Source organism: Sphingomonas sp. KRR8, from assembly GCF_023559245.1.
Taxonomy (GTDB): domain Bacteria; phylum Pseudomonadota; class Alphaproteobacteria; order Sphingomonadales; family Sphingomonadaceae; genus Sphingomicrobium.
Genome location: NZ_CP097462.1, coordinates 784,817 through 898,903, shown reverse-complemented (window position 1 = coordinate 898,903; position 114,087 = coordinate 784,817). Strand labels below are relative to the sequence as shown.

104 protein-coding genes and 2 tRNA genes (2 of these 106 only partly in view) are annotated in these 114,087 nt (G+C 66.0%); 62 read left to right on the top strand and 44 right to left on the bottom strand.

Going from position 1 to position 114,087, the window contains the following annotated elements; genetic code table 11:
* Positions 1 to 73, top strand: the 3' end of a protein-coding gene (locus M8312_RS04520; RefSeq protein ID WP_250119193.1) for a class I SAM-dependent methyltransferase. The gene continues 656 nt to the left of window position 1, outside the view; only the last 73 of its 729 coding nucleotides appear in the window; its start codon lies off the left edge, out of view; it ends in the stop codon at positions 71 to 73.
* Here the strand turns inward: M8312_RS04520 and mfd are convergent.
* Entirely contained in the window at positions 70 to 3,573 is a 3,504-nt protein-coding gene (gene mfd, locus M8312_RS04515) for a transcription-repair coupling factor (protein ID WP_250119192.1), read from the bottom strand. The genes M8312_RS04520 and mfd overlap by 4 nt on opposite strands.
* Positions 3,574 to 3,579: 6 nt before the next feature.
* Positions 3,580 to 3,858 (bottom strand): FAD assembly factor SdhE, encoded by a 279-nt coding sequence (locus tag M8312_RS04510; RefSeq protein WP_250119191.1) that lies wholly within the window; start codon positions 3,856 to 3,858, stop codon positions 3,580 to 3,582.
* Between the two features lie 40 nt (positions 3,859 to 3,898).
* On the opposite strand from M8312_RS04510, the gene recG reads away from it, so the two are divergent.
* Positions 3,899 to 5,950, top strand: a complete 2,052-nt coding sequence (gene recG / locus M8312_RS04505) for an ATP-dependent DNA helicase RecG (RefSeq protein WP_250119190.1) — start codon at positions 3,899 to 3,901, stop codon at positions 5,948 to 5,950.
* Here the strand turns inward: recG and tyrS are convergent.
* Positions 5,947 to 7,188, bottom strand: a complete 1,242-nt coding sequence (tyrS, locus tag M8312_RS04500; protein WP_250119189.1) for a tyrosine--tRNA ligase — start codon at positions 7,186 to 7,188, stop codon at positions 5,947 to 5,949. The genes recG and tyrS overlap by 4 nt on opposite strands.
* 65 nt (positions 7,189 to 7,253) lie before the next feature.
* Here tyrS and M8312_RS04495 point away from each other — a divergent pair, with 65 nt between their 5' ends.
* The 4 genes from M8312_RS04495 to M8312_RS04480 all read left to right on the top strand — a co-directional run bounded on the left by M8312_RS04495 (position 7,254) and on the right by M8312_RS04480 (position 10,903).
* The gene (locus M8312_RS04495; protein ID WP_250119188.1) at positions 7,254 to 7,781 is read left to right on the top strand and encodes a DOMON-like domain-containing protein; all 528 of its coding nucleotides are present in this window, start codon (positions 7,254 to 7,256) and stop codon (positions 7,779 to 7,781) included.
* The gene (locus M8312_RS04490) at positions 7,778 to 8,977 is read left to right on the top strand and encodes an exo-beta-N-acetylmuramidase NamZ family protein (RefSeq protein ID WP_250119187.1); all 1,200 of its coding nucleotides are present in this window, start codon (positions 7,778 to 7,780) and stop codon (positions 8,975 to 8,977) included. Before M8312_RS04495 ends, M8312_RS04490 begins: the two co-directional genes overlap by 4 nt.
* 89 nt (positions 8,978 to 9,066) lie before the next feature.
* Complete coding sequence (locus M8312_RS04485; protein WP_349773298.1) at positions 9,067 to 10,479, top strand: winged helix-turn-helix domain-containing protein; 1,413 nt, start codon at positions 9,067 to 9,069, stop codon at positions 10,477 to 10,479.
* Between the two features lie 115 nt (positions 10,480 to 10,594).
* The gene (locus M8312_RS04480; RefSeq protein ID WP_250119185.1) at positions 10,595 to 10,903 is read left to right on the top strand and encodes a hypothetical protein; all 309 of its coding nucleotides are present in this window, start codon (positions 10,595 to 10,597) and stop codon (positions 10,901 to 10,903) included.
* 260 nt (positions 10,904 to 11,163) lie between these two features.
* Here M8312_RS04480 and M8312_RS04475 read toward each other — a convergent pair whose 3' ends face one another.
* From M8312_RS04475 to M8312_RS04465, 3 genes are all read right to left on the bottom strand, one after another.
* Complete coding sequence (locus M8312_RS04475) at positions 11,164 to 11,940, bottom strand: HAD-IIA family hydrolase (protein WP_250119184.1); 777 nt, start codon at positions 11,938 to 11,940, stop codon at positions 11,164 to 11,166.
* Positions 11,937 to 13,244: a dicarboxylate/amino acid:cation symporter gene (locus M8312_RS04470; protein ID WP_250119183.1), complete on the bottom strand. Its 1,308-nt coding sequence runs from the start codon at positions 13,242 to 13,244 to the stop codon at positions 11,937 to 11,939. Before M8312_RS04470 ends, M8312_RS04475 begins: the two co-directional genes overlap by 4 nt.
* A 102-nt stretch (positions 13,245 to 13,346) precedes the next feature.
* Positions 13,347 to 15,374, bottom strand: a complete 2,028-nt coding sequence (locus tag M8312_RS04465) for an elongation factor G (protein WP_250119182.1) — start codon at positions 15,372 to 15,374, stop codon at positions 13,347 to 13,349.
* A 186-nt stretch (positions 15,375 to 15,560) separates the two neighbouring features.
* On the opposite strand from M8312_RS04465, the gene M8312_RS04460 reads away from it, so the two are divergent.
* Entirely contained in the window at positions 15,561 to 16,814 is a 1,254-nt protein-coding gene (locus tag M8312_RS04460) for a YihY/virulence factor BrkB family protein (protein WP_250119181.1), read from the top strand.
* Between the two features lie 37 nt (positions 16,815 to 16,851).
* Here M8312_RS04460 and rpoH read toward each other — a convergent pair whose 3' ends face one another.
* Entirely contained in the window at positions 16,852 to 17,757 is a 906-nt protein-coding gene (rpoH, locus tag M8312_RS04455; protein WP_250119180.1) for an RNA polymerase sigma factor RpoH, read from the bottom strand.
* 65 nt (positions 17,758 to 17,822) lie between these two features.
* The gene (locus M8312_RS04450; protein ID WP_250119179.1) at positions 17,823 to 18,776 is read right to left on the bottom strand and encodes an RluA family pseudouridine synthase; all 954 of its coding nucleotides are present in this window, start codon (positions 18,774 to 18,776) and stop codon (positions 17,823 to 17,825) included.
* A 78-nt stretch (positions 18,777 to 18,854) separates the two neighbouring features.
* Here M8312_RS04450 and M8312_RS04445 point away from each other — a divergent pair, with 78 nt between their 5' ends.
* The 6 genes from M8312_RS04445 to M8312_RS04420 all read left to right on the top strand — a co-directional run bounded on the left by M8312_RS04445 (position 18,855) and on the right by M8312_RS04420 (position 24,712).
* Positions 18,855 to 19,502 carry a histidine phosphotransferase family protein gene (locus M8312_RS04445; RefSeq protein WP_250119178.1) on the top strand — a complete coding sequence of 216 codons (648 nt, stop codon included), beginning with the start codon at positions 18,855 to 18,857 and terminating at the stop codon, positions 19,500 to 19,502.
* 76 nt (positions 19,503 to 19,578) lie between these two features.
* Positions 19,579 to 21,927: a chemotaxis protein CheA gene (locus M8312_RS04440; protein WP_250119177.1), complete on the top strand. Its 2,349-nt coding sequence runs from the start codon at positions 19,579 to 19,581 to the stop codon at positions 21,925 to 21,927.
* Positions 21,924 to 22,361, top strand: a complete 438-nt coding sequence (locus tag M8312_RS04435) for a chemotaxis protein CheW (RefSeq protein ID WP_250119176.1) — start codon at positions 21,924 to 21,926, stop codon at positions 22,359 to 22,361. The genes M8312_RS04440 and M8312_RS04435 overlap by 4 nt, the downstream gene beginning before the upstream one ends.
* A 59-nt stretch (positions 22,362 to 22,420) precedes the next feature.
* Entirely contained in the window at positions 22,421 to 22,786 is a 366-nt protein-coding gene (locus M8312_RS04430) for a response regulator (protein WP_250119175.1), read from the top strand.
* A gap of 10 nt (positions 22,787 to 22,796) precedes the next feature.
* The gene (gene cheB, locus M8312_RS04425) at positions 22,797 to 23,873 is read left to right on the top strand and encodes a chemotaxis-specific protein-glutamate methyltransferase CheB (RefSeq protein WP_250119174.1); all 1,077 of its coding nucleotides are present in this window, start codon (positions 22,797 to 22,799) and stop codon (positions 23,871 to 23,873) included.
* Positions 23,864 to 24,712 carry a CheR family methyltransferase gene (locus tag M8312_RS04420; protein WP_250119173.1) on the top strand — a complete coding sequence of 283 codons (849 nt, stop codon included), beginning with the start codon at positions 23,864 to 23,866 and terminating at the stop codon, positions 24,710 to 24,712. Before cheB ends, M8312_RS04420 begins: the two co-directional genes overlap by 10 nt.
* A gap of 2 nt (positions 24,713 to 24,714) precedes the next feature.
* On the opposite strand, the gene M8312_RS04415 is transcribed toward M8312_RS04420, so the two are convergent.
* The 5 genes from M8312_RS04415 to M8312_RS04395 form a co-directional block, all read right to left on the bottom strand.
* A complete protein-coding gene (locus M8312_RS04415) occupies positions 24,715 to 25,488 on the bottom strand; it encodes a dimethylarginine dimethylaminohydrolase family protein (RefSeq protein ID WP_250119172.1) in 774 nt (257 codons plus the stop codon).
* 136 nt (positions 25,489 to 25,624) lie between these two features.
* Positions 25,625 to 26,200 carry a 30S ribosomal protein S9 gene (gene rpsI, locus M8312_RS04410; protein ID WP_250119171.1) on the bottom strand — a complete coding sequence of 192 codons (576 nt, stop codon included), beginning with the start codon at positions 26,198 to 26,200 and terminating at the stop codon, positions 25,625 to 25,627.
* Between the two features lies 1 nt (position 26,201).
* Entirely contained in the window at positions 26,202 to 26,681 is a 480-nt protein-coding gene (gene rplM, locus M8312_RS04405) for a 50S ribosomal protein L13 (RefSeq protein WP_250119170.1), read from the bottom strand.
* Between the two features lie 122 nt (positions 26,682 to 26,803).
* Positions 26,804 to 27,130 carry a divalent-cation tolerance protein CutA gene (gene cutA, locus M8312_RS04400; protein WP_250119169.1) on the bottom strand — a complete coding sequence of 109 codons (327 nt, stop codon included), beginning with the start codon at positions 27,128 to 27,130 and terminating at the stop codon, positions 26,804 to 26,806.
* Complete coding sequence (locus tag M8312_RS04395) at positions 27,123 to 28,184, bottom strand: COX15/CtaA family protein (RefSeq protein ID WP_250119168.1); 1,062 nt, start codon at positions 28,182 to 28,184, stop codon at positions 27,123 to 27,125. The genes cutA and M8312_RS04395 overlap by 8 nt, the downstream gene beginning before the upstream one ends.
* 145 nt (positions 28,185 to 28,329) lie before the next feature.
* Between M8312_RS04395 and M8312_RS04390 the strand changes: the two genes are divergently transcribed.
* A complete protein-coding gene (locus M8312_RS04390; RefSeq protein WP_250119167.1) occupies positions 28,330 to 28,725 on the top strand; it encodes a MerC domain-containing protein in 396 nt (131 codons plus the stop codon).
* Here M8312_RS04390 and M8312_RS04385 read toward each other — a convergent pair.
* Positions 28,722 to 29,339: a TMEM175 family protein gene (locus M8312_RS04385; RefSeq protein WP_250119166.1), complete on the bottom strand. Its 618-nt coding sequence runs from the start codon at positions 29,337 to 29,339 to the stop codon at positions 28,722 to 28,724. The two genes, M8312_RS04390 and M8312_RS04385, sit on opposite strands and share 4 nt — an antisense overlap.
* Positions 29,340 to 29,501: 162 nt before the next feature.
* Here M8312_RS04385 and M8312_RS04380 point away from each other — a divergent pair, with 162 nt between their 5' ends.
* The 14 genes from M8312_RS04380 (at position 29,502) to M8312_RS04315 (ending at position 42,798) form a co-directional block, all read left to right on the top strand.
* Positions 29,502 to 29,960: a Fur family transcriptional regulator gene (locus tag M8312_RS04380; protein WP_250119165.1), complete on the top strand. Its 459-nt coding sequence runs from the start codon at positions 29,502 to 29,504 to the stop codon at positions 29,958 to 29,960.
* A gap of 24 nt (positions 29,961 to 29,984) precedes the next feature.
* Entirely contained in the window at positions 29,985 to 30,542 is a 558-nt protein-coding gene (pnuC, locus tag M8312_RS04375) for a nicotinamide riboside transporter PnuC (RefSeq protein WP_250119164.1), read from the top strand.
* A complete protein-coding gene (locus M8312_RS04370) occupies positions 30,539 to 31,543 on the top strand; it encodes an AAA family ATPase (protein WP_250119163.1) in 1,005 nt (334 codons plus the stop codon). Before pnuC ends, M8312_RS04370 begins: the two co-directional genes overlap by 4 nt.
* Positions 31,544 to 31,592: 49 nt before the next feature.
* A complete protein-coding gene (gene dxs / locus M8312_RS04365; protein ID WP_250119162.1) occupies positions 31,593 to 33,518 on the top strand; it encodes a 1-deoxy-D-xylulose-5-phosphate synthase in 1,926 nt (641 codons plus the stop codon).
* A 6-nt stretch (positions 33,519 to 33,524) separates the two neighbouring features.
* Positions 33,525 to 34,277 carry a TlyA family RNA methyltransferase gene (locus tag M8312_RS04360; RefSeq protein WP_250119161.1) on the top strand — a complete coding sequence of 251 codons (753 nt, stop codon included), beginning with the start codon at positions 33,525 to 33,527 and terminating at the stop codon, positions 34,275 to 34,277.
* Positions 34,261 to 34,818 carry a TspO/MBR family protein gene (locus tag M8312_RS04355; protein ID WP_250119160.1) on the top strand — a complete coding sequence of 186 codons (558 nt, stop codon included), beginning with the start codon at positions 34,261 to 34,263 and terminating at the stop codon, positions 34,816 to 34,818. The genes M8312_RS04360 and M8312_RS04355 overlap by 17 nt, the downstream gene beginning before the upstream one ends.
* Positions 34,819 to 34,821: 3 nt before the next feature.
* Positions 34,822 to 35,160, top strand: coding sequence for an accessory factor UbiK family protein (locus tag M8312_RS04350; protein WP_250119159.1), 339 nt, complete (start codon positions 34,822 to 34,824; stop codon positions 35,158 to 35,160).
* Between the two features lie 8 nt (positions 35,161 to 35,168).
* Complete coding sequence (locus tag M8312_RS04345; protein ID WP_502957448.1) at positions 35,169 to 35,678, top strand: type III secretion system chaperone family protein; 510 nt, start codon at positions 35,169 to 35,171, stop codon at positions 35,676 to 35,678.
* A 21-nt stretch (positions 35,679 to 35,699) separates the two neighbouring features.
* Positions 35,700 to 36,563 carry a pyrroline-5-carboxylate reductase family protein gene (locus tag M8312_RS04340; RefSeq protein WP_250119157.1) on the top strand — a complete coding sequence of 288 codons (864 nt, stop codon included), beginning with the start codon at positions 35,700 to 35,702 and terminating at the stop codon, positions 36,561 to 36,563.
* Between the two features lie 27 nt (positions 36,564 to 36,590).
* Complete coding sequence (locus M8312_RS04335) at positions 36,591 to 37,466, top strand: branched-chain amino acid aminotransferase (RefSeq protein ID WP_250119156.1); 876 nt, start codon at positions 36,591 to 36,593, stop codon at positions 37,464 to 37,466.
* A gap of 55 nt (positions 37,467 to 37,521) precedes the next feature.
* Positions 37,522 to 39,117: an MFS transporter gene (locus M8312_RS04330; RefSeq protein ID WP_250119155.1), complete on the top strand. Its 1,596-nt coding sequence runs from the start codon at positions 37,522 to 37,524 to the stop codon at positions 39,115 to 39,117.
* A gap of 63 nt (positions 39,118 to 39,180) precedes the next feature.
* Entirely contained in the window at positions 39,181 to 41,568 is a 2,388-nt protein-coding gene (locus M8312_RS04325; protein WP_250119154.1) for a putative bifunctional diguanylate cyclase/phosphodiesterase, read from the top strand.
* A 43-nt stretch (positions 41,569 to 41,611) separates the two neighbouring features.
* A tRNA-Gln gene (locus tag M8312_RS04320) sits at positions 41,612 to 41,686 on the top strand.
* A 188-nt stretch (positions 41,687 to 41,874) separates the two neighbouring features.
* Positions 41,875 to 42,798: an MBL fold metallo-hydrolase gene (locus tag M8312_RS04315; RefSeq protein ID WP_250119153.1), complete on the top strand. Its 924-nt coding sequence runs from the start codon at positions 41,875 to 41,877 to the stop codon at positions 42,796 to 42,798.
* A 27-nt stretch (positions 42,799 to 42,825) separates the two neighbouring features.
* On the opposite strand, the gene M8312_RS04310 is transcribed toward M8312_RS04315, so the two are convergent.
* From M8312_RS04310 to M8312_RS04290, 5 genes are all read right to left on the bottom strand, one after another.
* Positions 42,826 to 44,244 (bottom strand): ATP-binding protein, encoded by a 1,419-nt coding sequence (locus tag M8312_RS04310; RefSeq protein ID WP_250119152.1) that lies wholly within the window; start codon positions 44,242 to 44,244, stop codon positions 42,826 to 42,828.
* Positions 44,172 to 44,780, bottom strand: coding sequence for a PAS domain S-box protein (locus tag M8312_RS04305; RefSeq protein WP_250119151.1), 609 nt, complete (start codon positions 44,778 to 44,780; stop codon positions 44,172 to 44,174). Before M8312_RS04305 ends, M8312_RS04310 begins: the two co-directional genes overlap by 73 nt.
* A 123-nt stretch (positions 44,781 to 44,903) precedes the next feature.
* Positions 44,904 to 46,451 (bottom strand): DHA2 family efflux MFS transporter permease subunit, encoded by a 1,548-nt coding sequence (locus M8312_RS04300; RefSeq protein WP_250119150.1) that lies wholly within the window; start codon positions 46,449 to 46,451, stop codon positions 44,904 to 44,906.
* The gene (locus M8312_RS04295; protein WP_250119149.1) at positions 46,451 to 47,635 is read right to left on the bottom strand and encodes an HlyD family secretion protein; all 1,185 of its coding nucleotides are present in this window, start codon (positions 47,633 to 47,635) and stop codon (positions 46,451 to 46,453) included. The genes M8312_RS04300 and M8312_RS04295 overlap by 1 nt, the downstream gene beginning before the upstream one ends.
* On the bottom strand, positions 47,635 to 49,068 hold the full coding sequence (locus M8312_RS04290) for an efflux transporter outer membrane subunit (protein ID WP_250119148.1): 1,434 nt from the start codon (positions 49,066 to 49,068) through the stop codon (positions 47,635 to 47,637). Before M8312_RS04290 ends, M8312_RS04295 begins: the two co-directional genes overlap by 1 nt.
* Before the next feature lie 88 nt (positions 49,069 to 49,156).
* Between M8312_RS04290 and M8312_RS04285 the strand changes: the two genes are divergently transcribed.
* Positions 49,157 to 49,774, top strand: coding sequence for a TetR/AcrR family transcriptional regulator (locus M8312_RS04285; protein WP_250119147.1), 618 nt, complete (start codon positions 49,157 to 49,159; stop codon positions 49,772 to 49,774).
* A 3-nt stretch (positions 49,775 to 49,777) separates the two neighbouring features.
* Here the strand turns inward: M8312_RS04285 and M8312_RS04280 are convergent, their stop codons facing one another.
* Genes M8312_RS04280 through M8312_RS04270 form a run of 3 tightly spaced genes read right to left on the bottom strand, consistent with a single transcriptional unit; the run spans position 49,778 to position 53,661 of the window.
* Entirely contained in the window at positions 49,778 to 52,186 is a 2,409-nt protein-coding gene (locus M8312_RS04280) for a TonB-dependent receptor (RefSeq protein ID WP_250119146.1), read from the bottom strand.
* Complete coding sequence (locus M8312_RS04275; protein WP_250119145.1) at positions 52,137 to 53,105, bottom strand: FecR family protein; 969 nt, start codon at positions 53,103 to 53,105, stop codon at positions 52,137 to 52,139. The genes M8312_RS04280 and M8312_RS04275 overlap by 50 nt, the downstream gene beginning before the upstream one ends.
* Complete coding sequence (locus M8312_RS04270) at positions 53,095 to 53,661, bottom strand: RNA polymerase sigma factor (RefSeq protein ID WP_250119144.1); 567 nt, start codon at positions 53,659 to 53,661, stop codon at positions 53,095 to 53,097. The genes M8312_RS04275 and M8312_RS04270 overlap by 11 nt, the downstream gene beginning before the upstream one ends.
* Positions 53,662 to 53,769: 108 nt before the next feature.
* On the opposite strand from M8312_RS04270, the gene M8312_RS04265 reads away from it, so the two are divergent.
* Positions 53,770 to 55,032, top strand: coding sequence for a glycosyltransferase (locus M8312_RS04265; protein ID WP_250119143.1), 1,263 nt, complete (start codon positions 53,770 to 53,772; stop codon positions 55,030 to 55,032).
* Positions 55,033 to 55,056: 24 nt separating this feature from the next.
* Positions 55,057 to 55,974, top strand: a complete 918-nt coding sequence (locus tag M8312_RS04260; RefSeq protein WP_250119142.1) for a glucosamine inositolphosphorylceramide transferase family protein — start codon at positions 55,057 to 55,059, stop codon at positions 55,972 to 55,974.
* Here M8312_RS04260 and M8312_RS04255 read toward each other — a convergent pair.
* Complete coding sequence (locus M8312_RS04255) at positions 55,971 to 56,315, bottom strand: PilZ domain-containing protein (protein WP_250119141.1); 345 nt, start codon at positions 56,313 to 56,315, stop codon at positions 55,971 to 55,973. The two genes, M8312_RS04260 and M8312_RS04255, sit on opposite strands and share 4 nt — an antisense overlap.
* Positions 56,316 to 56,502: 187 nt before the next feature.
* Here M8312_RS04255 and M8312_RS04250 point away from each other — a divergent pair, with 187 nt between their 5' ends.
* Both M8312_RS04250 and M8312_RS04245 read left to right on the top strand, forming a co-directional pair.
* Positions 56,503 to 58,962 (top strand): TonB-dependent receptor, encoded by a 2,460-nt coding sequence (locus tag M8312_RS04250; RefSeq protein ID WP_250119140.1) that lies wholly within the window; start codon positions 56,503 to 56,505, stop codon positions 58,960 to 58,962.
* Positions 58,959 to 60,224, top strand: coding sequence for an FAD-dependent oxidoreductase (locus M8312_RS04245; RefSeq protein WP_250119139.1), 1,266 nt, complete (start codon positions 58,959 to 58,961; stop codon positions 60,222 to 60,224). The genes M8312_RS04250 and M8312_RS04245 overlap by 4 nt, the downstream gene beginning before the upstream one ends.
* A gap of 44 nt (positions 60,225 to 60,268) precedes the next feature.
* On the opposite strand, the gene M8312_RS04240 is transcribed toward M8312_RS04245, so the two are convergent.
* Together M8312_RS04240 and M8312_RS04235 are read right to left on the bottom strand one after the other, a co-directional pair.
* Positions 60,269 to 62,839 (bottom strand): TonB-dependent receptor, encoded by a 2,571-nt coding sequence (locus tag M8312_RS04240; RefSeq protein ID WP_250119138.1) that lies wholly within the window; start codon positions 62,837 to 62,839, stop codon positions 60,269 to 60,271.
* Positions 62,840 to 62,930: 91 nt separating this feature from the next.
* On the bottom strand, positions 62,931 to 64,532 hold the full coding sequence (locus M8312_RS04235) for a tetratricopeptide repeat-containing sulfotransferase family protein (protein WP_250119137.1): 1,602 nt from the start codon (positions 64,530 to 64,532) through the stop codon (positions 62,931 to 62,933).
* Positions 64,533 to 64,595: 63 nt separating this feature from the next.
* Between M8312_RS04235 and M8312_RS04230 the strand changes: the two genes are divergently transcribed.
* Positions 64,596 to 66,320 carry an AMP-binding protein gene (locus tag M8312_RS04230; RefSeq protein ID WP_250119136.1) on the top strand — a complete coding sequence of 575 codons (1,725 nt, stop codon included), beginning with the start codon at positions 64,596 to 64,598 and terminating at the stop codon, positions 66,318 to 66,320.
* Here the strand turns inward: M8312_RS04230 and M8312_RS04225 are convergent, their stop codons facing one another.
* Entirely contained in the window at positions 66,321 to 67,181 is an 861-nt protein-coding gene (locus M8312_RS04225) for a DUF6544 family protein (RefSeq protein ID WP_250119135.1), read from the bottom strand.
* Positions 67,182 to 67,225: 44 nt separating this feature from the next.
* Positions 67,226 to 68,359: an acyl-CoA dehydrogenase family protein gene (locus M8312_RS04220; RefSeq protein ID WP_250119134.1), complete on the bottom strand. Its 1,134-nt coding sequence runs from the start codon at positions 68,357 to 68,359 to the stop codon at positions 67,226 to 67,228.
* 60 nt (positions 68,360 to 68,419) lie between these two features.
* Here M8312_RS04220 and M8312_RS04215 point away from each other — a divergent pair, with 60 nt between their 5' ends.
* The gene (locus tag M8312_RS04215; RefSeq protein WP_250119133.1) at positions 68,420 to 69,511 is read left to right on the top strand and encodes a CaiB/BaiF CoA transferase family protein; all 1,092 of its coding nucleotides are present in this window, start codon (positions 68,420 to 68,422) and stop codon (positions 69,509 to 69,511) included.
* Complete coding sequence (locus tag M8312_RS04210; RefSeq protein ID WP_250119132.1) at positions 69,508 to 70,662, top strand: aminotransferase; 1,155 nt, start codon at positions 69,508 to 69,510, stop codon at positions 70,660 to 70,662. Before M8312_RS04215 ends, M8312_RS04210 begins: the two co-directional genes overlap by 4 nt.
* On the opposite strand, the gene M8312_RS04205 is transcribed toward M8312_RS04210, so the two are convergent.
* Together M8312_RS04205 and M8312_RS04200 are read right to left on the bottom strand one after the other, a co-directional pair.
* A complete protein-coding gene (locus tag M8312_RS04205) occupies positions 70,659 to 71,510 on the bottom strand; it encodes an EAL domain-containing protein (protein ID WP_250119131.1) in 852 nt (283 codons plus the stop codon). The two genes, M8312_RS04210 and M8312_RS04205, sit on opposite strands and share 4 nt — an antisense overlap.
* Entirely contained in the window at positions 71,507 to 71,896 is a 390-nt protein-coding gene (locus M8312_RS04200) for a response regulator (RefSeq protein WP_250119130.1), read from the bottom strand. Before M8312_RS04200 ends, M8312_RS04205 begins: the two co-directional genes overlap by 4 nt.
* Before the next feature lie 147 nt (positions 71,897 to 72,043).
* Between M8312_RS04200 and M8312_RS04195 the strand changes: the two genes are divergently transcribed.
* The gene (locus M8312_RS04195; protein ID WP_250119129.1) at positions 72,044 to 72,742 is read left to right on the top strand and encodes a PilZ domain-containing protein; all 699 of its coding nucleotides are present in this window, start codon (positions 72,044 to 72,046) and stop codon (positions 72,740 to 72,742) included.
* Between the two features lie 55 nt (positions 72,743 to 72,797).
* Complete coding sequence (gene msrA, locus M8312_RS04190) at positions 72,798 to 73,349, top strand: peptide-methionine (S)-S-oxide reductase MsrA (RefSeq protein WP_250119128.1); 552 nt, start codon at positions 72,798 to 72,800, stop codon at positions 73,347 to 73,349.
* Here the strand turns inward: msrA and M8312_RS04185 are convergent.
* Both M8312_RS04185 and M8312_RS04180 read right to left on the bottom strand, forming a co-directional pair.
* A complete protein-coding gene (locus tag M8312_RS04185) occupies positions 73,346 to 74,107 on the bottom strand; it encodes a ZIP family metal transporter (RefSeq protein WP_250119127.1) in 762 nt (253 codons plus the stop codon). The two genes, msrA and M8312_RS04185, sit on opposite strands and share 4 nt — an antisense overlap.
* Positions 74,108 to 74,118: 11 nt before the next feature.
* Complete coding sequence (locus M8312_RS04180; protein ID WP_250119126.1) at positions 74,119 to 75,036, bottom strand: L-threonylcarbamoyladenylate synthase; 918 nt, start codon at positions 75,034 to 75,036, stop codon at positions 74,119 to 74,121.
* A 46-nt stretch (positions 75,037 to 75,082) separates the two neighbouring features.
* On the opposite strand from M8312_RS04180, the gene M8312_RS04175 reads away from it, so the two are divergent.
* Positions 75,083 to 76,759 carry an acyl-CoA dehydrogenase family protein gene (locus tag M8312_RS04175; protein ID WP_250119125.1) on the top strand — a complete coding sequence of 559 codons (1,677 nt, stop codon included), beginning with the start codon at positions 75,083 to 75,085 and terminating at the stop codon, positions 76,757 to 76,759.
* A 4-nt stretch (positions 76,760 to 76,763) separates the two neighbouring features.
* Here M8312_RS04175 and M8312_RS04170 read toward each other — a convergent pair whose 3' ends face one another.
* Positions 76,764 to 77,114, bottom strand: coding sequence for a GntR family transcriptional regulator (locus M8312_RS04170; protein ID WP_250119124.1), 351 nt, complete (start codon positions 77,112 to 77,114; stop codon positions 76,764 to 76,766).
* Between the two features lie 48 nt (positions 77,115 to 77,162).
* Entirely contained in the window at positions 77,163 to 77,750 is a 588-nt protein-coding gene (locus M8312_RS04165) for a nitroreductase family protein (protein ID WP_250119123.1), read from the bottom strand.
* A 152-nt stretch (positions 77,751 to 77,902) separates the two neighbouring features.
* On the opposite strand from M8312_RS04165, the gene M8312_RS04160 reads away from it, so the two are divergent.
* From M8312_RS04160 to asnB, 15 genes are all read left to right on the top strand, one after another.
* Positions 77,903 to 79,672: a peptide MFS transporter gene (locus M8312_RS04160; protein ID WP_250119699.1), complete on the top strand. Its 1,770-nt coding sequence runs from the start codon at positions 77,903 to 77,905 to the stop codon at positions 79,670 to 79,672.
* A 32-nt stretch (positions 79,673 to 79,704) separates the two neighbouring features.
* Positions 79,705 to 81,099, top strand: a complete 1,395-nt coding sequence (locus M8312_RS04155) for an amidohydrolase (RefSeq protein ID WP_250119122.1) — start codon at positions 79,705 to 79,707, stop codon at positions 81,097 to 81,099.
* Positions 81,096 to 82,505, top strand: coding sequence for an amidohydrolase family protein (locus tag M8312_RS04150; protein WP_250119121.1), 1,410 nt, complete (start codon positions 81,096 to 81,098; stop codon positions 82,503 to 82,505). Before M8312_RS04155 ends, M8312_RS04150 begins: the two co-directional genes overlap by 4 nt.
* A 5-nt stretch (positions 82,506 to 82,510) precedes the next feature.
* The gene (locus M8312_RS04145; RefSeq protein WP_250119120.1) at positions 82,511 to 83,167 is read left to right on the top strand and encodes an NnrU family protein; all 657 of its coding nucleotides are present in this window, start codon (positions 82,511 to 82,513) and stop codon (positions 83,165 to 83,167) included.
* A gap of 23 nt (positions 83,168 to 83,190) precedes the next feature.
* A complete protein-coding gene (glmM, locus tag M8312_RS04140; RefSeq protein WP_250119119.1) occupies positions 83,191 to 84,531 on the top strand; it encodes a phosphoglucosamine mutase in 1,341 nt (446 codons plus the stop codon).
* A gap of 36 nt (positions 84,532 to 84,567) precedes the next feature.
* Complete coding sequence (gene thiD, locus M8312_RS04135) at positions 84,568 to 85,824, top strand: bifunctional hydroxymethylpyrimidine kinase/phosphomethylpyrimidine kinase (protein ID WP_250119118.1); 1,257 nt, start codon at positions 84,568 to 84,570, stop codon at positions 85,822 to 85,824.
* A gap of 44 nt (positions 85,825 to 85,868) precedes the next feature.
* Positions 85,869 to 86,459 (top strand): ribonuclease HII, encoded by a 591-nt coding sequence (gene rnhB / locus M8312_RS04130; RefSeq protein ID WP_250119117.1) that lies wholly within the window; start codon positions 85,869 to 85,871, stop codon positions 86,457 to 86,459.
* A 192-nt stretch (positions 86,460 to 86,651) separates the two neighbouring features.
* A complete protein-coding gene (locus M8312_RS04125) occupies positions 86,652 to 87,776 on the top strand; it encodes a site-specific DNA-methyltransferase (RefSeq protein WP_250119116.1) in 1,125 nt (374 codons plus the stop codon).
* Between the two features lie 10 nt (positions 87,777 to 87,786).
* Complete coding sequence (gene folP, locus M8312_RS04120) at positions 87,787 to 88,854, top strand: dihydropteroate synthase (RefSeq protein ID WP_250119115.1); 1,068 nt, start codon at positions 87,787 to 87,789, stop codon at positions 88,852 to 88,854.
* A gap of 298 nt (positions 88,855 to 89,152) precedes the next feature.
* Entirely contained in the window at positions 89,153 to 90,475 is a 1,323-nt protein-coding gene (gene proS / locus M8312_RS04115; protein ID WP_250119114.1) for a proline--tRNA ligase, read from the top strand.
* Entirely contained in the window at positions 90,472 to 91,722 is a 1,251-nt protein-coding gene (locus tag M8312_RS04110) for a lipoprotein-releasing ABC transporter permease subunit (protein ID WP_250119113.1), read from the top strand. Before proS ends, M8312_RS04110 begins: the two co-directional genes overlap by 4 nt.
* Positions 91,715 to 92,389 (top strand): ABC transporter ATP-binding protein, encoded by a 675-nt coding sequence (locus M8312_RS04105; protein ID WP_250119112.1) that lies wholly within the window; start codon positions 91,715 to 91,717, stop codon positions 92,387 to 92,389. The genes M8312_RS04110 and M8312_RS04105 overlap by 8 nt, the downstream gene beginning before the upstream one ends.
* A complete protein-coding gene (locus M8312_RS04100; protein ID WP_250119111.1) occupies positions 92,386 to 92,865 on the top strand; it encodes a glutathione peroxidase in 480 nt (159 codons plus the stop codon). Before M8312_RS04105 ends, M8312_RS04100 begins: the two co-directional genes overlap by 4 nt.
* Positions 92,866 to 92,905: 40 nt before the next feature.
* Positions 92,906 to 94,036 carry a lysozyme inhibitor LprI family protein gene (locus M8312_RS04095; protein ID WP_250119110.1) on the top strand — a complete coding sequence of 377 codons (1,131 nt, stop codon included), beginning with the start codon at positions 92,906 to 92,908 and terminating at the stop codon, positions 94,034 to 94,036.
* Between the two features lie 63 nt (positions 94,037 to 94,099).
* The gene (gene asnB / locus M8312_RS04090) at positions 94,100 to 96,058 is read left to right on the top strand and encodes an asparagine synthase (glutamine-hydrolyzing) (RefSeq protein WP_250119109.1); all 1,959 of its coding nucleotides are present in this window, start codon (positions 94,100 to 94,102) and stop codon (positions 96,056 to 96,058) included.
* Here the strand turns inward: asnB and M8312_RS04085 are convergent.
* The 3 genes from M8312_RS04085 to M8312_RS04075 form a co-directional block, all read right to left on the bottom strand.
* Positions 96,055 to 97,773 carry an ABC transporter ATP-binding protein gene (locus M8312_RS04085; RefSeq protein ID WP_250119108.1) on the bottom strand — a complete coding sequence of 573 codons (1,719 nt, stop codon included), beginning with the start codon at positions 97,771 to 97,773 and terminating at the stop codon, positions 96,055 to 96,057. The two genes, asnB and M8312_RS04085, sit on opposite strands and share 4 nt — an antisense overlap.
* Positions 97,774 to 97,807: 34 nt before the next feature.
* Positions 97,808 to 98,080 carry a hypothetical protein gene (locus M8312_RS04080; RefSeq protein ID WP_250119107.1) on the bottom strand — a complete coding sequence of 91 codons (273 nt, stop codon included), beginning with the start codon at positions 98,078 to 98,080 and terminating at the stop codon, positions 97,808 to 97,810.
* A gap of 88 nt (positions 98,081 to 98,168) precedes the next feature.
* Positions 98,169 to 98,597, bottom strand: a complete 429-nt coding sequence (locus tag M8312_RS04075; protein WP_250119106.1) for a hypothetical protein — start codon at positions 98,595 to 98,597, stop codon at positions 98,169 to 98,171.
* A 191-nt stretch (positions 98,598 to 98,788) separates the two neighbouring features.
* Here M8312_RS04075 and M8312_RS04070 point away from each other — a divergent pair, with 191 nt between their 5' ends.
* The 7 genes from M8312_RS04070 to M8312_RS04040 all read left to right on the top strand — a co-directional run bounded on the left by M8312_RS04070 (position 98,789) and on the right by M8312_RS04040 (position 107,298).
* A complete protein-coding gene (locus M8312_RS04070) occupies positions 98,789 to 99,931 on the top strand; it encodes a glycosyltransferase family 4 protein (RefSeq protein WP_250119105.1) in 1,143 nt (380 codons plus the stop codon).
* Positions 99,932 to 99,936: 5 nt separating this feature from the next.
* Positions 99,937 to 100,701 (top strand): metallophosphoesterase, encoded by a 765-nt coding sequence (locus tag M8312_RS04065; protein WP_250119104.1) that lies wholly within the window; start codon positions 99,937 to 99,939, stop codon positions 100,699 to 100,701.
* Positions 100,698 to 101,726, top strand: coding sequence for an SDR family oxidoreductase (locus M8312_RS04060; RefSeq protein ID WP_250119103.1), 1,029 nt, complete (start codon positions 100,698 to 100,700; stop codon positions 101,724 to 101,726). The genes M8312_RS04065 and M8312_RS04060 overlap by 4 nt, the downstream gene beginning before the upstream one ends.
* Before the next feature lie 125 nt (positions 101,727 to 101,851).
* Complete coding sequence (locus M8312_RS04055; RefSeq protein WP_250119102.1) at positions 101,852 to 102,529, top strand: polysaccharide biosynthesis/export family protein; 678 nt, start codon at positions 101,852 to 101,854, stop codon at positions 102,527 to 102,529.
* Between the two features lie 37 nt (positions 102,530 to 102,566).
* The gene (locus M8312_RS04050; protein WP_250119101.1) at positions 102,567 to 104,792 is read left to right on the top strand and encodes a GumC family protein; all 2,226 of its coding nucleotides are present in this window, start codon (positions 102,567 to 102,569) and stop codon (positions 104,790 to 104,792) included.
* Complete coding sequence (locus M8312_RS04045; protein WP_250119100.1) at positions 104,789 to 105,949, top strand: tetratricopeptide repeat protein; 1,161 nt, start codon at positions 104,789 to 104,791, stop codon at positions 105,947 to 105,949. The genes M8312_RS04050 and M8312_RS04045 overlap by 4 nt, the downstream gene beginning before the upstream one ends.
* A complete protein-coding gene (locus tag M8312_RS04040; protein WP_250119099.1) occupies positions 105,946 to 107,298 on the top strand; it encodes an O-antigen ligase family protein in 1,353 nt (450 codons plus the stop codon). The genes M8312_RS04045 and M8312_RS04040 overlap by 4 nt, the downstream gene beginning before the upstream one ends.
* Here the strand turns inward: M8312_RS04040 and M8312_RS04035 are convergent.
* A complete protein-coding gene (locus M8312_RS04035) occupies positions 107,285 to 108,346 on the bottom strand; it encodes a nucleotidyltransferase domain-containing protein (protein ID WP_250119098.1) in 1,062 nt (353 codons plus the stop codon). The genes M8312_RS04040 and M8312_RS04035 overlap by 14 nt on opposite strands.
* A 68-nt stretch (positions 108,347 to 108,414) precedes the next feature.
* On the opposite strand from M8312_RS04035, the gene M8312_RS04030 reads away from it, so the two are divergent.
* Positions 108,415 to 109,335: a hypothetical protein gene (locus tag M8312_RS04030; protein ID WP_250119097.1), complete on the top strand. Its 921-nt coding sequence runs from the start codon at positions 108,415 to 108,417 to the stop codon at positions 109,333 to 109,335.
* Here M8312_RS04030 and M8312_RS04025 read toward each other — a convergent pair.
* The 7 genes from M8312_RS04025 to M8312_RS03995 form a co-directional block, all read right to left on the bottom strand.
* Positions 109,313 to 110,908 (bottom strand): asparagine synthase-related protein, encoded by a 1,596-nt coding sequence (locus M8312_RS04025; protein ID WP_502957447.1) that lies wholly within the window; start codon positions 110,906 to 110,908, stop codon positions 109,313 to 109,315. The two genes, M8312_RS04030 and M8312_RS04025, sit on opposite strands and share 23 nt — an antisense overlap.
* A gap of 302 nt (positions 110,909 to 111,210) precedes the next feature.
* Positions 111,211 to 111,486: a PqqD family protein gene (locus M8312_RS04020; RefSeq protein WP_250119095.1), complete on the bottom strand. Its 276-nt coding sequence runs from the start codon at positions 111,484 to 111,486 to the stop codon at positions 111,211 to 111,213.
* 24 nt (positions 111,487 to 111,510) lie between these two features.
* Positions 111,511 to 111,587: transfer RNA gene (locus tag M8312_RS04015), tRNA-Pro, on the bottom strand.
* A 40-nt stretch (positions 111,588 to 111,627) separates the two neighbouring features.
* Complete coding sequence (locus M8312_RS04010) at positions 111,628 to 112,008, bottom strand: hypothetical protein (protein ID WP_250119094.1); 381 nt, start codon at positions 112,006 to 112,008, stop codon at positions 111,628 to 111,630.
* Positions 112,005 to 112,217: a hypothetical protein gene (locus M8312_RS04005; RefSeq protein ID WP_250119093.1), complete on the bottom strand. Its 213-nt coding sequence runs from the start codon at positions 112,215 to 112,217 to the stop codon at positions 112,005 to 112,007. The genes M8312_RS04010 and M8312_RS04005 overlap by 4 nt, the downstream gene beginning before the upstream one ends.
* A complete protein-coding gene (locus M8312_RS04000; RefSeq protein WP_250119092.1) occupies positions 112,214 to 113,620 on the bottom strand; it encodes a M28 family peptidase in 1,407 nt (468 codons plus the stop codon). The genes M8312_RS04005 and M8312_RS04000 overlap by 4 nt, the downstream gene beginning before the upstream one ends.
* A gap of 27 nt (positions 113,621 to 113,647) precedes the next feature.
* On the bottom strand, positions 113,648 to 114,087 hold the 3' end of the coding sequence (locus M8312_RS03995; RefSeq protein ID WP_250119091.1) for a PA0069 family radical SAM protein. 631 nt of this gene lie beyond the right edge of the window; 440 of the gene's 1,071 nt are visible here — the last part of the coding sequence; the start codon falls outside the window, past its right edge; it ends in the stop codon at positions 113,648 to 113,650.

The following is a 114,087-nucleotide window of genomic DNA, read 5'->3' as shown; positions in this document are numbered from 1 at the left end:
CGAAAGGCTTTGGCCGGTCGACCAGCAACGGCACGTCGTCATGCCCATCGTCAGCCGCGTCGCGCGGCTTTAAGCCGGGACTTTCTCCCGAACCGAGGTCTTTTCACCCGCCGCCGCGACCCGAGCCAGTCCGCGGCTGATCTGCAGCGCGCCGTTCAGCCGCGCCGACGCGCTGGGCCAATCGCGGCTGACCAGCAGCTTGCTGTCGGGCCTGAGTTTCGCCTGGCCCTTCAGCCGTTCCACATAGCCCAACAGGCCGGGCAGATCGGGGAAGCCGCTCGGCGCGAAGGTCACCACCGCCCCGCGCTGGCCGACGTCCAGCTTGGCGATGCACGCCTTGCGGCAGTTGATCTTGGTCTCGACCACCTGGAGCAGGTTGCCCGTCTCCTCCGGCAATGGCCCGAAGCGGTCGATCATCTCCGCCGCGAACTCCTCGACCTCGCGGCTGTCCTCCAGCTCGCCCAAGCGGCGGTACAGCCCCATGCGCAGGTCGAGGTCGGGGACATAGACCTCCGGGATCATGATCGCCGCGCCTTCGACGTTGATCTGCGGCGAGAAGTCCTCGCGCCGTTCGGTGGCGCCGCTCTTCACCTCCAGGATCGCCTCCTCCAGCATCGACTGGTAGAGTTCGAACCCGACTTCCTTGATGTGCCCCGATTGCTCGTCGCCAAGCAGGTTGCCCGCCCCGCGAATGTCGAGGTCGTGGCTGGCCAGCTGGAAGCCCGCGCCGAGGCTGTCGAGATTGGCCAGCACCTGCAGCCTTTTCTCGGCCGTCTCGGTGATCTGCCGGTCGGGCGGGGTGGTGAAATAGGCATAGGCGCGGATCTTCGACCGCCCGACGCGTCCGCGCAGCTGGTACAATTGCGCCAGCCCGAACCGGTCCGCCCGATGGATGATCAGCGTATTTGCACTCGGAATATCCAGACCGCTTTCCACGATCGTGGTCGACAGCAGCACGTCGTACTTGCGGTCGTAAAAGGCGCTCATCTTCTCTTCGACCTCGGTCGGGCTCATCTGCCCGTGCGCGGTCACCGCCTTTACTTCAGGCACTTCCTCGCGCAGCCAATCCTCGATGTCGGGCAGGTCCGCCACACGCGGCACCACGAAATAGGTCTGCCCGCCACGGTAGTGTTCACGAAGCAGCGCCTCGCGCACGACCACCGGGTCCCACGGCGTGACATAGGTCCGCACCGCCAGCCGGTCGACCGGCGGCGTCTGAATCACCGACAGCTCGCGCAGCCCGCTCATCGCCATCTGCAGCGTGCGCGGGATCGGTGTCGCGGTCAGCGTCAGCACATGCACGTCGGCCCGCAGCTCCTTCAGCCGCTCCTTGTGGGTCACCCCGAAACGCTGTTCCTCGTCGACGATGACCAGACCCAGCTTCTTGAACTTGATGCCCTTGGCCAGGATGGCGTGCGTGCCGATCACGATGTCGACCTGGCCGGTCTCCAGCCCTTCCTTGGTCTTCTTGGCTTCCGCCGCCGGAACCAGCCGGCTCAGCCGCCCCACCTCGATCGGGAAGCCTTTGAAGCGCTCGACGAAGTTGGTGTAATGCTGGCGCGCAAGCAGCGTCGTCGGGCAGACCAGCGCCACCTGCTGCCCAGCCATGGCGGCCACGAACGCGGCCCGCAGCGCCACTTCCGTCTTGCCGAAGCCGACGTCGCCGCAGACCAGCCGGTCCATCGGCTTGCCAGCGCCAAGATCGTCGATCACGTCGCCGATTGCGCGCTCCTGATCCTCGGTTTCCTCATAGGGGAAGCGGTCGACAAAGGCGGGGTAGGCGCTGTCCGGCTCGGCCACCACTCCCTGCCGCGTTGCCCTAAGCGCTGCCACCTTGATGAGGTCGCCCGCGATCTCGCGGATGCGCTCCTTCATCCGCGCCTTGCGCCGCTGCCACGCCTCACCGCCCAGCCGGTCGAGCGTCACGCCCTCGCTTTCCGAGCCATAGCGGGACAGCACGTCGATATTCTCGACCGGCACGTACAGCTTGTTGCCGCCGGCATATTCCAGCGCCACGCAATCGTGCGGGGAGGTGCCGACCGGAATGCGCGTCAGCCCTTCGTAGCGGCCGATGCCATGCTCCATGTGCACGACCAGGTCGCCAGGCGTGAGCGTCGCCAGCTCGGACAGGAACGCATCGGCGCTCTTCTTGCGCTTGCGCCGCCGGACCAGCCGGTCGCCCAGCATGTCCTGCTCGGTCAGCACCGCCACGTCCGGTGTGGTGAAGCCGTGGTCCAGCGGCAGGACGATCAGCGTCGCGTCGCGGCTTCCGCCCAGCGCCTCCTGCCAGCCCGCCGCGCCCTTCAGCCCGGTCAGCCCATGGTCCTTGAGCAGCCCGGCCAGCCGCTCGCGCGCACCGCCCGTGTAGCTGGCCATCACCACCTTGTGGCCGCTCCGTCGCAGCGCCTTGGCGTGGGCGACCACCGCCTCGTAGATATTCTCGTTCTGCGCCCGCTCCGGCGCGAAATCGCGTGCGGGGGTCACCCCGAAGTCGAGGATCGACTTGGACTCGGGCTCGGGGAAGGGCGAGGTGCGGTGCACCGGCCGCTCTGCCAGCAGGCCGTCATATTCCTTGCGGGCAAGGTACAGCGCGGACGGGGGCAGGGGGCGGTAGCTGCCCGGCTCCGCCACCATCGCCCGCTCACGATTGCTGAAATAGTCCTGGATCGAGTCGTAGCGCCCATCGACCGCGCCGTCGGTGCCGCCATCCCGAACGATGATGTCGTCGTCGCTCAAATGATCGAACAGCGTCGCCAGCTTCTCTTCGAACAGCGGCAGCCAATGCTCCATTCCCGCCAGCCGCCGCCCGTCGCTGATCGCCTGGTAGAGCGGGTCACCCGTCGCATTGGCCCCGAACTTCTCGCGATAGCCGGCGCGGAAGCGCTTGATGCTCTCCTCGTCCAGCAGCGCTTCGGACGCCGGCATCAGCGTGAACCCCTCGGCCGGGCCGGTCGTCCGCTGGTCGGCCGGGTCGAACGCCCGCATCGTCTCGATCTCGTCGCCGAAGAAGTCGAGGCGGATGGCGTGGTTCTGGCCCGCGGGGAACAGGTCGATCAGCCCGCCGCGAACCGCGAAGTCGCCCGCGTCGGCCACCGAATCGGCCCGCTGGTAGCCATTGGCGCTCAGCAGGCTGATCAGCTTGTCACGGTCGATCCGCTCGCCGGGCGCCAGCCGCTTGGTCAGCTGCCGGATGCGGAACGGCGTCAATGTCCGCTGGGTCACGGCATTGGCCGTGGCGATCAGCAGCTGCGGCCCGGTGCGGCTCGCCTGAAGCGCCTGCAGCGCCGCCAGCCGCTCGGCCATCACCCGCAGGGAAGGGGAGGCGCGATCGTAGGGCAGGCAGTCCCACGCCGGGTAGGTCACCACCTGCAGCTCCGGCGCGAACACCGGTGCCGTTTCGCTCAGCGATCTCAGCGCGGCCTCATCGGGAACGATCACCACCGCACGGCCGCCCTTGCCGGTGCCATGAGCGGCGCGCGCCAGGTCGGCCGCAAGCCAGGGCAGGAAGCCGGCCGGCACCCCCGCCAGGGTCAGCGCCTCGCGCGCGGAAAGGATCTGGTTCAGGTCAGGCACTGGGGCTCAACGGGCAAAGGGCAGATAGTCGAGCCGCTGCATCGCCTGCATCAGCCCGCCCTGATAGCGAGCCGGAACCGGCTGGGTTCCGATCGCCCAGGCCATGATATCGACGTCCTGCTCTTCCAGCAGCGCGGTGAAGAGGTCCCGGTCCTCCGGTCCCCAGCTGGCCGAATGCATGTCGAAGAAGCCGCCGACCATCTGGTCCGCTTCCTTCACCCCACGATGATGCGCGCGCCACTTGAGGCGCTTCAGTTCGACGTCGTCCGCTTGCATCGCTGCCATGTAGGCGCGAAGCGCTTCGCTCGCTAGACGTGGTGCTCGCATGCGCCCGGACCTGCTCAACCCCCTGTTCGCCGAAGTCGAAACGCTGAAAGGCGTCGGCCCGCAGCTGACGCGCCTGCTCCATCGCCTCGACCTGTCCCGGTTGGTCGACCTGCTTTTCCATTTGCCCACCGGCAGCGTCGAACGGGTCCGCGCCCCCGCCGCATCGCCGGTCCTGCTCGGCAGCCTCGTGGTGCTCGAGGTCAAGCCGTTCGAAGCCCGCCAGAGCGCCGGCCGCGGCCCGACCCGCATCTACGCGTCGGACAATGACGGCAACGTCATCACGCTGGCCTTCTTCAACAATGGCGGCTGGGCGAAGAAGCAGCTGCCGCTCGGGGAAAGCCGCATCGTCTCCGGCAAGCTCGAGGCCTATGGCGACCAGTGGCAGATGGTCCACCCGGACGTGCTGGAGCCCGGCAAGCCCGAGCCGCCGCTCAAGGAGAGCGTCTATCCGCTCACCGAAGGGCTCACCAGCCGCCGCCTCCGGGAGCTCGTCGGGCTCGCCCTGGAACGCGCTCCCGAGCTGCCGGAGTGGATCGAACCGTCGCAAGCCTCGCAGCAGAACTGGCCGGCCTGGCGAACCGCGCTTGCCCGGGCCCACGGTGACCATCTCGACAGCGCCGCGCGCAGCCGCCTCGCCTATGACGAGATCTTCGCCAACCAGCTCGCCCTCCAGCTGCTCCGCCAGGTCAGCCGCCGCAAGCGCGGCCACCCGCTTCAGGGCGACGGCCGCCTGGTCGCGAAACTGCGGCTGCCGTACGAGCTGACGGGCGCCCAGCGGCGGGTCACCGAGGAAATTCGGGGCGACATGGCGCAACAGGCGCCCATGCTGCGGCTGCTCCAGGGCGACGTCGGTTCCGGCAAGACATTGGTCGCGCTGCTCGCCATGCTGAACGCGGTGGAGGCCGGTGCCCAGGCGGCGCTGCTCGCCCCGACCGAGATCCTCGCCCGCCAGCATCACGCCACTCTGCTCAAGCAATTGGACCCGATCGGCGTGCGCGTCGCCGTTCTCACCGGGCGGGAGAAGGGCAGGGTGCGCGACAGCGTGCTGATGGGCCTCGCCGACGGCAGCGTCGACATCCTCGTCGGCACCCACGCCATCTTCCAGGAAAAGGTCGGCTACCGGAACCTCGGCCTCGCCGTGATCGACGAACAGCATCGCTTCGGCGTCAGCCAGCGCCTGCTCCTCTCCGCGAAGGCCGAGCGGCCGCCGCACCTGCTGGTGATGACCGCCACGCCCATCCCGCGGACCCTGACGCTCACCCAATATGGCGAGATGGACGTCAGTCGCATCGACGAGATGCCGCCCGGCCGCTCCCCCGTGGAAACCCGCGTGATCAGCGACGAAAAGCTGCCGGAGATCGTCGACGGCCTCGGCCGCCACGTCGCAGCGGGCGGCCAGGCCTATTGGGTCTGCCCGCTGGTCGAGGAGAGCGAGACCAGTGACGCCGCTGCCGCCGAAGACCGTGCCGCGATCCTCACGCAGCGTTTCCCCGGCAAGGTCGGCCTCGTCCATGGCCGGATGAAAGGTCCTGATAAAGACGCCGTCATGGCCGCCTTCGCTGCGGGCGACCTCGCGGTCCTCGTCGCCACCACCGTCATCGAAGTCGGCGTCGACGTTCCCAACTCGACCCTGATGATCATCGAGGGCGCCGAGCGCTTCGGCCTTGCCCAGCTGCACCAGCTACGTGGCCGCGTGGGGCGAGGGGAGGGAAAGTCGACCTGCCTCCTCGTCCGTGGCCAGACGCTGAGCGAAACCGGCCGCGCGCGCCTGGCGCTCATGCGTGAGACCAGCGACGGCTTTCGCATCGCCGAGGAGGATCTGAAACTGCGCGGCCCCGGCGAGATCCTCGGCACCCGGCAGTCGGGCGAAGCTGCCTTCCGCCTGGCGTCCCCCGAACAGGTGCAGGAACTCGCCCCCGCCGCCACCGACGACGCCCGACTCCTCCTCGACCGCGACGGCGGCCTCGCCGGTCCGCGGGGCGAGGCCGCCCGCCTCTGCCTCTACCTGTTCGAACGCGACCAGGCGGTCGATCTGCTCAGGAGCGGTTAGCGGACCAGCAAGCCGTGCTTCTTCTTGCCCAGGCTCAGCTTCACCTCCGAACCCACGGAAATCACATGGTTCGGATCGCTTACCACCACTTCATCGACCCGCACGGCTCCCTCGGCGATCTTGCGCTTCGCCTCACCATTGGACGCGCAGAACCCCACGCCGACCAGCGCCGCCAGCACGCCGATCTCACCGCCGGTCGCAAGGCGCGGCAGCGCCTCGCCCGATCCGCCGCCAGCAAACGTCTCCGCTGCCGTCCGCGCCGCTGCTTCCGCCGCCTCGCGCCCATGCAGCAGCGCGGTCGCCTCGGTCGCCAGAACCACCTTCGCTTGGTTGATCTCGGCCCCCGGCAGCGCCTCCAGCCGCGCGACCTCGTCCAGCGGCACATCGGTGAACAGCTTCAGGAACTTGCCCACATCCGCGTCGGCGGTATTCCGCCAGAACTGCCAATAGTCGTACGCCGGCAGGCGGTAGCCCTCCGTCCCATCGGCGTTCAGCCACACCGCGCCCGCCGCCGTCTTGCCCATCTTGGCACCATCGGCGGTGGTGATCAGCGGCGTCGTCACCCCGAACAGCTCGGTCCCGTCGATCCGCCGGGTCAGCTCGATCCCGTTGATGATATTCCCCCACTGGTCCGACCCGCCCAACTGCACCCGGCAGCCCAGCCGCCGCGACAGCTCCAGGAAGTCGTAGGCCTGCAGGATCATGTAGTTGAACTCGAGGAACGTCAGCGGCTGCTCCCGGTCCAGCCGCAGCCGCACGCTGTCGAACGTCAGCATCCGATTGATCGTGAAATGCCGCCCCACCTCGCGCAGGAATGGCACATATTCCAGCCGGTCGAGCCACTCGGCATTGTCCACCAGGACCGCATCGGTCGGCCCATCCCCAAACTCAAGAAACCGTTCGAACACCTTGCGAATGCCCGTGATATTCTCGGCGATCTTCTCATCCGTCAGGAGCTGGCGGCTCTCGTCCTTGCCCGACGGGTCGCCGACCTTGGTCGTGCCTCCGCCCATCAGCACGATCGGACGATGCCCCGCCTGCTGCAACCGGCGCAGCATCATGATCTGCACCAGGCTCCCAACGTGCAGGCTCGGCGCCGTCGCATCGAAGCCGATGTAACCGCTCACCACCTCACGGTTCGCCAGCGTATCCAGCGCCGCCGCGTCGGTGGTCTGGTGAACATAGCCGCGTTCGGTCAGCAGCTTGAGCAGGGCAGAGGAAGGCGTCGCATCGGTCATTCCAGCGCCTCTAACCGCCTCACTCCGTCTTGTCGAAGGCCCGCGCCTCCGCCACACCCGTGGTCATGCACCTCACCCTCATCCCGCACCCCGCGACGCCACCGGCACGCCGCGGCATGGCGCTAGAAGCCTGGGTCGAACGCTGGGACGACGGGCGGGCGGAAATCAGCTTCCACCTCCACGCTCCCACCGACACGCTGGTCATCCCGGACAAGCCCCGCCGGGGCCGTGCGGACGAGCTTTGGAAGACCACCTGCTTCGAGCTCTTTGTCCAGACGGAGTCCGGCTACCGCGAGTACAACTTCTCACCCTCGGGCGCCTGGGCGGCCTATGACTTCACCGCCTACCGCGAGGGCCAGTCCAAGCCCGCGATCGACCACGCGCCGGAGATCGACGTCGAGGACATTGGCGACAAGCTCCTGCTGGACGCCATCCTCGACCTGCCCGCTGGCGGACGCTTCGGCCTGTCCGCCGTGGTCGAGGAAGTTGGCGGCACCAAAAGCTACTGGGCGCTTGCCCATGGGGCCGACAAGCCGGACTTCCACCATGCCGCTTGCTTCGCCGCCACCCTCCCGCCAGTGGCCGACGAATGACCCACTTCGGTATCGACCGCCTCCTCGCCGACCCCGACATCCGCCGTCCGCTCGACGGCAAGCGCGTCGCCCTTCTGGCCCACCCGACCTCCGTCACCGCCGACCTGACCCACAGCATCGACGCGCTGATCGCCGCCGGCCTCAACGTCACTGCTGCCTTCGGGCCCCAGCACGGCCTGAAGGGCGACAAGCAGGACAACATGGTCGAGACCGCGGACGAGATCGACCCGCGCCTCGGCATTCCGGTGTTCAGCCTCTACGGGGAGGTCCGCCGTCCGACGGCCGCGATGATGAGCAGCGCCGACGTCTTCCTGTTCGACCTGCAGGACCTCGGCTGCCGAATCTACACCTTCGTTACGACGCTCCTCTACCTGCTCGAAGCCGCCGCCGAGCATGGCAAGACCGTGTGGGTGCTCGACCGCCCCAATCCCGCCGGCCGTCCGGTCGAGGGGACGACTCTGCTCCCGGGCTGGGAGAGCTTTGTCGGCGCCGGCCCGATGGTCATGCGCCACGGCCTTACCATGGGGGAGATGGGCCACTGGTTCATCCGCCACTTCAACCTCGACGTCGAATATCGCGTGATCGAGATGGAGGGGTGGGAACCCGAAGGCGGCCCCGGCTTCGGCTGGCCCGAAGACCGCATCTGGATCAACCCAAGCCCCAACGCCGCCAACCTCAACATGGCCCGCGCCTATGCCGGCACCGTCATGCTCGAAGGCACGACCTTGAGCGAAGGCCGCGGCACCACCCGGGCGCTGGAGCTGTTCGGCGCCCCCGGCCTCGATCCCCGCGCCATTCACGCCGAGATGCAACGCATCGCGCCCGACTGGCTGGCCGGCTGCGCGCTTCGGGAAGTGTTCTTCGAACCGACCTTCCACAAGCACGCTCACCAGCTGAACGCCGGGCTCTTCATCCACGCCGAAGGCCGCTTCTACGACCACCTGGGCTTCAAGCCCTGGCGCCTCCAGGCGCTCGCCTTCAAGGCCATCCGCCAGCTCCAGCCCGACTATGACCTCTGGCGTGACTTCCCCTACGAGTATGTGTTCGACAAGCTCGCCATCGACGTCATCAACGGCGGCCCCGCCCTGCGCGCATGGGTTGATGATGCGGCGGCGGAAGCGGGCGATCTGGAGGCGATCGCCTGCCACGACGAGGCGGCCTGGCTCGACCGGACACACGCCCTGCGGCTCTATTAGCGAGCGCCGAGGCCGGAGCCATTGCGGACAGGCACTATTCCAGTCATCCTGTTTGCCATCGCAGCTTGAGACATTGAACGGAGGAGCCCATTTCGTCCTCCAACCTGTCGGATTTCGAGATCGGCCCACTTTCCGTTCGGCCACAACAGCGGCTGCTCGAAGGACCGGGCGGCGCTGTCCACCTCGAGCCGCTGGTCATGCTGGTCCTGCTCTCGCTCAGCCGCCAGGCCGGCCAAATGGTCACTCGCCGCCAGCTCTTCACGGCCTGCTGGGGCAGCGCCGCGGTCGGCGATGACAGCCTCAACCGCACCATCGCGCTGCTCCGCAAGGCGCTGAACCAAGCCGCGGGCAAAAGCGTGGAGGTCGTGACCGTTCCCGCCGCGGGCTATCTGCTGCGATTGACGGCCGGCGTTGGTCCAGCGCAATCGGATGGCGATGACGCTCGTGCCGAGCAGGTGATCGAGGCCGCTCATCGAAGCTGGCGGCTTGGCATTCCCGAACCGGACCATCTCCGGCTGGAGCAGTTGCGCCAGCTGTGCCGCGCCGCTCCGGACCGGGCAGAGGCCTGGGGCATGCTGGCGCTGCTCGCCCGCTATGCCGCCGAATATGCCGGGGCCGATGCCAGCGCCGAATATGTCGCCGAGTGCGAGCGAAGCGCCGCGCAGGCTCTCGCGCTCGATCCCGATCAGCAGGACGCGCGCGTCGCCCTCGCCACCGTCATGCCCCTGTTCGGGCGCTGGCTGTCCGCGCATTCGGCGCTTAGCGACATCAGCGGCCAACACCCGGGCTGTGCCCCGGCTCTGCACGAACTCGCCATCGTCGAAATGACCACCGGGCGCGTGCGCGAGGCCAAGCGCCTGATGGATAAGCTGATCGAGGCCGATCCGCTCGCCGCCTGCTTCAACTACAAGTCGGTGTGGCAGAATTGGTCGATCGGCGACATTGGCCGCATGGATCATGTGGCCGACCGCGCGGTGCAGCTGTGGCCACAGCATCCGGCTGTCTGGATCGCGCGGTTCTGGACGCTGCTGTACACCGGCCGTCCGCAGGCGGCGCAGGCGCTCATTGGGGAACGGGATCGCGGCCCAGCCTTTCCAGAGCCGATGCGCAACTTCCTTCATCTGGTCGCCAGTGCTGTCATCCGGCCTGACCGGTCGCTGGTCGAGCAGGTCATGGAAGCCAGCCGCACCTCGGCTCGGCGCGGCCCGGCACAGGCGGTCGCCGCGCTTCTCGCGCTAGGTCTGTTTGACGCCGTCGATGAGGCCTTTGCCCTTGCGTACGGCTATTGGGCCCAAGCGGGCGAGGCACCGGTGCCGATCCGGCGGCCGACGGAAGATGCCTCGATCAACGACCAGCACCGCCGGGTGACACAGCCACTCTTCACGCCCGCCTGCCGCGCGATGCGGGAGGATCCGCGCTTCCCGGAACTTTGCGAGAGGCTCGGCCTCACCGCTTACTGGAGCGCGAGCGGTCGCCAGCCGGACTTTCTCGTCAATGCCTGACGGCGAGCCCGGGACTTCATCAGGAGTCCATCATTCCGGCCGCCGACCGACTGGTCGATGACACGCGCCAGCGTTCGCGAAACACAGCTGAGCGCTCAACTGTGGAGAATCGGCAATGAAGAAACTTCTGCTGCTCATCGGTCTCTCGCTGACCGCCTCGCCATCCCTGGCCCATCCGACCGGAGTCCTCTTCGACACCTTCGCTCAGTGCAATTCCGCGCTGCATCAGCAGGACAAGACCGACCGGATTCGGGTGGGATCATTTTTTCCCAGCAATGGTGCCGCTGAGATCAACATGCTGAATAATTGGGAATGCGTTTATGACGCGGACCTCGATGCCTGGCACATGTCTGGCCAGCCGTTCGGTGGCGACCTGCTCGGCGGCGGCAATGGGAAGGCGGATCCGGGGACGCCGAACGGCTGATCACCCGCGACGGCCAGTAGTGCTTGATCAATAGGATAAGCGCTGCTTGGCTGAGTGCACCGACGGTCACGGCTCTGCCGGCGCGTGCTCCCCTGTTCGGGATTGCCCGCGCCGGCAGATCGCCCGTCCATCAAAACGGGGCACAGGCCCCGTTTCGATCCTCGCACCAGGGAAACATGGAAACTTCGTTCAGACAAACTTGGCCCAGCAAGCTGTGAACCAGGGAAACTTGGAAACTTCGGTCTTCGGGCCTGGGAGCGTCAGAGCCCCTCCACCGTCATGATCGGCCGCCAGCCAGGGGTGAGGTCGTCGGGGTAGGGCTCCCCCGCATGGATACCGTCGCTGACATAGACGCAGTCGAGGCCATAGCGCGCCGCGCCGAGCACGTCGGTCTTCAGCCCGTCGCCGACCGCTACCACCGTCTCCTTCGGAGGATTGCCGGCTAGGCTCAGCGCATGGTCGTAGGTGGAGGGGTAAGGCTTGCCGTGCCACACCGTACGACCGCTTATCGCCTCATAGGCATCGGCCAGCGCCCCCGCGCAGACCACGCGCCGGCCGCCGTGGATCACCACCCGGTCGGGGTTGAGGCAGTGGAGCAGCACGTCCGAGCTACGCCATTCCGCCAGCCGCTCGGCATAGTCCGCCACGGTCTCGTGCCACTCGAGCCCCGCGCAGGCGATCTCGGCATAGCCCGCGTCGGTTAGCTCCAGCCCCGCGGCGGTCAGGTCCACCCGATCCTCCGCCGTTCCGCAGAAGCCGACCGGACGCCCTTTCAGCGCCGCGATCCCGACCTCTCCCGCGCTGACGATCCCGTCATAGAGCTCGCGGTCCAGCCCGAGACCGTCCAGCTGCCGCCGGGTCGTCGCCGCGCTCCTCGGCGCGTTGGTCACGAAGAGGAGCCGTCGCTCCTCCTCACGCCAGCGCCGAAGCCGCTGATCGGCGCCGGGCAGCAGGCGGAAGCCGTCGTGGACGCAGCCCCACAGGTCGCACAGGATGAGGCGATAGCGCGCCGGTAGCGCGTCGAGATTGTCGCTCACACGGTCGGCGGGGGCGGCGGGACATGGGACGGTGCGGGCAGGGCGTCGACGTCGGGCGACAGTTCCTCGTGCATCGGGCCCTCCCACTTGGCGACCAGCACCGCGGCGACCGCGTTGCCGACCACGTTGGTCGCGGACCGGCCCATGTCGAGGAAGTGGTCGACCGCCAGGATGAGGAGCAGTCCGGCTTCGGGAATCTTGAACATCGACAGGGTGGCCGCGATCACCACCAGACTGGCGCGCGGCACTCCGGCGATGCCTTTGCTGGTGATCATCAGCACCAGCAGCATGGTGATCTCCTGCCCCAGCGTGAGCTCGATGCCATAGGCCTGCGCGATGAAGATGGTCGCGAAGGTCATGTACATCATCGAACCGTCGAGGTTGAACGAATAGCCCAGCGGCAGGACGAAGCTGGCGATCCGCGGCGGCACGCCGAACCGGTCGAGCGCCTCCAGCGTGCGGGGGTAGGCCGCCTCGCTCGATGCGGTGGAGAATGCCAGGATCAGCGGATCGCGAATGAACCGCACCAGATGCCGGACCCGATTGCCGACCGCCAGGAACGCGATCGCCAGCAGCAGCACCCACAGCAGGAACAGGCCGAGGTAGAAGGAGCCGATGAAGCGGCCGTAATAGACCAGGATGCCGATGCCCTGCTCGGCGATGGCGGCCGTTACCGCGGCGAACACCGCCAGCGGGGCGAGCCGCATCACATAGTTGGTCACCTGAAGCATGACCTCCACCAGCGCCTCGACCCCGCGCACCAGCGACCGCGCCTTCTCGCCGACCGCCGTGATGGCCACACCGATGAACAGGCTGAAGATGACGATCTGCAGGATCTCATTCTCCGCCATCGCCTGGATCATCGAGGCGGGGACCAGGTGAGTGACGAAGTCCTTGATGTTGAACGCCTTGGTCTCGACCCCACTGGCGGCGGTGACATCCGGCAAGGGTAGGCCAAGGCCGACGCCCGGTTGAAGCAGGTTGACGAGGATGAGGCCCAAGATGAGCGACAGCAGGCTGGCCGTAATGAACCAGGCCAGCGAACGCACGCCTACCCGGCCCAGGGCTGCCGTGTCGCCCATATGCGCCACTCCCGCGACCAGGGTTGCGAACACCAGTGGCGCGATGATCATCTTGATCAGCCGCAGGAACAGCGTCGTCACAATGCCGAAATAGCCCGCGATCTCCTTGAGATGTGCGGCGGCCTCTGGCGTGCCGTTGTCCAGCGCGACATTGATGGCCCAGCCGGTGAACAGGCCGAGCAGCAGCGCTCCCAAGATGTACCAGGTCAGGCGTTTGGCCACTACGTCATCCTCTCACGCGTCATTGCGAGGCGCGTGAGCGCGCAAAGCAATCCAGTTCATGAACTGGATTGCTTTGCTTCGCCGCCGATGACAACCCCGGTGTCAGGCGTGTTCGGGCTCGCGGGCCTTCACCACCTTGTCGGCCAGCGGCCCGTTGAGCTCGGCCAGATGGTCGAAGGCCGCCTCGTAGGTGGCGAGGCCTTGGCTAAGCGACCGCAGCTCGGCCTCGAGCCCGGCCAGCTCCGCTTCGGGAATGAGTGCCTCGACCCGGTCCCAGCCGGCCCAGCCGTCGCGCGGACCCATGCCCAGCATCTGCCCCCGCCGGCCCGCCACCGCCGAGCTGACCTTGCTGGTTGCCGCCGTGGGCGAGACCACCGTCACCCGGTGCACTGGCTCCAGCAAGTGCGGCTGGGCACCCGCAAGCGCCTCCTGCATGGCCATCCGGCCCGCGGTTCGGAACGCCAGTTCGCTGCTGTCCACACTATGGTAGCTGCCGTCGGTCAGGGTCACGGCGACATCCACCACCGCGAAGCCGAGCGGCCCTTTCACAAGCGCGTCGCGGACCCCTTGCTCGACCGCCGGGACATATTGCCGCGGGATGGCGCCGCCGTGGATGGTCTCGGTGAAGACGAAGCCCTCGCCGCGGCCGAGCGGGCGCACCTCGATCACCACATCGCCGAACTGCCCATGGCCGCCCGACTGCTTCTTGTGGCGCCCACGCTGCGTCACCGAGCGGCGAATGCTGGTGCGATAACCGATGCTCGGCGCACGACTGCTCACGCTGACTCCATATCGCCGCTTCAGCTTGGCCACGACGGTCTGGAGCTGCTCTTCATTCACTCCGCGCAGGATCATCTCGTGCGCGCCTTCATCGTGATCGAGCCGAAGCGCGGGGTCCTCTTCAAGCAGCTTGGCCAGCGCCCCCGACAGCTTGACGTCGTCCTTGCGATCCACCGGCTCAATCGCAAGGGCGCAGTTGAGGGCCGGGAAGGGCACTTCCGGCACTGGCGGAAGCACGCCAAGGCCAAGCCACCTGCCCGCCGACACCCGTTCGAGCTTGGCCAGCGCGACGACGTCGCCTTCCTCCGCCTTGGCAAGCTTTGTCGTCTTTTCGCCCTGCACTGAGAACATGGCGACCAGCCGCTGCCCGCGTCCGTCACCGGCGTGCACTTCCTGGCCCTCCGTCAGCGAGCCGCCGAGCATGCGGGCAAAGGCGAGACGCCCCATCTGCCCCGCATTGCTGATCTTGAAGCACCACAAGGCCGGGCTGCCGACGCCGAGCCGAGCCGCCGTGCTCGCGGGGGTTGGAGTTTCGTGCCGCAGTGCCTTCAGCAGCCGCCTGACGCCCCAGCAGTTTCCGGCCGAGCCGAACAGCACGGGCACGCCAAGGTTCTCGCCCGTCTCCCGCGCCAGATCGCGAAAGACGTGCTCCGCCTCCGGCTGCTCGTCCATCAGAAGCTGCTCCAGCAGGGCGTCATCATGGTCCGCAAGCTGCTCGAGCAGCTGCGTGCGGGCTTGCCGCTCACGGTCTAGCAGCGCCTCGGGAATGTCGATCCGTTCGGACGGCTTGCCTGGTTCGTAATGGAAGGCGCGTTCCAGGGCGACGTCGACGAAGCCAGTGACCTGGTCGCCTTCGCGGATGGGGATCTGCCGCGCGATCAGCGGCGACACGCTCATCGGCTGCAGGGCTTCCAACAGTTCGCGAATCGAGCCGCGCGCCTGATCCATGCGGTTGACGAAAATCAGATGCGGCACGCCGAGTTCGTCCAGCATTCGCAACGCCGGTGCGGCCAGCGGCGCCCGCGCCGGGTCGGGGTCGACCACCACGATCGCCAGGTCCGCCGCCGCCAGCGCACGGGTGCCATCCGCCGCGAAGCCGGTCCCGCCCGGCACGTCGATGAGCGCGAACCGCTCGTCCATGAAGCTGAAATGCATGAGGTTGAGCTCGGTCGATCCGCCGCGCGCCCGTGCCTCTGGTGAGCTGTCGCCCACGCTGCTGCCCTGACCCGTCGATCCTTGCCGGGGGATACTCCCGCTCGCGAAGAGCAGGGCGTCGGCGAGACAGGTTTTTCCCGCGCCGGCCGGTCCGACCAGCGCGATTGCTCGGGTGCCCGATACAGCCTCATGCATGTGCGACTCTCCTTCGTCCGAAACTCGGGCGGCGAGTCGCCTTCAAGGGCGCCTCACGCGCCTTCTGGGACCGGGAAGCGTCTGCCTGTTAGCCAAAGAAGGCAAGTGGCCGATGCGGTGAAGCGATCCGTCGGAACGGGCAGGCGCGCCCTTCTGTTCTGCATGGCAAAAGGAGCCCCTTCGTCCATGGCCACCGCTGCCGAAACATCTGCTGACCACGGCCGCACCGCCGGCAAGCCGACCGAAATCCCCGCGCAGGGCTGGAAGGAGATCGCCCTTCGCGCGTGGAAGGAGACCGGCGAGGACAATGTCCCGATCGTCGCCGCCGGCGTCGCATTCTACGGCTTCCTGGCGCTCGTCCCGCTGCTTGGGGCGACGGTCCTCACTTACGGCCTCGTCGCGGATCCAGAGACGGTGGTCCGCCATGCCAGTTCGATCACGAAAATGCTGCCCGGTGAGGCAGGGCAGCTGATCGGCCAGCAACTGGTCAATGTCGTCCACACCAGCGGCGGCAAGAAAGGGTTCGGTCTGCTTCTGGCGCTGGTGATCGCCTTGTGGGGCGCCCGCAATGCCGCCGGTTCGATCGTGATCGCGCTCAACATCGCCTACGAGGAAGAAGAGAGCCGGAGCTTCCTCAAGAAGACTGTGCTGGCGCTGCTGATGACGGTCGCGGCAGTCCTGCTGGCGTTGATTGCCGGCGGTGCCATCGGTGTCCTCGCCGCGCTGCAGAAGTTGCTGCCAGACATCGGGCCGGTTGGCTCCTTTCTCTTCCAGCTGCTGACTTATGTCCTGCTCGGCGCGGTCGCCGCAGCTGCCGCGGCCACGCTGTTTCGCTATGGGCCGTCACGCGACAAAGCGAAGTGGACCTGGCTCACCCCGGGTTCCCTGCTCTTCGCCTTCGGCTGGATCTTCCTGACGCTCGGCTTCGGCTTCTACGTCAAGAGCTTCGGCAATTACGGGGCCACCTACGGCAGCCTCAGCGCCATCGTGGTGATGCTCACCTGGCTCTATCTCTCCTCGTACCTGCTGCTGTTCGCCGCCGAATTGAACAGCGAGATCGAGCATCAGACGGAGCGGGACACGACCAGCGGACCGGAGAAGGCCCTTGGTCAGCGCGGCGCCTGGAGTGCGGATCATGTCGCCGCCGGCCAGACCGACACGAAGGATGAGCCCACGCAGTCCGCTGGTCTGTCACGGAGCGGTGCCAAGGAGAAAGGTTCACCACCAGCCAATCCGCCAGCGCCGCCGAGTGACCACAGCTACTTGGTCTCGCGAGTCAGTTCGCGCGCGGGCCAGATGGCGGGTGCGCGCAAGATTTCGATGATCTCGTCGGGCCTCGCGACGGTCGGCCTGGGCATGCTCAAGCGGCGTGGCCGAGAGAAGACGGGCGCAGCGCTACTCGTGACCGCGGCCGGGCTGGCGTTGTGGAAGCGCAGGTAAGCCCCGCTCATGCTGAGCGGGGCCCCGTGTTGTCGACTTAGGCCGCCGGCAGAAGCCGCTGTTCGCCCGCGATCCGAAGCAGGGCGCCCTGCAGCTTCTCAAAGGCGCGAACCTCGATCTGACGGATCCGCTCGCGGCTGACGCCATAGACCTGGCTCAACTCCTCCAGCGTCTTCGGGTCGTCCGCCAGCCGCCGCTCGGCCAGGATATGCCGCTCACGGTCGTTGAGCGATTCCATCGCCCTTCCAAGTAGCTCGTGCCGGACCTTCTTCTCTTCGTCCTCGGCGATGATCTCGTCCTGCAGCGGACCGTGATCCATCAGGAAGTCCTGCCACTGGCTCTCGCCATCCTCATTGCCCCGCAGCGGCGCATTGAGACTGGTGTCGCCGCCCATCGACATGCGGCGGTTCATCGAGATGACCTCGTCCTCGGTGACGCCGAGGTCGGTGGCGATCTTGGTCACATCCGCGGGCTTGAGATCGCCCTCTTCGAATGCGTCGATCTGGTTCTTCATCCGGCGCAGGTTGAAGAACAGCTTCTTCTGCGCGGCGGTGGTGCCCATCTTCACTAGGCTCCACGAGCGCAGGATGAATTCCTGGATCGACGCCCTGATCCACCACATGGCGTAGGTCGCCAGGCGGAAGCCCCGGTCCGGCTCGAACTTCTTGACGCCCTGCATCAGGCCGATGTTGCCCTCGGAGATCAGCTCGGACACAGGCAGGCCATAGCCACGGTAGCCCATCGCGATCTTGGCGACGAGCCGCAGGTGGCTGTTGACCAGCTTGGCCGCGGCGTCAGTGTCGCCGTGCTCGCGCCAGGCCTTGGCGAGCATGAATTCCTCCTCGGGAGCGAGGATCGGAAACTTCTTGATCTCCGACAGGTAGCGGTTGAGGCCAGCCTCACCGCCCGCTGCGGGGATCGAAAGTGCCTTCGCCTGTGCCATGAGTTCTAGCGTTCCTTCCCAGGCCGAGCGGTCTTTGAAATCGAGCCGCTCTAGCCTCCTAAATCCTATACACCAAGCGCCGTGAACAGTTCCTGCATGTCCTCTGGAACCGCTGACTGAAACGATAGCCTGTGCTTCGTTATAGGGTGGGTGAAGCCCAGGACCGCCGCATGCAGCGCTTGCCGGTGGAAACCCATCCCCTTGAGCAGTTCCTGCAAACGCTTGCCATAGCGCCCATAGACCGGGTCTCCGAGTAACGGATGCCCGATCGACGCCATGTGCACGCGCACCTGGTGGGTCCGCCCGGTCTCCAGTCGGCACTCGACCAGCGCCGCCCCGCCACCCGTCTTCAATCGAGTCCAGTGGGTCACCGCGCGCTTGCCCCGGCCATCCCCCACGATAGCGATCTTCTTGCGATCGCTGGACGAGCGGGCGAGCGGCGCGTCCACCGTCCCTTCGGCCGTCTTCGGAATGCCGGCGACTGCCGCCAGATAGCGCCGGTCGATGCTGTGTGCGGCGAATTGCTTGGCAAGGCCTTCATGGGCGACGTCGTTCTTGGCGACCACCAGCAGACCCGAAGTGTCCTTGTCGGTTCGGTGGACGATCCCCGGCCGTGCCACTCCGCCGATCCCGCTCAGCCGTCCGGCGCAATGGTGGAGCAGCGCGTTGACCAGCGTTCCGTCGAGATTGCCTGCGGCCGGATGGACCACCAGCCCCGCCGGCTTGTCGACGACCAGCAGATGTTCGTCCTCGAACACGATGTTGAGCGGAATGTCCTGTGCTTCATTGTGGGCCGGCGTCGCCTCAGGCACCGACAGCCGGAACGCTTCGTCGCCAGTAACCTTGAGGGCTGGGTCGCACACGGGGGTACCCGAACGCTCGAGCGCCCCCGACTTAACGAGCGCCTTCAGCCGTTCACGCGACAGGCTGGGCAGGGCGTCTGCAAGCGCGCGGTCGAGCCGCCAACCCGCATGGCCCGGCGCCAGCGCCACGTCGATGATCTGCAACCCCCCGGTCATTCCAGCCTGAAATCGGAAGTTGCCGGTCGTAGTTCAAGCCCTTGCGCGGATTCGCGCCATCGGCCACGAACGCAACCTATGAACGCGATCGATCTCGCCAGTCTGCTTTGCTCCCGGCTGTGCCACGACCTGCTGTCGCCGGTTGGCGCCCTCAACAACGGAATCGAACTGCTCGCCGACGAGCAGGACCCCGAGATGCGCGCCAAGTGCCTGGAGTTGCTGGCCGAGAGCGCGCGGGCGAGCGCCAACAAGCTGAAGTTCTTTCGGCTGGCCTTCGGCGCCGGAGGCGGCTTCGGCGCGGAGATCGATACCCGCGAGGCGCAGGCCGCGATTGAGGGCCTGTTCGGCGCCGAAAAGAAGATCGAGCTTGGCTGGATGGTGCCCGAGGGACGCTTGCCCAAGGACGCCGTGAAGCTGCTGCTCAACCTTACCATGATCGCTGGCGATGCGCTGGTTCGTGGCGGCAGGCTGGACGTCGGGGCGGAGCGCGGCGGCAAGGGCATCGAACTCGTCATTCGCGCGGAGGGTCCACGCCTGTTGCTCGATCCCATCCTGCGCGAAACGCTGGTGCGCGGCTCGACGGGTGGAACGGTTGAAGCACGGGCGGCCGGTGCCTGGCTTGCCCACGGCTTTGCCGACAGCGCCGGTGGGTCGATCAAGCTGTCACCGGAGGACGGGCAGCTCCTCCTGATCGGCGCTGACTTGCCGACCCAGTCGGCTCGATAAACTCGGCAGAGGGCTAACGCCCCCTTAACTCCTTCCTCCCTAGACCCCGCTGCGAACAGCGCTGCGTAGGGGCGGAATGGACGACCTGATTGCCGATTTCGTGGCCGAGTGCCGGGAGATGCTGGAAAGCCTGGGGGGCGAGATCGTCGCCTGGGAAGCAGCGCCCGAGGACCGCACGCGCCTCGACTGCATCTTCCGCTTTGTCCATACGGTGAAGGGCAATTGCGGCTTCTTCGACTTTCCGCGCCTCGAGGCCTTGAGCCACGCGGCCGAGGACGCGCTGGCCGATGTCCGCGCCGGCCGCCGCTATCCCGACGCGGCTTTGGTCAGCGCCGTATTGGCGGTGATCGACCGCATCGGTGAGATGATCGACATGATCGGCGCCGGAACCGCAATCCCGGATGGCGACGATCACGACCTGGTGACTGCCCTGCAGCCCGGCGCCGAGGGTCCCGTCACCACCGGACCAGCGCCGAGCGCGGGCGAAAAGGTCGCGGTCACCACTCCTCCGCGCACCATTCGTCTTTCCGTTGAACTGCTCGACCGGGTCATGAGCGGCGTGTCCGACATGGTGCTCGCTCGAAACGAACTCGCCCGCCGGCTGCGCGACAGCGAGGCCGACGTTTCGGTCGACGGCGCGTTCGAACGCCTTTCCACCATCATCGCCGAAATGCGGGACGCGATCACCCGGACCCGCATGCAGCGAATCGAGAACCTCTTCGTCGGCTTGCCGCGCATGGTTCGCGATCTGTCCGCCGAACTCGGCAAGCAGGTGCTGGTCGATATCGAGGGCGGCGACGTCGAACTCGATCGCGAGATGATCGAGATGATCCGCGATCCGCTGACCCACATCGTCCGCAATGCGGTGGACCATGGGATCGAGACACCCGCCGACCGGCTCAAGGCCGGCAAGCGAGAGATCGGGCTGCTGACCGTCTCCGCCCGCCAGTCGGGGAACCAGATCCTGATCGACATCTGCGACGACGGTCGCGGTATCGACGGCAAGCGCCTGGTGGAGAAGGCTGTCGCCGCCGGGCTGATCGAGGCCGCCGACGGCGCCAAGCTCGGCAAGCGTGAGCAATATGCTCTGATGTTCGAGGCCGGCCTCTCCACCGCCGCGCAGGTCACCAGCATTTCCGGCCGCGGGGTCGGCATGGACGTGGTTCGCTCCAACATCGAGCGCATTGGTGGGATCGTCGAAGTCGACAGCAAGCCGGGTCACGGCAGCCGCATGACCCTGCGGGTGCCGCTCACGCTGACCATCATTCCGGCACTCACCGTTTCCATCGGCAATCAGCACTTCGCCATTCCGCGCTCGGCGATCGAGGAAATCGTTCGCGCCAATGGCGAGAGCGTGACCTTGGCGCAGGTTGGCGGGGCAGGCGTGGCCACCATCCGCGGCCGCCGTGTGCCTGAAGTCGCACTCGCCGACATTCTCGGCCTGCCAAGCGCGCTCACCGACGCGGAGCGCACCCTGATCGTCCTCAAGCCTGCCGGCGGTGACGTATTCGCTCTCGCCGTCGACAAGGTGCACGACCACGAGGAACTGGTGGTCAAGCCGGCAGCCCCAGCGGTCATGGCGACGGGCCTGTATGCGGGGACAACGCTGGCCGACGACGGCTCCCCCATCCTCCTGTTCGACGCGGCGGGCCTGGCGCAGGTTGGCGGCGTGAAGCTGGAGCAGCAGGAGCGCGGCAGCCGCATCATCGATGCCAACGCCGCCACTGCCAATGTCCGCCCGAGCACCCCGGTGCTGCTGTTCCGTACTCTTGAGGGTCAGCGCCGGGCCGTCCGCCTAGGCCTTGTCGACCGCATCGAGGAAGTGCCCGCCCACGCCATCCAATGGGGTGCGGGCCAGCTTCGCGTTCAGCTTGGCGAGGCGATTGTTCCGCTGGCAGGTATCGACCGGGTGCCGGAAGGCGACGCCAAGGTCCGCCTGTTCCGCCTGAGCGATGGGCAGGGGGAGATCGGCCTGGCCTTCCGTGAGGTTATCGACATGGCTGAGCTCGAGGAGGACGTGCTGGCCGCGACTTCCGCTGGGGAAGTCGAGGGCGTCACCCTGATCGGCGGCGAACCGGCCGAACTGGTTGACGTGCACTGGCTGTTCGCCCGTCACGGCAGCGGCGTTGCCACCGCCGATCGCTCGATGGTCTGCCGCCTGCCGTCCGACGACCCGTGGATGCAGCATATGCTGCGCCCGATCGTCGAGGCCGTCGGCTACACGGTTGTCAGCAGCGACAGCGATGTGGAGGCCGACCTGGTCATCGCCGCCAAAGGTCAGCCGCTGCCCGCCAACGACGAAGGCGCGCGCACCATCTGGCTGCGTGCCGAGCCCGAGGCGCGCAAGAACGACAAGAGCATCTATCGCTACGACCGAGCCGGATTGATGATGGCGCTCAAGGCCGCCGAAGGGGGTGCCAAGTGAACGAGCTGCTGCTGGTCGTGACCATCGCCGGGCAGCGCGTCGCACTGCCCGCCGCTGCGGTGGAAAGCGTTGTTGAACTCGATGCCCTCATCCCCGTGCCGCGCGCCGCGCCGCACATTGCCGGTCTTTCCGCCCTGCGCAGCCGCGTGCTGACGGTGATCGACTGCCGCCGCGCGCTCGATCTTGGGGCAAGCGACCTCAGCCAGGGACTGTGCGAAGCAGCCGTGGTGGAGATCGAAGGGCACCATTACGCCTTGATCGTCGACAGCGTGGAGGATGTGGTCGAGGCCGCCTCCGACCCCCAGCCAGTCCGCGCCGCCATGGGGCGCGGGTGGGAGCATGTCAGCACCGGCCTCGTCGACACCGAGGAGGGCGCGCTTCTGCTCATCGACGTGAACGCCCTTGTGGAAGGCGTCGAAGCGAAAGCGGCTTAACGCCTCCGTTACCCTTCATCCCTAAGCCAGACCCGAACCGGACAGGACTGAGTGACTTTATGAAAACCTGCCTCATCGTCGACGACTCCAAGGTCATCCGAAAGGTCGCCAGGCACATTCTCGAGACCCTCGAGTTCAGTGTCGAGGAGGCCGGCGACGGCAAGGAGGCGCTGGAGCGCTGCGAGCAGACCATGCCCGACGTGGTCCTGCTCGACTGGAACATGCCGGTGATGAGCGGGATGGAGTTCCTGAAGCTGCTTCGTCAGCGCGGCCATTCCGACCAGCCGAAAGTCGTCTTCTGCACGACCGAAAACGACATGGCTCACATTCGCGCAGCGCTGGAGGCCGGTGCTGACGAATATGTCATGAAGCCCTTTGATCGCGAGACGCTGCACATCAAGCTTCAGCTCGTCGGCGTCGCGTAAGGGGCCCCGCATGAGCCCCGCGCTCGCCAGCAAGGCCTGCGGCGACGAGCGGCGGCCGATCCGGCTGATGATCGTCGACGACAGCACGGTTGCTCGTGCCGTCCTGTCCCGAATGGTCGAGGGGGACGGCGGGTTCGAGCTCGCCGCCGTCGCCGGGACCGCCGAGGATGCCATCGACGCTCTCGCGCATGTCCGCGTCGACGTCATCCTGCTCGACCTGGAGATGCCGGGCGCGGGCGGGCTCAAGATGCTTCCGTCGATCCTCGATGCGGCGCGCGGTGCCCGGGTGATCATCGTCTCTTCGCTCGCCGAGGAAGGAGCGCAGGTAACGGTGTCCGCGCTCGCGCTCGGCGCCGCTGACACGCTCCCCAAGCCCGGCATCGGTCGCTTCAACGGCAAGTTCAGTGAAGTCCTGCTCGCAAAACTCAAGGCGCTCGGCAGTGCTGACCAGCTGGTCCGGCGCAACGGCGCCGTTGCCCCGCTTCGCGCCATGGGCAATGAGCCCATGCAGTGCCTTGGTATCGGCGCGTCGACTGGTGGCATTCACGCTCTTCAGCAGATGTTTTCGGCGCTGCCCGAAAAGTTGGGCGTGCCGATCCTCGTGACCCAGCATCTTCCGGCCGCATTTATGATCGTGTTCGCCCGCCAGCTTGGCGTTGCTGCCAGGCGCCGGGCGCTCGTCGCCGAAGACGGCATGCCTCTCATGAGGGACGTCATCCTGGTCGCGCCCGGCGACGCCCACTTGACCGTGGAGAACCGCGGTGGGCGACCCGTCGTCCGGCTGGATCGCCGCAGTGTCAGCAGCGGCTGCCTGCCGTCTGTTGATCCGATGCTCGCCTCCGTGGCGGAATTCTACGGCGCGACTGGTCTTGGCGTGATCCTGTCCGGCATGGGCCGTGACGGACAGCTTGGCGCCACCCGCCTCGTCGCGGCAGGCGGCGCCATCCTTGCTCAGGACGAAGCCAGCTGCGCCGTCTGGGGCATGCCCAAGGCGGTCACCGACGCCGGCCTTGCAAGCGCCGTTCTGCCGCCCCTTCAAATCGCCCGCCGTGTTGCGTCCCGGGCGGGAGACACTGCATGGAAATAAGCGACAGCTCGAGCCGCATTCTCGCCGGATTGCTGGAAGCTCGTACCGGTCAGCAGCTGACGATGAATCGTCGCTGGCGACTGGAGACCGCGCTCTCTTCCCTGATGCGTGAGCGGGGGATCGTGAGCATCGACGAGCTGATCACCATCCTCGTCATGGGCAAGGAGCCCAACCTCTCGGCCAAGGTGGTGGAGGCCCTGTTGAACAACGAAACCTATTTCTTCCGCGACCGGACTCCGTTCGACCTGCTTGCCCGGTCGGCCTTGCCGCGGCTGATGGAGCGGCGCGCCTCATCGCGGCGGCTGAAGATCTGGTCGGCCGGCTGCTCGACCGGGCAGGAGGTATACAGCCTGGCAATGATGTTCGCAGAGGACCCGCTGAAATGGGCCGGGTGGACCATCGACATCATCGGCACCGACGTATCGGAAACCGTGGTCGATCGCGCGCGCACCGGAACCTACAGCCAGTTCGAGGTGCAGCGCGGCCTCGGCATCGCGCAAATGGTGAAGTGGTTCGAGGAAACGCCCGCCGGCTGGCGCGCGGTGGAGGCGCTGCGCAAGAGCGTTCGGTTCCAGACTCATAACCTGCTCGAACTTCCGCCGCACCCGGGCGAGTTCGACGTCGTGCTCTGCCGCAACGTCCTGCTCTATCTCAACCAGCAGACACGCGAAAAGGCGTTCGACCGCCTCGCCAGCGCCATGGCGTCCGACGGCTGGCTGATGCTGGGGGCGGGCGAAACGGTAATCGGCCAGACCCGCAAGCTGGTCTCGGACAAGGACTCGCGCGGACTGTATGTGCTCGCCACCAACGACGAGCACGCCGACCGCCGGGTGGCCTGAGCCTAGTCGGCGATCAGGCTCATGCAGGTGAGGCCGGCCTCGGCCTTCTGCAGTTCGCCCACGTCCACCGTACTGATCTCGAAGCCGAGGGTCCGCAGCCGCTCCGCCGTCCGGGGCGCGTCCGCCGGAACGATCAGTGCCTCGCCCGCGCGCAGCACATTGGCGCCAAACGGCTCCAGCGGGTGGTTGGGAACGACCAGATGGTCGCTGAACGGCGCCGGGTCGATCCAGTCGGGATTAAGCACCACGACCTCGCGTCCGCTCGGGTCACGGCCAGCGTAGGTGACGCCGGTCTTCAGGTGGAGGCAACGCTCGTGCAGCACTCCGATGACCTCATAGCCAAGCGGCGCGGCAAGATTGGCGAGCGCGATCGCGCCCGCGCTGTCGGTGCGGCGCGACAAGCCCACGAACAATTGCTTTCCGACGCGCAGCACGTCGCCGCCGTCGAGCCGTCCTCGACGCATCCGATGCACGGTGAAGTGTTTGGCAAGTGCGGCCGCCGTGTCGTCGGCCTCGGCCCGGCGCGACGGTGCCCCCGGACGGGTGATGATGGCGTGATCTCCCAGCAGGATGGCCGTGTCCTCGACGAACACCCCGTCCGGATGCTCCGCCAGGGCGGGAAGCTGGACCACATCGTAGCCGGCGGCGCTCAGCAGCTGTTCGTAGGCACGGTGCTGCTCGACGGCGAGGGCCGGGCTGATCGGCTCACGCTCCAAGTGGGTCAGTTCGCAATCGCCAAGCTTCGGACTGGGCGGCCGGGTGAAGGCGAGCGCCATGCGTGATTCCCTCCGTTGTCGTGTGTTCATCAAGCGCGCAGGTCGGCCTCTGGTTCCGCCTCGCTCTTCCATGAAAAAAGGCGCCCCGCCGGAGCGGAGCGCCTCTTCGCATCCGGTTGCCCGGATTGTTTGTCGTTTAGCGCTTCGAGAACTGGAAGCTACGGCGGGCCTTGGCCTTGCCATACTTCTTGCGCTCGACCACGCGGGGATCGCGGGTCAGGAAACCGGCGCGCTTGACGGTGGTGCGGAGCACCGGCTCATAGCGGCTCAGCGCCTGGGCGATGCCGTGCAGCACGGCGCCCGCCTGGCCCGAGAGACCGCCGCCCTTGACGGTGGCGATCACGTCATACTGATCGGCCCGATCGGTGATGCCGAACGGCTGGTTGATCACCAGGCGCAGCGTCGGACGAGCGAAATAAACGGTCTGGTCGCGGCCGTTCACTTCGATCTTGCCAGTGCCCGGCTTGAGCCAGACGCGCGCAACGGCGTCCTTGCGGCGGCCGGTCGCATAAGCGCGGCCGTACTTGTCGAGCTGCTGCTCACGGAGCGGCGCTTCCGGCTGAACGTTGACCGGTGCGGCCGGAGCTTCGTCGGTGCCAGCGTCAGCCGTCGGGGCCGCTGCGGTGTCGGCGGGAGCCTCGGCAGCCGCCGGAGCCGGCGCCGGCTGGCTGGTCAGCTCGCCGAGGTCGGAGAGGGACTTCTTGTCGGCCATGTTATGCGCCCACCTTGTTCTTGCGGTTCATCGAGGCGACGTCCAGCGTCTCGGGGGCCTGGCCCTCGTGCGGGTGGTCGGTGCCGTTGTACAGGTGCAGGTGCCGCATCTGCTCGCGGCCGAGCGGCCCGCGCGGGATCATCCGCTCCACGGCCTTCTCCAGAACGCGCTCCGGGAAGCGGCCTTCCAGGATCTTGTCAGCGCGAGTCTCCTTCAGGCCACCGGCATAACCGGTGTGCTTGTAGTAGATCTTCTGCTGCGCCTTGCGGCCCGTGAAGCGGACCTTGTCGGCATTCACCACGACCACATGGTCGCCGCAGTCGACGTGCGGCGTGAAGCTCGGCTTGTGCTTGCCGCGCAGGATGTTGGCGATGATCGTCGCCACGCGACCGACCACCAGACCGTCGGCATCAATGATATGCCACTTGCGTTCGACCTCCGCCGGCTTGGCCGACTTGGTGGTCTTCATCAGCGCCTTCATGGCTGAAAAACCCTTATCTTAAACATGAAAACGCCGCCCGACGGGCAGCGCTTGTGCACCGCTAATTGCGGGAGAGGGTCAAAAAGTCAAGCAAATGAGCACTGTTGTCGATGGGTAATATGTTACCCTGTGCTTTCCACGACCCATTCCCCATAGGCCGGAAGGGTGCGTTCGACGGGCCAAACCGCGATCGCCGGCACCTTATAGCTGTGCAGATCCGCCAGCCGGTTTACCAGGCGATCCGCGTTCCTGGCCGCCGTTTTGAAGAGGGCGGGGACCTCTTGCGAGTCCTCGATCACGTCTCGCCAGCGATAGATGCTGTGGCACGGGCCCAAGTTGTTGACGCAGGCAGCCAGCCGCTCTTCCACAACTTGACGCCCAATCCGCTTGGCTTCCTCGGCACTGCCGAAGATGCAGTAGACCGAGACGATGCTCGCGGCCTCAGCCACGCGCCTCGTCACGCAGGACGGCGATCCGGTGCCCCGTCAGGAGGAACGAACCCAGCAGCAGCACAGCCGTCCCCTGGTGGGTCGCCGCGATATGCAGGTCGACGCCGGTCAGAAGCGTGGCGATCCCGAGGATGATCTGCACCCCGATGATCGAATGAAGAATGATCGATTCGCGCCGGCTACCCATCCTTTTCACCTGGCGGGCGATCACGACGGCGAAGCCCAGCACCACGAAAGCCAGCCAGCGGTGGACGAACTGCACGGCGATGGGGTTATCCACGAAGTTTCGCAGCAGTGGCTGAAGCCAAGGCGCGCCCGTCGGGTAGAGTTCGTCGCCCATCAGAGGCCACGTGTTGAAGGCGTAACCGGCGCGAAGCCCGGCCACGAACGCCCCGAACATTAATTGCAGCGCCAGCGCTGCCAGCGACCAGATCGCGAGGGTCGGAATTCGTCGCTTGACGCTGCCAGGCGAACGCAGGTCGAGCGCGGTCCATACGGTGGCGCTGAAGATGAGCAGGGCCGTCAGCAGGTGCACTGCCAGCCGCACATGGCTGACCTCCGTCCGCTCGCTCAAGCCGCTGGCGACCATCCACCAGCCAATCGCGCCCTGCAGTCCGCCGAGCGCCAAGATGCCGACCAGCCGCCAGCCATAGCCCTTCGGAATGGCCCTGCGGATCCAGAACCAGAGCAGGGGCAGCGCAAACGCAAGCCCGATCACCCTGCCCAGCAGCCGATGAACATACTCCCAGAAGAAGATGCCCTTGAACTCTTCCAGGCTGATGCCGCGGTTGATCTGCTGATATTGGGGGATCTGTTGATAGAGCTGGAAAGCATGCTCCCACTGCGCCTGGGTAAGGGGCGGAAGGGTGCCGCTGATCGGCTTCCATTCGGTGATCGACAGTCCGCTTTCGGTCAGGCGAGTGATCCCGCCGACCACCACCATCGCCAGGATCAGGCCGGCAACCGTGAGCAGCCACGTCGCGATGGCGTGGGGACGGGCAGTGGCCCGATCGAATGCGGGGGCACGCTCCAGCGGAAGGGTCGATGCGGTCATGATGGCGCGCGATATGGCGGTCGCCCCAACAAGGAGCAAGACGGTCGAGGGACGGGGTGAGCAATTGGCCCTTGTTCACCAGACAGTGTTATTTGGCCGCGATGTAATGTTGTAACTTCGGCGACGTGTCAGTATATCACCGCCCGTGACGGCGCACCTTCACTCGACTCACCGGTTCGACCGGCTGGCTATCGGCCTTTCCGGTCTGTGCGTGGTGCATTGCGTCGCAACCACCGTGCTGGTGGCGATGCTGTCGGCTGCCGGCGGCATCCTCGGCTCCGAGTTGGTGCATGAGGTCGGGCTGACGATCGCCATGGGGATTGGCGCCTTCGCCCTCTACCGCGGAATTCTCGAGCATGGTTTCATGATGCCCAGCGCGGTTGGTGGCCTTGGGCTTGGCGTGATGGCCGGGGCGCTCACTCTTCCGCATGACGGGACCGAAGCGGCGGCGACCATCGTCGGCGTGCTGATCCTGGCGCTCGGCCACGACCTCAATCGTCGCGGAACGGTTCACCCCTTCGGTAAGCGGACCGCCCACTAACCATCGTCACCGTCGATCAAGGGCGCCTCCTCCCGGTAGCGAGGTGTCTCCGGCGGCCAGATGAGGTGGAGCAGGCTGAGAGTGGCCAGCCCAAGCCCAAGTTGCCAATTCAGGCGAACCACCACGGCTGCTGCAATATAACATCCGGCCTTGATCCAGTAGCGCCGGCTCAGCCGCCGGACGTAGTCGGGCAGAAGGCGAGGATCGACATTGCCGCGCGCCATGCCGACATTCCACTTGAGCAGCCAGCTGACCGAGGTCAGCGCAAGCATGTCGACGAGGAAACTGCTCGCGGCAGGCAGGGCAGCCGGATGAACGAGGCTTTCCGCGAAGATCCTCGACGGGAATGCGATATAGCCGATCATCGCCAGAAAGAGCGTGGTAGCAAGCAGGAACCAGTGACCCGTCGTCCGGTAGATGGCACCCGAGAAATGGTGATGGACCCAGTAAAGCCCGATCACCACGGAGGCGATGACATAGCCAAGGTCCTGCGGCCACGCCGCAGCAAGGTCGTTGCCGAGAAACTGGCCGCCATTCCGGAATTCGGGCGCAACCACGTTGAAGATCGGCAGGGTGAAGGCGATGGCGAACACCCCGTCCGCGAAGGCCTCCATGCGCCCCGTACCCCTTGTCGCACCTTCCCCTTCATGAGAGTCACGGCGGGGCGGGTCGTTCGGATTTGGGGGAGCATCAACGAGCGGCATCTCGTCAACAAACGAACGGTTCGCTTACTCGGTTCACTTGTTCCTTAACCAAGGTGAGCGTATCTCATCGCCATGTCCGGCCATCAACATCAAAGCCACCAGGGCGAACGCCTGGTCGATGCGGCAAAAGCGCGGTTGACCGAAACCGGTGAACAATGGACCGGGATGCGCGAAGCCGTGTTCGAAGCCCTTGCCTCCTTCGATCGTCCGGCCAGCGCCTATGACATCGCCGAGGCGGTCTCCACCGCGCAAGGTCGCCGCGTTGCCGCCAACAGCGTGTATCGGATCCTCGACCTGTTCGTCGGCGCCAATCTCGCGATGCGAGTGGAAAGCGCCAACGCTTATGTCGCCAACTCGCATCCGGGCTGTCTCCACGACTGCATCTTCCTGATCTGCGACCAATGCGGGCAGGCCAAGCATATCGACGACGACCGGCTGACCGAAGGCGTTCGCGCCGCGGCCGAGAAGAGCGGCTTCGCGCCCACCAAGCCGGTGATCGAGGTGCGCGGCACCTGCGAGAGCTGCAGCTGACCTCCTGAGCCCGGCCGAACGATCGTGAGTCCTGTCGAGGCGCTGGCCGCCGCGCTTGGCGTGGTGAACGTTCTGCTGGTCGTCCGCCGCTCCGTCTGGAACTATCCCTTTGGCCTGGTGACGGTCGGGCTCTACTTTTTCGTCTTCTTCGAGCAGCGGCTCTACTCCGACGCGTTGCTCCAGCTCTTCTTCATCGCGGTTCAGCTGTACGGCTGGTGGGCTTGGCAGCATGCCGAGCAGGTCGATGCGGGCGTGGCCGTGAGTTCGCTATCGCCGGCGGAGCGGCTTCGTGGCGCGGCGGCGATTGTCGTCGCCGCATCTTTATGGAGTAGCGTGATGGCCGGCCTGACCGACGCCGCCGCGCCCTTCGTCGATGGCCCAATCGCGATCACCAGCGTCGTGGCGCAGCTGCTGCAGAGCTTCCGCAAGGTGGAAAGCTGGTGGTTGTGGATCATGGTCGATCTCGCGGCGATCCCTCTGTTCCTCTCGCGCGGCCTGCTGATTACGGCGGGACTTTATCTCATCTTCCTGTGCCTGGCTGTGGCCGGGCTCCTCGAGTGGCGGCGAAAGGCGACGGCGTGAAGCGCGGATTCCTCCTGGGCAAATTCATGCCGCCGCACGCGGGCCACGTGGCACTGATCCGCTCCGCTCGGCAGCTGGTCGATCAGCTGACTGTGCTGGTCTGCGCGCGCGATGGCGACCCGATCCCGGGACTGACGCGCCTCGACTGGATGCGGCAGCTCTTTCCCGACTGCCGCATCATCTATTTCGATCGCCCCGCACCGCAGGAACCTGGAGATGCGCCCGACTTCTGGGAGCAATGGACAGCCATCGTCCGTGACGCCCATCCCGACCCGATCGACTTTGTCTTTGCCGGCGAGGACTATGGAGCGGAACTGGCGCGGCGCCTCCAATCCTTCTTCGTGCCGCTCGGCGGGCGGGTGCTGGCGGCCGATCGCGCCGGGATCGGCGGCCTGTCGGCCAGTGCCATTCGCGCCGACTGGTGGGACCACTGGCACTGGCTGCCCGAGCCGGTAAAGGCCCATTACAGCCTCACCGTCTGCCTTCATGGGGTGGAGAGCGTCGGCAAATCGACCCTCGCCGAACAGCTCGCGCGGCACTTCCAGACGGTTGAAGTACCCGAGTATGGCCGCGCGCACTGCGAAGCGCACGGGACCGACTGCCGCGAAAGCGACCTGCTCCTGATCGGCTTGGCCCAGCAGGCGGAGATCGAGGCCGCCCGCGCTTGGTGCAACCGGCTATTGATTGCCGATACCGACGCGCTGATGACCGCTGCCTGGTCGCAGATGATGATCGGCTATGTGCCAGACCAGCTGGTCTGCCACCGACAGGCCGACCTTTACCTCATGCTCGCACCCGACATTCCGTTCGTGGATGACGGAACTCGCGTCTTTGGCGAGCCGGAGCAGCGGGCCCGGTTCGACCGGATCGCCCGCGACGTGCTGAAGCTGACGCGGGCACCGGTGGTCGAGATCAGCGGGCAGGGCGAGGCGCGGCTGGCCGCAGCTGTGGCCGCCATCGAACGCCTGGTCGCTGAGCAGCGGGCGCTCCCAAGCCCCTGACCCTTCGGACTATTCGACAGTTCGACCGTGGTGAGTTAGGGCTGAGCGAATGTCCGATCGTCCCTCGACGCCGCTGCTGGATCAGATCCAGTCTCCCGCCGACATTCGCAAGCTCGACAAGGCGCAGCTTCCCCAGCTCTGCGATGAACTCCGGGCCGAGACCATCTCGGCGGTGTCGGTCACCGGCGGCCACCTCGGTGCCGGCCTCGGCGTTGTCGAGCTGACCGTCGCCATCCACTATGTGTTCGACACGCCCCACGACAAGCTGATCTGGGACGTCGGTCATCAATGCTACCCGCACAAGATCGTGACCGGCCGGCGCGACCGCATCCGCACCATCCGCATGGGCGGGGGTCTGTCCGGCTTCACCAAGCGGTCGGAAAGCGAATATGACCCGTTCGGCGCGGCCCACAGTTCGACGTCGATCAGCGCCGCGCTGGGCTTTGCGATCGCCAGCAAGCTGGACGGCCGGCCGGAACATGCGATCGCCGTGATCGGCGACGGCGCGATGACCGCCGGCATGGCTTATGAGGCGATGAACAACGCCGAAGCGGCCGGCAACCGGCTGATCGTGATCCTCAACGACAATGACATGTCCATCGCCCCTCCGGTCGGCAGCCTGCGCAACGCGCTCGCCCGGCTGGTGTCGAGCGGTAAGTATCTGACTCCGCGCAAGTTGGCCGCGCGTATCGCCGGCCGTTTGCCACGCCCGGTCCGCGACGCCGCCGAGCGCTTCGAGGAATATGCCCGCGGCATGATGACCGGCGGCACCTTGTTCGAGGAACTCGGCTTCTATTACGTCGGCCCCGTCGACGGTCACGACGTGATCAGCCTGGTCGAGATCCTCGAGAACGTGCGGGACGCCGATCACGGCCCCATGCTGATCCATGCCGTCACCCAGAAGGGCAAGGGCTACGCGCCGGCCGAAAGCAGCGCGGACAAATATCACGGCGTAGTAAAGTTCGATGTTGTCACCGGGAAGCAGGACAAGGGTCCGAGCGGCCCGCCCAGCTACACCCAGGTGTTTGCCGACGCCCTCGTGGCGGAAGCGGAGCGCGACCCGAAGATTGTCGCCATTACGGCGGCCATGCCTTCCGGCACCGGTCTGGACCGATTCGAGAAGCGGTTCCCTGACCGCACGTTCGATGTCGGCATTGCCGAGCAGCATGCGGTGACCTTCGCGGCGGGCCTGGCAGCGCAGGGTTATCGGCCGTTCTGCGCCATCTACTCGACCTTCCTGCAGCGCGCTTATGACCAGGTGGTCCATGACGTCGCGATCCAGAATCTGCCGGTCCGTTTCGGCTTGGACCGCGCCGGCCTGGTCGGCGCGGACGGCGCGACCCATGCCGGCAGCTTCGACCTGGCTTACCTCTGCACCCTGCCGAATTTCGTGGTGATGGCGGCGGCCGACGAGGTCGAACTCGCCAACATGGTTCACACCATGGCGCTTCACGACAGCGGGCCGAGTGCCGTTCGCTACCCGCGCGGGAACGGCGAAGGGCTGATCATGCCCGCGAGTCCCGAGCGGCTGGAGATCGGCAAGGGCCGCATCGTCCGCGAGGGCAAGACGGTGGCCATCCTCTCGCTCGGCACCCGCCTCGGCGAAGCGCTGAAAGCGGCCGAGTTGCTGGAGCAGAAGGGGCTCAGCACCACGGTCGCCGACCTGCGGTTCGCCAAGCCTCTGGACGAGGTCTTGATCCGCAAGTTGCTGACGACACATGAGGTCGCGGTGACCGTGGAGGAAGCGGCGGTTGGCGGCTTTGGCGCCCACGTCCTGACGCTCGCCAGCGACGAAGGCCTCATCGATGCCGGCCTCAAGCTCCGCACCATGCGCCTGCCAGACCGTTTCCAGGATCAGGACAAGCCGGACAAGCAGTATGACGAGGCCGGTCTCAACGCCCCGAACATCGTCGACACCGTGCTGAAAGCCCTTCGGCGCAACAGCGTCGGGATCGAGGAAGGGGCGCGGGCCTGATCGACCATGAAACAGCGCGCTGACCAGGCGCTGGTCGAGCGCGGGTTGGTGGAGAGCCGCGCGAAGGCGCAGGCGCTGATCATGGCGGGGCTGGTGTTCGCCGGTGAACGCAAGATAGCCAAGGCGGGCGAGATGATCGCCGCCGAAGCCGCCCTGGATGTCCGCGGCAAGGACCACCCCTGGGTGTCGCGAGGTGGGCTCAAGCTCGATCACGGCCTCGATTACTTCGGCATCGACGTGACCGGAGCGACCGCGCTCGACATCGGCAGCTCGACCGGCGGCTTCACCGACGTGCTGCTCAGCCGCGGCGCCGCCAAGGTCTACGCGATCGACGTCGGCACCAACCAGCTTGCCTGGAAGCTGCGGCAGGACCCGCGCGTGGTCGTCATGGAGCAGACCAATGCCCGCCACCTCACGCCGGAGCAGGTGCCGGAACCTATCGACATGGTCGTCTGCGATGCCAGCTTCATCAGCCTTGCCAAGGTCATGGAGGCCCCGCTGCGCCTTGCTCGCACCGGAGCCCACGCCGTCCTGCTGATCAAGCCGCAGTTCGAGGCCGGGCGCGAGGAAGTGGGGAAGGGCGGGGTGGTTCGTGATCCGGAGGTGCACCAGCGGGTGTGCGACGCGGTCGCGCTATGGATCGCTTCGCAGGGTTGGCGCATTCTGGGCCTGACGCGTAGCCCGATCACCGGTCCAGAGGGTAATGTCGAGTTCCTGCTTGGCGCGGTGAAGGAGAGCGAAGATGGCGACCACTGCTGACCAGTTCGACGAAGGCGCCCCGCGTCCTCGCCGCTCATGGTGGAAGTTCGCGCTGGTCGCGGTTCCCGCGATCGTCGTCGCGGGCTCCGCCATCGGCTATCTCGCGAACAGTGGTTTTTCCAACAACTGGTACGCGCCGCTGGAGAAGCCGAGCATCCAGCCGCCCGGCTGGGCCTTTGGCGTGGTCTGGACCACCCTTTACACCTTCATGGGCATTGCGGTCGCACTGATCCTCTCGCTCCCTGCGTCACGCCAGCGCAGCCTCGCCCTGACCCTGTTCGCGGTCCAGCTCGCGCTCAACTTTGCCTGGTCGCCCGTCTTCTTCGGCGGCGGCTTCATCGACTGGGCCTTTCTGATCATCCTGGCGATGAACGTGCTGGTCACCGCCACCATTATCGCTTTCTGGCCGCTCAACAGGGTGGCGGCGCTGCTGCTTGTGCCCTATCTGGCATGGCTGTGCCTCGCCACGGTCCTCAATCATGAGACGGGCAGGCTCAACCCCGGCGCTGATCGCGCGCCGCTGGGCATAACGGGAGAGTAAGCCATGCAGTCGCAGAACCGCCTGTTCGACGACTTCGTGAAGATCATGAATGGGGCCGCCGGCACCGTCGCGGGAATGACCCGCGAGGCTCAGGACGGGATGAAGGAGCGCATGCGCGAGTGGGTCGGCGGCATGGACTTCGTCTCGCGAGACGAGTTCGAAGCCGTGAAGGCGATGGCCGCGCAGGCCCGCGAGGAAGTGGAGGCCCTGCGCAACCGTCTCGCCGCGCTTGAGGCCGGCAAGGGCAAGCCCGCCGGTTCGGCCGCTTCTGCCGCTGCTGCCAAGCCCGCCACTGGGCGGAAGGCTGGTCCCTCCACGGGCGTCGAGACGCCCGAGGAGTGAGCGAATATTTGAGCGAGGATGATCGCACCGAGGAGCGCGAGGATGGCGCTCCGATCGAGGTTCTCGAAGCTTATTTCGAGGCCCGGGGCTGGACCTGTGAGCGGGCCGGCGACGGGGAAATCGTGGCCAGCGCACCCGGCAGCTGGGCGCAGTACGAACTGCGCGGCGTGTGGCGGCCCGACGACCAGGTCCTTCAGTTCCTCGCCTTCCCGGACATCAAGGTAGCGGCCGAGAAGCGTCCTGCCATCTACGAGACACTCGGACTGATCAACGAGCAGCTGTGGCTCGGCCACTTCGAGCTATGGTCGGGGTCGGGGCTGATCGTTTTCCGCTACTCGGCGCTGCTCGATACGGGCGACGGCGATGCGTTGAGCTTCGAGCAGGCGGAGGCGATCGCCGAAGCCGCGCTTGAGGAGTGTGAGCGTTTCTTCCCGGTGTTCCAGTTCGTCCTGTGGGGCGGCAAGTCCCCGGGTGAGGCCATCAGCGCGGCGCTGATCGACACCGCCGGCGAAGCCTGAGCAAGCAAGGGCATTTACTTCATGAGTGTGGTCAACGTCACGGCTCAGCAGCCGTCATCCGCCGTCCTGACTCCGGCTATCTGGTTCGTCGGCTGCGGCAACATGGCCGGGGCGATGGTGGCCGGCTGGCGCTCGGCGGGCGTGAACTTCGGCAACTCGGTCGCCATTCGCCCGAGCGGAACGCCGGTCCCGGGCTTGCGCACGGTGCGGAGCCTGGGTGAGGCGGGGCGCCCCGCGGAGTGGCTCATCCTCGGCTTCAAGCCGCAGCAATTGCTCGAACTCGCGCCGTCGATTGCGCCATATGTGACGGCGAACACCACCGTCATCTCGCTGCTGGCAGGCACCGAGGCCGCCACTCTGCGCCATCTGTTTCCGAACGCGCAGGCGATTGTCCGCGCCATGCCCAATGTCGCCACGGCCGTGCGGCGGGGCGTGACCGCGCTCTTCATGCCGGACGCGAATGACGCCCTCCGCGCGCGGCTTCGGCAGTTCTTCATGATCCTTGGCCTGACCATCGACTGCAACGCCGAGGGAGAGCTTGGAGCAATCGCCTCCATCGGCGGAGCTGGCCCGGCTTATGTCGCTCGCTTCATCGAAGCGCTGGCGAAAACCGCCGAGGATCGCGGCCTGGAACCCTCGCTTGCGCTCGCCATTGCTCGCGAAACCGTGTTCGGTACCGGCTGGCTGGCGGTGACGGACAATCCACCGATGGACGAGCTTGTCCGGCGTGTCCGCAGCCCCAACGGCACCACCGCGGCTGGCCTTGCCGTACTCGAGCCCGAACTGACCCCGCTTCTTGAGCGCACGGTGGCCGCGGCGACCCGGCGAGGGGCCGAGCTGGCCGCCGCCACCCGTGCCATTGATTCGCCCGAGGGCGCCGCCTAAGCCGCCCGCTCTGGAGTGAGGACGGGCATGGCAGGTTTTGACGATCGCGACGGCTGGATCTGGATGGACGGCAAGCTCGTGCCCTGGCGCGAGGCGAACGTGCATATCCTTACGCACGCCATGCATTACGCCTCCAGCGTTTTCGAGGGTCAGCGCGCCTATGGCGGACGCATCTTCCGCCTCAGCGATCACAGCCGCCGCCTGAAGCGCAGCGCCAACCTGCTCGGCTTCGACATTCCCTACAGCGTCGATCAGATCGACGCGGCCTGCAACGAAGTGCTCAAGGCCAACGACATGCAGGACGCCTACATGCGCCCCGTCGCCTGGCGTGGGTCGGAATCGATGGGCGTCAATCCGAAGGGAACCGAACCGCACCTCGCCATCGCTTGCTGGCACTGGGGCAAGTATTTCGACGATGAAAAGCAGCAGCGCGGGATCCGCCTCGACATCGCGCCCTGGCGGCGCCCGGCTCCGTACACGGCGCCCGTCGAGAGCAAGGCCGCCGGCCTTTACATGATCGCGACCCTGTCCAAGCAGCATGCCGACGACCGCGGTTTCGACGATGCTCTGATGTTTGACTGGCGTGGGCAGGTGGCGGAGGCGACCGGCGCCAATGCCTTCTTCATCCGCGACGGCAAGTTGATCACGCCGACGCCGGACTGCTTCCTGAACGGGATCACCCGCCAGACGGTGATCGAGCTTGCGCAGAAGCGCGGCGTCGAGGTGGAGGTGCGGACCATCTGGCCGGAGGAGCTGGAAAGCTTCCAGCAGATGTTCCTGACCGGCTCCGCGGCCGAAGTGACGTTGGTCCAGTCGGCCGGGCCGTGGAACTTCGAAGTCGGCGACCTCTCCCGCCAGCTTCAGCGCGACTACGACGACCTGGTCAACAGCCGCCAGGCTTGAACGAGGCTTGCTCCTGCTCCTGTCCGGCTTAAGGTTGGGCAGGAGAGGGGATTAAATGACCAGCACCGCCGTGCCTGCTGCATCGGAGTATGTCGTCGATCCCAAGCGCGACCGGCTGGTGATCACCGCCTCGGCGCTGGGCACGGTGTTCGAGTGGTATGACTTCTTTCTCTACGGCATTCTCGCCGCGCTGCTTGGTAAGCTGTTCTTCCCGGCTGACAATCCTACCGCCGCGACGCTGGCCAGCCTTGCGGCGTTCGGAGCGGGCTTCGGCGTACGCCCGCTAGGCGCATTGCTGTTCGGCTGGTTCGGTGACCGGGTCGGGCGCAAATACACCTTCCTTATCACCATCACCCTGATGGGCGGCGCGACCGGCGCCATCGGCTTCTTGCCCAGCTTCGCGACGGCCGGCCTGTGGGCGCCCGCGCTGCTGGTCGGACTGCGCCTGATCCAGGGCCTTGCGCTCGGCGGTGAATATGGGGGCGCGGCGATCTACGTCGCCGAGCATGCGCCGCCCTACAAGCGCGGCCAATATACCAGCTGGATCCAGGTCAGCGTGGTTGGCGGGTTCCTGCTTTGCCTGATCATGGTGCTGATCTGCCGGCACGCCATGGACTCGGCGTCGTTCGACGCCTGGGGCTGGCGCGTGCCCTTCCTCGCCAGCTTCGTCATGCTCGCCATCTCGCTCTACATCCGCCTAAAGCTGAGCGAGAGCCCCGTCTTCAAGGCCATGAAGGAAGCCGGGCAGACCAGCCGCAATCCGTTCAAGGACAGCCTGACCTACCCGGGCAACCTCAAGAAGGTGATGGTCGCGCTGTTTGGCGTCGCCGCCGGCCTTACCGTCATCTATTACACCAGCCAGTTCGGAACCCTCTACTTCCTCCAGGGCACTGCCCGGGTTGGGGAGGAGGAGGCGCTGCTCTACATGGCGGCCGGCGCGATGATCGCCGCTCCGCTCTATGTCGGCTTCGGCGCATTGTCGGACCGGGTCGGCCGGAAGAAGCTGCTGCTGCTCGGCTATGCCCTGACGCTGGTTCTGCTGTTTCCCATGTTCCACCTGATGGCGGATGGCGCCAACCCGGCCCTTGGCCGCGCGACGGCAAGCTCTCCCGTCACACTGCAACTCCCCGCCGATTGTGAATTCAACGTCTTCGCCAGCAAGCACACCACGCCGTGTTCTCAGGCGCTCAACTACCTATCCAAGCGCGGGGTGAGCTATCGCAAGGCTGATGCCGCCGATGTCGCGCTCACCGTCGGGAAGCAGCGGATCGCCGGTTTCGACCAGGCTTCCTACACCGCGGCGCTGGTCGCCGCGGGCTACCCCGACAAGGCCGATCCGGCCGAGAAGCAGCCGTGGAAGATTATCCTGGCCGTGGCCGTCATGGTTGCCTTGTCGGCCATGACCTATGGCCAGGTCGCCGCGATCCTGGTGGAAATGTTTCCAGCGCGCATCCGCTACACCAGCATGTCGGTGCCCTATCACATCGGCTCGGGCTACTTTGGGGGCTTTCTACCCCTGATCTCCCAATATATCGTTGTGCGGACAGGGGATGCCTATGCCGGTCTTTGGTACACGATTGCCGTGGTCGTCCTGGCGTTCGTAGTCAGCGCTGTCTGGCTTACCGAAACGCACCATAAGCCGCTCGATTGATGAAGCCACTCGCCCGGCGCGTTCTTTACCCAATCTTTGCCGGTCAGCACTTAGCTGGCGGCAATGGGCACCGGGCGTAAAATGCTGGTGAATGGCGGCGAGCGACCGCGGTTCGACCGCCTGGCTGCCGAAATCCCGGTGGATCAGCTCTTCCTGCTGTCGCCGCCCACTGACGCCACTGGCCGCGAAGTCCAGGTAGAGCAGGTCGCCGCCCTCATCGCCATGGTGCCGCTGACCGTCGGTGCCAATCTGGTCGCGGCGGTGACAATCGTTGCATCCTTGTGGACGGACGTGCCGCATTGGCAGCTGGTTGCCTGGCTGGCGCTCTTCGCCGGCCTGTGCTCCCAACGCCTGTTCCGTGCCTGGCGGCTCCGCCATGACCCTGCCTATGCCGCTCGCAAGCCGTCGAGCGTCCATACCATCATGCCGCCCATCCTCATGCTGTCGGTCTTGTGGGCGGTGCCCGCATCCGTCTGGTTCGGCATGTCCGGCGATGAGGACAAGATCCTCATTGCACTGATGCTGTTCGGACTGGCCAGCGGTGCCAGCGTCACCCTGTCGACGGTGCCTCCGGCGGCGCTCACCTACGTGCTGATCGTCAGCACCGCGGCGATCGGGGCGCTCATCCTGGCCGGCTATGTCCTTCTCATCGGCCTCGTCCTCTTGTTCGGCGGAGCGCTCGCCTACACCATCATCTGGAACGCGCGGCAGTTCGTGGGCCATCTTCGGGCCCGGCTGGAGGTGGAGGAGCAGGCCGCCATGATCGCGCTCCTTCGCCAGTTCGAGGCGAGCGGCAGCGACTGGCTGTGGGAGCTCGATCCCAATCTCTGCATGCGACACATGTCGTCGGCCTTCATCAACAGCTCGGGCCAGCCGGTCGAGCGCCTGATCGGCGGCGATGTGCGTCAGTTGCTTGACCCCAGGGGTGACGCGCGCAGCGTCTCACGCGGCATGCGGCAACTGTTCGATGCGCTGGCGGAGGGCAACGCCTTTCGCGAGATTGCGGTGCCCGTGCGGGGCGGCCGCTCCTGGTGGATCTTCTCCGGTCAGCCACTGCTCGGCCCGGACGGAAAGATCACCGGCTGGCGTGGAGTGGGCTCGGACGTCACCCGTTCCCGGCGCACCGGCCGCAACTCGATCCGGGCCGCCCGCCACGATCCGCTGACCGGCCTGCCCAATCGGCTGCTGATCCGCGAACTCATCGAGGAATCCCTGCTTCAGGAGCGTTCGGGCCGTGGCGGCTGCGCGTTGCTGTTGCTCGATCTGGACCGGTTCAAGCTGGTCAACGACACGCTTGGCCATGCCCTTGGCGACCAGCTGCTCGCGGCAGCCGCCGGCCGGCTTGCGCTGGTGGTGGGCGACGCCGAAGTGGGCCGGCTCGGCGGCGATGAATTCGCGATTGTTGCCTCGGGAATGACCGATCGGTCAGACGTAAGCGCGCTTGCCGAGCGCGTCATTGCCGCTTTGTCGCAGCCGTTCGCGGTGGGCAGCGCCGACCTCACCATCGGCGCCACGGTCGGGATTGCGCTCGCGCCGGACGACGGCATGACCGAGGGCACCCTCACCCGCAACGCGGACCTCGCCCTGTACAGCGCGAAGGCCGCGGGGCGAGGACGCTGTCACTTCTTCGAACCCGCCATGGCGGAGCGCGCCAAGGCCCAGCGCGAACTCGAGCGTGACTTGCGGGTGGCGCTTCAGAGCGGCGAACTGAGCCTCGCCTACCAGCCCATCGTGGAGGCTGGCAGCCACCGGATCGTTGGTCGTGAGGCTCTTCTTCGGTGGAGCCATCCCGAACGAGGCGACATCCCGCCCGATCTCTTCATCCCGGTGATCGAGGATACCGGGCTGATCAGCCAGGTCGGCAATTGGGTGGTGCGCGAAGCCTGCCGCGAGGCTGCCAGCTGGAAGGATGAGGCCCGGCTTGCCGTCAACGTGTCGGCGGTCCAGCTGACCGGCGGCGACCTGGTTGGAACCGTCGTCAACGCCCTTGCGGTCAGCGGCCTGGCGCCCGAACGGCTCGAACTGGAAGTGACGGAGAGCGTCTTTCTCGCCGATGACGAGGCCACCCGCCACACGCTGGCGCGACTTCGCGCCGTTGGCATCCAGCTCGTGCTCGACGACTTTGGTATGGGCTATAGCTCGTTGAAATCACTCGCCCGCGGTGAGTTCAGCAAGATCAAGATCGACCGCAGCTTCGTCGCTGGAGCGGGCGAGGGCAGGAGCGATGCCCGCGCCATTGTCGAAGCGGTGATCGCGCTTGGCCGGGCCATGCGCTGCGACGTCACGGCGGAGGGCATCGAGACCGCTGCCCAGGCGCTCCTCTTCGAGAAAATGGGCTGTGACCAGCTGCAGGGCTTCCATTTCGGCCGGCCGCTCGCCGCCGACCAGCACGTGCTCGTGCTCCCGGATTTGCCGAGCGGATCACAACGACGTCGGATTGCCCGCGCTTAGCCCTTGAGGAGCGCCACCGCCAGTCTATAAGCGCGCCGGCTGCTGGGGCGTCGCCAAGTGGTAAGGCACCGGTTTTTGGTACCGGCATTCGCAGGTTCGAATCCTGCCGCCCCAGCCAGATCTCACGTGGAAAACTGCGCCCGCACCTGGACCCTTCGCCTCAGGCCTCCGCCTGCAGGGAAAGGCAAAGGAAAATCCTTCGGTTCTCTTGCCCACCAGCGTCGCAAGCCATCCGCTGGCAGGCGGTCTGCCTTTGCATTAGAGAAGCAGCATTCCCTCGGGGCGGGAGGTAATTCGATGCACGACATGGATGTCCCTCTCCGGGCCGCTGCCGCGCAAGTGGATGCCGTCACCGACGGTCGGCTTCAGGCGCCGCAGGTGCGCACGTTCTTCGACGAGCAGACGTTCACCGCGAGCCACGTCGTGAGTGATCCGGCAACCGGTCGCGCGGCCATCATCGACAGCGTCTGGAACTTCGATCAGGCATCGGGTCGCACCAGTTCGAGAAGCGCCGACGAGATCATCGCCTACCTCAGCGAGGCCGGGCTCAGCGTCGACTGGGTACTCGAAACGCATGCTCATGCGGATCATCTGTCCGCCGCCTCATACCTCCAGGAAAAGCTTGGCGGGAGCATCGCGATCGGGCGGGAGATCGTCGCCATCCAGGGCGTGTTCGGCAAGGTCTTCAACGAGGGGGCCGAGTTCGCACGGGACGGATCGCAATTCGATCGCCTGCTGACGGACGGCGACACGCTGGAACTCGGTGACCTCACGCTCGTCGCCTTGCACGTACCGGGCCATACACCCGCCGACATTGCCTATGTGGTGGGCGACGCGGTGTTTGTCGGCGATACCATGTTCATGCCCGACTACGGCTCGGCCAGGACCGATTTCCCCGGCGGCGACGCCCGCGACCTTTATCGATCGGTCAAGCGGCTGATGCAGCTGCCCGATGCCTCCCGCGTCTTCCTCTGCCACGACTATAAGGCGCCTGGCCGCGATGAATATGCGTGGGAAACCACCATCGCCGCCGAGCGCTCGGGCAACGTCCACCTTTCCGATGGGATTACCGAGGAAGAGTTCGTCGCCATGCGCACGAAGCGCGATGCAACGCTTTCGATGCCCAAGCTGATCCTGCCCTCGTTGCAGGTGAACATCCGGGGAGGGCGCGTGCCGGAGCCTGACACCAATGGAGTGAGCTACCTGAGGCTGCCGCTGAACCTTTTGTAGGAGCGCTCGAAGCAGCAGTTGTGCGTCCTAGGCGGACGACCCCTGCAGGTCACCGTTCGTGCTGCTCTGCTGTTGTGCGCCGTTGGAAGTCGGACTGATGAGCTGGTTGATCCCGGCTGCAAGTGTCTCGAGCTTGTAGGGCTTTCGCAGAATGGGAAACTCGCGCTCGTCCTTTGGAATGAATTGCTTGCTGCTGTAACCGCTCGCCAGCAGGACCGGAACGTTTCCAGCGATCTCGGTAATGCGCTTCGCCAGTTCGAGGCCGCTCATTCCCGGCATCACGATGTCCGAGAACACCAGGTCGATGGCTTCGGTCGAGAAGCGCTCCAGTGCTTCAGGACCGTCCGCCGCCTGGGTGACCTTGCAGCCAAGATCCTCGAGCAACTGCCGCGCGAAATAGCGAACATGATCGCTATCCTCGACCAGCAAGACCCGCAGCCCGTAAGGTATCGAGGCCTCGATCTCGAGATGATGCTGTTTTGGCCGCTGCTTCGTGCTTCGGGGAAGCCAAAGTTCAACCAGAGTGCCTTTGCTGACTTCGGATTCGATATTGGCCGTGGCCCCCGATTGGACAGCGTAACCGTGGAATTGGGAAAGCCCGAGCCCCGTTCCCTTGCCGGTGGCCTTGGTGGTGAAGAACGGCTCGAAAACCCGCTCCAGCGTTTCGGGCGGGATGCCTTCTCCGGTGTCACGGATTGACAGCAGGACGCCGTCTCCCTTCGGCCCACTGACATTGCGGGTCGAGATGGTGATCTTTCCGCCATCGGGCATGGCGTCGCGCGCGTTGACCACCGCGTTCAGCAAGGCTGCTTCAAGGCCGGCTGGATCAATTTCCACCGACCACAGCCCGGGAGCAAGGTCGAGGTCCAGCAGGTAAAGGCTACCAAGGGAACGTTGCAGCATCTCTCCCAGGGCATCCAGCCGAACGCTGAGGTCGATCACCTCGGGCTCGAGGGGCTGGCGCCTGGCAAATGCGAGGAGCTGCGAGGTGAGGCTGGTGGCGCGCTCCGCCGTCTCGAGCATCACGCTCAGGTACCGGTTCCGCCTTTCCACCGGCAGGTCCGGCTGCCTCAGCATGAAGTCGGCCGAGCCGCGCATGACCGTCATCAGGTTGTTGAAGTCGTGCGCGATTCCTCCGGCGAGTTCGCCCAGTGCCTGCAGCTTCTGTGATTGCAGCAGCTCTTCCTGAGCTTGCCGCAGTTGCTGCTCCGCCTGCTTCCGCTCGCTGATATCGCGCGTGATCTTCGCGAATCCGATATGCTCGCCCGCCTCATCGTAGATGGGGTCGATCACGACATGCGCCCAGAAGAGCGATCCGTCCTTGCGCACCCGCTGGGCTTCGGCCTCGAACTTGCCCTGGTGGAGCGCTGTCTTCAGCGCCGCTTCCGCCGCACCGGCCGATTGGTCCTCGGCCGTATAGAAAAGCGAGAAATGCCGCCCCAGCACCTCGTCTTCGGCGTAGCCCTTCTCTTCTCGGTCAAGCCGAGTTCCTCTCCGATCTGCCGGTTGCGACGGCCCAGCGCCATCAGGCGAAGCACCGCCTTCTGCTGTGCTGTCAGGCCCGCGATCCTTTGGCTGGCGGCCGCGCGAACGGCGTCCGCCTTGCGCCCATCCACCTCCATCTGGCTCCCTACGAAGAACGCCACTTCTCCCGCCTCATCGAAGATCGGGGCGACCATGACGGCGTTCAGGAACTTGCTGCCGTCCTTGCGATAGTTGGTCAGTTCAACCACCTGCGGTGTTGCCGTCGCAATGGCGCGGCTCAGAACGTCGGACTGCGCACGTTCTGTCTCCGGCCCGGCAAGGACGCGGCAATTGCGTCCGACGAGTTCCTCTTCCGTGTAGCCGGTAAGTTGCTCGAACGTCTTCTTGACCGCGATGATGGGATTGTCGTCGAGCCTTGGATCGGTGACGATCGACGCGATCGGGGAGAGGCGAATGGAACGGAGGAGCTCCTCCCTCTCGTCGTCGCTTGCCGTCAATTCAAACCCCGTCGAATCACGCCTACAGGCATATACGGCGGCTGCGAGGCGGCAAACAGAAGCGGTACGCGCATCGAGCGATGCCGCAGTCGCAGCAATCATGCCAGGCGCTTACATGACGGCTTAATGCGAGGCTGTCATCCCGGCGGGCTTCTTGGGCTTGGGGACCAGCCACACCGAAACGGCCGCCACCACGAACACCGCAGCCGCAAGATAGTAGATGTGGAGAAGGGCGAGGGTGGATGCTTGGCCCTGCACGATCCGCTCGAGCGACGCGCGGGCCTGTTCGAGGGTCAGGCCGGCACCCTGCATCCGGTCGAGCGTTCCGCCTGCATCGTTCATTCGCCCGACGATCTCCGAGCGCGACACGTTGGCGCTATTGTCCCACGCCGTCGTCGCCAGGGCGGTTCCGATGGCGCCCGACAGCGTCCGCATGAAGCTCTGGATACCGGCGGCGGAGTTGACCTCGTTGGCCGGTACCGCGCTCAGTGCGAGTTGGGTCAGACCGATGAAGAAGAACGGCATTCCCAGGCCCAGCAACAGGTGCGGGATCGCGAGCGTCCAGTAATCGGGGGATGGGTCCCAGCGCGTTCGAAGCAGGGTGACGAAGCACAGCCACATGATCCCCATGGATACCGTCACCCGCAGGTCCACCTTGGTCGCAAGCCGGGCCGCAACCGGCGACAGCAGCACGGCGAACACGCCGGTCCACGCCACCACTCGTCCGGCCTGGCTGGCCGTATAGCCGAGTGACTGCTGCAGCCACAGCGGGGTCAGCACCACCTGCGCGAAAAAGGCGCCGAACCCAAGCCCGATTGCCAGTGACGGGAAGAGGAAGCCGCGGTGCCGAAGCACCTTGATGTCCACCACCGGGTGCCGGTCGGTCAGCTCCCAGATGATGAAGGCGAGCAGGCCGACACCAGCCACGATCGCCAGTTCGGTGATCCACCAGCTGGAAAACCAGTCATTGTCACGGCCGGTGTCGAGCATGATCTGGAACGCCCCGACCCACAGGATCAGAAGGCCCAGCCCGACGATGTCGATCGGCTGCTTCAAGCGCTTGGTCTCGAACGGGGCGACGATTCGGATCGAGAAGATGATGCAGGTCGCGACGACCGGCAGATTGATGAAGAAGATCCACGGCCAGGTCCAATTGTCGCTGATCCAGCCGCCCAGGATCGGCCCCAGGATCGGCGCCGCGGTGGTTGTCATCGCCCAGATGCCGAGGCCGGCCGTGGCGCGGTTCTTGGGGAAGATGCGGATCAGCAGGATCTGCGTCAGTGGCATCAGCGGTCCGCCCGACAGCCCCTGCAGAATGCGGAACAGCACCAGCATGCTGAGTGACGATGACACGCCACACAGGAAAGAGAACAGGCCAAAGCCCATCAGCGACAAGACGAACCAGCGCACGGTGCCGAACCGGGCGGACAGCCAGCCCGTCAGTGGCACCGTGATGGCATCGGCCACCGCATAAGAGGTGATGACCCACGTCGCCTGCGTCGGAGATACCGCCAGGCCGCCGGCGATGTGCGGGACCGACACGTTGGCGATAGTGGTGTCGAGCACGACCACGAAATTCGACAAGGCGAGCGCGAAGGCACCAAGCAGCAGCTTGCCGCCGTGCAGCGGCTCCGGCTCGACCTCTCGCGCCTTGATCGATTTCAGCGCCATCAGCGGCCCCTGGTGTCGATCGTCGCGTCCATGCTGAGTCCGACCCGAAGCGGGTGCTGCTGAAGCTCCTTGGGGTCGAGTGCGATCCGAACGGGCAAGCGCTGCACCACCTTGATCCAGTTGCCGGTGGCATTCTGGGCCGGGATCAGGGCAAAGGCCGCGCCCGTCCCGCCGGCAAAGCCGGTGACGCGGCCATGGAACACGACATCGCCGCCATAATAATCGGACGTCAGCTCCACCGGCTGCCCGGGCCGAACCCGCGCCAACTGATTTTCCTTGAAGTTGGCATCGACATAGGCCTGCGCGATGGGGACCAGCGTCATGATCGGCGTGCCCGCCGCGACCCGCTGGCCGACTTGCACCGTGCGGTTGGTCACCACTCCGGCGATGGGTGCGCGAATGACAGTGCGGGCGAGGTTGAGCCGGGCGGATTCGACCTGCGCCTGCGCTGCGCGGACGTCCGGGGCGGTGGCGATGGTCGTTCCCTGGATTACCGCGGCGCTCTGTTCGACCTGGCCGATCGACGCTTGGCGGTTCGCCTGCGCGCTTTGCACGGCCGCTGCGGCCTGGTCGCGCGCCGCTTGCGCCGCGGCATAGGCGGTGCGGGCGGCGGTCAGTTCCTCCCCGCTGACGGCGCCGCTGCCCTGAAGGGACTGGCGGCGGGAAAGTTCGGCGGCGGTCCGCGCCACTTCCGCGCTGGCCGACCTCAGGCGCGCGCGGGCCTGCTCGATATCACCCGTCCGGGCCGCCGCCTGGCTCTGCGCGGTCGAGACACCGGCGGTGGCGGCGCGGTAGCGCTGCTGCGCCTGCGCAAGGGCTGCCTCGGCATTCGTCAGCGCCAGCCGCGCGTCCGTATCGTCCAGGATGACAAGTACGTCGTTCGGCTTGACGGTCTGAGTACCCGACACGAGCACCTTGGCGACATTGCCGGACACGAGCGGCGTCACTTGCGCGGTCTCCGCCCCGATATAGGCATTGTCGGTGCTGACCCGTCCCGATTGGGTGAGCTGATGCCAGCCGAACCAAATGAGTCCCGCGACGACTACGGCGATCGCCAGCATTCCGAACAGCTTGCGGCGATTGCGCGTCGGGATGGCTGGCTCCGTCTCGTTCGCAGGCTGGCTGGCGTCCGACGGTGGCGGCGTGTCGCTCTTCGGCAGCTCGGCCACAGGGTTGTCCGCCATCAGTTTGCTCCGTTCGAGGTCGGGGTTGCGCTGGTGAACCCGCCACCGAGCGCGCGGATGAGGTTGACCTCCAGCGTGAGTTCGCGCGCCTCCAGGTCGGCCACGGCACGCCGGCTCTGCAGCAGCTGGTCGTCGGTCAGCAGCACCGCCAGCTGATTGGTGAGCCCGGCCTTGTACCGCAGTTCGGCGACCCGCTTGGCGTCCTGCGCTGCGGCCAGCGCCGCCCGTTGCTGGCCGAGCTGCCCTTGGAGTGCGCGCAGGCTGCCCGCCGCATCCGCCACTTCGCGAAGCGCGGTCACGATGGTGCTGTCATACTGCGCGACATCGAGGTCGTAGGTGGCGCGGGCCCCGCGATATTGCGCCTGAAGGCGTCCGCCCTCGAAAATGGGCAGTGAGATGGCCGGTCCCGCGTTGATGGTGAGCGAGTTGGATGAGAACAGCTTGTCGAGCCCCAGCGACTGGAGCCCGATCAACCCCATCAGGTTGATGTTCGGATAGAAAGACGCGCGTGCGGCCTTGATCCGCGATGCCGCGGCCTCGGCCCGCAGCCGGGCGGAGACGATGTCGGGCCGTCGTCCGAGCAGTTCCAGGGGCAGGTTGGCGGGCAGGGCGACCGCCCCGGTCCGCACGGCGGGGCGGGAGAGCGCAATGCCGCGATCGGGACCTGCCCCGGTCAGGGCCGCCAGCCGGTTGCGGGTCAACACGATCTGCTCGTCAAGAGACTGAAGATCGGCGCCGGCGGCCGCTTCCCGGGCTCGGGCCGCGGACACGTCGCCTTGGGTGCCAAGGCCCGCGCGAACCCTTTGTCCGGTGACGGTCGCCGTCGTGCTGCGAACCTGCAGCGCCGTCGCGGCCACATCACGCTCGGCGAAGAGCCGCGTCAGATCGGCATAAGCGGCCGCGATGCTGGTGGACAGCAGCAGCGCCGCCTGCGCTGCATCGACCCGCGCGGCTTCCGCTTCGGAGCGTGCCGCCCGCAGACGCGCCCGGTTGCGGCCCCACAGATCAAGGTCGAAGCTGCCGCTCAGGCTCACTCGGCCCGTGTCCTGGATACCGGGCGGCACGAACTGCGGCGGGATGCCCAGGTTCTTGCTCTGCTGCTGAATGCCGACCGCCGCGTCGGCGCTCAGGCTCGGCAGCTTCGCGGCACGGCTCTCCTCGGCCAGCGCCTCGGCGGCGCGCATCCGGGCAGCGGCAGCCGCGACGTCGGGTGACCCGTGCAGCCCTTCGGTGATCAGCTCGCTGAGCTGCGGGTCGCCAAAGCTCACCCACCACTGCTCGGTCGGAAACGCCGCGGTGCCGCCGGCAAGGCTGGTCGCGGTGGCGGTGGCTGAGTGTTGCGCCAGCGACGGCGCAGGCGGAAGGCGAGGGACCGTTGCGCAACCGGCGGCTGCCAGCATGGCCAGGACCGGGAGTGAGTTGATCAAGCGCATGCAAAAGACCATACTGGATAGTACGGTTCGCCCCTGACGCCCCGTTCCAGGCAAGTCAAGGAGAAAGATACTGGCCGGTATAGAAACCTTGACTGAGCCTCACTGCCCGGTGGAGCGCCGGCGCGCCCGGCTGATCGGCATCGCCCGAGAGGCCTTCTTCGAGCATGGTTTTGGCGCCACCTCCATGTCGCGCATCGCAGCCATCGCCGGTGGCTCCAAGACGACCTTGTGGACCTATTTCCCAAGCAAGGAAGCACTGTTCGCGGCCGTGTGCGACGACCTTGTCGAACGCTACGGCCGCGCGCTCACCACCCCGATCGATCCGGCGGAGCCGATCGCCGACCAACTGCGCCTGTTCGGCCGCGCCCTGCTCGACACCGTGCTGAGCCCGCCGATGATCGACCTCCAGCGCTTGGTGATCGGCGAAGCGTCGCGCTTCCCGGAAATGGCGCGCTTGTTCTTCGAGCGTGGCCCGGCACGGGGCAAGGCGCGGCTCGCGGGTCTGGTTGAAGCAGCGATGGAGCGGGGCGACTTGCGCCGCGCCGATCCCGCGCTTGCCGCCAGCCAGTTCGTCGGCCTGCTCCAGGCGCGCTCCTGGCACTGGCTGCTGCTCGGCCTGGTGGAAGACTATCCGGACGAGCAGCGCGCCGCCGAGGTCGATACCGCCGTTGCAAGCTTCATGCTCTGCTGGCGTCCACAGGACTGACCCTTACCAGCGGGTCGACACGCCCAGCCGGACGCTGCGTGGGCGCAGCGGGGTGATCTGCTCGCGGGTCGCGAGGGTAAAGGGATTGCCGAACGAGAAGCGATTGGCCCGCGCGTTGCCGAGGTTCTCCGCCGACAAGGACCAGTGATAGCCCTGCCAGTCGGCTCCCACCGTCGCTCCCAGCAACAGGTAGCGCCCCTGCGATATGTCGAACAGGTCGCCGGTCCCCAGCACCGACCGCCCGATGTAGCTGCCCGTCACGCGCACGCTGGGTTGGCCCGGTACCTCACGCCAGCGATAGCCAAGCTCGCCCGATGCCGAGAACAGGGGCGTGTCCGGCAGACGCCGATTGTGGCGTTGCGACAGGCGGGCCATGCTCCCCGTTACCCGGTTGCGGCTCAGCAGGAAGGACCCCTTGGCAGTGAGGTCAGGCACCGGCGACCACTCCGCGCTTCCCTCCCAGGCAAGGATCCGCGCGTCGCCGAGGTTCACCGTGCTGGGCGCTCCGCGGCGGGTGATGAGGTCGGCCTGGATGTCGTTCCAGTGGGTCAGGGACACGCTGCTGCTTAGCGAGACGCCCGCCGCTCCCTGCCGCAGGCGGCGGAACCCAAGCTCCGCCATTCGGACGGTGTCGCTCTCGAAATCGCTGACTCGTCCGATGCCAGGCGCCACAGCGAGGCCGCCGGTACGAAAGCCGGACTGAAGCCGTCCGAAGATGGTCGTATCCGGCCGGACCAGCCAGGACAGGGCCAGCGTCGGATCGACCCGCCGCGTCGGATGGCCCCGAACGACCGAAGCGGCGCGCAGGCTGGTCGACGGCTCGCCGTCCACCCGTGCGGCGGTGAAGCGGGCGCCAAGCGTCGCCGAAAGCTTCGGGGTAAGATGACGCGTGCCTTCCACGAACGCGGAGACGGACGAGGTGCGGTTGGTGACTCCCGTCACCGTCACCGGCGAATCGACAAACACAAAGGTGCGCGACAGCTGGTCGCGATTGTCGATCAGGCTCACGCCGACGACCCAGCTCGACCCGTCGGCGGCGGAGCGGCTCAGCCGGCTCTCATGGCTGAGCAGCCGCTTGCGGCGTTCGGCGACGTAGGTGACAGGCAACCGTCCGGACAGCGCGCTCGCATCGAACTGGTCGGTCGAGCGGTAACCCACGATCGCCGTGGTCGACTGAAGCTCCAGCCCGGACTCCCACGGACGGGACAGCGACAGCCGCCCCAGCGCGATCTGATTGCGATAGGGTTCGGCCATTGCCGAGCGGCGGGCAAGCGGGGGCGCACTGCGCAGCGCATATTGACCGTCGCGTGACCGGATCGCCTGCAACACGCCACCGGCTTCCACTTGCCAGCCGTCACCAGGACGAAGGCGCACGGTCAGCCGCCCGCCGCGGGTGAAGGTCCGGTTGATGTCGGCCTTGCCGCGGCGAACGTCGTGCAGATATCCGCCCTCGCTGCTGGCATAGCCCACCGCCCGCAAACCGAGCACTCCGTCCAGCAGCGGCAAGTTGACCATCGCCGCACCGTCCGCTCCTGCTTCCCCGGACTGCGTAGCGGTGAAGCCGACGGTGGCGGCCCCGGCGCGAGCATGAAGGTCGACCGGATTGGAGTTGACCCTGATCACCCCGCCAATGGCGCCGCTTCCGTACAAGGTGCCCTGGGGGCCTTCGAGGACGTCCACGCTGCCGACGTCATACAGCCGCAAGCCGGGGTCGGGCCCAGTGTAGTTGAGCTGAACATCGTCCCAGTAGAGGCTCGTCGGCGACTGGGTGCTGCCGTTGAAGCTGCTGTCGGCGATCCCGCGAATGAACAGCTTGTCGCGACCCGGACCCAGGTGCGTGCCCTGCAGCACCGGGAGGCGTTCGCCCAGGTCGGTGAGGTCGCGGGCACGGCCACTCGAGCCGGCGCGGAGCGCGTCGACCGCGCTGACCGACGTGACGGTGCCCGGGTATCGGATCAGGGGGGTCTGCTGCTTGCTTGCCTGAACAATGATGACGGGGGCGGGCGGCTCCGGGGCAAGCGGTCGCCGCACCATCGGCACTTCGCTCGGACGCCGCTTCCTGACCGGCGACGGCTGCTTGGCTCGTCTGCGGATGACGAACGCCCCGTTGCTCAGTCTGCTGGCCTCGAACGCCGTTTCCGCGAGCAATCTCGCAAGCGCCTCCTCGACGGGGAGGTGGCCACGAACCGGTCTCGAGCGGATACGGTTGAGGTCCGGCTCCGTGCTGACGATCTCGGCACCGGACTGACGCGCCAGCGCAAGCACCGCGACATCAAGCGTCGCATCCGGGATGTCGATGGTGGAGGGTGGGGCGGCGCTTGCCGAGGTGCTTGCGAACAGCGCCAGCGCGGCGGCGAGCGTCCTAGCGCTGACTCGAGTCCGCGCTCGACAAAAGCCATCCTTCGCCGTCACGCCGCCAGCTTGTCCCAATCAAGGCCGCCAGGTGCGGAACATCACGCGCGGCATCTCCAGTCAGCTGGACCATGCCGGTAAACGGCCTGCCCGACAAGTTCTGCGCCAGCGAGATATGCAGTGCGTACAAACGATTAAGCCGCTCCACGACGATCGACAGCGGTTCACCCTGGAAGGTCAGCCTGCGGTTACGCCAGCTTCCGACCGCCTTCGGGTCGATCCGACCGGCGGCGATGTCGCCCTGCGTCGCGGTTGCGATTTCTCCAGGACCAAGCGTCACCCGGCGGGCGGCCCGGCTCACGCCGACCGATCCCTCCGCCACCGCGACCCGCACGGCGTCACTGTCCCGTCTGATCGAGAACACGGTGCCCAGATCCTCAACGGCCACGTCATTGACCTTGACCGTGAACGGCCGGGCAGGATCGTGCCGGACGTGGAACACGGCCTCGCCACGGTCGAGCGCCGCCAGCCGTGGCGTCGCGCCATCGACCGTCAGGCGCGAGCCGCCGCCCAGTTCGACCCTGGAGCCGTCAGCCATCTCCACTGTCCGGGCGACGCCCGTTGGCGTTTCATAGATGGTCGATGGCGGCTCCCGGCCGACGCCAGGGAGGATCGCCAATGTCACGGCTGCTGCGGTTGCGACACTCGCCACGAAGCCGACCAGCCACCATTTCCCGCGCACAGGCGCTGGCAGGTTGTCATTTGCATTGTCGGCCGCGCGCAACAGTTCGGCTTGCGCCAGCGCATCCGAGTCCGCCAGCAGCCCATCGGTCATCGTTACCTGGTCATAGGCCAGCGCATGGCTTGGTGACGCCTCCAGCCACAGGGTGAAGGCTTCCCAATCGGCCTCATCCCCCGTCGCAAGGCGGAGGTGCCAGGCAATCGCCTCGTCCAGCACTGATCCACCCTCAATCGTCACGTCCGGACCGCCTTTCGCTCTCTAGACGCCGCCGCAGCGACGGTTCCTCACCCGCATGCTCCTTCGCAACCGTAAGTATCTGGTGATAAGCCTTGCGGAGCAGTTTCTCGACCGCGCTGACGCTCACACCCAGCTGCTCGGCGATCTCGCGCTGGCCTCGCCCTTCGATCCGAAAGAGCCGCAAGGCCGCCGCCATTCTTGGCGGCATCCTCTCGATGACCTGGTTCGCCTGCTCGACGGTTTCCCGCGCGAGCATCGCCCGTTCGATGCCCGGCATTTCGTCCGGACCCGGCTGATATTGCGCCCAGGCGGAGTCGCGGGCCGCGCGCCGGCTCGCGGCGATGCGACGGTCGGTGGCAAGGTTGGTGGCCGCTCGGAACAGCAAAGGGCCGGGGGCGCTGATGGGACGGCTGCCGATCTGATCGAGCTTCAGCCACAAATCCTGAAGCACGTCCTCGGCGTCGGCTGCGCTCTGAAGGCGGGCGGTCAGCATGCGCAGCAGCAACGGCCGCTGCGCAAGGAATACTGCCTTCAGCCCTGCCGCCCCGCCTTCCATGCGGCAAGCATCGGAGGAGCAAAGATTAAATGCAAGTAATGCGCTGCGGCTTTGCCGCTCAGGCGTCGTCTACCCAATAGTCACCACCGACGATTGTACGAAAAAACTATGGTCTGGGCCGCCGCGCTTTCTTCCGCTCACCGCTCCTTCGGCATTCGCATTCCCGCGCACGACGCCCGTGAGGCTCGCCCGCGTCCTCGGGTGGGCATTGTGATCCACGACTTTGCCCTTGGGGGCACCGAACGCATTGCCGTCCGCCTTGCGAACAAATGGTCCGAGCTTGGCGTCGAGGTCGAGATTTTCTGCGGTGCGCGAACAGGTCCGTTGATGGACCTGCTCCACCCATCGGTGATGGTCCACAGCCCCGCCGAGCCAATCCGCCGTGAGCGTGGTTCCCTCCGCCGTCTCGGCCAGGCCGCGCGCGTTCACTTCGGGGCGTTTCCAGTGGCCGCCGTCTACGTCCCCGGTAACACCCACTGGCCTGTCGCCCGGCCGCTTGCGACGCTCCCACCGGAATGTCGTCCGCGCATCATCGCGCAGATCAGCGCCGCCCTGCAGAAGCCGCAAAGGGGCGCTCTTCGGCAGCGCGTCTTCGAACTCCGGATGCGGCAGAAACTGAGGGGCGTGGATCAGGTCGTCGGCATGTGCTGGGGCGCTGCCCGCCAGGCGATGAGGATGCTCGGCCGGAACGACATCACCGCAATTCCGCTTCCGGCGCTTGGCGACGAACGCGGCCCGTTGTGTTCGCCGATCGACCCGGCTTCGCCCGTCGTCTTTGCGGCGTCCCGCCTCGTTCCCGGCAAGGGCGTCGAGCATCTGTTGCGCGCCTTCGCCGCTGTCCGCCACCCCACCGCCAGGCTTGTGATTGCCGGTTCGGGGCCGAACGAAACCTCCGTGCGGACCCTCATCACAGAGCTTGGCATCGGTTCACGGGTGGAGCTGCTCGGATATGTTCCCGATATCCGTCCCTTTCTCGACCGGGCGAGTTTTCTCGTCATGCCTTCGGACCATGAGGGATATGGCGCCGTGATCGTGGAGGCGCTGTCCGCCGGTCGTCCGGTTCTTGCGACCGATTGCACGCCCGCGGTGCACGAACTGCTCGACAGCCCGGACGCGGGCACGGTCATTCCCATTGGCAACGTTCCCGCCATGGCTCTGGCGATAGAGGCGATGCTCGCTCGACCGGCCGCCGACCCGCAGAAGCTTGCGGACCTTGTTGAACGCTTCCGCATTGGTCCCGTCGCCAGGCGGTACCTCAGCCTGGTGGGGATCGCGCCCGGCTTCGACGGGCATCCCGCGCGGCTGCTCACGGCGGCGAACGACACCGCTGCCCTGTCCCCGGATTGCGCCAAAGGCGTCACCGCGCTTTAAGCACGCTCCACCAGGAGCCAAGGCGTGGCGCTTCGTAAGGATATCTGGCGCTGCGGCATTGCCCGCGTTTCGCTGACGGCCGTCCTCACTCGCGGCTCGCTCGCCGGGGCCGACGTCGTATGGCTGCCGGACCCTGGTCCATTCCGCTTCCTCGCGGACCCTTTCGGGCTCTGGCGCGACGGCCAGTTGCACGTCTTCGCCGAAGCGTACGACTACCGGGTAAGGATCGGCACGATCGAGCGGTTCACCTACGACCGTGACCTCCGGCTGCTCGATCGCGGTCCGGCGCTCGCTGAGCCGTGGCACTTGTCCTACCCTCTGGTGTTCGAATGGCAGGGCGAAACCTGGATGCTTCCGGAGGCGCATCGGGGAGGAAAGCTGACCCTCTATCGGGCAAGCGACTTTCCCACCGGCTGGACGCCGGCTGCGCGGATCGACCTCCCGCAGGTGCCGGTGGACGCTACGCCTGTTTTTCATCAAGACCGCTGGTGGTTGCTCTACTGCCCGGCGACGAGTGAGTTCGACAAGCAGGGTACCCTGCACGCAGCCTCGGCCGAGCGTCTGGAGGGGCCATGGACACCGCACCCCGGCAATCCGATCAGGCGCGGCCTTGATGGCTCACGACCGGGCGGCCGCGCGATTTCCGACGGCAACTCCATCCTTCTGCCAGTGCAGGATTGCCGGCGGACCTATGGCGGCGCGCTGCGGATTCTGCGTCTGAAACTCACGCCAGCCACCGCGGCGCATGAGATCGGCGACGCCATCGCTCCACCGAACGATGTGGCACCCTTCGATCGAGGGCTTCATACCTTGTCAGAGGCCGGTCCGGTCACCCTGTTCGACGTCAAGCGCGTCGACCTCTCGCCACGCGGAGTTCTGCTCGAAGCGGCCCGCGAATGGCGCAAGCTCCGCGCGCATGGCCTCAAACGCTTGCCGGTCTAGTCGTTGCCGGGGTCGCGCCCCTTAGCGTTGCGCTCAGCGATCCAGCGGCGGACCAGCTCGGACACTTCCGGCAGCGCGAACATCACGCCGCCCGCCGCATCGTCGACCCAGCGCAACTCGCCCATCAGCGGCGGCAGGTCCGGCAGCTTCAGCGTGACCTTGCCCTTGTCCCGGATCGTCCCGAACGTCCGCAGGCGGGCGCCCCCGGCGGAGATGTTCTCCAGATAGGCCGCGTGCTGGCGATTGCCGATCCGAACCCGTGCCGGACAGCGGACGGTCACCCGGTCATGGACCCGCTGGTCCTCCACCTGGGCCGTCTGACGCTTTCTCAAACCGCTCACTTGCGTCCTCCCATCCGGCGCCGTCTTCCTGCGCCCAAGAGGGTTAAGGCCCGCTTTCGTGTCAGCATTAGTGACCCGTTTACCACAGTTGTGACGGAAGCGTTTCGAATAGCTCACCGACTCTTCACCTGGACCGGGCAGAGGCATAGCCTCCACCCCAGCTTCACAACGTTCGGGGGAATGAACGATGACCAGCTCCAAGCCTCAGCTGCTGATCGGCGCGGCGCTTGCCGCACTTGCGGTTCCGGCCGCCGCGCAGACCGCCGGCGAAGCCCAGGCGCAGGCCGCCAACCCGGGCTCGGGCGTGGCGGGACCGAACGGCGACGTCACCGAAGTCATCGTCACCGCCACCAAGCGTGCGTCGACGGTCCAGGACGTGCCTTTCTCCGTCAACGCCCAGACCCAGCGCGATATCGAGCGCGCCAATGCCACCACGGTCGAGGACCTCGCCCGTAACGTCGCGGGTCTCACCGTCCAGAACCTCGGGCCGGGGCAGAGCCAGGTCTCGGTCCGCGGCGTGTCGGCCGGCCAGATTGTCCGCGACCAGCCCGGCGTGAAGGAGCAGGTCGGTGTCTACCTCGACGAGAGCGTCGTCTCGCTGTCGCTGTTCACGCCCGACTTCGACCTGTTCGACCTCAACCGTGTCGAGACCCTGCGCGGCCCGCAGGGCACGCTGTTCGGCTCGGGCAGCGTCGGCGGCACCATCCGCTACATCACCAACCAGCCGCGGCTCGGCCATACGGACGGGCAGGTCGAGGCGGGGATCAACACGGTCGCGCACGGCAATGTCGGCTATGACCTCAAGGGTGCGGTGAACGTGCCCCTCGGGCCCACCGCCGCCGCGCGGGTGGTCGCCTACGGCACCAAATATCCCGGCTTCATCGACGCCATCGGCCCGGCCGGCGGCAAGAACGTCAACGACGGCTCGCGCATCGGCACCCGCGTGTCGCTGCTGTGGCAGCCGGCGCCGGGCATCAAGCTCACGCCGCGCGTCGTCTACCAGAAGGTCAAGGCGAACGGTTTCAACCGCGAAGAGCGCTACAACCTCTTCTCGAACCAGTTCACCACCTCGCAGCCGCGGCTGGGCGAGTATCAGCAGTATCTGAAGCTGCGCGAAGCCTTTCGCGACAAGACCCTGCTTGCCGACCTCACCGCCAGCGCGGAACTGGGCAGCAACGTGGAGGTGACCTCGGTCACCAGCTACATCAAGCGCGACATCCTGGTCAGCCGCGACGCCTCGGCGCTCACCGGCTCGGTCTATGTCTCCTTCGCCGGAGCAACGGCGCTCGCGGCACCCGGCGCGAACCTTCCGTCGAACCTGCGCGACACCACCAACCTCAAGCAGTGGACCCAGGAACTGCGGCTGGGCTCGACCGGCAGCGGGCCATTCCAGTGGGTGTTCGGCGGCTTCTACAGCCACGTCGACCGCAAGTATCAGCAGCTGCTGCCGACGCCGGGCTCCGACGTATTCAGCCAGCTGTTCCTCAACGTCGCCGCTCCGGGCGTGACGGTGGCGCAGACCCGCAACGGTTTTGCCCCGGACTCGCCCTACAATTCGTCCATTCCCTACGTGATCAAGCAGAAGGCGCTGTTCGGAGAGGCGAGCTACAAGCTTGGCCAGATCAAGCTCACCGCCGGCGGCCGCCTCTACAACTTCAAGGAAACCCGCGACTTCATCTCGGGCGGCATCTTCGCCAACGGCGACACTCGGATCGGTGACAAGACCAAGTCCAACGGCTTCAGCCCACGCGGGATCATCACCTGGCAGCCGGACCGCTCGCTGAGCGTCAACTTGCAGGCCGCGAAGGGCTTCCGTCTTGGCGGCGTCAACGATCCGCTCAACATCCCGCTCTGCTCGGGCGGGGCGACCGGTGTTGATGCGCAGACCTTCGGCAACCGCCCAACTTATCGCGATGAATCACTCTGGAACTACGAAGCGAACGTCAAGTACAGCCGTCGCGGTATCACCTTCAACGCGGCCGCTTTCTACAACGACATCAAGAACCTGCAGGTCACGGCCGACGCGGGTAGCTGTTCGTCGCGCGTCGTATTCAACGTGCCCAAGGCACATGCCAAGGGCGTCGAAGCGGAATTGAGCGCGCGTCCGATGCAGGGCCTCGAACTGTCTTTCGCGGGAAGCATCACCGACGCCAAGTTCGACAGCAGCGTCACCACCACCACCGGTGTGGTCATCGCGGGCATTCGCGATGGCAATCGCCTGCCCACTGTGCCGCGCTACCAGCTGGCCGGCACCGGGACCTACACCGTGCCGCTCGGCGATGGTCGCGAGTGGTTCACCACTGCCAGCGTCCAGCGCATCGGCAGCCGCTTCACCCAGCCAGGCGACCAGGAACCGGGCGCGGGCCTGATCCCGAACGCGCTGTTCTTCGATCCGGTGACTGGTGCCTACGGGTCAGGCGTGAACAACTTCGGCTCACTCAAGCTTCCGGCCTATACGCTGGTCAACGTCTCCACTGGCGTGAACCTTGGTCGCGGGGTCGAGGTGCAGCTCTTCGCGAACAACCTGTTCGACAAGAAGCCGCTGCTGTCGTTCGATCGTGAGCGCGGCGCCCGCGCGCGGATTGGCTACAACATCGGCCAACCGCGCACGATCGGCGTCACCGCCCGCTTCAAGTTCGGTCAGTGACTCGGTCCGGCGGTCGCCCGCCGGGCCTGACAACCAGCCGGCGGGGCGCGCTCGGCCTGCTCGGCGGGGCGATCGGCGCACCCGCCGTCTTGCGCGCCGCGCCGCTGGGCTCGTCGGGCCGAATCGTCGTGGTCGGGGCCGGCGTGTTTGGCGCCTGGACGGCGGAGCACCTCCGCCGTTCCGGGCACCACGTCACGCTGGTTGACGCCTTCGGCCCCGCCAACAGCAAGGCCTCTTCAGGAGGCGAAAGCCGCCTCACTCGCGCGGCCTACGGCAAGGACCTGGTCTACAGCCGAATGGCGCTCGCCAGCCTCGCTGAGTGGAAGGCGCTCAGCGCCGTCGCGGGCCTCCCGATCCTGCATCAGTGCGGGGTGCTGTTCTTCTTCCCGCGTGAGGAAGCTTATCTGACGGACAGCGTTGTCGCGCATCGCCAGCTGAACATCCCGAGTGAACTGCTCGACCGGGCGGCGCTCGCGCGGCGTTTTCCGATGATTGACTTCGATGGCATCGTCGCCGGCCTGTTCGAGCCGCAGTTCGGCGCCTTGATGGCGCGCCGTGCGGTGCAGACGCTGGTGCAGCGGTTCGTGGCTGCTGGTGGCGAATATCGGGAAGGGCAGGTGCTTCCACCGGGAGCAACCTCGAATCGCCTGGCCACCCTACGCCTGAGCGACGGCGGTGAACTCGCCGCGGATAAATTCGTGATCGCCGCAGGGCCTTGGCTCCCCAAGCTGCTGCCCGACCTGCTCGGCCGCCGGATCGTCGCGACCCGGCAGGAGGTTTTCTATTTCGCTCCGCCGACCGCCGATCCACGCTTCGAACCCGCCGCAATGCCTGGCTGGGCCGACTTCAACGGCGGTGACATCTTCTACGGCTTCCCCGATCTGGAGGCGCGCGGCGTCAAGTTCGCCCATGATGCGCATGGGGTGGAAGTCGATCCAGACACTCAGAGCCGCCGTCCGACGGATGCCGCGCTCGCCGAGGTGATCGCGTACCGGGACCGCCGCTTCCCGGCCCTGCGCGGCGCGCCGCTGCTCTCGGCGGAGGTCTGCCAATATGAGAACAGCTCGAACGGTCACTTCCTGATCGATCGCCATCCGCAATGGAGCGACACGGTGCTGGTCGGCGGCGGCTCGGGCCACGGGTTCAAGCACGGTCCGGAAGTGGGCCGCCTTGCCGCTGGACTGGCGCTCGGAGGCTCACGCCTCGATCCACGTTTTCGGCTGGACACCAAGGCGTTGGCCCAGGCCCGGGCCGTTCATTGAGGCCGGACAAGAGGCCGGATCAGCCGGCCTCTTGTCCGAACAGATCAGAACTTCGCGCCGACCCTCAGTCCGATCGTCCGTGGCGCCCCCGGCACCACCAGCACGCGCGTGCAGCTCGAGCAGGCAACGCCGCGGCTCAGGTCGTTGCGCTTGTCGAACAGGTTTTGCGCGACCAGCTCGATGTTCCACCGGCGGAAGTCGAGGCCGGCCGCGACGTCGAACAGCGCGAACGACCGCAGATTGCCCAGGATGGTGCGCGGGTTGGCCTGGGTCGGGGGTGCGCCGACGAGGTCGATCAGCGTACGCAGGGTGGCGGGGGCAGAGCTCTGGTACGAGACCGCCCCTTGCAGATGCGCTTTCGCATCGCTCAGCACCGGCCAGCTATACCGCGCGGTAAGGTTGCCCTTGAACTTGGGCGTAATCGGTAGCCGCGACCCACTCGGAGCGGCGGTGTAGCTTGCGCTGCAGTCCGCCGTTGCATCGCGGACATCGGAGCAGATGTTCCCCTTGGTTTTCGCGTCGGTGTAGGCACCGGTTGCGTTGATGGACCAGCCGCCGCCGATGTAGCTGATGTCGGTCTCGACCCCGTTGATCTTGGCATCGCGGCCATTCTGGATCTGGGTGAAGCTGTTCTCGCCCAGGAAGCTGAACTGGAACTTCTTCCACTGCTGGTGATAGATGGCACCGTTCCAGCGCCATCCACGCCCGAAGCTCGTCTTCCAGCCCAGTTCGTAGTTGCTCAGGTAATCCGGCTCATACGGGGGCAGGGTGCCGCGCCGGTTGATTCCGCCCGGGCGGAAGCCGCGCGACCAGGTGGCGTAGAACATGACGTCCTTGGACGCCTTGTACTGCGCGTTCAGGCGGTGGATGAAGCCGTTGCCCTTGGCCCGCTTGGGCACCAGCTTGCCATTCTCGGAGTCCGCGAGGTTGGTGCAGGGCGTTCCGGCAATCGCACCGGCGGTGATCAGCGTCGTGTCCGTGCCGTTCAGCTGTGAATCGCGAAGCGTGTCGCCGCTGGCGGTGTAGCAGCCTGCGACGCCGGTCTTGGTGCTGCCCGCGCCATTGGGGGGCGGGTTTCCGTCGGCACCCTGGAAGAAGGCCGGGTCGCGACCGAAACCGAAGAAGCCGAACAGCGAGTTGTCATATTTGAACACGCGGCCGCCGGCCGTGAGGGTCAGCTTGGGCGTGACATCCAGGCTCGCCTCGCCGAACAGGGCATAGTCCTTGTCGATCCGCTTCTGCTTGGTCAGCCACAGCGTGCCGGGCAGGCCGTTGACTGACAGATTGGGTGCCAGATTGTCGATCAGGTAGTTCTGGAAGATGTCGTTCGACTGGCGCTGGTAGAAAGCGCCGGCGATCACCCGGAAGGGGTTCGACTGCGGGCTGGCGATGCGCAGCTCGTGGCTCATCTTCTTGAAGTTGTCGGTCGCGTCGATGTGCTGGCGCGGGTCGATGTTGTTGCCGGCGGCGTCCTGGTAATAGAAATAGCCGAGGCCGCCGTAGGCCGAATACAGCTGGTCGTAGGCGTCGGCATAATCCGAATAGTCGCTCGATGTGAACGTCGGGCGATGCAGATAGGCACCGGCATAGGTCACGTCGAAGTTGCCGACCTTGCCCTCGACCGTCAGCGCGGCCTGGGTGAACTTGTCCTTGCGCACCTCGGGGAACAGCCGGTCGATCTTCAGGTCGCCCAGCTTCGGGTCATAGAAGAAGACGCCGTCCGCCTTCAGGTTCTGGTGCATGATGGTCGGCGTGACCGTCCAGTTCTCGTCCAGGTCGATCTTCAGCGCCGCGCGCCCGCCATACACCCGCTGGTCGTTGAAGTTGTTCTTCACCAGGTTGCGGTTGTTCACCGTCACGTCCGGAATGGACGAGAAGATGTAGTAGGTCCGCTGGCCAGCGACATTGTCGATATAGCCCGCGTCCTTCTGGTAGAAGGCAACTCCGCGGAAGGCGATGTTGCGGGTGATCGGCAAGTTGATCATCCCCTCCAACTTCCCCCCCACCCCACCGTGGGCGACGCTGTTGATTTCGGCGTCGACGCGGCCCGAGGTCACGCTCAGTTCGGGCTTGTTGGTGATGATGCGTATCGTGCCGGCCTGGCTCGACGCTCCGTAGAGGGTGCCCTGCGGCCCGGCGAGACTCTCGATGCGAGCCACGTCGTAAATGTGGACGTCGAGCGTGCCGCCGATGGTTGTGACTGGTTGCTCGTCAAGGTACGTCCCGACGCTGGGCAGCGAGCCCGAGTGGTTGCCATCGCCGCCAGTCGCAACGCCACGCATGTAAACGGTGGTGAGGCCTGGCTGCGCGGTCTGGAAGCTGACCGACGGCAGCTGCTTGGTATAATCTTCGAAGTTGGAGATGTTCAGCTGATCTAGGCGGCGGGTGCCGATCGCTTGCACGCTGATCGGCACGTTTTGAAGATTCTCTTCGCGCTTCTGCGCGGTCACGACGATCTCTGTGGTGTCAGGGGCGAATCCGTCGGCTCGGCTCTGTTGCTGAGGAGTTGGTGGCGTATTGTTGACACCTCCAGCCGCGCCAGACTGCTGGGCGATGGCGGGCGTAGCCAGCGCCGTGGAAGCGAGAATAAGCGCGCGCAGCGTGTGATTCGTCACAATGTCCCCCTGCTCAACTGCAGGGCCGCAGTGCGCCAAATCGCGAGGCTGATGTCAACGGCGTTACGGTTCCGTGCCGATCTTTCGGCGCTCAGCGTTGCTCTGGGGCCGCTGGGTAGGCATCGAGCGTCGCCCCGAGCGCCTGCTTCAATGGCTGCAGCCACGCCTCGTAGGCGCGCCATTCCTCGGTCCCGCCGCGGTAGATGGGCTGGCGCACCTGCTCGCTGCTGGCGGTGCGCACGGCCCGCTCCGTCTTGTAGAATTCGAGGCAGGCCTGCTCGAACGGGAGGCCGCAGCTTTCAAGCAGGCGCCGGACCTCGGCTTCAGTATCCGAGACCATGCTCTCGTAGATAACCCGGTGCACGCGTCCGGGTAGTACAGCGTCAACATGCCCCATCAGCCGGACGTAATCGGCGTAATAACTGCCCATGTCGGCCAAGTCGTAGCTGAAGGGCTGCCCCTGCGCGAAGTGCTGGCGGAAATTGGCAAAGCCGCAGCCCAGCGGATGTCGGCGGGCGTCGATGATCTTCGCGTTCGGAAGCACCAGGGCAATGAACGGCACGTACAGCCAGTTGTTCGGCAATTTGTCGATGAAGAACGGGCGATCGGTTCGTCGCTGAACGCCAGCTCGCTTGAGATATTCTCGGCCCGCCGCGGCGAGTGCTTCAGCATCCATCTGCCTTACGCATCCGGGATAGCCGGGCTGCTCGCGGGCGATCGCGGGCAGATCGGGCAGCTCACTCGTTCCTTCGACCCGGCTGTGCGAGCTCAATATCTGTTCAACGAGGGTTGAGCCCGCGCGCGGCATACCGACGATGAAGATCGGGTCCGCTGCCAGGAACCCCAATCCGGCAGCTCGCGCGAACAGTTCGGGGGTAAACACCTCGATGGCCCGGTCGACGGCCTTGCTGATCGTCGCCGGATCATAGGGCAATCGCTCGCGCCGAAGGCGGTTACCTTCCACATAGTGGCGAAACGCGCGCACTGCGTCACGTTCGTCATGGAACGCCTTGCCAAGCGCGAAGTGCAAGTGGAATCGATCCTCTGGCGTCAACTCAGCCGTTTCCAGCATCTGCTCCATCGTGCCACGATCGGAGTCGGTGAACCGAACGGTCTTAAGGTTCGCCAGACTCCACCAGGCTTCCCCCAGCTGCGGCCGCAGCTCTATCGCCCTGCGATAGGCGGCGATCCCGTCCACCTGCTGCCCGACCGTCTTGAGCATATGTCCAAGGCTCAGCCAGACCCGCGGCTGGTTTGGCACTCGGGCAAGCACATTCTCGTACAGGGCGATTGCCTCGTCGAAATCGCCGAGCCGCCCAAGGGTTGCGGCCTTGAGGTTGAAGTGACCGATGTCATCGGGCTCGGCCTCGAACACTTGTTCGAGCAGCGGCAGCGCTTCGGCGGCGCGCCCCGTCCGGGCCAGCACCAGCGCCAGGTTCGCTCGTGCGGGCGTGAAGCCAGGAGAAATTTCGATTGCCCGCCGCAACAGGGTTTCGCTGTCACCCATGCGGCCGATCCGCGCCGCCAACTCCGCAAGCATCCGGATGGCCCGAACCTCAAAGGGATCGTCCTTGAGGTAACTTTTCAGAAGCCGTTCAGCGACATCCAGCCGCTCACTATTCAGTGCTAACGCCGCCTCCATCAGGCGCGGGTCAGTTCCGGGATGCAGCAGTGGGGCAGGGGCGGTGGACATTGCCAGCGACCTTAGCCACGAGCGTGCGTCAGGCAAGCAGCGCCGGATGAGCGCGTTACCGCTTTGAAACCTCTGCTGCCCGATCTTGTTGACGAATGGTTGGCGGAGAATTTGGTGGGCGCGATCTGGACGGAGCATTACTGCCATCCGGGGGGCTGGAAGCAGTCGTTCGATCCCCCTCCGGTGCATGCGCTCCTGGAGCGCGCAGCCGCCAATTGGCCCAACCGTGTTGCCCTGGATTTCTATGGCAGGTCAACGACATATGCGGCGCTACTCGATCGAGCTCGCCACGTTGCCAAGGGGCTGCAATCCCTGGGGTTACAAGGCAAGCGCGTCGGCCTTTTCCTTCCTAACACCCCGCACTACCCCGCAGCCTTCTACGGCGCGCTTCTGGCCGGCGCGACGGTGGTCAACTTCTCGCCGCTCTACTCGCCTGACGAGGTTCTCGCGCAGACGCGGAATAGCGGCATTGAAGCGATCGTCTGCCTCGACCTGAAGCGGCTCTGGCCACCCATTCAGCGGCTCCTCGATGAGCGGGCGGTCTCCCGCGTCATCGTGGGTGACCTTGCCGAGGTCCTGCCTTGGCCCCAAGCGCTCGGGTTTCGGCTCCTGAAGCGTGGGGATCGCCAAAAGCTGCAAGGCGACGCGCGTATCAGCCGCTGGTCCGAGCTTCTTGCCAACGATGGTGCACCTGCGCCGGTGTCGGTCGAGCCAGCCAAGGATCTGGCGCTGATCCAGTTTACTGGCGGCACGACCGGGGTGCCGAAGGGTGCGGCTCTCACGCATGCCAACCTGTCGGTGAACGCACTGCAGCTCGAAGCGATCGATCCGACGCCGCGCGGGCAGGAGTCCCGCGTCCTTGGTTGCCTGCCGCTCTTCCACATCTTCGCCATTGCCGCGATCCTCAATCGCTCGGTGCTTGGCGGTGCGGAGATCGTGCTTCTGCCGAAGTTCGAGGCGAGGGAGGCGCTCGCCGCGCTTAAGCGCCGACGCTGCACGGATTTCGCGGGCGTGCCGGCCATGTTCCAGGCAATGATTGAGGATCCGGCCTTCACCGCCGACGCCTTCACCGACCTCAAGCAGGCCTTCTCCGGCGGCGCCGCAATGACCCCTGCACTCAAGGAAAGGTTTGAGGCGGCGAGCGGCAGTCGCGTCCTTGAAGGCTATGGCATGACAGAGAGTGCCGGCGTCGTCTCGGTCAACCCGTACGAAGGCGAGGCCCGCGCCGGAACGGTGGGCCAGCCGCTTCCCGCCACGCTTATTCGAATCGTCGGCGAGGACGGTGCGGAACAGCCGCTCGGGCAGGCGGGTGAGATCGTCGTAAGTGGTCCTCAAATCATGCAGGGCTATTGGCGGCCAGAGCAGAAGACCATCGAACCGCTCGCCAACGGTGAGTTCCGCACCGGCGACATCGGCATCATCGAAGCCGACGGTTACGTCCGCATCGTCGACCGCATCAAGGACATGATCAACGTCGGCGGCTTCAAGGTCTTCCCCAGTCAACTGGAGGCGGTGCTCGCCAGTCACCCGGCTGTTGAGGAAGCAATCGTGGTTGCCTCACCCGACGAGCGCGTTGGAGAGCGGCCTTATGCCTTCGTCGTGCTGAAGGACGGTGTCTTCGCCACGCCAGCGGACCTAAGTGCCTTTCTGGCAGGTCACGTAGGCAAGCATGAGCGCCTCGCAGGTCTCGAGCTTCGTGACGCGTTGCCCCGCACCATGATCGGCAAGCCTGATCGAAAAGCCCTCGCGGCAGCGGAACGTGCCCGAGTAGAAGGGGGCGTCATCTGATCAGCGATAGCGCGCGGAGGTGATCTCCGCCTGAAAGAAAGGCAGGTAGTCCGGCGTTCCGTAGTGATTGCCAATGCTTACGCGGCTGGGAACGGTGAAACCGCCGAAGCGATGTTCGGCCTTTACGGTGCCGCCGAATGGCTGCAGTTGGAAGCGCTTCTCCGGATTGGCGTTGCTCCATCGCTGTCCCACCATTTCGCGGACGCCGCCATTCTGATCAAAGGAGAGGCGATTGGTAATCGGTCCTGCAATCGTCGGCAGGGTCACTTCCGCCTGATTGGGCCCGACTTCCCGCCACACCGCGCCGGCTTGCGGCAGCAGCGCGCTGGGAACCCAGATCGCTTCTGCGGCGGCCCGGAAAGCCGCCGAACGCACAAGGTCGGGCTCAGCGCTGAGCTCATTCGCGACCGGTACTAGGCCCGCCACCCAAAATCGGGTCCACGCGATGCCCGCGTGAAGGCCGTCGGAACCGGTGATGGCCATTCCGCCTCGTCGCATTCGTGGCTGCCAGAGGAATGAGCTTCGCGTCGGCGCCAGTGTCTGCTCGGCGGTCATCTCGAAGGACCGGGCTGTTGCGGCCGTGTCGCCGAGCAGGAACGTCCCTCGCATCTGCAGCTCGACCGTGCTGACCAGCGGCGTGCCAGGTGCGATGGCGTGGCGGAAGTAACGCTGCACGACCTCCGGCAAACCAGCAATCAGCCGCTCGTCGAATACTCCTGTCGGCGTCGGCGCCCCCGATATGATCCCGCGGCGGACCTTTTCCTCGTCCCGTGCCGCGGACCAGCGATAGGCGGCTCCGCCAATGGCTGCAGTACCCAGCAGCGCTGGAAGGGAAATCGCAAGAGCTCGAACTAGCCGCATGCCCTGCTTCTAAAAGAATGATCAATTGACCGCATTCACCCAGGTCAGATCGACCGCGCGACCAGCTCCTTCATGATCTCGCTGGTTCCGCCATAGATCCGTGCCACGCGGCTGTCGCGCCACAGCCGGGCAATCGGATATTCGTTCATGTAGCCGGCGCCGCCGTGCAGCTGCAGCGCCATGTCGCACAGCTGGAACTGAGTTTCGGAATGCCACAGCTTGGCCGCGCTTGCCTCGGCGGCGGTCAGCTGGCCCTTTACATGCCGCGCGATGGCCCAGTCGAGATGCGCCCAGCCGACCTGCAGCCGAGCCTTCATGTCGGCCAGCGTGAAGCGGGTGTTCTGGAACTCGAACACTGTCTTGCCGAATGCCTTGCGGTCTTTGGTAAACTCGACCGCCAGGTCGAACGCCCGCTGCGCGGCGCCCTGGCACTGGACTGCGATCGACAGACGTTCCTGTGGCAACTGGCTCATCAGCATGACAAAGCCGCCATTTTCCTGGCCAAGCAGGCGGTCGGCGGGCAGGGCGACGTCGCTGAAAAACAACTCGCTAGTGTCGTTGCCGTGAAGTCCGATCTTGTCGAGGTTGCGGCCACGGGTGAAACCCTCGTCCTCACGGTCGACAAGGAAGAGGCTGATGCCTCGCGCGCCGCCTTCCTCGGTCGTCCGCGCGCAGACGATCACCAGGTCGGCGCTCTGCCCGTTGGTGATGTAGGTCTTGCTTCCGTTTAGCCGCCAGCCGTTCCCATCCCTGCGGGCGATCGTCTTCATGCCCTGGAGATCGCTGCCGGCTGCGGGTTCGGTCATGGCGATGGCGGTGATCACTTTCCCAGTCACCATGCCGGGGAGCCAGCGCTGCTTCTGCTCCTCGCTGCCGTAGGCGATCAGGTAGTCGGCGACGATGTCGCTCTGCAGGGTCCAGCCGACCGCCGAGCCCGCGTAGGACACTTCCTCATCGACGATCGCGTTCCAGCTGAAGTCGAGGCCCGGCCCGCCATAGGCTTCGGGGACCCCGGGGCAGAGCAAGCCAGCGGCACCGGCCGCCTCCCACGCCTCGCGCTCCACGATGCCCTCGCGTTCGTGCCGCTCCATATCGAGGTCGCCGACGATCCGGCGTACCGTTTCGCGGAACGCCGCCTGATCCTCGTCGAAGATGACGCGTGTGCTGGTATCGAGCATGGCTCCTCCTTGAACCGCGCAGGCTAGTGGGTAGAGCGGCAGAGGAGAAGAGGGACACGCATGGCCGGACCGCTTGAAGGACTGACGGTCATCGAGATGGCGGGGCTCGGCCCGGGTCCGTTCGCCGGCATGATGCTTGCCGATCACGGCGCCCGCGTGATCCGCGTCGAGCGGCCGGGCAATCTGTCGGTCCCCAACGACCCGCTGACCCGCAACCGCGAAAGCATCGCACTCGACCTCAAGCAGGATGCGGGGAGGGCAATCGTCCGGCGTCTGGCCGCTCGGGCCGACGGCCTGATCGAAGGCTATCGGCCCGGAGTGATGGAGAGACTAGGCCTCGGCCCCGACGACCTGCTGAGTGCGAATCGGAAACTGGTCTACGGCCGGGTCACGGGCTGGGGACAGGAGGGTCCGCTGGCGCAGGCCGCCGGCCACGACATTAACTATCTGGCGCTCACCGGCCTGCTGTCCTGCATTGGCGAGGCCGACCGACCACCGGTGCCGCCACTCAACCTTGTGGCCGATTATGCCGGTGGCGGGCTGATGCTGGCATTCGGCATGGTCAGCGCATTGCTGGCGGTGCAGCGCGGCGCCGAAGGCCAGGTGATCGATGCCGCGATGACCGACGGTGCGGCGCTGACCGGAGCTCTGATCTTCGGCCTGCGCGCCGCCGGCCTATGGCGCGACGAACGGGGGGCCAATCTGCTCGACGGCGGTGATCCGATCTACGGTTGCTACGTCTGCGCTGACGGACTGGACGTCAGCGTGGGCGCCATCGAGCCGCAATTCCGCACCGCCCTGTTTGCCGGCCTGAAGCTCTCACCGGGGGCGACGAAGAGCGAAATCGCCGCCGCATTTGCCGGGCGCCCGCGATCCGCTTGGCTCGAGTGCTTCGAAGGCACCGACGCCTGTGTCGCACCAGTGCTCGGCCTGGGCGATGCGCCCGGTCATCCGCACAATCGAGCACGTGAGACTTTCGTCGAAGTGGGCGGCGTGATCCAACCCGCGCCCGCGCCGCGCTACTCCGCCACGCCAAACGACGCTCCGCGCGCTCCTCGACGGGAAGGTGAAGATGGCCCGTCCATCCTGGCGGAGTTCGGCTTCTCGGAGTCCGAGGTCGCCAGACTGCGCGACGAGCAGGTTCTGCGATGAACCCGCTTTATGCCGCGATGCCGGTCAGCATCTTCGAGCGGATGAGCCTTGCCGCCGCAGCGCACGGCGCCGTGAATCTCGGCCAGGGCTTTCCCGATTTCGGCTGGCCCGAACCGCTGGTGGAAGAAGCCGCCCGCCTGCTTACGCACGGCAGCAATCAATATCCTCCCTCGCGCGGGCTTCCGGCCCTTCGCCAGTCCGTCGCCGACCATTATCGCCGCCATCAGAACCTCGACCTCAACGCCGACAATGTCCTGATCACCAGCGGCGCGACCGAGGCGATCGCCGCCGCCATATTCGCGCTGATTGAAGCGGGCGATGAAGCCATCGTCATCGCACCCGCCTATGACGCCTACGCGCCGCTCATCCGCCGCGCCGGGGGAATGGTCCGCGAAGTTGCCCTGCGCCCGCCTCACTGGCGGATCAACGAGGCCGCACTTGCCGCCGCCGTCACGTCCCGCACCCGACTGCTCGTCCTCAACAATCCGCACAACCCTACAGGCCGCCTGTTCGACGCCGCCGAGCTTGCCGCCGTCGCGCGGGTGGCGGAGGCCCACGATCTCCTCGTCCTTGCTGACGAGGTGTGGGAGCATGTCCTGCCAGAGGAGCGGAGTTTCACCCCCTTCGCCGCCTTGCCCGGCATGGCGGTGCGGACGCTCAAGTGCGGCTCGGCCGGGAAGATCTTCTCGCTGACCGGGTGGAAGGTCGGTTGGCTGGTTGCCCCACCAGAAATCGCGACACTTGCCGCCAAGGCCCACCAGTTCCTGACCTTCGCCACCGCGCCGAACCTCCAGGCCGCCGTTGCCTTCGGCCTGGGGCAGGACGAATGGCTGCCTATCATGCGGCGGGCGTTCACCCGTGCCCGTGATCGGCTGGCCGACGCCCTCTCCAAAGCCGGCTACGCTCTGCTGCCGAGCGAAGGCACCTACTTCCAGTGTGTCGACCTCACTGCGTCAGGCATTTCGCTCGATGACCAGGCATTCGCCACCCTTGCGGTCGAGCAAGCCGGTGTCGCCGTCATTCCCTTGTCGCCCTTTTACGAGGATGCGCCGGCCGCCAATCTCGTCCGCCTTTGCTTCGCCAAAAAGGAGGAGACCATCGTCGCCGGTCTCGCCGCGATGCTGCGCGCGCGGGAGCTCGCGAGCGGCTAGACCCTAACGTCCATCTCAATCCGCCGGCGGACGATCGGGTCCTTTGGCGGATTGACCAGCAGCTTCCACCGGCGTTTGTGCCGGCTGTTCCAGGCTACGAGTTCGTCGGCCTTGAGCGGTTGGGCGATGAGGAAGCCTTGCGCCGTATCGCAGCCCATCTCGCGCAGCATCGCCAGTTGTTCGGGAGTCTCGACGCCCTCCGCCGTCGCGGTCAGCCCAAGGCCGTGCGCCAGATCGATGACGCTTTTCACGATCACGCGGCTGTCGTTGCTGCCCACCATGTCGGCGACGAACACCCGGTCGATCTTCACATCGGTGAAGGGTAACTGCTTCAGCTGCACGAGGGTCGAATAGCCGGTCCCGAAGTCGTCGATAGCAAGTCCGATGCCCTTGATCCGGAAGCGGGTCAGCGTGTCCATCAGCTTGACCAGTGGCTGGGTCGCTCCCTCGGTGAGCTCCAGCACCAGGCGATCGGTGGGGACGTCAAGCGCACGGCACATCCGCTCTACGAGGTCGGGAAAGTCGAGGTGCTGCAGCGACAAAGCGGAAATGTTGAAGGCGATGGCCGTGTCCAGGCCTTGTGAACGCCAGTCGAGCCATTGCCGCAGCGTCGTCCGGAGACCCCATTGCGTCAGCTGGTCGATCAACCCGTGGCGCTCGGCCAAAGGGACGAAGCGGGACGGGGCCACCTGTCCGAACTTCGCATCTTCCCAGCGCACCAGTGCCTCGACCCGGATCAGCCGCCCGTTATCGAGCGCGACCTTGGGCTGGTAGGCCATGGTCAGCCGCCCGTTGAGCAAGGCTCGCTCGAACCCGTCGAGCAGCGCGATATCCTTGCGACTGGTCATCGCGCGGGCGCGGGACGCACCTCCTTCAATATTTCTTCCAGCTCATGCAGCCTGGTCGGCTTCTCGAGCGGCCCTACCATGTTGAGGCCGAGCGCTTCTCCGAGCCGGAAGGCGCTGTCCAGCACGCGCCGGTCGAACCCGGAGATGATCAGAACAGGCCCGCTGAAGGATTCGGCGGACAGGAAACGCAGCAACTCGACACCATCCATTCCCGGCATTCCAAGGTCGAGCGCAACGGCGTCCGGCCGCTCCTCATGGAACTGCCGCTGGAAGTCCGTTTCGTTCGTCCCGATCGCAGCCTGGTACCCAGTCTCATGCGCAGCCGAAGCCACGAACGCCGCCAGCGCCGGTTCATCGTCGATCAGCAGCAGGCGCGGCCGCTCCATTGTCATCATTTCTCCTCAGCTGGCTTCCCTTGCGCTGCGAGTAGCTGCGAGGTCAAACCGAGTCTGCGTTCATGTTCGCCGTTACACCTTCTTAACCCTGACAAGCGCATGATAGTTCGCTCAAAGCGCCTCCGAAGGGGATAATTGGTGTTCGTTTCCCTTATACGCCGAAAGGGTCGCAAGCCCGCCAGCGAAGAAGCGGCGTTCGAGTCGACGACCTTTTCGCTCAGCACCAACGTGCCTCGCCCCGTGGAACGGCGTGAGGAGGACCGGGTGCTCTCGACCCTTCAGGTCGGCAAGCTCGTCAGCGTCGGTGGTGAGCAACTCATCCGCATTCGCAATGTCTCGGCCGGCGGGCTCATGGCCCAGTGCGGTGCAAGTCCCCCCGTCGGCGATGCGGTGGAGGTCGAGTTCTCGGGGCAGAAGATCCCGTCGAGCGTGGTCTGGATCCGCGAAGGCACCGTCGGCATCAAGTTCGATCAGAATGTGGACCTTGGAGAGCTGCTCGCCGGCCGCAAGCCGCGCCACGGGTTTCGCCCGCGTCCACCTCGCCTCCAGGTCGATTGCCGCGCCTCGGTCAAGGTCGGCAAGACCTTCTACACCTGCAACGTGCATGACATCTCGCTCGGCGGTATGAAGGTCGAGCCGATCAATGAATATTGCCTGGGCAAGAAGGTGGTGGTGGTCATCGAGAGCCTGCGCCCGGTGAAGGGCGAGGTCCGCTGGTACTCCGACCGGCGTGCCGGCATCGTGTTCGACGAGGAACTGCGCTTCGAGGAGCTGGCCGAATGGATCGGCAAGCGGCTCGAGGTCGCCAGTCTGAAAGCCGTTCACAAGAGCCGCTAGTTTCCGGCCAACCGACACCCTACATCCCGCTCAGATCAGAGCGGAGAACATCATCATGGCGGAAAGCCAAGCAATTCTGGCCGGCGGCTGCTTCTGGTGCACGGAAGCCGTGTTCCTCGACGTCGTCGGCGTGCGCAGCGTCGAGAGCGGCTACATCGGCGGCCAGACGGTCAATCCGACCTACAAGCAGGTTTGCGGCGGCGACACCGGCCATGCCGAGGCCATCCGCATCACCTTCGATGAGGCGCAGGTCAGCTACGCCGACCTGCTCGACATATTCTTCGCCACCCACGATCCGACCCAGCTCAACCGGCAGGGCAACGACGTGGGCACGCAGTATCGCTCGGCAATCTTCCCACTGGACGAAGAACAGGCGGAGATCGCTCGCGCCAAGATTGCGGAACATAACGAGGATCATGGTGGCAGGATCGTCACCACGATCGAGCCGCTGACCGACTGGTATCCGGCGGAAGACTATCACCAGGATTATTGGGCGAACGAAGGCCAGCGCAATCCTTACTGCATGGCCGTCATTCCGCCCAAGCTGCAGAAGCTCAGAAAGAGCTTCCAGAACCGGCTGAAGAGTCAGGCCGGGGCGGCGGCCTAGCCCAGCTTGCTCAAGCCAAAGGCGGTCAGGAAACCGCTGACGGCGATCAGGCCGGCATAGTCGTGGGTTCCCTCGAATGCTTCGGGGACCATCGTGTCCACGATCATCGCGAGGATTGCACCGGCGGCGAGCGCCTGCACGAAGGCGACCGCCGCCGGATCCACCCCGGCAAAGGCGATGTAGCCGATCAGCGACGCAAGACCGGAAATGACCGCGATTCCGGTCCACAGCCCGAAGTTGTAGGCCGCGCTCTTGCCTTCGGACTTCAGGCCGGCCGCGCTCGATAGGCCTTCTGGCAGGTTCGACAGGAACACGGCCGCAACCGCTACAAGGCCGACTGAGCCTCCCTCGATGAGGCTGACGCCGATCACGATGGATTCAGGAATGCCGTCGAGAAGGGCGCCAAGGGCCAGCGCCATGCCGTTCTCGGGATTCTTATCGGCTTCCTTTTGCCGCTTGCCCTCTGCGCCACTGCGCTTTCGGTGGCGGGCGCCGCGGTGGGCGAGGATCAGATTGGCCACGGTGTAGATCGCCGCGCCTCCCAGGAAGCCGCCGGCAACCGGAAGAAAGCCGCCGCGCTGCCAGGCTTCCTCCATCAATTCGAAGGACAAGGCGGAGATCAACACGCCGGCACCGAATGCCATGATGGCCGCGATCAGGCGTTGGGGCAGCTTCAGATACCAGCCGATCGCGGCGCCGATCAGCAACGCAGATCCCGACAGCAATCCCCAAAGTCCCGCCTGGATCGCCATCGGCATGCGCGTTCTCCCTATGCGGCAGCCCGTCGCAGCCGATCGTTGATCGCCGTTCCGAGACCCTCGTCCGGCACCGGGGCAACGGCGATGGCGTCCACAGGTTGCGCATCGGCGCGATGAAGGCAGGCGAACAGGCGTGCGGCAGCCTCGGTGAGATCGCCGCTGGCGCTCAGCGTATCGTCACCCGTGATCGCTCCGAAGCCGATCAGCCATTCACCATCACGCCGCTGAGTCGCATTCAGCCGCACCGGCTTGGTCGGTGCATAATGGCTGGCCATCATTCCGGGCGCCTCGATATCCCCGGATCCCGTCCGTTCGGCGCCCTCGATCAGCAGCGGACCGGGCCGGAGCAGCCGGAGCCTGCCGTCCGTGACCGCGACGATGGTGCTCTCCAGCCCGCGCTCGGTCGGGCCGCCGTCGAGGATCAGCGCAATCCGGCCAGACAGGCTGGCGAACACGTGCTGAGCAGTGGTCGGGCTGATCCGTCCGCTCGCATTGGCGGATGGCGCGGCGAGCGGCCGGCCGGTTGCGCGGAGCAGTGCCTGCATGACGGGGTGGGCGGGAACCCGCAGCGCAATGCTCGGCAGCCCCGCCGTCACCAGGCTGGAAATACCTGCGTCGTCCAGTAGCGGCACGACGAGGGTCAATGGGCCGGGCCAGTGCGCCTCGGCCAGCCGCCTTGCCGCGGCGTCGAACTCACCAAGCTTTTCGGCGGAGGCGAGGTCGGGCACGTGCACGATCAACGGGTTGAAGCTCGGCCGGCCCTTGGCGGCGTAGATGCGCGCCACCGCCTCGCCATTGGTGGCATCGGCGGCGAGGCCGTAGACCGTCTCCGTAGGTACCGCGACCAGCTGGCCGGCAAGGATCAGGTCCGTGGCTTGCGCAAGGGCAGCCTCGTCGAATGCCCGTATCTCGGTCCCTTCACCCGTCATCTTCCCGCCGCTATGGCAAAGGGCAACAGCTCACAAGGGAATGGTAATGGCCTTCCGGTGCCCAGTTCAGGAACAGCGCTTCGTCCTCGACCACGTCGTGGGGATCGGCGAACTCACCAATGACAGCGATATCGTCGACGCGGTGCTCGAAGGCGCGGCCCAATATGCCGAAGGAGAAGTGGAGCCCCTGAACCGCATCGGCGACGAAGTCGGAGCGAAATGGTCTCCCGAGAGCGTCGCCATGCCCGCTGGCTTCCACGATGCCTACCGGCACTTCGTCGAAGGCGGCTGGATGACGATCAGCGCGCCCGAAGAAGCGGGCGGGCAGGGCCTTCCCCTGGCACTCGGCGCCGCCGTGATGGAGGACCTCAACGCCGCCAACCTCGCCTTCGCGCTCTGCCCGATGCTCAGCATGGGCGCCATCGAGGCGCTGCAGGCGCACGGCTCCGATAAGCAGAAGGCAGACTATCTCGGCAAGATCGTGTCGGGGGAATGGCCCGCTACCATGAACCTGACCGAGCCGCAGGCCGGTTCCGATGTCGGCGCGCTCAAAAGCAAGGCGGAGCCCAACGGCGACGGCTCATGGCGCATCACGGGCCAGAAGATCTACATCACCTATGGCGAGCACGACCTGGCCGATAACATCATCCATCTCGTGCTGGCCCGCACACCCGACGCGCCGGTCGGCACGCGCGGCATCTCGCTGTTCCTGGTGCCCAAGATCCTGCCGGACGGCAGCCGCAACGACGTCCGCTGTGCCTCGATCGAACACAAGTTGGGCATCCATGCTTCACCAACCTGCGTCATGGCCTATGGCGACGAAGGCGGGGCAATCGGCTGGCTGATCGGGCCCGAGCACGGCGGCATGCGCGCCATGTTCACCATGATGAACAACGCGCGCCTCAATGTCGGACTGCAAGGCGTGGGGATCGCCGAACGCGCCACGCAGCGGGCTGTCGAATATGCGCTGGGGCGGGTCCAGTCGGCCCGGGCGGGCGCTGTCAGCCGCGATGCGGTCGCCATCGCCGATCACCCGGACGTTCGGCGCATGCTGCTGAGGATGCGGGCGCTGACGATGGGCGCTCGGGCGCTTGCCTATCACGCATTCGGTCAGGTCGACCGCGCGCATCGCGGCGACAGCCAGGCCGGACTGCGCGCCGACATATTCACTCCATTGGTGAAGGCGTGGGGAACAGACGTCGGCTGCGAGGTCGCCAGCCTCGGGATACAGGTCCACGGCGGCATGGGCTATGTCGAGGAAACCGGCGCGGCTCAGTATCTGCGCGATGCCCGCATCGCCCCTATCTATGAAGGCACCAACGGAATCCAGGCCGCCGACCTCGTGGGCCGTAAGCTCGGACTTGATGGCGGGCTGGCCTTCGACGGAGTGATCGCGGACATCCGAGCCGAGACGAGGGCACCGAGCATCGAAGCGCTTGCCGACGCGGTCGAGATTGCCGCCGCAACCCTGCGGACGGCGGATCATGATGACCGTCTCGCCGGAAGTTACCCTTTCCTCACGATGACCGCAGTGCTGACCGCCGGATGGCTGCTGGAGCGTCAGGCAAAGGCGGCCGTCGGCGACACGCCGTTCGAGCAGGTCAAGCGTGCGGCCGCCGGTTACTTCATGGATGTGGTCGTCCCCGAAGCACTGGGCCTCGCCGCAGGAGCCGAAGCCGGGGCGAAGCTGCTTTATTCGGTGCCGGCCGAAGCGCTGGCCTGACGGGTCAGGACCGCTCGAGCAACTCAGCGGGATCGATCCCGAGCTGCCGCATCCGAACGCGGATCGCGGGCCATTCCTGGTCTACGAATGTCTGGCGCTCGCTGCTGGTCAGCCGCGCCCGTGCGCCTTCGGCGACGAACATTCCGACCCCGCGTCTGACCACGATCAGTCCTTCGTCCTGGAAGCCCTGATAGGCCTTGGCGACCGTCAGCGGGTTCGCACCCTGCTCGGCGGCAAGCGCGCGGACGGAGGGGAGGGGGCCGCCATCACGATACTGTCCGCTCAAGATCCGGTCGGTAATCGTCTCGCGCAGGCGGACATAAACCGGTTTCTCATGAGTGGTGCGAGGCGTCATGCTGTCCTAATACAGCGCGGCGCGGTAAGTTGCAAGTCAATGACGTAATTATTGGGACGGAGACCAGCGTCGCACAATGTCCGCAGGATCCGGCCGCGGCCGCTCCTGCAGCTCCAGGCCCGGCGAGCCAAGGAACATGAATCCCACAATGCGCTCGTCCGGTCCCTGCGCGAACGCGGCCCGTACCGAGGGGTCGTAGGCCGCCCAGCCGGTCAGCCAGCTCCCCACATAGCCCAGCGCGTGCGCAGCATGCAGCAGGTTCATCGCCGCCGCGCCGGCCGCGAGTTCCTGCTCCCACACTGGCACCTTGTGCCCGGCAACAGGCGCGGACAGCACCACCACCAGCGCCTCGCCTTGATGGGCGAACCGCTCCGCCTTGGCATGGTGAGCAGGGCCCGCGCCTGGATCATTCTCGTCCAGCGCGCGATGCAGCAGTTTGGCCAGCGCGTCTCGCTGCTCCCGTTCGATCACCACGAAGCGCCAGGGCGCGATCTTGCCATGATCCGGCGTCCGCATGGCGATCTGCAGGATCTGGCTCAGCTCCGCCTCCGACGGTCCTGGCGCGACCATTTCGGCCGCACGTCCGGAACGGCGAGTGGCGAGAAGCGACAGTGGCGAGGAGCGGTCGTTCAGCATCGTGGCGCGACATAGAGGCGCCGCGCACCTGTCACAATGTGCTTGGCAGACGCGAATGCGCCGTTACGGTGCCGCGTCGTTCAGCGCCGGGTGGCGCGCCAGGGAAGAGGAATTGCATGGTCAACGTCGGACCGGAAACCACCACCGCGCCAATGACGGAGGACGTCGGGCGTAGCGACGGGGGCTGGTTCGGCCATCCGCGGCAACTTGCGCGGCTGTTCACCACCGAGATGTGGGAGCGGTTCGGCTATTACGGCATGCGCGCCCTGCTGACGCTCTACCTGACCAAGCATTTCCTGTTCACCGACAGCCAGGCCACCGGCCTTTACGGCGGCTACACCGCCCTGGTTTACCTCACCCCGCTGATCGGCGGCCTGCTTGCCGACCAGTTCCTCGGCTCCAAGCGCGCGATCAAGTTCGGCGCGCTGGTCATGGCAGCCGGCTATTTCATGCTCGCCTTCGGCGGCAGCCCCGCCAAGCCCTATGCCACCATCAACGGCCAGCGCTATGAAGTGGTAGTCGACAATTTCGTCGATCGCCCGTCGAGCCGGCCGGATGAGGCCCGCTCGGTCGTGATCGACAATCAGAAGCTGCAGATTCGCGGCAATGACGACGGCACCATCTCGCTGCTCAACGGGGGCCAGGAAGCGCGCCGCCTGCCGAAGGGCTCCTTCGAGTCCGGTGCCGAGCGCAACCCGCTCACCATCACGATCATGCTGATCGCGCTGTCGCTGATCTCGGTCGGCAACGGCTTCTTCAAGCCCAACATCTCCACCGTGGTCGGCTCGCTCTACGCCACGGGCGATCGACGGCGGGATTCCGGCTTCACCATCTTCTACATGGGTATCAACCTCGGCAGCGTCGGTGGGCAGCTCTTCTGCCCCTTGCTCGCGGACTGGTTCGGCTGGTGGGCCGGGCTCAGCCTGGCGGGTTTCGGGATGCTGATCAGCTATGGGCTTGTGCAATTCGATCGCGGTCTGCTCAAGGATTACGGCAACCGGCCCGATCATGCGCCCAACCGCGACATCCTCATCTATATTGGAGCGGCGGTTGCGGTGCCGGTCCTGGTCTTCCTCTTCCAGAACCTGATGAACTCACAGCCAGCTGAGGCAGGGTCCGGATTCATCGGCTACCTCGCCTCGCTGTCGCTGATGGGCAAACTGCTGTTCGGGACCTTCATCATCGCGGTTCCGGGCATCCTGGTCTGGTCGTACGCCAAGGGCACGCGCCAGGAAGCGCAGATGATGACGGCGGCGATGATCCTCATCGTCTTCAACGTCTTCTTCTGGACCTTGTTCGAGCAGGCGGGCTCGTCGCTTACCCTGTTCGCCGACCGCAACACGGATCGCAGTGTGTTCGGCCTGTTCACCCTGTCGGCGCCGCAGACCCAGAACTTCAATCCGTTGTTCATCGTGCTGCTGGCGCCGGTGCTGAGCGCGCTGTGGCTGCGGCTGGCCAAGCGTGGGCTGGAGCCGTCCATCCCCATCAAGTTCGCGATCGCCCTGATGGGTGTCGGCGCCGGCTTCCTGCTGCTGGTGTTCGGTGCCCAGTTCGCTGGCGCGGGCAACAACTATCAGGTCGGCCTGTGGTGGCTCGCGGGTCTCTACCTCATCCACTCGCTGGCCGAGCTCTGCATCTCGCCGGTCGGGCTCAGCATGATCACCAAGCTGTCGATTGCCCGCATCGTCGGCTTGATGATGGGCGTGTGGTTCCTGTCGATCTCGGTCGCGCAATATGTCGCGGGCGTGGTCGCCCAATTCGCCAGTGTCGACACGGTCGGCGGGCAGGTGACCAACCTCAAGAACAGTCTCGAGACTTACACCGGCACGTTCAGCACCATCGCCTGGATCGCGATCGGTGCGGGCGTGGTGCTGTTCCTGCTCTCCTGGCCGCTCAAGAAGTGGATGCACGGGGTCGACTGAGCGTCATCAACCGGGGTTCTTGAGATATGGGTATGGCGAAGGCGAGGGGTCTTGGCGTAGCCTTGGCCGCAGTGTCGGGACTGTTGCTGGGTGGGTGTGCGACCACTCCGGCCAAGGAACCGCCAACCCGGTTCAGCCACGACCCATATCCCTCGACCTACCATGCCTATCCGGGCGTGCCGACGCTGCTGAAGGGCGCCACGGTGCTCGACGGTGCCGGCGGCCGAATTGACGGCGGGGACGTCCTGATCGCCGACGGCAAGGTCCAGGCGATCGGTCGCGGCCTGTCGGCTCCTGCGGGCGCCGTCATCGTCGATGGCACCGGCAAGTACGTGACGCCTGGCGTCATCGACATCCACAGTCACCTGGGCGATTACCCCAGCCCCGCCGTGGCAGCCCATGACGATGGCAATGAGGCCACCGCTCCGGCACGCCCCGAAGTCTGGGCCGAGCATAGCGTCTGGCCGCAGGACCCCGGTTTCAGCCGGGCGCTGGCCAATGGCGGTGTCACCAGTCTCCAGATCCTGCCCGGCTCGGCCAACCTGTTCGGTGGCCGTTCGGTCGTGCTCAAGAACGTGCCCGCGCGGACCGTGCAGGGGATGAAGTTCCCCGGTGCTCCATACGGCCTGAAGATGGCCTGCGGCGAGAATCCCAAGCGGGTCTATGGCTCCAAGGGGCAGATGCCATCTACCCGCATGGGGAACATCGCCGTCACCCGTCAGACCTGGCTCAACGCGCAGGCCTACAAGCGCAAGTGGGACAATTACGAGGCCAAGGGCGGCGACATGCCCGACCGTGACCTCGCCATGGACACGCTGCGCGGGGTGCTGGCGGGCGAGATCCTGGTGCAGAACCACTGCTATCGCGCCGATGAAATGGCGATCATGATCGATCTCAGCCACGAGATGGGCTACAAGATCGCCGCCTTCCACCACGCGGTCGAAGCCTACAAGGTCGCCGACCTGCTCCGCGAGAACGGCACCTGCGCGGCGATGTGGGCGGATTGGTACGGCTTCAAGATGGAAGCCTATGATGCCATTCGCGAGAATATCGCCCTTGTCGACAAGGCGGGTGCCTGCGCCATCGTCCACTCCGATGATCCAAACGGCATCCAGCGCCTTTACCAGGAAGCCGGCAAGGCGATCGCCGCCGGGCGCCGGGTAGGCATCCCAATCACGGAAGAGCACGCCTGGACCTGGCTCAGTGCCAACCCCGCCAAGGCACTCGGCATCTTCGACAAGACCGGCAGCCTCGCGCCAGGCAAGATGGCGGACGTCGTGCTGTGGAACGGCAACCCGTTCAGCACCTACACCAGGCCCGAGCGCGTCTGGATCGACGGTGCGTTGATGTATGACGCCAATAATCCGCGCATGCGTCCGGTGAGCGATTTCGAACTGGGACAGCCCGGCGAGGGAGACGTCAAATGACCGCTCGTCGGCGTATTTCCTGGTTGGGCGTGACCGGCGTGGTTTGCGGTCTTGCGGGCGCCGTCGTCGGCTACAAGGCCTCGGCTGAAACGATTGCCATTGTCCGCGGCACCGTGGCCATCGGCGACGGGTCGGCTCCGATACCCAATGGCACTGTCGTTTTGCGCGACGGTCGGGTGATCGCGGCGGGCGCAGGCGTCGCTGTGCCGGCCGGAGCGCGCGTCATCGACGCGACCGGGAAGTGGGTCACCCCCGGCATCGTCGCGGGCTTCTCGCGCCTTGGCCTGACCGACGTGGATGGGGTCGATCAGGCGACCGACATTAGCGGCGACGGTCCGTTCAGCGCCGCGCTGGACATTGCGCCTGCGATCAATCCCAATGCGCAGCCAATGGCGGTCAACCGTGCTGATGGCGTCACCCGTGCCATCGTGGCGCCCGGCGTGGGCAAGAGCATCTTCGCCGGCCAGGGGGCGCTCATCGACACCGCGGCGGACGGCAATCCCGTTACTCGTGCCCGTCTGTTCCAATATGTGGAGTTGGGTGAGACCGGAGCCGAGCAGGCCGGAGGCTCTCGCGCCGCCGCCCACGTCCTCCTCCGCAATGCGTTGCGGGAAGCGGCGGAGCTCGGCCGGGGCGTCCCCGCAGCGGCAGGACAGGAGCGCAGCCCGACCGCGCCCGAGAGCCAGCCGATCGTTCGGAACCCCAACGAGTCCCGGCTCTACGAAGCCCGCCGCAGCCAGGACGTGCTTCTGACCCGCTTCGATGCGGCGGCACTCGTGTCGGTGATCCAGGGTCGGCAGATCCTGATGGTCCATGCCGAGCGAGCGGCCGACATCCGCCAGGTGATCGCATTGGGCCGCGAGTTTCCGCGGCTCAAGCTGGTCCTGGTCGGTGCCGACGAAGGCTGGACCGTCGCGCCTGAACTCGCCCGCAGCGGTATTCCGGTGATCGCTTCCGCGCTATCGGACCTGCCCGCGGCATTCGAGACGATTGCCGCGACGCAGAGCAATGTCGGCCGGATGCGCGCGGCGGGGGTGAAGGTCGCGATCGGCACGATCAACGACGACGACACCCGCATGGCCTTCCGCGCCCGCAACTATGCTGGCAACCTTGTCGCGCTCGCCAGACTGCCGGGCGCGACTGGCCTCAGCTGGGGTGAGGCGCTGGCAATGGTCACCAGCAGCCCGGCCGAAGTCGTCGGACTGGGTAACGAGATCGGAAGTCTTCAGCCGGGCCGCCGCGGCGACGTGGTGATCTGGTCGGCGGACCCGCTCGACAACATGGCCGCCGCGGAGACGGTGTTGATCGACGGGGTCGAGCAGCCGCTGGTCACCCGCCAGACGCGCCTTCGTGAGCGTTACCAGGATCTCACTCCGGGCGTTCTGCCGCCCGCCTATCGGAGGTAAATGCCATGGGGGCCGTCATCCTTTTCGCGGTCCTGTTCGTCGGCACCCATCTCCTGATGTCTCATCCGCTGCGGGCACCACTTGCCCGCCGTTTGGGCCCGCGCGGCTTCACCGCCGCTTATGCCGCAGTTTCCTTCGCAACATTCATTCCGCTGATCATGGCGCGGCGGAAGGTCGGACCCGAAGAATGGCTATGGCAGCAGACGGAGCCGCTCTGGATAGTTGCCGCATTGCTCATGCTGGTCGCCTCGATCCTGCTGGTGGGCTCCTTTATCCGCAATCCGGCCATGGACACCATGACCAATCCCAAGGTGGATATTCCCGCGCCGCACGGCGTCTTTCGCATCACCCGCCATCCGATGATGTGGAGCTTCGCCCTATGGTCCGTCGCCCACCTCCTGGTGAATCCGCGGCCCACGGCCATGATCCTGGCCGGAGCCATCCTCACGCTCGCCCTGGTCGGCGCCGCCGGGCAGGATGTGAAGAAGGAACGACTGCTGGGCGACCGTTGGGCAGAGTGGGAGGCCAGCACCAGCTACCTGCCGTTCGCCCGGGGCCTGGTCTTTCCGGGCTGGCCGGCATTGCTCGCCGGCCTGGCTCTATTCCTGCTCGCCACCTGGCTGCATCCGATCCCGGTGGGCATCTGGCGCTGGATAGGCTGACCACGGCGGGCTAGGAGCGCCCGATGACCCGCAAATATTTCGGCACGGACGGCATCCGCGGCCTCACCAACACCGCTCCGATGACCGTCGAGGTTGCGCTCAAGGTAGGGCAGGCCGCCGGCGCGCGTTTTCTACGCGGCGATCATCGCCATCGTGTCGTGATCGGCAAGGACACGCGGCTGTCCGGCTACATGATGGAATCGGCGCTCGTCGCCGGCTTCACCAGCGTGGGGATGGACGTGGTCCTGTTGGGTCCGATGCCGACGCCCGCCGTTGCCATGCTCACCCGCTCGATGCGGGCCGACCTGGGCGTCATGATCTCCGCCAGCCACAATCCCTTCGCCGACAATGGCATCAAGCTGTTCGGTCCCGACGGGTACAAGCTCAGCGATGAGGATGAGCTGGAGATCGAGGCGATGCTCGAAACCGATCCGATCCGCGCCCAGCCTCAGGCGATCGGCCGGGCGAAGCGGATCGACGACGCACGCGGCCGCTATGTCCACTTCGCCAAGAACACGTTCCCGGAGGACCTGCGCCTCGACGGACTCAGGATCGTCGTCGATTGCGCCAACGGCGCGGCCTATCACGTCGCCCCCGACGCGCTGTGGGAACTCGGCGCCGACGTCATCCCGCTCGGCGTTTCGCCGAACGGCACGAACATCAACGACCAATGCGGCTCGACCCATCCGGCGCTTCTGCAGGAAACCGTGGTGGCAAGCGGCGCGGACATTGGTCTCGCGCTCGACGGCGATGCCGACCGCCTGATCGTCGTCGATGAGACTGGCAAGGTGATCGACGGCGACCAGCTGATGGCCCTCATCGCGCTGGACCAGCACCGCAGGGGGCAGCTGAAGGGCGGGGCCGTCGTGGCAACCGTGATGAGCAATCTCGGCCTTGAGCGGAAATTACAGGCAGAAGGCCTGCGCCTCGACCGGACCAAGGTGGGCGACCGTTACGTCCTCGAGGCGATGCGGGCGAGCGGCTGCAACGTGGGCGGCGAGCAATCCGGGCATATCATCCTCACCGACCACAGCACCACCGGAGACGGCCTGATTGCGGGTCTCCAGATCCTTGCCGCCATGGTTGCCCAGGGAAAACCCGCCAGCGAACTGCTCAACCAGTTCGAGCCCGTGCCGCAATTGCTCAAGAACGTCCGCTTCAAGAGCGGAGCACCGCTCGAGAACGGTGCCGTCAGGGCTGCGATTGCCGACGCGGAGCGGGAACTGGAGGGACGCGGACGCCTCGTTATTCGCAAGTCGGGCACCGAACCGCTGATCCGCGTCATGGCCGAGGGAGACGACGAAGCGCAGGTCCACGCTGTGGTCGACCGTATCTGCGATGCCGTGCGCCAAGCGGCTGCTTAACGAACTGTTCGCCCTTTTCTGGCAGGCGGGAGCAGCATGAGCACCACCACCCCCCGCATCCTGATCATCGCGGGCTCCGATAGCGGGGGCGGCGCGGGCGTTCAGGCCGACATCAAGACGGTCACCATGCTTGGTGGCCACGCCATGACGGCGATCACGGCGATCACCGCGCAGAACACGCTTGGCGTGACTGCTGTGCACCCAGTCCCGGCCGAGATCGTGTTGGCGCAGATTGACGCGGTGATCGATGACCTCGGCGTCGACGCGATCAAGATCGGGATGATCGGCTCGGCCTTTACCGCGCACGTCGTTGCCGACCGGCTTGAACAGCTTGAGCCGCTGGTCCCGATCGTGTTCGATCCGGTAATGGTGGCGACCAGCGGCGCGGCGCTTGCCGACGACAGCACCGTTGCCGCCTTCAATCGTTTGATGGACATCGCGACCATCTCCACGCCGAACCTGCCCGAACTGCAGCGGCTGACCGGCAAGGACGATCCGGTCGAAGCCGCGCTGGCGCTGGTCGGCGCGCACGGCTGCGCGGTGATGATCAAGGGCGGTCACGATGAGGGCGATGCGCTTGCCGACGCGCTGATCGAGGAAGACAATATCACGAGCTGGCAGGGCAGCCGGATCGACACCCCGCATACCCATGGCACCGGCTGCACGCTGGCCAGTGCGATTGCGGTCGGTCTCGCCGAGGGCAAGGACCTTGCCGGCGCCATCGCCACCGCTCGCGAATTCGTCCGTATGGCGCTCTACGAAGCGCCCGGGCTGGGGCAGGGTGCTGGCCCAATGGGGCATCAGCGTGTCCGCCTCGACGTGGGTGGCGGTCCGCGGCTCAATCAGGTCACGCTGACGGGCAAGGATTATGCGAAGTCGGTGGCCTTCTACGCCCGGATCGGGCTGAAGCAGATCGTCGACAGTCCAGAGAATGGCTACGCGCGGTTCGAAAGCTGGGGAGGTGGGACACTCTCGATCCAGATCGACCCGGAGGAAGAGATGGGACCGACCACGGCCATCTACCTTGAATGCGACGACCTCGACACACGCGTCGAGCAGCTGGCCCGCAATGGACTTCCGTTCGAGCATGGCCCGCGCAACCAGCCGTGGATGTGGCGTGAGGCGCGGCTGCGCGACCCCTCGGGCAACATCGTCTTCCTCTACAAGGCCGGCGAACATCGGCGCTACCCACCGTGGCGGATGGAAGAAGCCGACGCCCCGCAGAAAAGCGATGAGCCGAGCGCCGAGCCCGCATTCGACTCTTTCGAGGTCAAGCGCGCCGTCCTACCCTAGGGACCGTGGCTCGGCCCTGTTTCAAACTTGAACGCGATCACCCCATGCCGCTCGCCGGTGTGGATGAAGCCGGCTGCGCGCCGCTTGCCGGACCGGTAGTCGCCGCTGCCGTGGTACTCGATCGGGAGCGCTTCCCTCGCGGGATCGACGACAGCAAGAAGCTCGACCTCGAAGCGCGGGAAGCGATTTACGGCAAGCTTGTGGTCCAGGCACGCTTCGGCGTTGGCATCTGCACGGTCGAGGAGATCGACTCGCTGAACATCTATTGGGCCCGCATGCTGGCGATGATCCGAGCGGTCGAGGCGCTGGGCTTCGAACCGGCGATGGTGATGGTGGATGGTAACCGCTCCCCGCGCTGGAGCCGTCCCAGTGTGCCGATCGTGGCCGGAGACGCCAAGTGCCGCTCGATCGCGGCGGCGTCCATCGTGGCCAAGGTGACCCGCGATCGGATCATGGCTGAATATGCGCAGGCCCATCCCGGCTACGGTTGGGAGACCAATCGCGGCTATCCCACCCCCGACCACCGCCGCGCCTTGCGCGACCTCGGTCCGACGCCGCTTCATCGCCGCAGTTTCGCCTTGGTGCGGGAGGCGGTGGCGCTGCACGAAATGCCGTTCGCCCTGGCTGCTGAATAAAGCGGCGCCGACGAGTCCTCCCGGCCACACCACAGCCTATTGAGTCCTCCCGCGGCTGCCGGACTCAACATCTTGTGTGAGCATCGTTGCGGACTCGTTCCGTTCTCGCCGCGACCGCGGCACCGTTAACCCTTTCCTCGTTGACCGCGAGTCCGGCTGGACTCAGCATGGCGTTCGAACTGGGGAGCTCACATGAATCTCGTCCTGCCAATCCGCGTACCGCGGACCCGCGCGCCTGCTGCGCCCGTCTTCGAGGACGGGCAACTCATCCATGGGGACTGCATCGACGAGCTCAGGAAGCTCCCGGCCAAGTCGGTTGACATGATCTTCGCCGACCCACCCTACAATCTCCAGCTCGGCGGCGATCTCTTCCGGCCGGAGGGCGGGCGGGTCGACGCGGTCGACAATGCCTGGGACCAGTTTTCCAGCTTCGGCGCCTACGACGCCTTCACCCGGGCCTGGCTGACCGAGGCCCGCCGGGTCCTCAAGGACGACGGGTCAATGTGGGTGATCGGCAGCTATCACAACATCTTCCGAGTCGGCACCGCGCTCCAAGACCTCGGTTATTGGGTTCTGAATGACATCGTCTGGCGCAAGGCGAACCCGATGCCCAATTTCCGTGGCACCCGCTTCACCAACGCGCATGAGACCCTGATCTGGTGCGCCAAGGACGCGAACGCCAAGTACACCTTCAACTACCGGGCGATGAAGGCGCTCAACGACGACTTGCAGATGCGTTCCGATTGGCTGCTGCCGATTTGTTCGGGCTCGGAGCGGCTGAAGGACGACGACGGACACAAGGCCCACCCGACCCAGAAGCCCGAAAGCCTACTCTACCGGGTCATGCTCGCCTGCACCAAGCCGGGCGACACGGTGCTCGATCCGTTCTTTGGCACCGGCACCACTGGTGCGGTTGCTCGCCGGCTCGGCCGTAAGTGGATCGGGATCGAGCGCGAGGACAGTTATGTGGCGGTCGCGCGCGAACGAATCGCCGCCACGTTGCCGCTCGACGAGAGCGCGATGGAAACTGTCCCCGACAAGCGCAGCCAACCACGGGTCGCGTTCGGCCTGCTGGTCGAGAGCGGCCTGGTCAAACCCGGTACGGTGCTGAGCGACTCCAAGCGCCGCTGGAAGGCTGCGGTGCGGGCTGACGGCTCGCTTTCCTGTGGGCCGCACACCGGCTCCATCCACAAGGTCGGAGCCGGGCTCAACAAGGCGCCTAGCTGCAACGGCTGGACCTTCTGGCATATCGAGCGCCAGGGCCGGCTCGTGCCCCTCGACACGCTTCGGCAGGAGCATTTGGCCGGGCTCGAGTGAGCCGCGCCCCATGACCCGCACCATCCTTCGCCCCACCGCATTCGTCGACGCGCCCTTCGGCCACGATGGCAAGGTCGCGCGCTTGGCGGGCGGCATGCTCTGGTTCTCGGCGGTCGAGCTCATTCCGGTGGACGGCGGCCCTGCCGAACTCGTCCCGGTTTCCGACGTTGAACGCCAGCTCGATGACGACACTGCCGCGCAATGGGCCGCCTTGACCGCTGCCCGCCCACCGCTGCAGCTGGGTGAGCGCACCATTCGCCTCGACCAGCCGCAGGTCGTCGGCATCCTCAACACGACGCCCGACAGCTTCTCTGACGGAGGTCAGCATGGCGAGGGTGCGGCTGCGGCTCAGGCGGGCTTCACCATGGCAGAGCAAGGCGCCGCCATCGTTGATGTTGGCGGCGAAAGCACCCGTCCCGGGGCCCGCCCGGTGTGGGAAGGTGACGAGATCGAACGGATCGAGCCGGTCGTCCGGGCACTTGCAGCCGGCGGTGTCGCCGTCTCGGTGGACACTCGAAAGGCAATCGTGATGGAAGCCGCGCTCGCCGCCGGCGCTCGCCTCGTCAACGATGTTTCGGCGCTCACTTGGGATCATCGCGCGCCCGAGGTAGTCGCCAAGGCTCAGGCGCCCGTCGTGCTGATGCACCACCAGGGCAAGCCGGAGACCATGCAGGAAAACCCGTCCTACCCCCGCGGTGCGCTGGTCGAGGTGTGGCTCTGGCTGAAGGACCGCATCATCGCCGCAGAAGCCGCTGGTGTCGCCAGATCGAATATCCTGATCGATCCCGGGATCGGCTTCGGGAAGAATGTCGCACATAACCTTGAGCTGATGAACGGTCTTGCCGCCCTGCACGGGCTCGGTTGTCCCTTGCTGGTTGGCGCCAGCCGCAAGCGGACCATCGGCGCGCTCCACAATGAAGCGGCGGCGGATCGTCGCCTTGGCGGCAGCATCGCGCTGGCCATGAAGGCGGCAGAGCAGGGTGCCCAACTCATCCGCGTGCACGACGTCTATGAAACAGTGCAGGCGCTGCGCATATGGCGGGGCCTTCACGACCAGGCACTGACGCCACGCCGCTGACCCGGACAAAAGCAAACGCCCGGATCTCGACTGAGACCCGGGCGTCCGCGTGACGATTGCTCGTCAGCCCCCTTTGGAGTGTTGCCTGCCCACCGAACGGCCCTGACCGTCCCGGCAGCCTCCCGGACGATGCGTCATTCAACAACATCGCCCGCTTGGTGAGGCAAAGCTGATCCAAGTCAGTCTGCTTGTCACGACGCAATTTGCGTCAGTGGCGTATTTGCGAGACGCTTGTGGCGCGCCTGCCACATCGGCCCGCCGCATTGCCTGTTCAGGCTGGCGTCTCTAGGAGCGCGCCATGCGCCTTTCTCAAGCATTCCTTCCCGTCCTCAAGGAAAGCCCCTCGGACGCCCAGATCGTCAGCCACAAGCTGATGCTGCGCGCCGGACTCGTTCGCCAGACTGCCGCCGGGATCTACGCCTGGCTGCCGCTCGGCTTCCGGGTGCTCAAGAAGATCGAGCAGATCGTCCGCGAGGAGCAGGACCGCGCCGGCGCCATCGAGTTGCTGATGCCGACCCTTCAGTCCGCCGACCTCTGGCGCGAGAGCGGGCGGTATGATGCTTATGGGCCCGAGATGCTTCGCATCCGCGACCGGCATGATCGCGAGATACTCTACGGGCCGACCAACGAGGAGATGATCACCGCGCTGTTCCGCGATGAGACCCGCTCCTACCGCGACCTGCCGCGCACGCTTTATCACATCCAGTGGAAGTTCCGGGACGAGGTCCGCCCCCGGTTCGGGGTGATGCGCGGGCGCGAGTTCCTGATGAAGGACGCCTACAGCTTCGATCTCGACGAAGCGGGCGCGCGCCTCAGCTACTATCGCCAGATGCTGGCCTATCTGCGCACCTTCCAGCGGCTGGGCATCCAGGCGGTGCCGATGCGCGCCGCCAACGGCCCGATCGGCGGCGATCTCAGCCACGAGTTCATCGTTCTCGCCCCGACCGGCGAGAGTGAGGTCTTCTACGACGCGGCCTATGACGAGTTCGACTGGAGCCAGGCGGACCTGAGTTACGCCGACGAAGGAGGGCTGAAGGGCCTGTTCGACCGGGTAAACACCACTTACGCCGCGACAGACGAGACCCACGACGAAGGCCGGTGGGCCGAGGTGACCGCCGATCGCCAGCGCACGGGCCGCGGCATCGAAGTCGGGCACATCTTCTACTTCGGCACCAAGTATAGCGAGGCGATGAACCTCAAGGTGACCGGCAAGGAAGGCGAGACGGTCGTGCCTCACATGGGCAGCTACGGCGTTGGTGTCTCGCGACTGGTCGGTGCGATCATCGAGGCGAGCCATGACGATAACGGGATCATCTGGCCCGACAGCATCGCCCCGTGGCAGGTCGGCCTGGTCACCATGCGCGGTGACGATGCGGTGAGCCAGGGCGCGGCCGGCGACCTCTACGACAAGCTCACTGCCGCAGGCGTCGAGACGCTGTACGACGACCGAGACGAAAGGGGCGGGGCCAAGCTGGCGACCATGGACCTGATCGGCCTGCCCAAGCAGGTCATCATGGGCCCGCGCGGACTTGCCGCCGGAACGGTCGAACTGAAGGACCGGCGCACGGGCGAGAAGCAGGAAATCAGCCTCGAGAGCGCGCTGGCGCATCTCACCGCATGATCCTCAACCGTTACGAACGCACCATCGCCAAGCGTTACCTCCTGCCGGGCAAGGGCGAGGGGTTCATCTTCCTGGTCGCCGCGATCAGCCTCGGCGCCGTCGCTCTCGGCGTCGCCGCGCTGATCATCGTCATGAGCGTCATGAACGGCTTCCGGGCCGAACTGTTCGACAAGATCGTCGGGTTGAACGGCCATGCGATCGTGCAAGGATACGAAGGCCGCCTGTCCGACTGGCAGCGGATCGCTACACAGGCGCGCCAGGTGCCTGGCGTCACCTCTGCGCTGCCGTTGGTGGAGCAGCCTCTGATGGCGAGCGCCAACGGCCGGGTCGAAGGCGTGCTGGTGCGGGGCATGCGGCGGCAGGACCTGCTCGCCAACCCAACACTGATGAACAACGTGAAGTCGGGCGATCTTCGGCTGCTCCAGCCCGGCTCCGGCAAGATCGCGCTCGGCACCCGACTCGCGGAACAACTCGGCGCCTATCCCGGCAGCGAGATCAGCCTGATCAGCCCTGAAGGACGCGCCACGCCGGTCGGAACCGTCCCGCGCATCGTCAGCTACACGGTCGCGGCCACCTTCGAAGTGGGCGTCTACGACTATGACAACGCCTATGTCATCATGCCGATCGAGGATGCGCAGAACCTGCTGATGCTTGGCGACCAGGTTGGCATGGTCGAAGTGATGGTCACCAACCCCGACAAGATCCAGCCGCAGATCGGCGCGCTGCAGCAGATCGTGGGTGACAAGGGCCGGGTGGTCGACTGGCGCAACCTGAATGCCGCGCTGTTCGAGGCCCTGGAGGTCGAGCGCGTGGCGATGTTCGTCGTGCTGTCCCTGATCATCCTGGTCGCCGTGTTCAATATCCTCTCCTCGCTGATCATGCTGGTCCGAGCCAAGACCCGTGACATCGCGATCCTGCGCACCATGGGAGCCAGCCGCCGAAGCATGATGAAGGTATTCGTGACGGTGGGCACGACCATCGGTACGCTCGGCATCCTGCTCGGCATCGTGATCGGCGCGGTGTTTCTCTTCTTCCGTCAGTCGGTCGTCAACGTCATCCAGCTCGTGACCGGCCAGAACCTGTGGGACCCCTCCGTCCGTTTCCTGTCCGAGCTGCCGAGCAAGACCGACCCGTTCGAAGTTGGTGCGATCATCGTCCTGGCGCTGCTGCTGAGCTTCCTGTCGACCCTCTATCCCGCGTGGAAGGCTGCCAGTACCGATCCCGTCCAGGTGCTTCGCTATGAGTGAGCCGGTCCTGGCGACGCGCGACCTTCGCCGTTCCTTCACGCAGGGCGAGGTCACCATCGAGGTCCTTCGCGGCGTCAATCTGGCGATCATGCCGGGCGAGATCGTGGCGCTGCTCGGCCCGTCCGGATCGGGCAAGTCGACGCTGCTGCAAGCGGTGGGTCTGCTCGAGGGCGGATTCGAGGGCTCGATCCGGATCGCCGGCAAGGAGGCAAGCGAACTCGACGAGGGCGGTCGCACCGAGCTTCGCCGGAACGCGCTTGGTTTCGTCTACCAGTTCCATCACCTTCTGCCTGATTTCACCGCCGTCGAGAACGTCGTCTTGCCGCAGCTCATCCATGGAGCGGAGCCGGCCGCCGCGAAGGCCCGCGCCGACGAGCTGCTGACCACCTTGCGTCTCGGCAAGCGGCTCGATCACCGCCCGGCCAAGCTGTCGGGGGGTGAGCAGCAGCGTGTGGCGGTCGCGCGGGCCCTGGCGAACCGTCCGCCACTGGTCCTCGCCGACGAGCCCACCGGCAATCTCGACGAGGCCACCGCCGACGTGGTTTTCGCCGAATTCGTCAATCTGGTTCGCGGGGAGGGGAGCGCTGCTCTCGTTGCCACCCACAATGAGCGGCTCGCTGCCCGCATGGACCGCGTCGTTCGCCTTCACGAAGGCCTGCTTGCATGAGCCGGCTCTACACCCTTCCGGTGCAAGCCCCGGACGGTTCCAAGACCAGTCTGCAGCCGTTCGCGGGCAAGGTGCTGCTAATCGTCAATGTCGCGTCCAAGTGCGGCTTCACGCCCCAATACGCCGGCTTGCAGGCGCTTCAGGACCGCTACGCCGCGCAAGGTTTTTCGGTTCTGGGTTTTCCCTGCAATCAGTTCGGAGCCCAGGAGCCCGGCGATGCCGAGGAAATCGCCAATTTCTGCAGCCTGACCTATGACGTCAGTTTCCCTCTGTTTGCCAAGATCGACGTCAACGGAGACGGGGCGGCGCCGCTCTACCGCTACCTCGAGCACGAAGCGCCCGGATTGCTTGGAAGCGAGGCAATCAAGTGGAACTTCACGAAGTTCCTCATCGACCGCTCGGGCAAGGTGGTGAAGCGCTACGCGCCGCAAACCAAGCCCGAGGATATCGCGGCCGATATCGCGGCATTACTTTAGCCGCTGCGACCCTTTCCCGCAGTTGGGCGTTGCACTGGCCATGTCCAGCCGTCCGCCCGAACCGCCCTTCGATCCTTATGAGCGTGAACAAGGGGGCCCATATGCACCCGGCGAGCGCGGCTTCGACCCGCGCGAGCGGCGTGGATATGACAGTCGGGAGGAGCCGGTCGGTCGTAGGCGTGGACCGCCGCTCTGGGCCATACTCGCCGGACTAGTCGCGCTGGTGCTGATGGCGCTGTTTGCAGTGAACCTGACGCGCGGCGGACCCGGTCAGGACCGCCTTGACGGCAGCAGTACCGCTGGCACCGACAAGGAGCGGAGCAACGGCGCCGCCTCGGCGGCCGACCCGGCCAGGCGTTGCGCGAACAAGCAGATCTATGACCAGGTGAAGGCCGAGCTGTTCCGCCAGGCAGCAGCGACGCGTGCCAGCGACAGGGCGGTGTTCGACCGGCTGGCGGCCTATGCCACACTGCGAATGGAAGCGCCCGTGCTCAAACGCCAGGACGCGAACGTCGGAACGCTCGTCTGCTCGGGCCGCGCGTCGATCGATCTGCCGCCCGGCCTGGTGGTCGCAGGTGGCCGGACCAGTCTCTCAGCCGAACTCGACTATGCGTTGCAGAATGCGGCGGATGGCAGTGGCCAGGTGGTGACGCTTGCTGGCGCCGATCCGATCACGATCCCACTCGCGACGCTGGCCCGCGCAAGTCAGGCTTCGACTGCAACGGAAGGCAACGCGGCCGCGCCAGGCTTACCGGCCGACAGCCTTCCGGCGCCTGCACCGGCACCGGCGCCTGCCGCGCCGCCACCGTCGCAACCGATCGCTCCGGCACCTCGGCCTGTGCCCGTTCCGAGGGCCGAAACTCCGCCGCCGGCCCCGACCGCTCCACGAGCCAGTGCAAGCCCGGCGTTCAATTGCCGCTATGCAAAGACTCGTGGCGAGATCGCGGTCTGCAACGACGATGGGCTGGCGCTGCTCGACCGCAGGATGACGAGTATCTACGTCGAGGCACTCCGCGAAGCTTCTCCAGCGCAGAACGCATTGCTTCACCGGACCCGCGACCGCTTCCTCGGTTACCGCGACCGGTGTCCCAATAACGCCTGCATGGCCGGCGCCTATCGCGACCGGATGCGCGAAATCGACGATATCATGGCGGGGCGCTGGCGCTCCTGACGCTTGCGCTGCGCCTCCGGACTGGCCAGACCGCGCGCGGGCGGCGGGGATAACTGAACCAACATGTGCGGCATCGCCGGTATCTTCAGCAGCGGTGAGCCTGGTGAGCGCCTGCTCGAGGCGATGGGCGCCAGCCTTCAACATCGCGGTCCTGACGCAGGCGGGATCTGGACGGACGCAGCGGCGGGTATCGGGCTCTCCCACCGTCGCCTGTCCATTGTCGACCTGTCCGCGCACGGCGCCCAGCCCATGGCTTCAGCCGATGGTCGCTGGATGCTCTGCTACAATGGGGAGATCTACAATCATCGAGACCTCCGGCGTGTTCTGGAGGGCGAGGGCGGTGGGCCGCCGGGCGGATGGCGTGGTCACAGCGATACGGAGACCCTCCTCCAGGCGATCGCCACGTGGGGCCTCGATCGGGCGCTCTCTACCGCTGCCGGCATGTTCGCCGTCGCATTGTGGGACGCACGGGAACGCCGGCTCCACCTTGTCCGCGATCGCTTTGGAGAAAAGCCGCTCTACTATGGCTGGTGCGGGCGCGACTTCGTCTTCGCCTCCGAACTGAAAGCGATCCGCCGTCATCCGGATTTCCGCAGTGAGATCGATCGATCGAGCCTCGACGCCTTTGCTCGCCGCGGCAACGTTCCTGCCCCGCACACCATCTTTCGGGGCGTCTTCAAGCTCCCACCCGCGTCTATCCTGACGCTCGACCGCTCGGCGGCTCGCTCACCCCTGACCGAACCGCCGAGCATCGAACAGGGCGGCGGCGGCCTGCAACTGCGCACCTACTGGGATTACCGTCAGGTGGTGGCCGATGGCCTGATACATCCCATCGCCGATGAAGTTACCGCCCTTGCGGAGCTCGAGGACGCGCTTGGTCTGGCGATCGCCGACCAGGCGGTCGCGGACGTTCCGGTCGGCGCATTCCTGTCAGGCGGGGTCGATAGCTCCACGATCACGGCGCTTTACCAGCAGCATTCCCGGCATCCGGTTCGAACCTTCTCGATCGGGTTCACGGAGGCCGGATACAACGAAGCGGACGATGCCCGCGCCGTTGCACGGCACCTTGGCACCGTCCACCATGAGCAGATTGTCACTCCTGCGGACGCCCGCGACGTCATTCCGCTGCTTCCGGCCATCTATGACGAACCGTTCGCTGACAGCTCGCAAATACCGACCTTTCTCGTCAGCCGGTTCGCTCGCGGGGAAGTGACGGTCGCTTTGACCGGCGATGGCGGCGATGAGCTGTTCGCCGGTTACAATCGCCATGTGCAGGCTCCCGCGCTGTGGAGCAGAATCTCGCGCATCCCGGCACCGCTTCGGTCAGCGACCGGTGAACTGCTCGGGCAGCTGCCACCGGGGCTGTGGCGACGCGCCGCGGCGCTGCTCCCGGGTCAGCGCCAGCCGCATGTCGGCGCCAAGGTCCAGAAGTTGCTGCGTGTCGCGGGCAGGGCACAGTCGCTTGGCGACCTTTATGATGATTTCCTCGATGAGTGGTCTGGGAGCAATCCCGTGCTCTCGGCATCCCGCAGGCAGGCGCAGGCCTTCCCTGAACTCGCCGGGCCTGACGTCATTCGCCTGACGACGGCCGATGCGCTTTCCTATCTGCCCGACGACATCCTCACCAAGGTGGATCGCGCGTCCATGGCGGTCAGCCTGGAGACCCGCGTGCCTTTCCTCGACCACCGCGTGGCCGAAGTGGCGGCGCGGATCCCGCCGTCGCTCAAGGTCCGGGAGGGGCGCGGCAAATATCTCCTCAGAAAGCTGCTCTACCGTCACGTGCCGCCAGCGCTTATCGACAGGCCCAAGACCGGCTTCGGCGTGCCGGTAGGCGAGTGGCTGAAGGGTCCCCTGCGGGAGTGGGCGGAGGACTTGCTCGATCCGGCAAGGATGAGTGCACAGGGCTGGCTCGACACCGCCCTCATCCAGCGGCGGTGGCAGGATCACCTGGCCGGACGCCGCGACGGCGCCCAGGCGTTGTGGAGCGTCCTGATGTTTCAGGCCTGGCTTGACGCCGCTTAAGAGCCGGCCGGTATTGCCTCGTCTATGTCCACGATCCGCCCGCCCTCAAGTTGCACCACGCGGTCGCAACCGCGAAGTGCCGACCTGCGATGCGCGATGATGATAATCGTCTTGCCCTCGGCCTGCAGCCGGTCGAGCGCGGTGACGATCGCTGCCTCGGTCTCATCGTCCAGTGCGCTCGTCGCCTCGTCGAGTACCAGGATCGGCGTGTCGCGATAGATCGCGCGGGCGAGCCCGATGCGCTGGCGCTGACCCCCGGACAGGCGTGCACCACGCTCTCCCACCGGCGTGTCGGCACCGTCTGGAAGCTCGGTGACCAGCGTGTCCAGCTGCGCCAGTTGAAGCGCCCGCGCGAGCCGTTCGGGATCGCTCGCCGCTGTCCCGGCTCCGAAGGCGACGTTGGCCGCGATGCTGTCGTCGGTCAGGAAGACGGCTTGCGGAACATGCGCGATCAGCCGGCGCCAGCGCGGCCGCTGCCCCGGTCCGATGGGCTCCCCGTCAACGCGCAACTCCCCACCGCTCGGCTCCAGCAGGCCCATCAGCACGTCGGCCAGAGTGCTCTTGCCGCTGCCGGTGCGCCCGGTGAGGGCGATGCGCTCACCTTTGCGGATCACCAGGCTGATCCCGACGAGGGCCGGCGTCGCGCGTGCCGGATACCGAAACTCGACTTCTTTCAGGTCCACTTGCTTGGTGAAGGCGAGAAGCGGGCCGCTGTCCGATGCTTCGGGCGTCAATTGCAGGCTGAGCAGGCGGAGCACGTCGACGGCGATCGCGTCGCTTGTCTTGAGCGCGACCCAGCTCTGATACAGTTGCTGGAGCAGCGGAAGCATGCGCTGCATGCCGAGTGCGAGAGCACCCAACAGCGGCAAGGCCGCGACCAGTCCACCCGGCCGTCCGCTGAGCCACCAGGCAAGAAGAGCAACGAGGCAAAGCCCGATCGCCTCCACCAGGAAGCGCGGAGCCGCGGCAATGGCGGCGGCACGTGCCTGCGTCTCCGTCAGGGTGAGGTCCGTCCGCCGGAATTGCTCCAGGGCGACCGGCGCCGAACCGTCAAGGATGATGTCGCGGATGGCGCCATGGCTGTCCTGCACCAGGCGCACCCGCTCGTCATACAGCCGATCGAATGCCGTTGAGGCCTGATCCAGCCGCGCTCTCACGGCCAGCGCAATGGCCCCGTAAAGCAGTCCGAAGCCCGCGAGGGTGACGGCCGCAATCGCCGGCTCGACCCACAGCAGGGTGCCGAGGATAGCCCCGGAGACGAATATCGCCGCGAGGCCCTGCAACAAGGGCAGCAGCACTCGCCAGACCAATTCCTCGACCTTGGTCAGCGCAGACAGCAGGCTGCTCGAATGCTGCTGCAGGTGGAAGGTGTAGGACTGAAGCAGCAGCCTGCGTTGGATTTCGACCGCGCATTCATGCCCCGTCATCGCCGCAAATCGCAGGGTCCAGCGGGTGAGCGCCAGCCGAAGCAGTCCCGCCACGAGGGCTGCGCCCGCGAACAACAGTGCCGCCTCGGCCAGGCTGAAGCGATGGGCGGCGAGGAACCACCGCCCGCCAGCACCCGAGCCGGATAGAAGTGTCAGAAACGGCAGCAAGGCGCCGATGGTGACCAGATCGGCAAATGCGCCGACAATCATGAACCCGACGAGCAACACTGCCTCGCGCCGGCGAGCCGGTGAGATCAGGCGCAAGATGGTGCGGAGCGGTGTAGCCACGGCCAAGCCTACCGATGGCCCGGGCCGGCCACAATCATCGCGGTGGTGATGATAGCAGCGCCGGGCGCCGCCGGGCGATGATCAGCAGGAGTGTCGGGAGGATCATGGTCAGCAGGATGTCCTTCACCCCCTCGCCATATTGCTGGCCGGGATCGGGCCAGCGCTCGACCCAGAGGTCGTTCGCCTCATTCAGCAACTCGAGTGAAAGCACCAAGAGCCAAGGCCTCCAGTCGGACAACCCACGACGAAGCAGCGATGCCGCCCCAAGCTGAAGCAGCACTCCGACAAGGACGTGCAGGCTATCCATGCTGAAGCCGCTCGCATGCTCGACGAACAGCTTGACCTGATACCAGAGAATGATGGCGCGGCCCGTTCAGGCGACGCCGGCGCTCACCTCAGCTCGGGGAGAGCGGCGGCAGATTGATGTTGCTGTTTCCGTTACCCTTGCCGGCAAGCAGCGCAACGCCCGCGGCGACAGCAGCGAGGCCAAGCAGGATCGGGAAGAAGCCAAGCCCGCCAGCACCGGCCACGGGAGCAGCGGGAAGCGCGGCCGGAGCAGCTTCGCCGACCGGTGCGGCGACCGGCGCGTCCACCTGCGGCAGCACGCAACCAACAGTGCCCGCTTGGCCAGCGGCGACCGCGGCGGCAGTGTTCGCGCAGAGCGCGGCCCCGGACGTGGTGGAGCCAAAGGCACTGAGTGCGACCCACGGGCTCATCAGCGCGGCTTGCGTGCCCTGCGCCTGAACGGCCGCAGCAGCCGGCGACGATGCCGCGAAGGACGCGGCGGCCAGAACTGCAATGATCTTCACGGTCGGACGCACCACAAACTTGCTCCCTGCAACAACGTTTCGGCTCTTACCAAGCCCCGCGCCGGAATTGAACCCCCGTAACGTCTTAACCCTATCGAGTTTCCGGCGACTTACAAACCGTATCTTTATTATGCGTTACCGTGACTTCTTTGTAACCACGGAAGCCGCGGCTGGCGCTGTGGGCGCAGATGGCTAGGATGAGGGTCATGCTCTCTTCGAGAAGCGCACCGCGGCTGCTCGCGAGTGCCAACAGCCTGTGGAACCTACAGAACTTTCGCGGCGGTCTGTTGCGGGGAGTGGCCGCGGCCGGTTTCGAGCCGGTGCTTGCCGCGCCGCCTGGCAATCAAGGCCATGCGCTGCCTTTCCGCGCAGCCAGCTTGCCGATCAGCAGCGATGGCCTGAACCCGCTGCAGGACGGCTTGCTCCTGCTCCGCTTCATCCGCCTGCTCCGGCGTGAACGGCCAGCCGCGCTGATCAGCTGGACGGCCAAGCCCAACATCTATGGTGCGATGGCCGCACGGCAGGTGGGAGTGCCCGCCTTTCCGAACGTCAGCGGCCTTGGCACTGCCTTCATCCGGGGTGGGATGCTCCAACGCGTTCTCTGCCTGCTCTACCGCACCGCCTTCGGGCGCTGCCCGGCGGTCTTCTTCCAGAATGCCGAGGACGCCGAGCTGTTCGTGGATTTGCGCCTGGTTCGGCCGGATCAGGTGCGCCTGCTTCCCGGCTCGGGAGTGGACCTCGCCCGCTTCCCGGCTGTTCCCATTCCGCCGATTGATGGTCCGCTGCGCCTGCTGTTCGTCGGCCGCCTGCTCGGCGACAAGGGCGTCCGTGAATTGGCCGCGGCCGCGCGGCTGCTGAAGGACGAGGGCACGCCCGTTCGCTTCCAGTTGCTCGGCGTCCTCGGGGCGCAGAACCGCACGGCCATCACCCGTGCCGAACTCGACGGGTGGCTTGCAGAGGACCTGCTGGATTACCTGGGCGTCGCCGACGATGTGCGTCCGGCCCTGGCGCAGGCGCATGCGGTCATCCTGCCTTCCTACCGAGAGGGCCTGCCCCGCTCATTGCTTGAAGCGGCGGCGTCCGGACGACCGTTGCTTGCCAGCGACGTGCCAGGCTGCCGCGACGTGGTTGAGGACCGGGTAAACGGCCTGCTCTTTCCCGTGCGGTCGGCGGAGGGGCTGGCGAAGGCTGTTCGAGATTATCTCGCCTTGACGCCGGCGGAGCAGCAAACAATGGGCGACTGCGCGCGGCGCACCGTGGAGCAGCGGTTCGGCGAAGATCGGGTCATCGCTGCTTACCTGCGTGAAATCGGCCATCTGCTCGAGGGTGGCGAGGATCGGGAGCAGTAGGGCAAGTGTGGGGTCGCTGGCGAAAGGCTGAAGCGCGTCAATGGCGCGGCGCAAGCGGCTACCGCGCCTATGCGGTGGGTGACATCCACGGGCGTCTCGATCTGTTCGACGGCTTGCTGGCGCAGATCGCGGCCGATCACATTGCCCGGGGCGAGGGGGCTCGGCCGCTACTTGTCCTGCTCGGCGACCTGATCGACCGCGGACCAGACAGTCGCGGCGTGCTGGAGCGGGTTCTTGCCCGCCCGCATCCTGGCTTCCAGACGCTGACGCTCTGCGGCAATCACGAAGAAGCCTTGCTTCGCTTGCTGGATGAAGCGGAACCCGGGTTGCTCGATCGCTGGCTCCACTTCGGTGGCGATGCCTGTGTGCGCAGTTATGGCGAGGACCCGGTCCGCCTCTCGTCAATGGCGGAACACGATGCGATCGTGCGCCTTCGCCAGCTGATCCCGCAGTCTCACCAGGACTATCTGCGGTCGCTCGCCGACACTTTCCGTTTCGGTGACTATCTGTTCGTCCATGCCGGAATCCGGCCCGGCATCCCGCTCGAGCGTCAGCAGCCTGCCGACTTGCGCTGGATTCGTGAGCCATTTCTCAGCGATCCCCGCGACCATGGCATGATGGTGGTCCATGGCCACACGATCACTGACGAGCCCGATGAGCGTATCAACCGGATCGGGATCGACACCGGCGGTTATCGCCAGGGCGTGTTGACGGCGCTGATGGTGGACGGCACCCAACGTCATTGGCTGCAGCAGCGGAGCGGACAATGACCATCGTGGACTGGCTTGCCGATGACCTGAAGCAGTCGGTCCTGGCCAGTCGCCGGCGTTGGCTGGTGACCGGAGCTGCGGGCTTCATCGGCTCCAATCTCGTCGAAGCCCTGCTTGCCTTGGGCCAGGACGTCGTCGGGCTCGACAATTACGCGACGGGGCATAGCCACAATCTCGACGAACTGCTTGGCGGGGTAGGCGCCGAGGCGGCGAGCCGCTTTGTCATGCTCGAGGCGGACATTCGCGATCGCGACGCCTGCGCCCACGCGGTCCAAGGGGTGGATGTCATCTTGCACCAGGCCGCCCTCGGGTCGGTACCGCGCTCGATTGCCGATCCGCTGACCAGCCATGACGTCAATGTCACCGGCTTCGCGAACATGATCGAAGCTGCCCGGCAGGCCGGCGTGCCCCGCTTCCTCTACGCGGCATCGAGCTCGACCTATGGGGACGAGCCGAACCTTCCCAAGCGAGAGGAGCGGACCGGCAATGCCCTCTCGCCCTACGCGGCAACGAAGCTCGCCAACGAAATATACGCCGGCGTCTATATGCGTAGCTACGGCTACAAGGCGACGGGTTTGCGCTATTTCAACATCTTCGGCCCGCGCCAGGACCCCGATGGGGCCTACGCCGCCGTCATTCCCAAGTGGGTTGCGGCGATGCTTGCCGGCGAGGAGATCGTGATCAACGGCGATGGCGAAACCAGCCGCGACTTCTGTTTCGTCGCCAATGCTGTCCAGGCCAACCTGCGCGGTGCCTTGGCCGGGGATGATGCGCAAGGCGAGGTGTACAACGTCGCGGTCGGAGAGCGGACGTCTCTGAACGACCTTCATCGGCTGATCGCGGCCGGACTGGGCGAGCTGGGTTTCCGCTATGACCGCCCGGCGCGCCATGGTCCCTTCCGGCACGGCGACGTGCGTCACTCGCTCGCCGACGTGAGCAAGGCTGAACGGCTGCTCGGCTACCGCGCCACTCACGGGCTCGAAGCCGGGCTCAAGGCAGCCCTTGGGTGGTATGTCGCGCGATAGGGGCACCGGAAGCGCGGGCGGACCGCACAAGGCATTGAAGACGCCCGCTTTGCCGCTATGCAGCGTGAATGGGTGGCCGCCTTTCGGCGCGTAAGAGGAAGGATAGGACATTGGCGACAGTGAGAGTGACCCTGGGTCTGACCCTTGGTCTTGTCGCGGCCCTGTCGGCATGTGCCGACAGCAGGGGAGGACCGATCCCCTATAATGTCAGTCTCGCGGCACCCGATGCACCGAAAATCGTGCCGCTCGAGCAGGATTACCGGATTGCTCCGCTCGACGTCCTTGCGGTCAAGGTCTTCAAGCAGCCTGACCTGTCGGGCGACTATCAGGTCGATCTTACGGGCAACATTTCCATGCCGCTGATCGGCAACGTTCAGGTGGCCGAGCTCACCACCGATGAGCTGGATCGCCGCCTGAAGCAGCAATATGGCGCTCGATATCTGGAGAACCCGGACATCAGCGTGGGCGTCAAATCCTCGACCCGCCGCTCGGTGACCGTCGACGGTGGCGTCAAGAACAGCGGCTCCTTCCCGGTGGTCGGCCCGGTGACGCTGATCCAGGCCATCGCCCAGGCTGGTGGAACCACCGAGGACGCCAACCCCCGACGGGTAGCCATTTTCCGTTCCATCGGCGGGAAGCGGCAGGCGGCTGCCTTCGATCTGACTGACATCCGGCGCGGTCTTGCCCAGGACCCGACCATTTATCCCGGTGATATCGTGGTCGTCGACGGCTCGCGCCTGAAGGCCGCCCAGAAAGCCATTCTGACGAACATCCCATTGCTCTCGATCTTCCGGCCCTTCTGATGCCGGCTCAAGACACGCCACCAGGAAGCATCGACAGGTGAATCGCGATCTCACCCTCAGCGCGGCCGAAGGTCGGGCCCTGTCCGACAGGCTGGTTGCACCGAATGCGACATTGGGCGTGGCAAACCGGCCGCATCATGCACCGCAGCTGGATGCGCGAACCATTCTTCGCATCATCCGTGAGTGGCGGTGGCTTATCATCGGTGCCGCCGCGCTGGGCCTTGCGCTTGGGGTGGTCGCGACCCTGCTGACCACGCCGCTCTACAGGGCCTGGGTCACTCTGGAGGTCAATCCACCCACGGTGGACGTGTCCGACGAGCAGCAGCGCAATCGGTTCGGCAACGACGACAGCACGTTCGACTTCGTTCAGACGCAGGTAGGACTGCTCGGCAGTCGCAGCCTTGCGGAGCGCGTCGCCCAGGAGCTGAACCTGGTGAACACGCCATCGGTCGTCGGCCAGGGTGACGCCACGGCGCGGCTCAACAGGGCTGCCGGCATCGTTGCCGGCGGGCTCGACGTCATCCCGCCCAAGGAGGGGCGGCTGATCCGTTTCAGCTTCACCAGCCCGAACCCGCAGTTGGCCGCGCAGATCGCGAACGGGGTCGCGGACGGCTTCATCAACTCCAACCTGCAGCGCAAGTACGAGTCGTCCAACTACGCACGCCGTTTCCTTGAGCGGCAGATCGGCAAGACGCGCGGCGATCTCGAGCGGTCGGAACGTCAGCTGGTGTCCTATGCCCAGAGCGAGGGCATCATCAACCTCCAGGGCGCAGCAGCCGACGGCAAAGGCGGCGGGCAGAGTGATGCGGGCTCGCTCCAGGGCGAATCGCTGCAGGCACTCAACACCGCTCTGGCGGCGGCAACGGCGCGCCGTGTCGCGGCGGAAGGCGCCTATCGTGCCGCGCAAGCATCCGGTCCGACCAACGAGGTCAACGAAAGCACCTCGGCACTGCGGCAGACCAAGGCAGGTCTCGAGGCCGAATATCAGGAAAAGCGTACGCTCCTGAAGCCAGACCATCCCGACATGGTCAGCCTGCGGTCGCGGATCGATGAGCTCGACAAGCAGATCGCCCGGGAGACCGCGCAAGTCAGCGGTGGGCGGAGCAACAGCCTGGCGCAGGAATATCGGGGCGCGGCGGCCGCCGAGGCCTCGCTGCAAGGCAGGGTCAACGCGCTCAAGGGCTCGGTGCTCGACCTGCGTGGCCGCAGCGTTCAGTACAATATCCTGCAACGGGAGGTGGATACCAACCGTGCGCTCTATGACGCCCTGTTGCAGCGCTACAAGGAGATCGGCGTGGCCGGCGGCGTCGGCGCGGCGCCCATCTCCATCGTCGATCGCGCACTTCCGCCCGGCGCCCCGTTCAAGCCCAGCCTGCCGCTGAACCTGCTGGTCGGGCTGGGATTGGGGCTGCTGGCGGGTGTCGGATCGGCGCTTGGCTTCGAGTTCCTGAGCGACACGATCAAGACCCGCGAGGACGTCCGCAACAAGCTTCAGATCGCCTGCCTTGGCGCCATTCCGAAGCGGCTCGCGAAGAGTGGAACGCTCGTGGACGACATTCGCGATCCCTCGTCCGCCGTCGCCGAGGCCTATTCGGCGGTCGCGGCCGGACTTCGCTTCACGACCGAAGACGGGGTGCCCCGAAGCGTTCTGATTACCTCCACTCAGGAAAGCGAAGGCAAGTCGTCGACCGCGCTCGCGGTCGCGCAGAGTTTTGCCCGCCAAGGGCGCAATGTGCTGTTGATCGACGCTGACCTGCGCAAGCCATCCTTCAAGACCGGAGGCAATGAACAGGGACTGGTCGGCCTGCTGACCAATCACGAGGACGTCGAGGGCAAGGTCGTCACGACGCAGTTCGAAAATCTTTGGCTGCTTCCCTGCGGGCCGTTGCCTCCGAACCCGGCGGACCTGCTGTCGACGCGGCGGTTCGCCAACATCCTCGACGACGCCTGTCACCGCTTCGATCTCGTGGTGGTGGACGGCCCACCGGTGCTCGGGCTTGCCGACGCTCCGTTGCTCGCGGCAGCGGTCGCCGGAACGCTGTTCGTTGTTGAGAGCGGACGTACCCGTACGCGGGCGGCGGTTGAGTCGCTCAACCGGGTTGAAGCATCTGGCGCGCGTGTCTTGGGTGCCGTGCTGACCAAGTCAGTCGAGCGGGATGGCGGGTACGGCTATTACTCCTATCGTTACGGGCAGATCGACGATGATCGACCCGACAAGGTCGTGCTGATCACCCACCAGGCGGCCGACGCGGACGCGGTTTGACCGTTCTTCGCCGCGCGCTGGTGATCATCGCCGGGCTGCTGCTCGCCGGCCTCGCCATCAGGGTGGCAGCGGTGCTGGGCTTTGCGCAGACGCGCCCGGAGCTCGCCGCGTCGATCTGGCCGAAGCACCCCGCCGTCCGGCTGAGCGCCGGAATGCAGGCCATTGGCGAAACGGTAGCGGCGGGACGTGCTCCATCTGCCATGGTCACGGCCGAGTTGCGGGCAGTCGCGCGCCGTGATCCGCTCAATCCCGGTCCTTTACTGGTGGAGGGGACGAGGGCCTTTGCCGCCGGTGATCTGCCGAAGGCGGACCGCTTGCTGAAGGAGGCAAGCCGGCTGGACCCGCTGGCCCCGGCACCACGGTTCCTCCTTGCGCAGCTCTACTTTCGTCAGAATCGGGCGGAAGCCGGGCTGGCGGAGGTCGGCTTCCTGTTTGAGCGATTGAATGGTGACGCTGCACCGCTCGTGCCTGCCTTGGCGCAATATGCCGCGCAACCCGGTGCCGCGATCCGGCTCAAGCCCGTGCTCGATCGCCGCCCCGTCGTAAGGGGCCAGGTGCTGTCGCTCATGGCGGATAATCCGGCCAACCTGCCGTCGATCCTGCAGCTTGCCCCACACCAGGGTGGTGACGCCGACGTCGAATGGCGCCAGCGCCTCCTCAGCAGCCTCGTCGACCATCGAGATTACGCCCGCGCTTATGCGTTATGGCAGCAATTCGGGAACGTCGCATCGTCGCCGCGTGCCGCGATCTACAACCCGCGCTTCCTTGTCGGGGGGGCGCCACCGCCCTTCAACTGGCGGCTTTCGAGCAGTCCGGCAGGGACCGCTGAACCCCAGGCAGGCGGTGGGCTTCACCTGCTCTACTTCGGCCGCGACGATACCGTCCTTGCCGATCAGATCCTTTTGCTGCCCGCTGGCCACTACCGATTGAGTCACTCGCTCCGCGGCGAGCCCACCGGACTGTTCTGGGCGCTGACCTGCCTTCCGGGCTCAACCCGACAGGAGGCCGCACTGACGCAGAACCGCTTCGATTTCGTGATTCCGGCGGCAGGTTGCGCGGCACAGCGACTGGAGTTGCGCGGGACGATGGGCGACTATCCCATGACGGTTGACGTCAACCTCGGCCCGCTGGTGCTGACGCGGGGGAGAGCGGAGTGACAGCCACCCTGCGCCAGGGGATTGCTCCCACCTATCTTCTTGCCTGCTTGATTCTGGGTGGAAGCGGGCAGGGCGTGTGGGGCCCACTGGTGCTTCAACTCATCGGAGTGGCCTTGCTCGGCAGCGCTTTCTGGGCCGACCCGAAACAAGCACTTGGAACGTCGGCCCGTCAGATCGGCTGGATCATGGCAGCTGTCGTGCTGCTCATCCTGCTTCAGCTAGTCCCGTTGCCGCCCGCCTTCTGGACGGCGCTGCCGGGGCGCGAGGCGGCCGTGGTCAACCTCTGCCTGCTTGGTGAGCCGCTGCCCTGGCTACCCATCTCCCTGGCTCCTTACGACAGTCTCGCGGCGGCGTTGGCGCTCATCCCGCCGCTTGCGCTCCTTGCCGCCATTCTTCGCCTGGGCGCATACCGGGCGGGGTGGCTGGCACTGGCGATCGGCGCCGGCGCCGTGCTGAACATCCTTCTTGGCGCACTCCAGATCAGCACTGGACGCTACTATCTTTTCCCCTTTTCAACAGTGGGTTCGGCCTCGGGCTTCTTTGCGAATGGCAATTATCTGGGAACGCTGCTCCTGGCCGCCATCCCCTTCCTGGCGGCACTCACTGCCCAGGGCATGCAGGAGCGTCGCTCGCACCGCAAACGGGTGGGTAGCCTCGGCTTGGCGTTAGGTCCGCTCCTGGTGTTGGTCATGGGTCTCGTGATCAGCAAATCCATGGCCGCACTGATGCTCACGGTGCCGATCGCGCTTGCGAGTTCACTGCTGCTGTTCAAGGACAACGGCCGCCGCTGGATCGCCGTGGGACTGCTCGCCGTCGGATGCGCACTGATAGCAGTGCTCGCTTATTCTCAGCTTCCCGCCATCAACGATCCCAATAATGCTCTGTCGACCGATATCCGCAGGCACCTCTACGGGAAAACCGCCGAAATCGCCTGGCAGTTGTTCCCCGTCGGGTCCGGCCTTGGCTCGTTCCCGCGCGTCTACGCGCTCTACGAGGATCCTGGCGTCTTCTTTGGCGCGATGGTCAACCACGCCCACGAGGAATATCTGGAAATTGCCATGGAGGGCGGTCTCGCCGGCCTGCTGATCCTGGCAGCCTTCTTCTGGTGGTGGTTCAGGCGATTGGGTGCCATCTGGCGCTCGCCTGCGAGCACCGTGTACGAGCGGGCGGGAACGATCGCCTCCGCCGCGATCCTCGCGCATTCGCTGGTCGACTTCCCGGCGCGCACCATGGCGGTGGCAAGCGTTCTGGCCACTGCCGTCGCGCTCATGGCCGAACCTCGCGAATGGCGGAAATCAGAGGGCGGGACGACCGAGCGCCGCGCAGCCCGGCACGTCAGCCTGCGGTGAAGTGGCGGAACAATATTTCTCCGAGGCGGCGTTTTCCTTCGGACAACGGAAAGGTCCAATGCTCGCCGATCAGCAGCTGGCTGGCGTGAATGCCTACCGTTCCCCGGCGGCGAGCGGTCGGCTCAACCGGGGCTTCGAGTTGGCGCAGTGCTTCGGAGGCGAGCCAGCGCGCTCGGCGATCGGCAGCCAGGACCGTGACCAAGCGATCGCTCAGCGGCATGCCGTACACCCAATGAAGCAGCAGCATGGCCTGGCTCGCCGCCCGACCCGCACCCAGCCGGCGCATGGCTTCATGCACCTCATCCAGGCCAGTGGCGTCGGCTTCGCCCAACAAGGCCTGGAGGTCGGCGAGCCACTTCAGCCGGAACCAGGCGCTCGAAGCGCCGTGAACGGCCAGATAAGCCAAGAGGGCGTCGCGTCTGAGTGTCGGCAGCGCAAGCCCAGATATGACCTCCACCAGTTGCGAGGCCGAGTTCGCCCGCAGGTCTGGAAGGATGCCCGGGTGGTCCGTCAGCCGGCTATGCAACTCGACGAGCAGGCCGGAAGGGGCGATCCACCCGGATTCCTTCGACCAGCGATGCCATCGCGCCAGACGTCGAGAATCGGCGCTGACCTGAGCCTGGTAACCCAGCAGCGCAAGCACTTCTCCGGCGCGTCCGACCTGCTCTGGCAGAACCAACAAGTCGATGTCGCGGCTGAGCTTGAGCGTGCTTGCACCGTAGGCGAGTTGCGAGAGTGTCAGTCCCTTCACGAACAGCAGCGGCAGATCGGCACTGTCGAACGCGTCACGGATGCGGCGGCATTCGGCTGCGGCCTGCAGATTCTCGGCGGCAACCCGATGCGCCTCCGCACGAAGCTGGCTCGCGACTTCCGGCGGGATTTCCTGAGCGCGCCTTGTCACTCCGGCGTAGAGCAGGCTCTGCACCCGGTGGCGCCGGGCGAGAGAGATGATCTCGGACCAAGGAATGGGGGTCGGAGAGAGCGGGGCGCCGTCCTGGCGGCAGGCGGCCGCAAGCCAGCGCAGCACGGGCGATGCGGTCAGCGGCACGGGCAGGGACGGCGCAGAAGCATATCACTTGCGGCTAGCACGACCGGCCATCCGGCAGGAGGCCTTGCGTGACGCACCCGCGTGTCTTCTCCTACCGGCTGTTCGGGCTCCATGTGCAAAGCGACCTCGAACTGATCGAACTGCAAGCGGAGCACGCCGGCACGGCGCCCGATATCATCATTCGCACGGCAACCCTGCCGGGGGAATGGCCTCAGGCGCCCGGTTTCCACCGCGTTGAAGGCGGAGGGCTTCTGGCGATCGAACGGGTGGGGCGTTACCTGGCCAGCCGAGGTTGCGAACTGCTGGTCGAGGCGCAGCCCGGCGTCCCAGAGCGCAATATCCGCCTTTACCTCCTCGGCTCCGCCATGGGCATGCTGCTTCACCAGCGCGGCCTGCTTCCGTTGCACGCGAATGCCGTCGTCATCGATGGTCTTGCCTACGCGTTCACAGGGCCATCTGGGTCGGGCAAGTCCACCTTGGCGGCATGGTTTCAGGACAACGGCTTCCCGCTGCTTAGCGATGACGTCTGTGTCATCGGCTTTGGTCAGGACGGCGCGGCGGTGGCCTGGCCCGGGCTACCGCGCCTTCGGCTGTGGCGTGACGCGATCGAGCGGAGCGGGCGTAACCTCGACCATTTCAGCCGCTCCTACGAAGAGGACAGCGACGACTGGGACAAATATGATGTCCCGGCGCGCGCCGGCGTCATCCCATCAGGACCCGTCCCCCTCGGTGGGGTGTTTCAGCTTGAGCGTGCGCAGGAGCACGGCGTTGAACAACTCACGCCGGCCGATGCGCTCTCCGTCCTTTTTGGCAACATCTACCGCGGCGAGTATCTCGCCGGCCGCGAACATGAGGAAGCGTGGCGCGCCTGCGTCCGTCTCGCAACGCAGATCCGGGTTCGTCGGTGGAGCCGCCCTTGGGACACCGCAGCATTCGAGCAGCACATCAGAAAGCTGTTGGCGAGCATCACGCCGCAAACCGAGCGATGAACAGTCCTGTGCAGAGGGCGCCGACCACGCCCACGCGAAAACGGGCGTAGTGGGCCGCGCTGTTCCAGTCACTCGAGGGCCATTCCGATATTGCCCGGTCCAGCGCCGCAATGTCGAGGAATTCACGAACGGGTTGATGCTCGCGGATCTCGGCCAGGACATGGCGGCATTCTGCGGCCGACGTCATCTGGTACCAATCCGCGCTCTGAAGACCGCGCAGATGGGAATTCAGCACCGGGTCGGGAAGCCAGCCCTGCAATGCGCGCCGCGCCATTGGACGTAGTTCGCCATTCTTCAGGAAAGCCTCCGGCGGCAAGGTTAGACTCCATTCGATCAGCGCCCGATCAGCCGTCGGGTCCGCTTCGATCAGATCCCAATGGCGCTCGCTGAGGACCCGATGGACGCCCGATTCGGTCTCCCTGATCATGGCGAGCCGGGCCTCGTAGGCATCCGCGGGGAGCGTCTCGGCTCGCCTGTCACCAGTTCCGCGCTCAAGCAGAAACGTCTCGGGCCTCGCGGGCGGACCACCGGCGAGGCGCTCGCCGAACCACTGCAAGAGAGTGTCTGGCACGTGTCCGCTCAGCACGGCAGCTGCCGCCCCTCGCCAGCGAATCGTTCCCGCTCTGGCAAGCAGACGGGCCTCGCGCCATGCACTCGCCAGTCTCCGCTGGGCGATCAGAACTGCGAGCGCGGACAGCCCGCCGGCATTCAGGGATAGATTACCCATCTCGCCGGTGAGGACTGCAGTGGCCCCGTCGGCGCGCGCCTGGTCTCGGATCGCATTCCACCACGTCAGCGGAAAGGGAGAAACCAAGGGCGATTGCGCGACCTCGTGGAACCACCGTGCCAGAGCAAAAGGCTCGGCGCGAGCGTTGATCAGCTGGTGCGTCACCCCGAGCGCCGAGGCGGAAGCGCTTGCCAGACCTGTCTCATCGACATTGGTGTGCCGCATCGCTTTACCCTGAATGGGTGCTGCGGGCACCGCCGTGTAGGCGCGGACGTTCGCGGTTCCGCGCAGGCTGACCGCGGCACCCGTGACCGCGCCGCTGTCCCATCCACCGCTGAGCTGGCAGGCAGTGAGCCCCTGGCCGAGCCAGGGTTCGACGGCTCGCGTCAGGTGGCTGCGATACTCCCCGGCATAGTCGCGCGAACGGTCGTGCGCTGATGGACCCACCTCCGGCTGCCACCAGTAGCGCCGCTCACAAGCTCCCGGGGTGAGCACCACCATCTCACCGGGCCGAACCTGCTCGACGCCGCATAGCGGGGTCGTAGTCGACCGAGCGGCACTGCCAGCCAGAAAGGCTCCCAAGTCGTCGAGATCGACCTGGAGCGCCAGTTGAAGGTCGCTGGGGATGGACCCGAACCGTGCACCGTCAGGCGTTCGGGCAAAGACAAGTGGCCGCTGCCCGGTCGCGTCGCGCACGAGCGTCAGGCGCCGCTTGGCGGGCTCGTAGATCGCAAGCGCGAAACTGCCCTCAAGCTGATTGAACAGCTTCGGGCCGAGTTGGCGAAATGCTTCGCCAAGCAAGGTGGGAAGATCGATGGAAGAGGGCGCACCAATACGGCGCGCCAGTTCGGTTAGGCGGTAAAGGTGGCCGTCAACACTAACCCGGGGAACGACCGCGGCGTCGCCGGAGCGATCATGCCAGTCGACGGCGCCCGGAAACGCTGATCGATTCGTGCTTACGAACGCTGGTTGTTGACCCCGTCGATGCGGACGTTGCGGGAGCCGTTCTCGGCCTCACCGGCGCGCAGCGTTCTGATTTCTGGTCTGCGCCAAGTCTTCTTTGCCAACCGAGCCTCCCCTGAGTGGATCAACGTCGATCCGAAATGGCCACAGTCGTCGTAAGTGGAACTCGCGCGAGTGGCAAGCAGCTAAATGGCGCGGACAAGCCGATGTTTTTGGAGGATTTCCAATGCGGCAAGCGTGTCGCTGCGGCATTCGTCTGGCGCGACCTCATAATCGTCTGTCAGTTGCTCGACCAGTCCAGCCAGCGTCCTTGGCTCCCTCAACAGTCGCCAGATGGCCGTCGCCACATCGTTGAAGCCAAAGCAAAGCCCTTCGTCGACATCCAAAGCGACAAGCTCGTCTCCAAGCTCGGCTTCGAGGAGCTCACGGTCGCGGAGGTAGGTCGGGTTGTCCGCGCTCACCGGCGGGGCTCCTGGAGATGATGGTGGTCGGGGAGACAGGATTCGAACCTGCGACCCTCTGCTCCCAAAGCAGATGCGCTACCAGGCTGCGCCACTCCCCGACGCCGCGCCGCCTAGCAGCGTCCGGCCGCGTCCGCCAGCCTAGTGCTTGCGGTCGCTGCTATTGGTCGTCACAGTGACATGGGTTTTGTCGACCGCATTGTCGGCCTTGTCGGCGGTATGACGGGCAGCAGCGCCGGTCTTGTCGGCAGCGTTGGAGACCGCGTCGCCGGTCTTGTCGGCGGCATTGCCGATCGCGCTTCCAGCCTTGTCGGCGGCATCCTTGACGGCCGGGGCTGCCTTGTCCGCTGCGTCCTTGACCTCGTTGCCCGCGTCCTTGAGCGCCGCGCCGGCCTCGTTCAGCCCACCTTGCACGGCGTTCTTGTCGACGGAGATCACCGTGCTGCCATTGCCTTCGTCACGGGCCGAGCAGGCGCCCAGCGCCAGAGCCATCGCCACGCCCACCATCAGCTTGCCGTTCATCGTCTTGTCTCCCCTTGCAGGTTCGCCTGATTGTTGCTGCCCGCTTCAGCGCTCATCCTGGCCGCTGCGTTCCCTGCCGCCTGATCGGCCGCCGACAACAACTCGTTGCTGCCGGCGTTGCCCTGGTCACGGATCGGCTCGATGCTGTCGTCCTTCGACGAGCCACAGCCTGCGAGGAGCAGCAGCAAGGCTGGGCCGAGCAGCTTCACCGGCGGCGGCTCCGTGCGGCGGGCGCACGCTCGATAGGGCCGGCAAGGACCGCCAGGGTTGCTGTCCACGCCGCGACATTCTGCCGCAACTGCACAGGATCCACCTTGTCGAGCGTGTCGTCGGGCGTGTGATGATAATCGAAGTAGCGGGTGCCGTCCTGGCTCAGGCCGACGCCGGGCTGCCCGTCATCCAGTAGCGGCTCGATGTCGCTGCCATCGGCCTTGTCAAACGCCCCGGTGACGATCCCGAGCGGTGCCAGGGCTGCGCCGATCATCCGCGCTTCATCGCGCCGCTGCTCGCCAAGCTTGCTGGTGACCCGCCAGATGCGGTCGGCGCCGAAGTCACTCTCGAGCAGCGCCCAGTGCGGCTGCTGGCCGTAGCGCTTGCGGTAGTCCTGCCCGCCCCAGAGGCCGGTTTCCTCCGACCCGAACCAGACGATGCGGATGGTCCTCAGCGGCTGTCCCGAGTCCATGATCCGCTTGGCGGCGGCGGTCGCGATGGCGACGCCCGAGGCATCGTCGATCGCGCCGGTGCCAAGGTCCCAGCTGTCGAGGTGCCCACCGACCAGGACGGGAGCAAGCTTCGGATCGCGCCCGGGAAGTTCGGCGATGACGTTGCCCGATTGACCCTGATGCGTTTCGCTGACGAGTGTCAGGTGAAGCCGGACTGGCTGCCCACGCTTCAGGATCCGGGCGAGTTGCTCGGCATCGGGGATGCTCAGCGCGCCCGCGGGTATCGGAGTGGCGCCGTTGCCGAAGGTCTGCACCCCGGCATGCGGGTTGCGATGATGGTCGGTCCCGGCAGAGCGGACGACAATGGCCAGCGCTCCCTTCTGGGAAGCGACTGTCGGTCCCAGCCGGCGGGGCGTGCCGCCTGGACCATAGCTGCTGCCATCCTGCGTCGGCGCCATGTGGTGATCGACAAAGACGATCTTGCCGCGGACGGCCGAGTCAGGTGCGGCGCGAAGCGCATCCACGCTATCGAACGCGACGATCTCGCCACTGACCCCCTGGGGACCGGTGGATGCGCTGTTCCCCAGCGCGGTCACCGCCAGCTTCTGAGGAAAGGGCGCCAGGATCTCGGCACTTTCGGCGCCCCGGGTCCAGACCTGGAGCGGGAAGGTTTCGATCCGCACATTCTTGAAGCCCAGGGCGGTAAGACGGCTGACTGCCCATGTCCGCGCCCGCGCCTCCGCCTCGGTCCCATCGAGACGGGGCCCGATCTCCGTGGTCAGCCCCTCGACGATGTCCCACGCGTAATGGTCATTGTTGAGCGCATCGTCACGAAGGCTGGCCAGAGCCGACGGAACGACGATGGGCGCCGGCAGCGGCGCCGGCGCGGGTTGAGCGAACGCCTGGGAAGCGGCAGCAGCCATCAAGGCGGCGGTCAGATGCTTGATCATGGGCCTCTGACTAGTCGCGCCAGTCGCTCACAACAAGCGCAGCTGTTGCCCGTCGGGGGCACGGAACAGGTCGCGCCGGAGGACTGTACGGGTCGTGCCAAGACCGTAGCGCTTCACCGCTTTCTCGAACCGGGTCCGCAGCAGCTCGGCCCAAACACCCGAGCCGCGCATCCGGGTGAAGAAATTCGGGTCATTGTCCTTGCCGTCGCGCATGGAGCGGATGGTCGCCATCACCTTGGCCGCGCGATCGGGATAATGCTCGTCAAGCCATGCGCGGAACAGGGGCGCAACTTCGTGCGGCAAACGAACCGGTAGGTAGAAGCCACCCCGCGCACCCGCTTCGGCGCCCGCGGCAACGATCGACTCCAACTCATGGTCGGTAATTTGCGGAATGACCGGAGCCACCGCCAGCAAGGTTGGTACGCCCGCCTCATTGAGGGTCTTGATCGCGGCGATTCGCTTGCGTC

What these genes read in the sequence shown, in the direction of transcription:
- M8312_RS04265 (WP_250119143.1), top strand. Translation starts at nt 53,770, where the DNA reads ATGGTCTGGGCCGCCGCGCTTTCTTCCGCTCACCGCTCCTTCGGCATT.
- cheB (WP_250119174.1), top strand. Translation starts at nt 22,797, where the DNA reads ATGAGCCCCGCGCTCGCCAGCAAGGCCTGCGGCGACGAGCGGCGGCCG.
- M8312_RS04445 (WP_250119178.1), top strand. Translation starts at nt 18,855, where the DNA reads ATGAACGCGATCGATCTCGCCAGTCTGCTTTGCTCCCGGCTGTGCCAC.
- M8312_RS04205 (WP_250119131.1), bottom strand. Translation starts at nt 71,510, where the DNA reads ATGACCAGTCGCAAGGATATCGCGCTGCTCGACGGGTTCGAGCGAGCC.
- M8312_RS04080 (WP_250119107.1), bottom strand. Translation starts at nt 98,080, where the DNA reads ATGGATAGCCTGCACGTCCTTGTCGGAGTGCTGCTTCAGCTTGGGGCG.
- M8312_RS04155 (WP_250119122.1), top strand. Translation starts at nt 79,705, where the DNA reads ATGGCGAAGGCGAGGGGTCTTGGCGTAGCCTTGGCCGCAGTGTCGGGA.
- M8312_RS04060 (WP_250119103.1), top strand. Translation starts at nt 100,698, where the DNA reads ATGACCATCGTGGACTGGCTTGCCGATGACCTGAAGCAGTCGGTCCTG.
- M8312_RS04125 (WP_250119116.1), top strand. Translation starts at nt 86,652, where the DNA reads ATGAATCTCGTCCTGCCAATCCGCGTACCGCGGACCCGCGCGCCTGCT.
- rnhB (WP_250119117.1), top strand. Translation starts at nt 85,869, where the DNA reads ATGCCGCTCGCCGGTGTGGATGAAGCCGGCTGCGCGCCGCTTGCCGGA.
- M8312_RS04170 (WP_250119124.1), bottom strand. Translation starts at nt 77,114, where the DNA reads ATGACGCCTCGCACCACTCATGAGAAACCGGTTTATGTCCGCCTGCGC.
- dxs (WP_250119162.1), top strand. Translation starts at nt 31,593, where the DNA reads ATGTCCGATCGTCCCTCGACGCCGCTGCTGGATCAGATCCAGTCTCCC.
- M8312_RS04385 (WP_250119166.1), bottom strand. Translation starts at nt 29,339, where the DNA reads ATGGAGGCCTTCGCGGACGGGGTGTTCGCCATCGCCTTCACCCTGCCG.
- recG (WP_250119190.1), top strand. Translation starts at nt 3,899, where the DNA reads ATGCGCCCGGACCTGCTCAACCCCCTGTTCGCCGAAGTCGAAACGCTG.
- M8312_RS04510 (WP_250119191.1), bottom strand. Translation starts at nt 3,858, where the DNA reads ATGGCAGCGATGCAAGCGGACGACGTCGAACTGAAGCGCCTCAAGTGG.
- tyrS (WP_250119189.1), bottom strand. Translation starts at nt 7,188, where the DNA reads ATGACCGATGCGACGCCTTCCTCTGCCCTGCTCAAGCTGCTGACCGAA.
- M8312_RS04340 (WP_250119157.1), top strand. Translation starts at nt 35,700, where the DNA reads ATGAGTGTGGTCAACGTCACGGCTCAGCAGCCGTCATCCGCCGTCCTG.
- M8312_RS04100 (WP_250119111.1), top strand. Translation starts at nt 92,386, where the DNA reads ATGAGCCGGCTCTACACCCTTCCGGTGCAAGCCCCGGACGGTTCCAAG.
- M8312_RS04330 (WP_250119155.1), top strand. Translation starts at nt 37,522, where the DNA reads ATGACCAGCACCGCCGTGCCTGCTGCATCGGAGTATGTCGTCGATCCC.
- M8312_RS04495 (WP_250119188.1), top strand. Translation starts at nt 7,254, where the DNA reads ATGCACCTCACCCTCATCCCGCACCCCGCGACGCCACCGGCACGCCGC.
- M8312_RS04200 (WP_250119130.1), bottom strand. Translation starts at nt 71,896, where the DNA reads ATGGAGCGGCCGCGCCTGCTGCTGATCGACGATGAACCGGCGCTGGCG.
- M8312_RS04395 (WP_250119168.1), bottom strand. Translation starts at nt 28,184, where the DNA reads ATGACCGCATCGACCCTTCCGCTGGAGCGTGCCCCCGCATTCGATCGG.
- M8312_RS04150 (WP_250119121.1), top strand. Translation starts at nt 81,096, where the DNA reads ATGACCGCTCGTCGGCGTATTTCCTGGTTGGGCGTGACCGGCGTGGTT.
- M8312_RS04225 (WP_250119135.1), bottom strand. Translation starts at nt 67,181, where the DNA reads ATGCGGCTAGTTCGAGCTCTTGCGATTTCCCTTCCAGCGCTGCTGGGT.
- M8312_RS04325 (WP_250119154.1), top strand. Translation starts at nt 39,181, where the DNA reads ATGGGCACCGGGCGTAAAATGCTGGTGAATGGCGGCGAGCGACCGCGG.
- thiD (WP_250119118.1), top strand. Translation starts at nt 84,568, where the DNA reads ATGAGCACCACCACCCCCCGCATCCTGATCATCGCGGGCTCCGATAGC.
- M8312_RS04480 (WP_250119185.1), top strand. Translation starts at nt 10,595, where the DNA reads ATGAAGAAACTTCTGCTGCTCATCGGTCTCTCGCTGACCGCCTCGCCA.
- M8312_RS04295 (WP_250119149.1), bottom strand. Translation starts at nt 47,635, where the DNA reads ATGGCGGACAACCCTGTGGCCGAGCTGCCGAAGAGCGACACGCCGCCA.
- M8312_RS04070 (WP_250119105.1), top strand. Translation starts at nt 98,789, where the DNA reads ATGCTCTCTTCGAGAAGCGCACCGCGGCTGCTCGCGAGTGCCAACAGC.
- glmM (WP_250119119.1), top strand. Translation starts at nt 83,191, where the DNA reads ATGACCCGCAAATATTTCGGCACGGACGGCATCCGCGGCCTCACCAAC.
- msrA (WP_250119128.1), top strand. Translation starts at nt 72,798, where the DNA reads ATGGCGGAAAGCCAAGCAATTCTGGCCGGCGGCTGCTTCTGGTGCACG.
- M8312_RS04105 (WP_250119112.1), top strand. Translation starts at nt 91,715, where the DNA reads ATGAGTGAGCCGGTCCTGGCGACGCGCGACCTTCGCCGTTCCTTCACG.
- M8312_RS04350 (WP_250119159.1), top strand. Translation starts at nt 34,822, where the DNA reads ATGCAGTCGCAGAACCGCCTGTTCGACGACTTCGTGAAGATCATGAAT.
- M8312_RS04430 (WP_250119175.1), top strand. Translation starts at nt 22,421, where the DNA reads ATGAAAACCTGCCTCATCGTCGACGACTCCAAGGTCATCCGAAAGGTC.
- M8312_RS04270 (WP_250119144.1), bottom strand. Translation starts at nt 53,661, where the DNA reads ATGGAAGGCGGGGCGGCAGGGCTGAAGGCAGTATTCCTTGCGCAGCGG.
- M8312_RS04300 (WP_250119150.1), bottom strand. Translation starts at nt 46,451, where the DNA reads ATGGCGCTGAAATCGATCAAGGCGCGAGAGGTCGAGCCGGAGCCGCTG.
- M8312_RS04165 (WP_250119123.1), bottom strand. Translation starts at nt 77,750, where the DNA reads ATGCTGAACGACCGCTCCTCGCCACTGTCGCTTCTCGCCACTCGCCGT.
- M8312_RS04250 (WP_250119140.1), top strand. Translation starts at nt 56,503, where the DNA reads ATGACCAGCTCCAAGCCTCAGCTGCTGATCGGCGCGGCGCTTGCCGCA.
- folP (WP_250119115.1), top strand. Translation starts at nt 87,787, where the DNA reads ATGACCCGCACCATCCTTCGCCCCACCGCATTCGTCGACGCGCCCTTC.
- rplM (WP_250119170.1), bottom strand. Translation starts at nt 26,681, where the DNA reads ATGAAGGCGCTGATGAAGACCACCAAGTCGGCCAAGCCGGCGGAGGTC.
- M8312_RS04415 (WP_250119172.1), bottom strand. Translation starts at nt 25,488, where the DNA reads ATGGCGCTCGCCTTCACCCGGCCGCCCAGTCCGAAGCTTGGCGATTGC.
- M8312_RS04460 (WP_250119181.1), top strand. Translation starts at nt 15,561, where the DNA reads ATGGCCACCGCTGCCGAAACATCTGCTGACCACGGCCGCACCGCCGGC.
- M8312_RS04145 (WP_250119120.1), top strand. Translation starts at nt 82,511, where the DNA reads ATGGGGGCCGTCATCCTTTTCGCGGTCCTGTTCGTCGGCACCCATCTC.
- M8312_RS04185 (WP_250119127.1), bottom strand. Translation starts at nt 74,107, where the DNA reads ATGCCGATGGCGATCCAGGCGGGACTTTGGGGATTGCTGTCGGGATCT.
- M8312_RS04440 (WP_250119177.1), top strand. Translation starts at nt 19,579, where the DNA reads ATGGACGACCTGATTGCCGATTTCGTGGCCGAGTGCCGGGAGATGCTG.
- M8312_RS04355 (WP_250119160.1), top strand. Translation starts at nt 34,261, where the DNA reads ATGGCGACCACTGCTGACCAGTTCGACGAAGGCGCCCCGCGTCCTCGC.
- M8312_RS04360 (WP_250119161.1), top strand. Translation starts at nt 33,525, where the DNA reads ATGAAACAGCGCGCTGACCAGGCGCTGGTCGAGCGCGGGTTGGTGGAG.
- M8312_RS04215 (WP_250119133.1), top strand. Translation starts at nt 68,420, where the DNA reads ATGGCCGGACCGCTTGAAGGACTGACGGTCATCGAGATGGCGGGGCTC.
- M8312_RS04335 (WP_250119156.1), top strand. Translation starts at nt 36,591, where the DNA reads ATGGCAGGTTTTGACGATCGCGACGGCTGGATCTGGATGGACGGCAAG.
- M8312_RS04110 (WP_250119113.1), top strand. Translation starts at nt 90,472, where the DNA reads ATGATCCTCAACCGTTACGAACGCACCATCGCCAAGCGTTACCTCCTG.
- proS (WP_250119114.1), top strand. Translation starts at nt 89,153, where the DNA reads ATGCGCCTTTCTCAAGCATTCCTTCCCGTCCTCAAGGAAAGCCCCTCG.
- M8312_RS04000 (WP_250119092.1), bottom strand. Translation starts at nt 113,620, where the DNA reads ATGATCAAGCATCTGACCGCCGCCTTGATGGCTGCTGCCGCTTCCCAG.
- M8312_RS04290 (WP_250119148.1), bottom strand. Translation starts at nt 49,068, where the DNA reads ATGCGCTTGATCAACTCACTCCCGGTCCTGGCCATGCTGGCAGCCGCC.
- M8312_RS04420 (WP_250119173.1), top strand. Translation starts at nt 23,864, where the DNA reads ATGGAAATAAGCGACAGCTCGAGCCGCATTCTCGCCGGATTGCTGGAA.
- M8312_RS04010 (WP_250119094.1), bottom strand. Translation starts at nt 112,008, where the DNA reads ATGAACGGCAAGCTGATGGTGGGCGTGGCGATGGCTCTGGCGCTGGGC.
- M8312_RS04095 (WP_250119110.1), top strand. Translation starts at nt 92,906, where the DNA reads ATGTCCAGCCGTCCGCCCGAACCGCCCTTCGATCCTTATGAGCGTGAA.
- rpsI (WP_250119171.1), bottom strand. Translation starts at nt 26,200, where the DNA reads ATGGCCGACAAGAAGTCCCTCTCCGACCTCGGCGAGCTGACCAGCCAG.
- M8312_RS04465 (WP_250119182.1), bottom strand. Translation starts at nt 15,374, where the DNA reads ATGCATGAGGCTGTATCGGGCACCCGAGCAATCGCGCTGGTCGGACCG.
- rpoH (WP_250119180.1), bottom strand. Translation starts at nt 17,757, where the DNA reads ATGGCACAGGCGAAGGCACTTTCGATCCCCGCAGCGGGCGGTGAGGCT.
- M8312_RS04175 (WP_250119125.1), top strand. Translation starts at nt 75,083, where the DNA reads ATGGCCTTCCGGTGCCCAGTTCAGGAACAGCGCTTCGTCCTCGACCAC.
- M8312_RS04210 (WP_250119132.1), top strand. Translation starts at nt 69,508, where the DNA reads ATGAACCCGCTTTATGCCGCGATGCCGGTCAGCATCTTCGAGCGGATG.
- asnB (WP_250119109.1), top strand. Translation starts at nt 94,100, where the DNA reads ATGTGCGGCATCGCCGGTATCTTCAGCAGCGGTGAGCCTGGTGAGCGC.
- M8312_RS04180 (WP_250119126.1), bottom strand. Translation starts at nt 75,036, where the DNA reads ATGACGGGTGAAGGGACCGAGATACGGGCATTCGACGAGGCTGCCCTT.
- M8312_RS04380 (WP_250119165.1), top strand. Translation starts at nt 29,502, where the DNA reads ATGTCCGGCCATCAACATCAAAGCCACCAGGGCGAACGCCTGGTCGAT.
- M8312_RS04220 (WP_250119134.1), bottom strand. Translation starts at nt 68,359, where the DNA reads ATGCTCGATACCAGCACACGCGTCATCTTCGACGAGGATCAGGCGGCG.
- M8312_RS04450 (WP_250119179.1), bottom strand. Translation starts at nt 18,776, where the DNA reads ATGACCGGGGGGTTGCAGATCATCGACGTGGCGCTGGCGCCGGGCCAT.
- M8312_RS04235 (WP_250119137.1), bottom strand. Translation starts at nt 64,532, where the DNA reads ATGTCCACCGCCCCTGCCCCACTGCTGCATCCCGGAACTGACCCGCGC.
- M8312_RS04490 (WP_250119187.1), top strand. Translation starts at nt 7,778, where the DNA reads ATGACCCACTTCGGTATCGACCGCCTCCTCGCCGACCCCGACATCCGC.
- M8312_RS04315 (WP_250119153.1), top strand. Translation starts at nt 41,875, where the DNA reads ATGGATGTCCCTCTCCGGGCCGCTGCCGCGCAAGTGGATGCCGTCACC.
- M8312_RS04160 (WP_250119699.1), top strand. Translation starts at nt 77,903, where the DNA reads ATGACGGAGGACGTCGGGCGTAGCGACGGGGGCTGGTTCGGCCATCCG.